The sequence below is a fragment of the Leptospira noumeaensis genome (genome assembly GCF_004770765.1).
GTDB lineage: Bacteria > Spirochaetota > Leptospiria > Leptospirales > Leptospiraceae > Leptospira_A > Leptospira_A noumeaensis.
In genome coordinates this window covers 863,514-978,856 of record NZ_RQFK01000026.1, presented here as the reverse complement: position 1 = coordinate 978,856, position 115,343 = coordinate 863,514, and the positions used below count along the sequence as shown (strand labels likewise).

Annotated in this window: 115 protein-coding genes and 1 tRNA gene (2 of these 116 cut by a window edge); 56 read left to right on the top strand and 60 right to left on the bottom strand. The window is 38.1% G+C overall.

Translation table 11 applies throughout. The features are described from left to right. Both EHQ24_RS12830 and EHQ24_RS12825 read right to left on the bottom strand, forming a co-directional pair. Window positions 1-430: the start of an efflux RND transporter permease subunit gene (locus EHQ24_RS12830; RefSeq protein WP_135601985.1), read on the bottom strand. 2,657 nt of this gene lie to the left of the window's left edge; the window shows 430 of its 3,087 coding nt (coding positions 1-430); it begins with the start codon at window positions 428-430; its stop codon lies beyond the left edge, outside the window. A gap of 63 nt (window positions 431-493) precedes the next feature. Beyond that, window positions 494-1,168 carry a DsbA family oxidoreductase gene (locus tag EHQ24_RS12825; RefSeq protein ID WP_135601984.1) on the bottom strand — a complete coding sequence of 225 codons (675 nt, stop codon included), beginning with the start codon at window positions 1,166-1,168 and terminating at the stop codon, window positions 494-496. Between the two features lie 52 nt (window positions 1,169-1,220). On the opposite strand from EHQ24_RS12825, the gene EHQ24_RS12820 reads away from it, so the two are divergent. Beyond that, window positions 1,221-2,405, top strand: coding sequence for an Acg family FMN-binding oxidoreductase (locus EHQ24_RS12820; RefSeq protein WP_135601983.1), 1,185 nt, complete (start codon window positions 1,221-1,223; stop codon window positions 2,403-2,405). Here the strand turns inward: EHQ24_RS12820 and EHQ24_RS12815 are convergent. Genes EHQ24_RS12815 through EHQ24_RS12800 form a run of 4 tightly spaced genes read right to left on the bottom strand, consistent with a single transcriptional unit; the run spans window position 2,402 to window position 5,238 of the window. After that, window positions 2,402-3,202: an EAL domain-containing protein gene (locus tag EHQ24_RS12815; protein WP_208725770.1), complete on the bottom strand. Its 801-nt coding sequence runs from the start codon at window positions 3,200-3,202 to the stop codon at window positions 2,402-2,404. The two genes, EHQ24_RS12820 and EHQ24_RS12815, sit on opposite strands and share 4 nt — an antisense overlap. 50 nt (window positions 3,203-3,252) lie before the next feature. Further along, complete coding sequence (locus EHQ24_RS12810; RefSeq protein WP_135601982.1) at window positions 3,253-4,239, bottom strand: sulfite exporter TauE/SafE family protein; 987 nt, start codon at window positions 4,237-4,239, stop codon at window positions 3,253-3,255. A 5-nt stretch (window positions 4,240-4,244) separates the two neighbouring features. Continuing rightward, the gene (locus EHQ24_RS12805) at window positions 4,245-4,817 is read right to left on the bottom strand and encodes an LIC12231 family lipoprotein (protein ID WP_135587524.1); all 573 of its coding nucleotides are present in this window, start codon (window positions 4,815-4,817) and stop codon (window positions 4,245-4,247) included. Continuing rightward, window positions 4,798-5,238 carry a hypothetical protein gene (locus EHQ24_RS12800; RefSeq protein WP_135587526.1) on the bottom strand — a complete coding sequence of 147 codons (441 nt, stop codon included), beginning with the start codon at window positions 5,236-5,238 and terminating at the stop codon, window positions 4,798-4,800. The genes EHQ24_RS12805 and EHQ24_RS12800 overlap by 20 nt, the downstream gene beginning before the upstream one ends. Window positions 5,239-5,390: 152 nt before the next feature. Here EHQ24_RS12800 and EHQ24_RS12795 point away from each other — a divergent pair, with 152 nt between their 5' ends. Beyond that, on the top strand, window positions 5,391-5,804 hold the full coding sequence (locus EHQ24_RS12795) for a hypothetical protein (protein ID WP_135601981.1): 414 nt from the start codon (window positions 5,391-5,393) through the stop codon (window positions 5,802-5,804). On the opposite strand, the gene EHQ24_RS12790 is transcribed toward EHQ24_RS12795, so the two are convergent. Further along, complete coding sequence (locus EHQ24_RS12790; RefSeq protein ID WP_135601980.1) at window positions 5,789-6,625, bottom strand: YihY/virulence factor BrkB family protein; 837 nt, start codon at window positions 6,623-6,625, stop codon at window positions 5,789-5,791. The two genes, EHQ24_RS12795 and EHQ24_RS12790, sit on opposite strands and share 16 nt — an antisense overlap. Window positions 6,626-6,735: 110 nt before the next feature. On the opposite strand from EHQ24_RS12790, the gene EHQ24_RS19250 reads away from it, so the two are divergent. The 4 genes from EHQ24_RS19250 to EHQ24_RS12775 are packed head-to-tail and all read left to right on the top strand — an operon-like array spanning window position 6,736 to window position 10,282. Then, a complete protein-coding gene (locus tag EHQ24_RS19250) occupies window positions 6,736-6,897 on the top strand; it encodes a hypothetical protein (protein ID WP_165779465.1) in 162 nt (53 codons plus the stop codon). Window positions 6,898-6,948: 51 nt separating this feature from the next. Further along, entirely contained in the window at window positions 6,949-8,889 is a 1,941-nt protein-coding gene (locus EHQ24_RS12785) for an ABC-F family ATP-binding cassette domain-containing protein (protein WP_135601979.1), read from the top strand. Then, window positions 8,889-9,230 (top strand): rhodanese-like domain-containing protein, encoded by a 342-nt coding sequence (locus EHQ24_RS12780; protein WP_020776119.1) that lies wholly within the window; start codon window positions 8,889-8,891, stop codon window positions 9,228-9,230. The genes EHQ24_RS12785 and EHQ24_RS12780 overlap by 1 nt, the downstream gene beginning before the upstream one ends. A 2-nt stretch (window positions 9,231-9,232) precedes the next feature. Then, a complete protein-coding gene (locus EHQ24_RS12775) occupies window positions 9,233-10,282 on the top strand; it encodes a 3-deoxy-7-phosphoheptulonate synthase (protein WP_135601978.1) in 1,050 nt (349 codons plus the stop codon). A gap of 3 nt (window positions 10,283-10,285) precedes the next feature. Here the strand turns inward: EHQ24_RS12775 and panB are convergent, their stop codons facing one another. From panB to EHQ24_RS12760, 3 genes are read right to left on the bottom strand one after another with little or no spacing between them, the layout of a single operon-like run. After that, entirely contained in the window at window positions 10,286-11,092 is an 807-nt protein-coding gene (gene panB, locus EHQ24_RS12770; protein WP_135601977.1) for a 3-methyl-2-oxobutanoate hydroxymethyltransferase, read from the bottom strand. After that, entirely contained in the window at window positions 11,067-11,540 is a 474-nt protein-coding gene (gene folK / locus EHQ24_RS12765) for a 2-amino-4-hydroxy-6-hydroxymethyldihydropteridine diphosphokinase (RefSeq protein ID WP_135601976.1), read from the bottom strand. Before folK ends, panB begins: the two co-directional genes overlap by 26 nt. 4 nt (window positions 11,541-11,544) lie before the next feature. Continuing rightward, window positions 11,545-12,408 carry an ATP-binding protein gene (locus tag EHQ24_RS12760; protein ID WP_167483078.1) on the bottom strand — a complete coding sequence of 288 codons (864 nt, stop codon included), beginning with the start codon at window positions 12,406-12,408 and terminating at the stop codon, window positions 11,545-11,547. Between the two features lie 233 nt (window positions 12,409-12,641). On the opposite strand from EHQ24_RS12760, the gene fcpA reads away from it, so the two are divergent. Further along, on the top strand, window positions 12,642-13,544 hold the full coding sequence (fcpA, locus tag EHQ24_RS12755; protein ID WP_135601974.1) for a flagellar coiling protein FcpA: 903 nt from the start codon (window positions 12,642-12,644) through the stop codon (window positions 13,542-13,544). 159 nt (window positions 13,545-13,703) lie between these two features. Here the strand turns inward: fcpA and EHQ24_RS12750 are convergent, their stop codons facing one another. Next, window positions 13,704-16,247: an ABC transporter permease gene (locus tag EHQ24_RS12750; RefSeq protein WP_135601973.1), complete on the bottom strand. Its 2,544-nt coding sequence runs from the start codon at window positions 16,245-16,247 to the stop codon at window positions 13,704-13,706. After that, the gene (locus EHQ24_RS12745) at window positions 16,244-17,020 is read right to left on the bottom strand and encodes an ABC transporter ATP-binding protein (RefSeq protein WP_135601972.1); all 777 of its coding nucleotides are present in this window, start codon (window positions 17,018-17,020) and stop codon (window positions 16,244-16,246) included. The genes EHQ24_RS12750 and EHQ24_RS12745 overlap by 4 nt, the downstream gene beginning before the upstream one ends. Before the next feature lie 553 nt (window positions 17,021-17,573). On the opposite strand from EHQ24_RS12745, the gene leuS reads away from it, so the two are divergent. Further along, complete coding sequence (leuS, locus tag EHQ24_RS12740) at window positions 17,574-20,177, top strand: leucine--tRNA ligase (RefSeq protein WP_135601971.1); 2,604 nt, start codon at window positions 17,574-17,576, stop codon at window positions 20,175-20,177. A 4-nt stretch (window positions 20,178-20,181) separates the two neighbouring features. Here the strand turns inward: leuS and EHQ24_RS12735 are convergent, their stop codons facing one another. Genes EHQ24_RS12735 through thrC form a run of 3 tightly spaced genes read right to left on the bottom strand, consistent with a single transcriptional unit; the run spans window position 20,182 to window position 23,452 of the window. Further along, the gene (locus tag EHQ24_RS12735) at window positions 20,182-21,342 is read right to left on the bottom strand and encodes an LIC10486 family protein (protein ID WP_135601970.1); all 1,161 of its coding nucleotides are present in this window, start codon (window positions 21,340-21,342) and stop codon (window positions 20,182-20,184) included. Beyond that, window positions 21,342-22,052 (bottom strand): hypothetical protein, encoded by a 711-nt coding sequence (locus tag EHQ24_RS12730; protein WP_135601969.1) that lies wholly within the window; start codon window positions 22,050-22,052, stop codon window positions 21,342-21,344. Before EHQ24_RS12730 ends, EHQ24_RS12735 begins: the two co-directional genes overlap by 1 nt. A 50-nt stretch (window positions 22,053-22,102) precedes the next feature. Beyond that, on the bottom strand, window positions 22,103-23,452 hold the full coding sequence (gene thrC, locus EHQ24_RS12725; protein ID WP_135601968.1) for a threonine synthase: 1,350 nt from the start codon (window positions 23,450-23,452) through the stop codon (window positions 22,103-22,105). An 89-nt stretch (window positions 23,453-23,541) separates the two neighbouring features. Here thrC and lepB point away from each other — a divergent pair, with 89 nt between their 5' ends. The 3 genes from lepB to EHQ24_RS12710 are packed head-to-tail and all read left to right on the top strand — an operon-like array spanning window position 23,542 to window position 27,866. Beyond that, the gene (gene lepB, locus EHQ24_RS12720) at window positions 23,542-24,147 is read left to right on the top strand and encodes a signal peptidase I (protein WP_135602465.1); all 606 of its coding nucleotides are present in this window, start codon (window positions 23,542-23,544) and stop codon (window positions 24,145-24,147) included. Window positions 24,148-24,149: 2 nt separating this feature from the next. Then, on the top strand, window positions 24,150-25,961 hold the full coding sequence (locus EHQ24_RS12715) for a penicillin-binding protein (protein ID WP_135601967.1): 1,812 nt from the start codon (window positions 24,150-24,152) through the stop codon (window positions 25,959-25,961). After that, window positions 25,962-27,866 carry a motility associated factor glycosyltransferase family protein gene (locus tag EHQ24_RS12710; protein WP_135601966.1) on the top strand — a complete coding sequence of 635 codons (1,905 nt, stop codon included), beginning with the start codon at window positions 25,962-25,964 and terminating at the stop codon, window positions 27,864-27,866. A gap of 9 nt (window positions 27,867-27,875) precedes the next feature. Here EHQ24_RS12710 and EHQ24_RS12705 read toward each other — a convergent pair whose 3' ends face one another. From EHQ24_RS12705 to EHQ24_RS12680, 6 genes are all read right to left on the bottom strand, one after another. Further along, complete coding sequence (locus EHQ24_RS12705) at window positions 27,876-28,928, bottom strand: OmpA family protein (protein ID WP_135601965.1); 1,053 nt, start codon at window positions 28,926-28,928, stop codon at window positions 27,876-27,878. Window positions 28,929-28,989: 61 nt separating this feature from the next. Beyond that, the gene (locus EHQ24_RS12700) at window positions 28,990-30,486 is read right to left on the bottom strand and encodes a sigma 54-interacting transcriptional regulator (protein ID WP_135601964.1); all 1,497 of its coding nucleotides are present in this window, start codon (window positions 30,484-30,486) and stop codon (window positions 28,990-28,992) included. A 4-nt stretch (window positions 30,487-30,490) separates the two neighbouring features. After that, window positions 30,491-31,618, bottom strand: a complete 1,128-nt coding sequence (gene prfB / locus EHQ24_RS12695; RefSeq protein WP_135601963.1) for a peptide chain release factor 2 — start codon at window positions 31,616-31,618, stop codon at window positions 30,491-30,493. A gap of 24 nt (window positions 31,619-31,642) precedes the next feature. Further along, on the bottom strand, window positions 31,643-32,482 hold the full coding sequence (locus EHQ24_RS12690) for a hypothetical protein (protein ID WP_135601962.1): 840 nt from the start codon (window positions 32,480-32,482) through the stop codon (window positions 31,643-31,645). Then, complete coding sequence (gene purD / locus EHQ24_RS12685) at window positions 32,482-33,759, bottom strand: phosphoribosylamine--glycine ligase (protein ID WP_135601961.1); 1,278 nt, start codon at window positions 33,757-33,759, stop codon at window positions 32,482-32,484. The genes EHQ24_RS12690 and purD overlap by 1 nt, the downstream gene beginning before the upstream one ends. Then, window positions 33,749-36,433 (bottom strand): valine--tRNA ligase, encoded by a 2,685-nt coding sequence (locus EHQ24_RS12680; RefSeq protein WP_135601960.1) that lies wholly within the window; start codon window positions 36,431-36,433, stop codon window positions 33,749-33,751. The genes purD and EHQ24_RS12680 overlap by 11 nt, the downstream gene beginning before the upstream one ends. A 116-nt stretch (window positions 36,434-36,549) precedes the next feature. Here EHQ24_RS12680 and EHQ24_RS19245 point away from each other — a divergent pair, with 116 nt between their 5' ends. From EHQ24_RS19245 to EHQ24_RS12660, 5 genes are all read left to right on the top strand, one after another. Continuing rightward, window positions 36,550-36,699 (top strand): hypothetical protein, encoded by a 150-nt coding sequence (locus EHQ24_RS19245; protein WP_002972862.1) that lies wholly within the window; start codon window positions 36,550-36,552, stop codon window positions 36,697-36,699. Window positions 36,700-36,730: 31 nt separating this feature from the next. Next, complete coding sequence (locus EHQ24_RS12675; RefSeq protein ID WP_135601959.1) at window positions 36,731-37,177, top strand: thioredoxin family protein; 447 nt, start codon at window positions 36,731-36,733, stop codon at window positions 37,175-37,177. Window positions 37,178-37,207: 30 nt separating this feature from the next. Next, complete coding sequence (locus EHQ24_RS12670) at window positions 37,208-37,792, top strand: hypothetical protein (RefSeq protein ID WP_135601958.1); 585 nt, start codon at window positions 37,208-37,210, stop codon at window positions 37,790-37,792. A 120-nt stretch (window positions 37,793-37,912) separates the two neighbouring features. Beyond that, complete coding sequence (locus EHQ24_RS12665; protein WP_135601957.1) at window positions 37,913-39,343, top strand: flavin-containing monooxygenase; 1,431 nt, start codon at window positions 37,913-37,915, stop codon at window positions 39,341-39,343. Continuing rightward, complete coding sequence (locus EHQ24_RS12660) at window positions 39,288-40,067, top strand: M23 family metallopeptidase (protein ID WP_135601956.1); 780 nt, start codon at window positions 39,288-39,290, stop codon at window positions 40,065-40,067. The genes EHQ24_RS12665 and EHQ24_RS12660 overlap by 56 nt, the downstream gene beginning before the upstream one ends. A 32-nt stretch (window positions 40,068-40,099) precedes the next feature. On the opposite strand, the gene EHQ24_RS12655 is transcribed toward EHQ24_RS12660, so the two are convergent. Together EHQ24_RS12655 and EHQ24_RS12650 are read right to left on the bottom strand one after the other, a co-directional pair. Next, window positions 40,100-40,411, bottom strand: coding sequence for a hypothetical protein (locus EHQ24_RS12655; RefSeq protein WP_135601955.1), 312 nt, complete (start codon window positions 40,409-40,411; stop codon window positions 40,100-40,102). Window positions 40,412-40,490: 79 nt separating this feature from the next. After that, complete coding sequence (locus EHQ24_RS12650; protein WP_135601954.1) at window positions 40,491-42,083, bottom strand: sodium:solute symporter family protein; 1,593 nt, start codon at window positions 42,081-42,083, stop codon at window positions 40,491-40,493. A gap of 979 nt (window positions 42,084-43,062) precedes the next feature. Here EHQ24_RS12650 and EHQ24_RS12645 point away from each other — a divergent pair. The 10 genes from EHQ24_RS12645 (at window position 43,063) to EHQ24_RS12600 (ending at window position 51,603) form a co-directional block, all read left to right on the top strand. Beyond that, window positions 43,063-44,235, top strand: a complete 1,173-nt coding sequence (locus tag EHQ24_RS12645; protein WP_135601953.1) for an ACP S-malonyltransferase — start codon at window positions 43,063-43,065, stop codon at window positions 44,233-44,235. After that, entirely contained in the window at window positions 44,235-45,191 is a 957-nt protein-coding gene (locus EHQ24_RS12640; protein WP_135601952.1) for a WYL domain-containing protein, read from the top strand. Before EHQ24_RS12645 ends, EHQ24_RS12640 begins: the two co-directional genes overlap by 1 nt. Window positions 45,192-45,201: 10 nt before the next feature. Next, entirely contained in the window at window positions 45,202-46,113 is a 912-nt protein-coding gene (locus EHQ24_RS12635; protein WP_135601951.1) for a 4-(cytidine 5'-diphospho)-2-C-methyl-D-erythritol kinase, read from the top strand. A gap of 4 nt (window positions 46,114-46,117) precedes the next feature. Continuing rightward, window positions 46,118-46,193, top strand: a tRNA-Gln gene (locus tag EHQ24_RS12630). A 27-nt stretch (window positions 46,194-46,220) separates the two neighbouring features. Beyond that, window positions 46,221-46,982 (top strand): sugar phosphate nucleotidyltransferase, encoded by a 762-nt coding sequence (locus tag EHQ24_RS12625; RefSeq protein WP_135601950.1) that lies wholly within the window; start codon window positions 46,221-46,223, stop codon window positions 46,980-46,982. Then, window positions 46,979-47,920 (top strand): ribose-phosphate pyrophosphokinase, encoded by a 942-nt coding sequence (locus EHQ24_RS12620; protein WP_004784340.1) that lies wholly within the window; start codon window positions 46,979-46,981, stop codon window positions 47,918-47,920. Before EHQ24_RS12625 ends, EHQ24_RS12620 begins: the two co-directional genes overlap by 4 nt. 17 nt (window positions 47,921-47,937) lie before the next feature. Continuing rightward, on the top strand, window positions 47,938-48,570 hold the full coding sequence (locus EHQ24_RS12615) for a 50S ribosomal protein L25/general stress protein Ctc (RefSeq protein WP_135601949.1): 633 nt from the start codon (window positions 47,938-47,940) through the stop codon (window positions 48,568-48,570). Window positions 48,571-48,589: 19 nt separating this feature from the next. Continuing rightward, the gene (pth, locus tag EHQ24_RS12610; protein WP_135601948.1) at window positions 48,590-49,153 is read left to right on the top strand and encodes an aminoacyl-tRNA hydrolase; all 564 of its coding nucleotides are present in this window, start codon (window positions 48,590-48,592) and stop codon (window positions 49,151-49,153) included. Between the two features lie 29 nt (window positions 49,154-49,182). After that, on the top strand, window positions 49,183-51,135 hold the full coding sequence (ftsH, locus tag EHQ24_RS12605) for an ATP-dependent zinc metalloprotease FtsH (protein ID WP_135601947.1): 1,953 nt from the start codon (window positions 49,183-49,185) through the stop codon (window positions 51,133-51,135). Between the two features lie 9 nt (window positions 51,136-51,144). After that, window positions 51,145-51,603 carry an EVE domain-containing protein gene (locus EHQ24_RS12600; protein ID WP_135601946.1) on the top strand — a complete coding sequence of 153 codons (459 nt, stop codon included), beginning with the start codon at window positions 51,145-51,147 and terminating at the stop codon, window positions 51,601-51,603. Between the two features lie 2 nt (window positions 51,604-51,605). Here the strand turns inward: EHQ24_RS12600 and EHQ24_RS12595 are convergent, their stop codons facing one another. The 5 genes from EHQ24_RS12595 to EHQ24_RS12575 all read right to left on the bottom strand — a co-directional run bounded on the left by EHQ24_RS12595 (window position 51,606) and on the right by EHQ24_RS12575 (window position 56,936). Beyond that, complete coding sequence (locus tag EHQ24_RS12595; protein WP_135601945.1) at window positions 51,606-52,001, bottom strand: response regulator; 396 nt, start codon at window positions 51,999-52,001, stop codon at window positions 51,606-51,608. Further along, a complete protein-coding gene (locus EHQ24_RS12590) occupies window positions 51,994-54,024 on the bottom strand; it encodes a sensor histidine kinase (RefSeq protein ID WP_135601944.1) in 2,031 nt (676 codons plus the stop codon). The genes EHQ24_RS12595 and EHQ24_RS12590 overlap by 8 nt, the downstream gene beginning before the upstream one ends. Window positions 54,025-54,078: 54 nt before the next feature. After that, a complete protein-coding gene (locus EHQ24_RS12585; protein ID WP_135601943.1) occupies window positions 54,079-54,921 on the bottom strand; it encodes a CAP domain-containing protein in 843 nt (280 codons plus the stop codon). 8 nt (window positions 54,922-54,929) lie between these two features. Continuing rightward, on the bottom strand, window positions 54,930-55,430 hold the full coding sequence (locus EHQ24_RS12580) for a hypothetical protein (protein WP_135601942.1): 501 nt from the start codon (window positions 55,428-55,430) through the stop codon (window positions 54,930-54,932). Window positions 55,431-55,550: 120 nt separating this feature from the next. After that, window positions 55,551-56,936, bottom strand: coding sequence for an SLC13 family permease (locus EHQ24_RS12575; RefSeq protein ID WP_135601941.1), 1,386 nt, complete (start codon window positions 56,934-56,936; stop codon window positions 55,551-55,553). 107 nt (window positions 56,937-57,043) lie between these two features. On the opposite strand from EHQ24_RS12575, the gene EHQ24_RS12570 reads away from it, so the two are divergent. Continuing rightward, window positions 57,044-59,464 carry a 1-acyl-sn-glycerol-3-phosphate acyltransferase gene (locus EHQ24_RS12570; RefSeq protein ID WP_135601940.1) on the top strand — a complete coding sequence of 807 codons (2,421 nt, stop codon included), beginning with the start codon at window positions 57,044-57,046 and terminating at the stop codon, window positions 59,462-59,464. Window positions 59,465-59,508: 44 nt separating this feature from the next. Here EHQ24_RS12570 and EHQ24_RS12565 read toward each other — a convergent pair whose 3' ends face one another. The 4 genes from EHQ24_RS12565 to EHQ24_RS12550 are packed head-to-tail and all read right to left on the bottom strand — an operon-like array spanning window position 59,509 to window position 63,507. After that, window positions 59,509-59,991: a DUF4442 domain-containing protein gene (locus tag EHQ24_RS12565; RefSeq protein ID WP_135601939.1), complete on the bottom strand. Its 483-nt coding sequence runs from the start codon at window positions 59,989-59,991 to the stop codon at window positions 59,509-59,511. Continuing rightward, window positions 59,988-60,881 carry a DMT family transporter gene (locus tag EHQ24_RS12560; RefSeq protein WP_135601938.1) on the bottom strand — a complete coding sequence of 298 codons (894 nt, stop codon included), beginning with the start codon at window positions 60,879-60,881 and terminating at the stop codon, window positions 59,988-59,990. The genes EHQ24_RS12565 and EHQ24_RS12560 overlap by 4 nt, the downstream gene beginning before the upstream one ends. After that, window positions 60,878-61,744 carry an AEC family transporter gene (locus EHQ24_RS12555; RefSeq protein ID WP_244310414.1) on the bottom strand — a complete coding sequence of 289 codons (867 nt, stop codon included), beginning with the start codon at window positions 61,742-61,744 and terminating at the stop codon, window positions 60,878-60,880. Before EHQ24_RS12555 ends, EHQ24_RS12560 begins: the two co-directional genes overlap by 4 nt. A 47-nt stretch (window positions 61,745-61,791) precedes the next feature. After that, on the bottom strand, window positions 61,792-63,507 hold the full coding sequence (locus EHQ24_RS12550) for an acyl-CoA dehydrogenase family protein (protein WP_135601936.1): 1,716 nt from the start codon (window positions 63,505-63,507) through the stop codon (window positions 61,792-61,794). Window positions 63,508-63,588: 81 nt separating this feature from the next. On the opposite strand from EHQ24_RS12550, the gene EHQ24_RS12545 reads away from it, so the two are divergent. Then, entirely contained in the window at window positions 63,589-64,461 is an 873-nt protein-coding gene (locus tag EHQ24_RS12545; RefSeq protein WP_135601935.1) for a molecular chaperone DnaJ, read from the top strand. 56 nt (window positions 64,462-64,517) lie between these two features. Here the strand turns inward: EHQ24_RS12545 and EHQ24_RS12540 are convergent, their stop codons facing one another. From EHQ24_RS12540 to EHQ24_RS12530, 3 genes are all read right to left on the bottom strand, one after another. Further along, a complete protein-coding gene (locus EHQ24_RS12540; RefSeq protein ID WP_135601934.1) occupies window positions 64,518-65,063 on the bottom strand; it encodes a YceI family protein in 546 nt (181 codons plus the stop codon). Window positions 65,064-65,085: 22 nt separating this feature from the next. Continuing rightward, window positions 65,086-65,817, bottom strand: coding sequence for a hypothetical protein (locus tag EHQ24_RS12535; RefSeq protein ID WP_425270094.1), 732 nt, complete (start codon window positions 65,815-65,817; stop codon window positions 65,086-65,088). 123 nt (window positions 65,818-65,940) lie between these two features. Next, window positions 65,941-66,600: a SanA/YdcF family protein gene (locus tag EHQ24_RS12530; RefSeq protein WP_208725768.1), complete on the bottom strand. Its 660-nt coding sequence runs from the start codon at window positions 66,598-66,600 to the stop codon at window positions 65,941-65,943. A gap of 76 nt (window positions 66,601-66,676) precedes the next feature. On the opposite strand from EHQ24_RS12530, the gene EHQ24_RS12525 reads away from it, so the two are divergent. Both EHQ24_RS12525 and ligA read left to right on the top strand, forming a co-directional pair. Beyond that, window positions 66,677-67,690, top strand: a complete 1,014-nt coding sequence (locus EHQ24_RS12525) for a M23 family metallopeptidase (RefSeq protein WP_135601931.1) — start codon at window positions 66,677-66,679, stop codon at window positions 67,688-67,690. Then, complete coding sequence (gene ligA, locus EHQ24_RS12520) at window positions 67,691-69,697, top strand: NAD-dependent DNA ligase LigA (RefSeq protein ID WP_135601930.1); 2,007 nt, start codon at window positions 67,691-67,693, stop codon at window positions 69,695-69,697. Window positions 69,698-69,979: 282 nt separating this feature from the next. Here the strand turns inward: ligA and EHQ24_RS12515 are convergent, their stop codons facing one another. The 8 genes from EHQ24_RS12515 to EHQ24_RS12485 all read right to left on the bottom strand — a co-directional run bounded on the left by EHQ24_RS12515 (window position 69,980) and on the right by EHQ24_RS12485 (window position 75,448). Next, window positions 69,980-70,525 carry a hypothetical protein gene (locus EHQ24_RS12515; protein WP_135601929.1) on the bottom strand — a complete coding sequence of 182 codons (546 nt, stop codon included), beginning with the start codon at window positions 70,523-70,525 and terminating at the stop codon, window positions 69,980-69,982. Between the two features lie 106 nt (window positions 70,526-70,631). After that, window positions 70,632-71,216 carry a hypothetical protein gene (locus tag EHQ24_RS12510; protein ID WP_244310413.1) on the bottom strand — a complete coding sequence of 195 codons (585 nt, stop codon included), beginning with the start codon at window positions 71,214-71,216 and terminating at the stop codon, window positions 70,632-70,634. Between the two features lie 319 nt (window positions 71,217-71,535). After that, window positions 71,536-71,991 carry a hypothetical protein gene (locus EHQ24_RS12505; protein WP_135601927.1) on the bottom strand — a complete coding sequence of 152 codons (456 nt, stop codon included), beginning with the start codon at window positions 71,989-71,991 and terminating at the stop codon, window positions 71,536-71,538. A gap of 162 nt (window positions 71,992-72,153) precedes the next feature. Continuing rightward, a complete protein-coding gene (locus EHQ24_RS12500; protein WP_244310456.1) occupies window positions 72,154-72,828 on the bottom strand; it encodes a PIN domain-containing protein in 675 nt (224 codons plus the stop codon). After that, window positions 72,825-73,172, bottom strand: coding sequence for a hypothetical protein (locus EHQ24_RS12495; protein ID WP_135601925.1), 348 nt, complete (start codon window positions 73,170-73,172; stop codon window positions 72,825-72,827). Before EHQ24_RS12495 ends, EHQ24_RS12500 begins: the two co-directional genes overlap by 4 nt. A gap of 526 nt (window positions 73,173-73,698) precedes the next feature. Next, window positions 73,699-73,971 (bottom strand): hypothetical protein, encoded by a 273-nt coding sequence (locus EHQ24_RS19240; protein ID WP_167483077.1) that lies wholly within the window; start codon window positions 73,969-73,971, stop codon window positions 73,699-73,701. Window positions 73,972-74,151: 180 nt separating this feature from the next. After that, window positions 74,152-74,649 carry a hypothetical protein gene (locus tag EHQ24_RS12490; RefSeq protein ID WP_135601924.1) on the bottom strand — a complete coding sequence of 166 codons (498 nt, stop codon included), beginning with the start codon at window positions 74,647-74,649 and terminating at the stop codon, window positions 74,152-74,154. 253 nt (window positions 74,650-74,902) lie between these two features. Then, window positions 74,903-75,448: an SH3 domain-containing protein gene (locus EHQ24_RS12485; RefSeq protein ID WP_135601923.1), complete on the bottom strand. Its 546-nt coding sequence runs from the start codon at window positions 75,446-75,448 to the stop codon at window positions 74,903-74,905. A gap of 367 nt (window positions 75,449-75,815) precedes the next feature. Between EHQ24_RS12485 and EHQ24_RS12480 the strand changes: the two genes are divergently transcribed. Genes EHQ24_RS12480 through EHQ24_RS12470 form a run of 3 tightly spaced genes read left to right on the top strand, consistent with a single transcriptional unit; the run spans window position 75,816 to window position 77,092 of the window. Next, window positions 75,816-76,160, top strand: a complete 345-nt coding sequence (locus EHQ24_RS12480; protein ID WP_135601922.1) for an ArsR/SmtB family transcription factor — start codon at window positions 75,816-75,818, stop codon at window positions 76,158-76,160. Continuing rightward, a complete protein-coding gene (locus EHQ24_RS12475; protein ID WP_135601921.1) occupies window positions 76,147-76,620 on the top strand; it encodes an SRPBCC family protein in 474 nt (157 codons plus the stop codon). The genes EHQ24_RS12480 and EHQ24_RS12475 overlap by 14 nt, the downstream gene beginning before the upstream one ends. Window positions 76,621-76,675: 55 nt before the next feature. Continuing rightward, window positions 76,676-77,092: a GFA family protein gene (locus tag EHQ24_RS12470; RefSeq protein WP_135601920.1), complete on the top strand. Its 417-nt coding sequence runs from the start codon at window positions 76,676-76,678 to the stop codon at window positions 77,090-77,092. A gap of 463 nt (window positions 77,093-77,555) precedes the next feature. Here EHQ24_RS12470 and EHQ24_RS12465 read toward each other — a convergent pair whose 3' ends face one another. From EHQ24_RS12465 to EHQ24_RS12455, 3 genes are all read right to left on the bottom strand, one after another. Beyond that, window positions 77,556-78,005, bottom strand: coding sequence for a GNAT family N-acetyltransferase (locus EHQ24_RS12465; RefSeq protein WP_135601919.1), 450 nt, complete (start codon window positions 78,003-78,005; stop codon window positions 77,556-77,558). A gap of 198 nt (window positions 78,006-78,203) precedes the next feature. Further along, window positions 78,204-78,593 carry a DUF1801 domain-containing protein gene (locus EHQ24_RS12460; protein ID WP_135602464.1) on the bottom strand — a complete coding sequence of 130 codons (390 nt, stop codon included), beginning with the start codon at window positions 78,591-78,593 and terminating at the stop codon, window positions 78,204-78,206. A gap of 141 nt (window positions 78,594-78,734) precedes the next feature. After that, window positions 78,735-79,340, bottom strand: coding sequence for a YceI family protein (locus EHQ24_RS12455; protein ID WP_135601918.1), 606 nt, complete (start codon window positions 79,338-79,340; stop codon window positions 78,735-78,737). A gap of 77 nt (window positions 79,341-79,417) precedes the next feature. Between EHQ24_RS12455 and EHQ24_RS12450 the strand changes: the two genes are divergently transcribed. From EHQ24_RS12450 to vapC, 9 genes are all read left to right on the top strand, one after another. Then, window positions 79,418-81,646 carry an ABC transporter transmembrane domain-containing protein gene (locus EHQ24_RS12450; protein ID WP_135601917.1) on the top strand — a complete coding sequence of 743 codons (2,229 nt, stop codon included), beginning with the start codon at window positions 79,418-79,420 and terminating at the stop codon, window positions 81,644-81,646. A 21-nt stretch (window positions 81,647-81,667) separates the two neighbouring features. Next, window positions 81,668-83,005: an HlyD family secretion protein gene (locus EHQ24_RS12445; RefSeq protein ID WP_208725767.1), complete on the top strand. Its 1,338-nt coding sequence runs from the start codon at window positions 81,668-81,670 to the stop codon at window positions 83,003-83,005. Then, window positions 83,002-84,498: a TolC family protein gene (locus tag EHQ24_RS12440; RefSeq protein WP_135601915.1), complete on the top strand. Its 1,497-nt coding sequence runs from the start codon at window positions 83,002-83,004 to the stop codon at window positions 84,496-84,498. Before EHQ24_RS12445 ends, EHQ24_RS12440 begins: the two co-directional genes overlap by 4 nt. Window positions 84,499-84,575: 77 nt before the next feature. Next, window positions 84,576-86,285, top strand: coding sequence for a cation:proton antiporter (locus EHQ24_RS12435; protein ID WP_135601914.1), 1,710 nt, complete (start codon window positions 84,576-84,578; stop codon window positions 86,283-86,285). Window positions 86,286-86,392: 107 nt separating this feature from the next. Further along, window positions 86,393-86,647, top strand: a complete 255-nt coding sequence (locus EHQ24_RS19485; RefSeq protein ID WP_425270084.1) for a YaaC family protein — start codon at window positions 86,393-86,395, stop codon at window positions 86,645-86,647. Then, entirely contained in the window at window positions 86,635-87,450 is an 816-nt protein-coding gene (locus EHQ24_RS12430) for a YaaC family protein (protein ID WP_341867247.1), read from the top strand. The genes EHQ24_RS19485 and EHQ24_RS12430 overlap by 13 nt, the downstream gene beginning before the upstream one ends. Next, on the top strand, window positions 87,447-88,475 hold the full coding sequence (locus EHQ24_RS12425) for a hypothetical protein (protein WP_135601912.1): 1,029 nt from the start codon (window positions 87,447-87,449) through the stop codon (window positions 88,473-88,475). Before EHQ24_RS12430 ends, EHQ24_RS12425 begins: the two co-directional genes overlap by 4 nt. A gap of 131 nt (window positions 88,476-88,606) precedes the next feature. After that, window positions 88,607-88,840 carry a type II toxin-antitoxin system antitoxin VapB gene (gene vapB, locus EHQ24_RS12420; RefSeq protein WP_135601911.1) on the top strand — a complete coding sequence of 78 codons (234 nt, stop codon included), beginning with the start codon at window positions 88,607-88,609 and terminating at the stop codon, window positions 88,838-88,840. Next, on the top strand, window positions 88,840-89,235 hold the full coding sequence (gene vapC, locus EHQ24_RS12415; protein ID WP_135601910.1) for a type II toxin-antitoxin system tRNA(fMet)-specific endonuclease VapC: 396 nt from the start codon (window positions 88,840-88,842) through the stop codon (window positions 89,233-89,235). Before vapB ends, vapC begins: the two co-directional genes overlap by 1 nt. A 32-nt stretch (window positions 89,236-89,267) precedes the next feature. On the opposite strand, the gene EHQ24_RS12410 is transcribed toward vapC, so the two are convergent. The 8 genes from EHQ24_RS12410 to EHQ24_RS12375 form a co-directional block, all read right to left on the bottom strand. After that, entirely contained in the window at window positions 89,268-90,209 is a 942-nt protein-coding gene (locus EHQ24_RS12410; protein WP_167483076.1) for an alpha/beta hydrolase, read from the bottom strand. A gap of 73 nt (window positions 90,210-90,282) precedes the next feature. Further along, on the bottom strand, window positions 90,283-91,023 hold the full coding sequence (gene kdsB / locus EHQ24_RS12405) for a 3-deoxy-manno-octulosonate cytidylyltransferase (protein WP_135601908.1): 741 nt from the start codon (window positions 91,021-91,023) through the stop codon (window positions 90,283-90,285). Between the two features lie 4 nt (window positions 91,024-91,027). Beyond that, the gene (locus tag EHQ24_RS12400; RefSeq protein ID WP_135576151.1) at window positions 91,028-91,555 is read right to left on the bottom strand and encodes a flagellar basal body-associated FliL family protein; all 528 of its coding nucleotides are present in this window, start codon (window positions 91,553-91,555) and stop codon (window positions 91,028-91,030) included. A gap of 1 nt (window position 91,556) precedes the next feature. Continuing rightward, a complete protein-coding gene (gene motB / locus EHQ24_RS12395) occupies window positions 91,557-92,387 on the bottom strand; it encodes a flagellar motor protein MotB (protein ID WP_135601907.1) in 831 nt (276 codons plus the stop codon). 9 nt (window positions 92,388-92,396) lie between these two features. Further along, a complete protein-coding gene (locus tag EHQ24_RS12390) occupies window positions 92,397-93,179 on the bottom strand; it encodes a motility protein A (protein ID WP_135601906.1) in 783 nt (260 codons plus the stop codon). A 3-nt stretch (window positions 93,180-93,182) separates the two neighbouring features. Then, on the bottom strand, window positions 93,183-93,401 hold the full coding sequence (locus EHQ24_RS12385) for a flagellar FlbD family protein (protein WP_135601905.1): 219 nt from the start codon (window positions 93,399-93,401) through the stop codon (window positions 93,183-93,185). Between the two features lie 22 nt (window positions 93,402-93,423). Beyond that, on the bottom strand, window positions 93,424-94,503 hold the full coding sequence (locus EHQ24_RS12380) for a glycosyltransferase (protein ID WP_135601904.1): 1,080 nt from the start codon (window positions 94,501-94,503) through the stop codon (window positions 93,424-93,426). Beyond that, window positions 94,503-95,297, bottom strand: coding sequence for an MlaD family protein (locus tag EHQ24_RS12375; RefSeq protein WP_135601903.1), 795 nt, complete (start codon window positions 95,295-95,297; stop codon window positions 94,503-94,505). The genes EHQ24_RS12380 and EHQ24_RS12375 overlap by 1 nt, the downstream gene beginning before the upstream one ends. A 52-nt stretch (window positions 95,298-95,349) precedes the next feature. Between EHQ24_RS12375 and EHQ24_RS12370 the strand changes: the two genes are divergently transcribed. From EHQ24_RS12370 to EHQ24_RS12355, 4 genes are read left to right on the top strand one after another with little or no spacing between them, the layout of a single operon-like run. Then, on the top strand, window positions 95,350-96,348 hold the full coding sequence (locus tag EHQ24_RS12370; protein WP_135601902.1) for a zinc-binding dehydrogenase: 999 nt from the start codon (window positions 95,350-95,352) through the stop codon (window positions 96,346-96,348). Further along, entirely contained in the window at window positions 96,338-96,868 is a 531-nt protein-coding gene (locus tag EHQ24_RS12365) for an LEA/WHy family protein (protein WP_135601901.1), read from the top strand. Before EHQ24_RS12370 ends, EHQ24_RS12365 begins: the two co-directional genes overlap by 11 nt. Then, the gene (locus EHQ24_RS12360) at window positions 96,865-97,176 is read left to right on the top strand and encodes an LIC13255 family lipoprotein (protein ID WP_135601900.1); all 312 of its coding nucleotides are present in this window, start codon (window positions 96,865-96,867) and stop codon (window positions 97,174-97,176) included. The genes EHQ24_RS12365 and EHQ24_RS12360 overlap by 4 nt, the downstream gene beginning before the upstream one ends. Before the next feature lie 2 nt (window positions 97,177-97,178). Further along, window positions 97,179-97,688 (top strand): hypothetical protein, encoded by a 510-nt coding sequence (locus EHQ24_RS12355; protein WP_135601899.1) that lies wholly within the window; start codon window positions 97,179-97,181, stop codon window positions 97,686-97,688. Window positions 97,689-97,698: 10 nt separating this feature from the next. Here EHQ24_RS12355 and EHQ24_RS12350 read toward each other — a convergent pair whose 3' ends face one another. Then, window positions 97,699-98,631 (bottom strand): acyl-CoA desaturase, encoded by a 933-nt coding sequence (locus tag EHQ24_RS12350; RefSeq protein ID WP_135601898.1) that lies wholly within the window; start codon window positions 98,629-98,631, stop codon window positions 97,699-97,701. A 104-nt stretch (window positions 98,632-98,735) separates the two neighbouring features. Here EHQ24_RS12350 and EHQ24_RS12345 point away from each other — a divergent pair, with 104 nt between their 5' ends. From EHQ24_RS12345 to EHQ24_RS12325, 5 genes are read left to right on the top strand one after another with little or no spacing between them, the layout of a single operon-like run. Continuing rightward, on the top strand, window positions 98,736-99,950 hold the full coding sequence (locus tag EHQ24_RS12345; RefSeq protein ID WP_135601897.1) for an aspartate kinase: 1,215 nt from the start codon (window positions 98,736-98,738) through the stop codon (window positions 99,948-99,950). Window positions 99,951-99,962: 12 nt separating this feature from the next. Next, window positions 99,963-101,015 carry a putative peptidyl-prolyl cis-trans isomerase gene (locus EHQ24_RS12340; protein WP_135601896.1) on the top strand — a complete coding sequence of 351 codons (1,053 nt, stop codon included), beginning with the start codon at window positions 99,963-99,965 and terminating at the stop codon, window positions 101,013-101,015. Continuing rightward, the gene (locus EHQ24_RS12335; protein ID WP_135601895.1) at window positions 101,015-102,565 is read left to right on the top strand and encodes a spiro-SPASM protein; all 1,551 of its coding nucleotides are present in this window, start codon (window positions 101,015-101,017) and stop codon (window positions 102,563-102,565) included. Before EHQ24_RS12340 ends, EHQ24_RS12335 begins: the two co-directional genes overlap by 1 nt. After that, window positions 102,540-104,156 carry a cytidylyltransferase domain-containing protein gene (locus tag EHQ24_RS12330; RefSeq protein ID WP_135601894.1) on the top strand — a complete coding sequence of 539 codons (1,617 nt, stop codon included), beginning with the start codon at window positions 102,540-102,542 and terminating at the stop codon, window positions 104,154-104,156. The genes EHQ24_RS12335 and EHQ24_RS12330 overlap by 26 nt, the downstream gene beginning before the upstream one ends. Then, window positions 104,146-105,159 carry a tetratricopeptide repeat protein gene (locus tag EHQ24_RS12325; RefSeq protein WP_135601893.1) on the top strand — a complete coding sequence of 338 codons (1,014 nt, stop codon included), beginning with the start codon at window positions 104,146-104,148 and terminating at the stop codon, window positions 105,157-105,159. The genes EHQ24_RS12330 and EHQ24_RS12325 overlap by 11 nt, the downstream gene beginning before the upstream one ends. A gap of 1 nt (window position 105,160) precedes the next feature. On the opposite strand, the gene EHQ24_RS12320 is transcribed toward EHQ24_RS12325, so the two are convergent. From EHQ24_RS12320 to EHQ24_RS12310, 3 genes are read right to left on the bottom strand one after another with little or no spacing between them, the layout of a single operon-like run. Continuing rightward, a complete protein-coding gene (locus tag EHQ24_RS12320; RefSeq protein ID WP_100789490.1) occupies window positions 105,161-105,832 on the bottom strand; it encodes a response regulator transcription factor in 672 nt (223 codons plus the stop codon). A gap of 11 nt (window positions 105,833-105,843) precedes the next feature. Next, complete coding sequence (locus EHQ24_RS12315) at window positions 105,844-107,241, bottom strand: NAD(P)(+) transhydrogenase (Re/Si-specific) subunit beta (protein ID WP_135601892.1); 1,398 nt, start codon at window positions 107,239-107,241, stop codon at window positions 105,844-105,846. Then, window positions 107,241-107,531, bottom strand: a complete 291-nt coding sequence (locus EHQ24_RS12310) for an NAD(P) transhydrogenase subunit alpha part 2 (RefSeq protein ID WP_039937055.1) — start codon at window positions 107,529-107,531, stop codon at window positions 107,241-107,243. Before EHQ24_RS12310 ends, EHQ24_RS12315 begins: the two co-directional genes overlap by 1 nt. Window positions 107,532-108,138: 607 nt before the next feature. On the opposite strand from EHQ24_RS12310, the gene EHQ24_RS12305 reads away from it, so the two are divergent. From EHQ24_RS12305 to EHQ24_RS12285, 5 genes are all read left to right on the top strand, one after another. Beyond that, window positions 108,139-108,852, top strand: coding sequence for a DUF1554 domain-containing protein (locus EHQ24_RS12305; RefSeq protein WP_135601891.1), 714 nt, complete (start codon window positions 108,139-108,141; stop codon window positions 108,850-108,852). Window positions 108,853-109,059: 207 nt separating this feature from the next. Then, on the top strand, window positions 109,060-109,731 hold the full coding sequence (locus EHQ24_RS12300) for a DUF1554 domain-containing protein (protein WP_244310411.1): 672 nt from the start codon (window positions 109,060-109,062) through the stop codon (window positions 109,729-109,731). 91 nt (window positions 109,732-109,822) lie between these two features. Continuing rightward, window positions 109,823-111,520, top strand: coding sequence for a hypothetical protein (locus EHQ24_RS12295; protein WP_135601890.1), 1,698 nt, complete (start codon window positions 109,823-109,825; stop codon window positions 111,518-111,520). Between the two features lie 57 nt (window positions 111,521-111,577). Then, window positions 111,578-112,027 carry an Rrf2 family transcriptional regulator gene (locus EHQ24_RS12290; protein ID WP_135601889.1) on the top strand — a complete coding sequence of 150 codons (450 nt, stop codon included), beginning with the start codon at window positions 111,578-111,580 and terminating at the stop codon, window positions 112,025-112,027. Between the two features lie 69 nt (window positions 112,028-112,096). After that, window positions 112,097-112,744: an NAD(P)-dependent oxidoreductase gene (locus EHQ24_RS12285; protein WP_135601888.1), complete on the top strand. Its 648-nt coding sequence runs from the start codon at window positions 112,097-112,099 to the stop codon at window positions 112,742-112,744. A 71-nt stretch (window positions 112,745-112,815) separates the two neighbouring features. Here the strand turns inward: EHQ24_RS12285 and EHQ24_RS12280 are convergent, their stop codons facing one another. Both EHQ24_RS12280 and EHQ24_RS12275 read right to left on the bottom strand, forming a co-directional pair. Continuing rightward, entirely contained in the window at window positions 112,816-114,222 is a 1,407-nt protein-coding gene (locus EHQ24_RS12280) for an SBBP repeat-containing protein (RefSeq protein WP_135601887.1), read from the bottom strand. Window positions 114,223-114,246: 24 nt separating this feature from the next. After that, window positions 114,247-115,343, bottom strand: partial view of an SBBP repeat-containing protein gene (locus tag EHQ24_RS12275; protein ID WP_244310410.1) — the 3' portion only. 319 nt of this gene lie beyond the right edge of the window; only the last 1,097 of its 1,416 coding nucleotides appear in the window; its start codon lies off the right edge, out of view; it ends in the stop codon at window positions 114,247-114,249.

The window sequence follows — 115,343 nt, the reverse complement described above, 5'->3', positions numbered from 1 at the left end:
CTACCTCTAACACAGGAAAGTTGGAACTTTTCTGTTCAGTGACAATGGGCCTGTCTTTCACTTGTGTTGGTAAATTAGTCACACGATCCACAGCTCGCCTGATATCGTTCACAACACCATCAGGGTTATTGTGTTCTAAATCGATTTTGATGCTGATATCGGATTCAGAGTTACGAGAGATGGAACGAACAGAATCCAATCCTTCTACTTCGCGTAATTTCTCTTCAATGGGAATGGTAACTTTTTTCTCTACGTCCACAGGACTTGCGCCAGGATAAACCGTGAGAACACGTACCTGGCGAAAGTTTACCCGAGGGAACGCTTCTCGTTTCATAGATAAAACGGAAATCATCCCCGCAAGGAACAAAAAGATAAAAACCAAATTGGCAACTAATGGTTTGTAGACGAAGAAATGGATAACTTTTTTCATAAATAGAATTCGATTAGAATCAATCTAAAAATCTTGAATGTTCGGTCAAGATGAAACGTTAATTTATTGACTTTGTTTTTCTGACTCGCGTTCTTTTAAAACCGTTTCGATCACTTCTACAAAAACGGAAGGGTCTTGCGCGCCACTCACAGCATATTTCCCACCAATGATAAAGTATGGAACACCGCTGATTCCATTTTGATGGTAATAAGAAATTTCTTGTCGGATATTTTCTTTGAGTTCTGGGTTTTCAAAAATGGAATCAAACTTACCACGATCTTTGTACAATGGTTCTGCCACCTTCCAAATGGTTTCTTTGTCAGTAAGATCCTTTCCTTCTGAAAAATTAGCAGCAAAAAACAAATCCACGAGTTTAGCTTGTTCTTCCAAAGTAGGAAGTCCAGCTACAAGTGCATGTAAAATGAGTGTATTGGTTGCTTTTGGAATGGCTTCAAACTGAAAAGGGATACCTACTGATCTTCCAATTTCGGTAAGACGTTGCCAAGCTCCATCGAGCCTATCCAAACTTCCAAATTTTTGTGTTAGGTGCTCTTTGTAATCGATTCCTTCTTCTGGAATTTCAGGAGAAAGTTGGAAAGGTCTCCATCGAACTTGTGGATCGATTTTATCACCAACGGTTTGGAGGGCCAACTCCAGTTTCTTTTTTCCGACATAACACCAGGGGCAAGCTACATCAGATACGATATCAATGGAAAAAGGTTCAGAGTTGGTTGACATATTAGATTAGACTCCGATTCAATTAAGGTCTAGAACCATAAATGAGAAAATAATGAAGCTCACAAGAAAAAGATTTCTAATCAACAGTTTTGCCTCAGGTGCCCTAGTTTCCCTCTCCACATTACAAAAAAATTTATTTGCCTATGGGGCCGAATCCTCCGCCCTCCACAGAAAAGATCCCATTGGATTTGCAGAATCACTTGGGTTTACTAAACCATTGGAGCAAATCCTTCTTACGGCTCTTCTCGCCCCCAATTCCCATAATTCACAACCTTGGAAAATTAAAAAGGTATCGGATTCCGAATTTTTACTTTTTGGTGACGGAGAAAAACAACTTCCCGAAATTGATTCCCTCAACCGGCAATTTTTTCACACACAAGGGACTTTTTTAGAACTCGCTCATTTAACAGCCGATAAACTTATGTTTGATACCAATATCACATATTTTCCAAAAGGAAAACCAAGTTCTAAAACGTTTTCTACTTTGCCAGTAGCTAAATTTCAAATTGCCCCAAAATCAAAATGTGTTCATGACTTTTTATTTTCTGGAGTCAGTGACCGTAGAATGGACAGGTCTATCTATTCAGGAAATTTCATTACGAACGAAGAAATCAATGATTTAAAAATATTAATGGGGCCAACCAAACATAAATTACTCTTTGTGAATGATCCCAAACAATTAGAAACCATCTTACCTATACTAGATGCAGCATTCGCTATGGAAACCAATCGTACAGAATCGAATGAACTAAATCGCAAATGGTTTCGAGTTTCCAAAGAAGATATCTATCAAAAACGAGATGGACTTACCCTGGAAGGGAATGGACTTTCCGGAATCAAACTTTGGTTTGCCAAAACATTTTTCGTAGATTTATCGAAAGAAGCCTGGCATTCGAAATCTTCTAAGGATGCTGGAATCCAAATGTTTCAAAACCAAGTCTATTCTTCGAAGGCTCTTGTTTTTTTCATTACAGAAGGTTCTGATGAGGAACGTACTTGGATGGAAGTGGGACGAGATTTTATGCGAGTGAGTTTGGCCTCTGCTGTGCGTAAAATTGCCTTTCACACCATGAACCAATCTGTGGAAGATTATCCAGAAAGTAGAGAGTTCACCAAACAACTGAAAACGATACTGGGATTAAAATCAAAAGAACAAATCCAATTGATTGCAAGGCTCGGAAGAAGTTCCTATGAATACAATTCCCCTAGACGTGAATTAGAAAGTTTTTTAATTTAAAGAGTTGGATAGAACACTTCACCAGCGGATTCAAAGGCTGGTTTGGAAAACAAATAACCTTGGTAAAGAGAAATTCCCATATCTACCAAAACTTTCAATTCTTCGATTGTTTCAACACCCTCGGCAATCACCTTAATTCCAATTTCTTGGCATACACCCGCAATGGCCTTGGTTAATTTTTGTGCCACCGAATTGGTATGGATGTTACGGATGAGTTCCATATCTAATTTAATCAAATCAGGTTGGAATTTTGCGAGTAAATTAAGTCCTGAGTAACCAGATCCAAAATCATCAATCGCAGTCAAAAATCCATATTCTTGGTATTTTTTAAAAATATTAATGATGTGATCATGATCTTGTACTTCTTCACCTTCCGTTAATTCAAATACCAATCGATTCAATGGGAATTGGTATTCTTGGCTGGCTTCTAAAGTTGTTCGAATACAAGTTTCTGGTTGGTAGACAGCATTTGGCAAAAAGTTAATATTCAAATATGAGGGAATACCAATCTGACTTGCCAATTGAATGGCTTTAATGCGACACGATTGATCAAACTGGTATCTGTTAGTGGCATTAAGCTTAGAAAGAATGGAATACGCGGACTCGCCACTCGTCCCGCGAACCAGTGCCTCATGGGAATAAATTGTTTTTTGGTTCCAATCGATGATGGGTTGGAAGGCCATCGTAAAAGAAAAATCTAGGCCTGCCCCATTACGACACTCTGCACAACTATACAACTTTGGGATTTTACCTGAGGGTGCTTCGATGAGTTGGTCTTCCGGAAATTTATGCTTCATAAGCGTGTTACTTTTTAGACGAAACCTAGAAATAATTTGAAATTATACAATTAGAATTTTGGAAGTTTCCCAATCACATACCAAATCACAACTAAGAATTGGAACGTGGCCGTAACTAGAAGGATGGTGTAAGGTTTGGCATTGATTGCTTTTAATGATCCTATCCTTGCCCCAAAAATCCCACCAAAACTTCCAATGAGTGCCAATTCCAAATGTAATTTACCTTGGAAAAAATACAATATACTGGTTCCAAAGGAAGTGAGAAAAATTCCGAGGAAAGAAGTGGCAACAGCCTCAACAGGACTCATTCGAAAGTAATACACAAATAAAGGGACTGCTAAGAATCCTCCACCTATTCCAAAAAAAGAAGAAAACAAACCAAAAAAGATTCCCGTCAAAAGGACAATCACTACCGATTTGCGAGAATAAGAAAAAGATTCTGAATGATTCTTTTGAGTCGATGCAGACAAATCTACGTTTGAACCAGAATTGGAATTAGAATCAGAGATTTCGGAAGAGGCCATAAGAGTTGGATAAGAATTTTGAGACTGCGCCTCCAAAGATTGGTAGTATTTTTTCCTTCTTTTTAGTGCTGTTACCAAATTATAAATCGCAAGGATTCCTAAAAAAACAGTAAATACAATTAGATAGATAAACTCCGAAAACGGAATTCCATAATACAGCTGTTTGCCGAGTTCGGTGTCCTCAAACCTACCAAATTTATAACCGGTGTACTGGGCTGTAGGGATTGACGTACAAAGTAAAAGGAACCCTTGTTTCCATCTAATTTTATTGTTTTTATAATAAACAACAAGTCCGGATAGAGAAGATACCGGCATCTGCGCTAAAGAAACAGCAACAGCTTGAACTGCCGTTAGATGGAAAAAACTATGAAAGAAAGGGGTGTAAATGAATCCACCCCCGAGTCCTAAAAACGATGCTAAATATCCAACAAAAAACCCAACTGCAAATACAACGATGATCCCAGGCCAAAATCCCCAAATAAATTCATTGTATATTTGAAAGTTGAGATCCAATGATTTTAGAAATGTTCCTTGGCATCCTCAAAAAACTTGAGAGTGGTTCTTTCGAATACTTCTCTTTCCGTTGCAGTTTCAAAATTGTACCAAGAGATAGGAACAAACAAAAGCCACTGCGCATAGGTTCTAAAAATATGGTAATCATAAGTTGCTACTTTTTTTCCATCTTTATAGAGAAGGTATTGGATATCGTATCCGTCTTGTGTTGACCAAGCAGGAAGTAAGGTAGCCGTTAGAGTTGAAATTCCAAGAAATACTGTTGCTTCTGGAGACGGTGAACGGTAGTTAACCTTTACATTCACCAAATATCCTGACTTTGGTACATCCACTCCTTCCACCGTATTTTTAAAACGCGTTTTGTTTTGAAAATAATTCTTTAAGGCTTCCCTTCCCCCTAAGTTGAGTTGAGGAAAAGTGGGAAGAACATAAACAAAATTTGCATCAATTGTTTTTTCTTCCGCAGGAAGAGGAAGAATTTTCGGATGATCTTTATAACTGATCAAACAATTGGATAAAACAAAAAATACTGAGATTAATAATCCTAATTTTAAAACTTTAGTTCTGGCTATGGTCATGTAAACCTTCCTCATCATGTCTTCTTTCTAATTCTTCGTACAATTCTTCTTGGTCTTCACTAAAAAATAATTCGAATCCAATTCGCAAACAAACGGGATCATCCTCAATAGAAACATTACTAGGTAAAATTAAATTCATCACGTAGAATGTATTGGATTCTGCTTCTTCTAAAAAAACTTCTGTGGCATCCCACTCATCAAATTCTTCTACATCGGGTTTACGAAATTCTTTTAAAATTTCATCAAAGGATTCTGTGATGTAGTTAAATTCGCCAGATTCACTATCGATGATAAACTGAATGTGGTGGCAACCTGGCCCTTCTTCTTCTAAAGGGCTGAGTACCAAACTGCCACAAGCCGGGCAATGAATGATGGGATCGATGGCTCCGCTTGGCCAATTGATATTGATGGTTTCGATCATGTGGCAAACCTCAGGCTCCCCATTCTAATGAAACTACTTCTTAGGGAAACCGGAATTTGTTTTTCTTTTTCAAAAAACATTTTAAATCTTTCTTAGAAAAAATGAGATAAAATTTGCCTTAAATCTGGGGTTTTATTTCTATCAAAAAATAAATGGGGATCACAACCGAATACCAATCTGCTTTTACATCTAGTTTTCAAGAATTTTTTGGAAATGCAAAAGATATAGGTTGGGAACTCTACCACTTGAGTTCGGAACCAGAAAATGATTTTCCTACTTGGCTCACTTTCACCATCAGAAATCCGTTAGGTGGAAGAGCCTTGGTATTTCGTTACCATAGTTTAGAAAATAAATTTTATGCACATCTCAAAGTTCAAGTCATCCCTGGAGAAGAAAATTGGAGCCTTGACCAATTGTTTCATAAAAAAGGATACACCGATCTCGATGCGGATGATATCCTTTCTTCTGGTGGAGAGTGGCTTTTCTTTTCGCTCGCACGCCACTACTTTGGAATCATAATTTCTTTTTGTCCAAGGATTCTAGAACCTGATTATTTTTTAGACTGAGATTTTTTATTCCGATCATCAGCAAGTACTTGGTTCCATAAAAATCCCCAAATAAAAAATGTTGAGTTGATATAAGTGTACAACATAAGAACTACCATTTTAGAAATCAAGTCATAGGCTAAGGAATAATTCACACCTACGTTTTTCATTTTTAAATAAAATTGAAATCCAAAACTCATTCCAAGAACCAGTAGTGACGCAACGATCGCACCTGGTAAATTTTCTTTTAAAGTGGTTTTTGCTTTGGTAATATAAGCATAATAGAATGTAAAAAGCCCAATGCTATAAGGCAAAATAATCAGAGAAACAGAAAGATAAGGACTATTTCGAAAAAATCCAAACCGAAACTTTTGAAACAAAATCTTTTCCGCGTGAACCATTCCATAAGTTAAATAAAAGTATAAAACGAGTAAAACAAGAGAGATTACAAGCAAACGAAAGTTGATCCACTGAGAAGCGATAAATCCAACTTTTGTTTCATCCCGGGAAATAAATCGGAGTGCTTTGGAGATGGTTCCAAAAATAGTCAAACTCGAAAAAAACGAAATCGCAATGCTTAAAGCAATTACATTATAACTTTTAACTTTTGTTAGATTTTCTACGCTTTTGTCTATGGGTTGAAAGATGGGTGCGGGTAAAAATTTCCCAATTTGGTCTGTCACCAAATTGATGGTTTTTGGGTCTTGCAAAAGCCCAAGTAAGGTTACAAAAACCACAAGAAGTGGGAAGAGAGTCAGAAGGAAAGTAAACGAAAGTTCCGAAGCCAGACCATGGACATCGTACAAGTACACTTCACTGAAAAATCGTCGGAGTCGTTTCATCCGGTCAGTTTGCAACTTGTCTGTATTTTTGTCTTATTTTTCTTGCAGTCTCAATTCGTGAGGAAACCCTGGAAGAATCTCAGTGACGTACCTAAAAGGGGAAAACTTCCATGTCAGAAGAAAAAGAAAAGAAGAACAAAAAAATCGCGAAAATGACTGTAGCAGAAATTGACTCAGCCATCAGCAAATCAGTGGAAACCATGAACGGTGAATCTAGCCTTTATGTAAAACACCTTCGCGAAAGAAAGGCGGAACTTCTAGCCAAGAAATAAGGTTAGTCCCTCCTAAATTCCCCGCCTTACGGCGGGTTTTCGCAAAGCGCTTTGATCCAATTCATCCAAATCCACCAACACTTCGGCCCCAAAGTCCTCTTTGAGGGATTCAGCTGGCATATCAAACCTGGTTGCCGCGTAGCGATTGTTGGCCCAAACGGTTCCGGAAAAACCACCCTATTCCAAATGGCCGCAGGAAAGATGAAACCCGAATCCGGGGAAGTCATTCGTTCCAAAAATACCGTCCTTTCCCTTTTCCAACAGATTCCAGAATTCAGTCCCGAAACTTCAGTGATCGATACGGTTCTCGATGAAAACAAACTCTATGCAGAGTATGATGGAAAACGAAAACTCATCGAATCCAAATTCGAAACCATAGATCATGAAGATCCGGCATTTGAAGATTTACTCCACGAACAAAGTGATTTAGAAGAATTTGCCCACTTACACGACTTACACGGTCTAGAAGCTCGTGCGAAAAAAATTCTTTCTGGTCTTGGATTTTCCACGGCCGACTTCCTTCGTAAAACCAAAGAATTTTCTCCTGGATATCATCACCGTATTGGTCTTGCCATTGCCCTTCTCAACCCACATAATTTATTATTACTCGATGAACCAACAAACCATTTGGATGATAAAACCAAATCGTGGTTAGCTGACTTTTTAGTATCTCAAAACCAAGCCTTTGTTCTTGTGACTCACGATCCAGAATTTCTAAACCAAACGGTTGATACCATCATTGAAATCAATCCTCATGGAACTTTTGAATTCCAAGGAAGTTTGGAAGAATTTTTTGAAGCCAAAAATGAAATCCAAGAACAACTAAGAGCCCAATTCGAAAAAGAAGAAACTTATCTAAAAAGCCGAATGGAATGGGTGGAACGATTTCGTGCCCAAGCAACAAAAGCAAGGCAAGTCCAATCAGTCATCAAACGATTAGAAAAAAGAGACAAACTGGAAAATCCGGAAGAATCTTTCTGGAACCAAAAACCTGATTACCAATTCCAATTTGTTCCCTCTAGTAATATCATCCTTCGTTTAGAAAATGCCTCCTTTTCTTATCCCGATAAAAATACAGGTGTGAAAAAAACGATTTTTGAAAATGCAGAAATCGAAATTTCTGCTGGCGACAAAGTGGCGCTCGTTGGCCCGAATGGAGCAGGGAAATCAACCCTAATGCGTTGTCTTTTAGAAAGGCATAAGTTGGATTCTGGTTCTCTCTATTATGGCCCAAAAACCAAACTAGGATACTTTTCCCAAACTCACGGGGAAGATCTGGATGAAAGCCTGAACCTTGTCGAAACCGTAATCAAAAAATATCCAGAACTGAGCGCCGAAAGAGCAAGAACCTTACTTGGACATTTTGCCTTTCCAGGGGATGGGGTTTTTAAATCCGTAAAACATTTATCGGGAGGGGAACAAAGTCGCCTCCGATTGGCACTCCTTGTCAACCACCCTTCCAATTGTTTATTTTTGGATGAACCCACAAACCACTTGGACATCGTGATTCGAGAAGCGGTCAAACGGGCTCTCATTGATTTTCCAGGAAGCCTTCTCATCATCAGCCACGATCCGGATTTTATGAAAGGCCTTTGTAACCGCACCTTCCAACTTTCCGGCGGTGTCTTACAAAACCTAAATTGCAGTTTTGACGACTACCTCAAGTTCCACAAAGAAGACGAAACGGAATCTCCGGCCCAAAATACCACCGGCAAATCTAAATTTGAAGAAAAAAAAGCCAATCCACAAGCAAGCAAAAACAAACGAAAAAAATTAGAGAAAGAAATTTCCGATTTGGAAGTCCAAATAGAAAGACTGGAAAAAAATAAAAAGGACAAAGAGGAACTTTTACAGGATCCAGAGTTCTTTAAAAACAGAAGTTTTCAGTTGGAAATGGACACTTATAACGATATTAAAAGAGAGATATCCCTCCTTACGAAACGTTGGGAGGATATTACAATAGAACTAGAGGAAATGGGCGGAGTCACATAATGGTACCGGAAATCGATGTAGTTAGTTTTAAAAAACGTCTGGATGCACGTGCAGAAGGAAAGGATGATTTTTTTGTATTGGATGTAAGAAACCCAAATGAACAACAAATTGCTCTAGTTCCAGGTACTGACAAACTCATTCCCGTAAGCGAACTTGCAGCCCGAATCGAAGAAATCAAAAACCAAATTGATAAAGAAATTTTAGTGTATTGCCGTTCTGGTGGAAGGTCTGGTATGGCTTGTGGAATTTTAGCCCAAGCAGGATTTAAGTCTTATAAAAACGTAGCCGGAGGAACTCTAGCCTATTCCGATTTAGTCGATCCTTCCATGCAAAAGTATTAATTATGAAACCTACAGCCAATTTAAGAATTTTAGAACAACACAATCTCATCCCTCCATCTGTCATTATAGAAGAACTTCCATTGACAGACCAAGCCTGCGAAGTGGTAGTCCGCACCAGAAGTGAAATTTCTGATATCATCCACGGAAAAGACAACAAACGTATGTTAGTTGTCGTAGGCCCTTGTTCTGTCCATGACATTGATGCCGTGATGGAATATGCATCCAAACTCAAACCAAAAATTGAAGAGTATAAAAACGAACTTCTGATTGTGATGCGTGTTTATTTTGAAAAACCAAGAACCACTGTGGGTTGGAAGGGACTTATCAACGATCCCGATTTAGACGGATCGTTTCATATCAACAAAGGTTTACAACTTGCCCGCAAACTTCTGTTAGATCTCAATAACATGGGAATCCCTTGCGGAACCGAATTTTTAGATGTGATTTCTCCTCAGTACATTGCTGACTTAGTGGCATGGGGTGCCATTGGTGCTAGAACCACAGAAAGCCAAGTACACAGGGAACTCGCATCTGGTCTTTCAGCACCCATTGGTTTTAAAAATGGAACGGATGGGAATGTTCAGATCGCTGTGGATGCCATTCGTTCGGCAAGTTCTAGCCATCATTTTCTTTCTGTGACTAACCAAGGTAGTAGTGCCATTTTTCGAACCGCAGGAAACAAAGACACTCATGTAATTTTACGTGGGGGAAACAAAGGGCCTAACTTCGATGAGGCGTCTGTCAATGAACTCGGTGCCCAAATTGAAAAAGCAGGCCTTCCTCCCAAAGTAATGATCGATTGTTCTCATGGAAATAGCCAAAAGGACTTTCGCAAACAACCAGCAGTGATTGAGGCTGTAGCAGAACAATTTGCCAAAGGTAGTAACTACATCCTAGGTGTGATGGTGGAAAGTCATTTGAAAGAAGGAAACCAGTCCATTGATGCGAAACCTCTGACTTATGGCCAGTCCATCACAGATGCTTGTGTCTCTTGGGAAACAACTGTTCCTATGTTTGAACGATTGGCAGAAGCTGCTAGAAAGAGAAAATAAATTTTAAGTATCTGAAAAAACGTGGGCATCCGACGGATACTCACGTTTCGTAACTTCGCGGTGGTACAAATTCACTGCATCCTTTACCGCCCCGCTAAGATTTCCAAACTTCTTCAAAAACTTAGGATGAAAGTCTTCATTGAGGCCCAGTAAATCCTGCATCACAAGCACCTGGCCCGAAGTGTACTTTCCAGCTCCAATCCCAATTGTAGGAATGCGAATGGATTCTGTGATTTCTTTTCCGAGAGATTCGGGAACCATCTCGAGTAACAAGGCAAAAGCGCCTGCTTCGGCAAGTTCTCTGGATTTACGAACCATTTTGGAACGTGCGGCTTCCGTTTTTCCTTGGACACGGTGGCCACCAAGAGTGTGAACCGATTGTGGAGTGAGACCCAAATGAGCAAACACAGGAATTCCTGATTCCGTCATCCTTTTTGTCAGTTCGATGATAAAGTCAGAATCTCCTTCCAGTTTCACACAAGAGGCATTGGTTTCTTTGAGCACACGGCCTGCAGAACGAATCCCGTCTTCAATGGATGTTTGGTAAGATAAAAATGGCAAATCGGCAACAATGGTTTTGTCAGGAGCTCCCTTACAAACCGCTTTTGTATGATAGATGATTTCATCTAAAGTAACAGGTAGTGTGGAATGATTTCCTTGGATCACCATTCCGAGAGAATCACCCACAAGGAGGCAATCCACTTCTGTTCTGTTAAAAAGTGTCGCAAAGGTATAATCGTAACAAGTGATGACAGAGATGGGATCACCTGCATCGTATTTTTTTTTATACTGTAGAATAATGTTTTTCATGGTTTAGTTCCAAAAAGAGTGCATACACTCCAATTTCTCCCATATCAGTTAATAGCTGTTTGATGAATGGTCTTGAATAAAGCGAATGGTGAGGCAGGTGTAAAAAATCTGTTTTCATCACGACAGCTTCATAAGTAAGGATATCGATATCAATTTCTCTAGGACCTTTCCAAGATCTACGTTTACGGCCGAGTTTGTCTTCAATGGCTTGGAGGGAATCGAGTAAACAAGGAAGTGTGAAAGCAGAAGATACCATCACTTTTAAAATTTGGTTTAGAAAGTATGGTTGGTTTGTATTTTCCAGTGGGGCCGTTTCCAACCGTTCCGATTGCTGTAAAATTTGCACTTCTGGTAAGGTAGAAATTTCCCAAATTGCCTGGTCCATAAAATGGTGTCTGTCACCGATGTTGGAACCCAGAGACAAAAAGGCAATGTTGGAATATTTCATAATCTTACCTCTTTACAAACTTAGTGCGATAATCGGGACATTTGAGTTCAATTTCTTTGGTCATTTCCATGAGCCGGGAATAAAGGCGACCTTGCCCACGATCTCTCCACTCGACTAGCGAATGATTGGATGTGAGAAGAGTGAGTTTTTCTTGTTCATAACGGCTATCAATCAGATCGTATAACTTTCGATTGTTGAATTCGGATTCTTTTTGGACACCGAAGTCATCAATCACAAGTACATCTACGTTTGCAAATTCCCTTTCGATGGAACGTTCTTGTCCATGGGTTTCGCTATCGGATTGATAAGTATCACGAATGGCCGACAAAAAGTCTTTATTGACTTTTGCATACTTACAAGTAATACCAAATCGAAAGATGAGTTCGTTCAAAATCACACAAGCAAGTAAGGTTTTCCCAGATCCTGTCCCACCCCAAAGATAAAACCCTTGCGGCGAAAAATCAGCGTTTTTAAAATTATGAACGAGTTCGTTTGCCCAGTCGTGAGCTACAATAAAGGTCATATCGGGATCGTTGACTGTATCTCCAATGTCAATATTGGATAAAAATTGGAAACGGTACCTGGCAGGAATGTTGGCCTTTTCGACCAAATTTTCAAGGTTTCGGAGGGAAAACCTTGCATTATGACAAACACAAGGGAGCATTTTGTCTAACTTTCTATCAAAGGTCATGTAAGGGGCTTGCCCCTTCGACTCACAAGTGTTACAGTCACTTCCAATACAATGACAGAGGACAAGAGCGCCAGAACGCGAGCCGCGAACATGTTCCGCTAAGGTAATTCCAACCCCGCCACAGGTTTTGCACTGTGGATTTCCGTCCCGGATGGCAGTAATTTCGGATAAATTCATCTCCAAGGAGCAATCTTCTCGAATTCTCTAAGCTGTCAAGGAATGAGATTTTTTAGGCGAATCAGGACTTATGTCCCTTTAAACCAAAGAGAATCGGAAGAAAAAGTTCACAATTAGGTTTTTTTCCTCTTTAATTCGTTATTATTGACTCTTGCCATTCCGATACTTTCATTGAAGAAATAGATAAACCTATTCCTTCAAAATATTGAAAGAGACAAAAGGGTCACACGACTATGAAGATTATTAAGTATCTCCTTATTCTCCAACTGGTGTCCGGCTTTAGTGTGCTATTCGCACAAACTCAGCCTGCGAACGCTCAAGATAGCCAAGCGGCTAAAGACCAAGTCGACGAACTTCTCAAAGGCGAACTCGTTCCTGAGAATGACGATGCGGAACTTACCGAAGACCAAAAAAAGAGAAAGAAAGAAATTATGGAACAAGAATCTCTTTGGAAAAACCCAGACTATAAAGGGTATAACAAAACTTTCCAAGAGTTACACCAACTTTCTAAAACTTTCGCAAACAACCAATTCCGATTGGCTCTTTCCAACTACCAATCCGGTGTTAACACCGTTATGAAAAATAGAGATTGGGTGGAACAGTACCGCAAAGAAGAAGCTGAGAAAAAACGCTTAGATGAAAAATGGTACTGGCAAAAAGTTGATCGTAAATCTAGAGAAGAACGAGTTGTTTACCGTGAAAAAATGAAAGCGAAACAAGACGCTCTCAACTACTTCTCTAAAGCGATCAATCACCTTGATGAAATTAAAAACCCTGATTTAAGAGAAAGACCTGAGTTTAAAAGACTTCTTTCTGATGTTTATCGTTCATGGGTAATGGCTGAGTATGACTTACAAAATCTTCCTCAAACCATCCCAATTCTTGAACTTTACATCGAAATCGATGATAACGAGAAAGAATATCCTGCTCACAAGTATCTTGCAAGTGCATATAGCTTCGAAGAAAACATGATCAAAAAGACAAAAGGTCCAGATGATATGCTCTTCAAGTATCGTTACAAAAAGAACGTTCACTTATTACGTGCCACTGAGTTAAAATATGGAAAGGATTCTCCTGAATACAAACATATTGTTAACGTAATCAACCGAGATGAGGTTATTTCGGTAGCACAATAATCCCGAAAACATCTCTTTCAATGAGAAAGCCCGGTATGTTACCCGGGCTTTTTTGTTTTTAAGCAGAAAGAAAAACCTTTTTTAATTTAAATTCTCATCTTTGTATTACAAAAGAACTCATATATAAAAAAGATCTGATTCAGAAACAATTTCTTCTCTCTATTTGATTTCCTTTAAGACCGTCTTCGTTGGCATTCGAAAGAAACTAAAAAGTCCAAACGCATACAAACTCACAGTCACTAGACAAATTCCTAAAAACACCAAACTCAGTTGTCTGTAAGGATAAACACTTCTTAACTCCAAAACCAGCCGATTCAAAACTTCATTGGATACAACGGCATAAATCAGTCCGAGTAAAAACGAAATCACTGAAACAAGCAATGCTTCCCTGAGGAAATGTTTTACCATAAAACGACTATTGGCGCCAATCACTCGTAAAAGGGCAAACTCCCGTTTTCTTTCGGATTGGCTGGCGTATAACGTTGTAAAAACGAGAACAAAAGAAGCGGCTAAAATAAAAGCGGTCATCAGGGCCATCATCTGTGTGACCTTTTCCAAAATACCCATAAAGGCTTGGATGGTTTTTTCCGTATCAATCACTGTGATATTCGGAAACTGATTTACGATGACCTTTTGTAGTTGGTATCTGCTTTCCCCAGAATCAATGAGTAAGGATACGATATAAAACCGTGGGGCTTTCTCCAAAATTCCTTTGGAAAATAAAACCACAAAGTTTGGTTTCATATCCGCCCAGTTCACTGAACGTAAATTGGTGATTTTTCCAGAAACTTCCCGGCCTTGGACATTGAAGGTGAGTTCATCACCCACTCCCGCCTGCAAATACCCTGCAAAATCCCTTTCCACGGAAATTTCATTGCGCCCCGCATTGTCCCACCAGGAACCTTTGGTCACCTCTTCCGTATCATACAACTCGTCCCGATAAGATAAAAAGTATTCCCGGGTTCTTGCGGTAGCACGCCAATTCCGATCCATTGCATTTTTGATCGTATCTTCTTTTTTAATGGGTTCTCCATTGACTTTGGATAACCTTGCCCCAATCACAGGAGCTAAAAACTGTTTATCCACAGGAAAGGATTTAATGGCCGTTAGTAGGTCATCTTTCTGTGTTTCTCGGATGTCGAGAAGAAACATATTGGGTCTACGTTCAATTTCACGGGCCCCACTCAGTTCGAGTAAACTTTCCTGTAAGATGAGTGATAAGGTGAGGATGAACAGTGCGGATCCAAGACCAATGATAGAAAGCCTAAGTGCTCCCGACTTACGAGTGACTTTTTTTGTCACAAGGCTCCATTCTTTGGACAACCATCCTAGTTTCGATATTTTTGTAATGAGAAGTCCAAGTAAAATGTACAATCCGTACACTAGAACTGGCAAGGTTAACAAAACCAATGTAAAGAGGATTCCTTTAAAGATACTTTCAGTTTCGAGAACAGCAAGACTGGTAAACAAAACATAAATCAAAAGAAAGGATCCAAATTGCCATTTGGATGTGGAAAGTTTTCCACTGGTTTGTGATTCTACTTCTTTTAAAGCTGCCAGTGGTTTGACAGATCTTGTTTCTAAAACAAGGGGAATGGAGATAAGAAGTGGTAACAGAACTCCAAGCACCAAACTCCATAGCAGAGAAGAAAAAGAAAGGCCAAAGGCAATACCAGTTTCTACTGACATCAGACCACTGATATCAGGTAATACCGATTGGATCCCATAACCAAGGACAAGACCAAGTGTGGTTCCTAGTATTGATAAAATGAATATTTCTGCAAAAACCAAAAGTAAAATCACATTTGGTTTGGCACCAAGGCACATAAGAATTGCAATTTCATTTCGTTTTTCCAATAACCTGGTTCGAACGGCTGTATAAACAGATATGGCACCTAAGAAAAAACCTGCAAGAGCCAGGAGTGCCATATAATCGAATGTGTTTTTGATAAATTGTTGGGAGCCGGAATTGACTTCTGTATTGTGATAGATGGTTAAATCTTCTTTGATCAGGGCTTCAAACTCTTTGTCCTTCCAACCCAAACTGTCTACAGTATCTGGAAATTTCGCATAAATGGTATAACGAATCCGACTTCCTCGTTGCACGAGCCCCGTACTATTTGCGGTATCTCTTAAAATGATGGAACCGGGAGCCGATCCCACAAAGGAACCCACTGCACCTGGTTCCTTCACCACAACACCAGCTAACACTAGCAAACTATCACCCAATCGCACACGGTCGCCGATTTTTAGTTTTAAGTTTTCTACGAGTGATTTATCGAGTAATACTTGGTTTGGTTTTAAATTATGATATGCGGACTCTGGTTCTGTCTTCATTTCCCCGTAAAAAGGGTAATTGGTTTCGACCGCTTTGATAAAACTAAGGGAGTTTTCTTCCCCCGATTCATTGGAAATCATGGATAAAAATTGGATGGAAGCACTGGTTTCAGATCCATTAGGAAGGCTCGTTTCTACCAATTTTTCAGCTGTTTTTGTGATTTCTTGGGGAGATTGGAGGGCAATATCGGCCCCCATAATCGATTTTGCCTCTCTTTTGATAGCATTTGCCGTATTGTCTTTGTAAGAATGGATTCCAATCACAGAACCCACACCAAGAGTAATGGAGACTACAATGAGGAGTGAATACCTAAAACGAGAAAAAAGCTCACGTTTTAGGTAAAAACGAAATAAAGAAACTTTCATCGACGCGCCTGCTTAGAAGTAATGTTCGTATTCTTTTGTTTGGTGGTCTTTTTTATGGTTTGTTTTTTAGAAGAACCGGCACCTGGTTTCTTTTTATTCCTAGAATCCGAAATAATTTCCCCATCTTTCATTTCCAAAACACGATCTGCCAGTTTTGCCACATCCGGATCATGAGTGACAACAACAAGAGTGGTTCCTTGTTCTTTGTTTCTATACAACAAAAGATCTAAAACCGTTTTGCTATTTTTAAAATCTAAATTGGCAGTGGGTTCATCTGCAAAAATAATTTTTGGATCGTTCACAAAACTTCTTGCAATGGCAATCCTTTGTTCTTCACCACCTGACAATTGTTTTGGGAAGTGAGTAGCTCTGTGAGCCATAGCCACTGATTCTAAAATTTTTTCTGATTTTTTTAGAATCTCTCCTTCCGTCATTGATGATTTTAAATACAATGGAATCCCGACATTCTCAATGGCATTGAGACCAGGGAGTAATTGGAAGTTTTGAAAGATAAATCCAATCTTATCTGCACGTAAATCAGCTAAATTAGATTCATTTTCCTTTGTGATATCAATTCCATCGAGTGCCACAACCCCAGTATCTGGTTTATCTAGACCGGCCGCTACACCAAGAAGTGTTGACTTACCTGAGCCAGACGGGCCTATAATCGCTACAAATTCACCCGTTTCAATGCGAAATGAAATATTTTTCAACACATCAATCGTTTCTGATTCATTGTGAAATGACTTAAACACATTTTTAAATTCCAACACTAGGTTTTTCCCCCAAAGATTTTATCACCTAACAAAAAAGACATGACTAATAACGGGCATTTATTAGAAAAAAAACCGCCTAACAACGATTTTTTAATTTTTTCCATAACAGTTATAATTTTTTTAATTTTCATTTTCGTTCCAACTATATTGCACCGATTCGAAAAAATTCTGACAAATTTTTACTTATCTTTTTGGGCGTACATCCTAATTTTTTTTGACCCCAAAGGGCTTGTTTCATATAAAGTAACTTCATCGTAGTGTTTCCCCTCTCCCCTTTTGGGGAGAATTTTGGGAGTTATGAACAGCACTGTCGATAAGCGGACTCATACAGGTAAATATAGAATGCTCGAATGCAATACACAGATAAAAAATGCAGACTTTATGAATGTGAAAATTAACAATCTTAAACCTTGTGCGGAATGTGGATCCGTCACTAACCTCTTTCAATACAATCTCTGCAAAGTTTGTTTGTCCAAGAGTTTCAAAAAGCTTGTAAAAATCATCGACTCCGTGAGAAAGTAGAATTACTACACTTTCTCTACGTTAGTCGATGAATTATCCATTCCAAGATATTGAACAAAAATGGCAAAAACACTGGGACGACCACCAGACCTTTCGCACAAACGCCCATTCAACCAAACCTAAATACTATTGTTTAGACATGTTTCCTTACCCAAGTGGCGCTGGCCTTCACGTAGGCCATCCTGAGGGATATACAGCCACTGACATCATTTCACGACTCAAACGAATGGAAGGATTTGAAGTCCTCCATCCCATGGGATGGGACGCATTTGGTTTACCCGCAGAACGATATGCGATGACGACCGGTGTCCACCCTCGCACCACAACAAAAAACAATATTGATACATTCCGTCGCCAAATCAAAAGCCTTGGCCTTTCTTACGACTGGGAAAGAGAAATCTCCACAACACATCCTGATTATTACCGTTGGACCCAGTGGATTTTTTTGCAAATCTACAATTCCTATTTTGACAGAAAACAAAACAAAGCAGTCCCCATTGTAGAACTGATCAAAACCTTCGAAAGAGAAGGATCTAGTTTTTTTGAAGGAAAAGAACTTCCGAAAGGTGTGCAGTTCTCTGCGGCTGATTGGAAGTCCAAATCTCGCAAAGAAAAAGAAGATATTTTATCCCATTTCCGATTGGTTTACGAAGCCAATATCCCAGTCAACTGGTGCGAAGCACTCGGAACCGTTCTTGCCAACGAAGAAGTGGAAGAATGGACCTCCAAAGGGTATTCTGTAGAAAGAAAACCCATGCGCCAATACATGATGCGCATCACATCCTACGCCGAACGACTATTAAATGACCTTTCCCTTTGTGAATGGCCTACCTCTACCTTAGAGATGCAAAGAAATTGGATTGGGAAATCAGAAGGATTGGAACTGAGTTTCCACGTTCCGCGCGTTTCCAAAGACATCACCGTTTATACAACAAGACCTGATACCATTTTTGGTGCTACTTACCTTGTCCTTGCTCCAGAACATCCTTTGGTAAAAGAACTCACCACTGCAGAACAAAAATCCGCAGTCGAAAAATACCAAAAAGATTGTTCTTTAAAAAGTGATTTGGAACGAACCGAACTGAATAAAGATAAAACCGGGGTTTTTACAGGATCTTATGCCAGTTTGCCAACAGATTCCTCTATACAAGTTCCGATTTATATTTCCGATTATGTTTTAATCTCCTACGGAACTGGTGCCATTATGGCCGTTCCTGCTCATGACCAAAGAGACTATGACTTTGCCGTGAAGTTCCAACTTCCGATCAAACAAGTGATCGATGGAAAAATGGAACCAAACCTTGCTTTTGATTCGAAAGACTCTGTTTGTATCAACTCTTCTTCCGCAGAAGTTAAGTTAGATGGTAAATCTTATAAAGACGCCTTCCAAACAATGTCCACTTGGGCCGAAGGAAAAGGAATTGGTCGCAAAAAAATCCAATTCAAACTCAGAGATTGGCTTTTTGCTAGACAAAGGTATTGGGGAGAACCCATTCCACTCGTTCACTTTGCTGATGGAACTCCGAAAGCCCTCTCTGAATCAGAACTTCCTTTAGTATTACCTGACTTAGAAGAATTCAAACCTTCGGGTACTGGTGAATCTCCTCTTGCCTTAGCAAAAGATTGGCTTGTTTATACAGATCCTGAAACAGGTGAAGTGGGAAAAAGAGAAACCAATACCATGCCGCAGTGGGCAGGTTCTTGTTATTATTATCTCCGTTATATCGATCCAAGAAACAACGAGAAACTCATTGATCCTGAACTTGAAAAGGCTTGGATGCCTGTGGAAGTTTATGTGGGTGGGGCAGAACACGCCGTATTGCACTTGTTATACTCTAGATTTTGGCACAAAATTCTTTTTGATTTAGGCCATGTTTCTTCCCCAGAACCTTTCCAAAAATTAGTCCACCAAGGTCTCATTCTTGGAGAAGACAAAGGAAAAATGTCAAAGTCCCGTGGAAACGTTGTCAATCCAGATGATGTGGTTTCCGAATTTGGAGCTGACACACTCCGACTTTTTGAAATGTTTATGGGTCCGTTTGAAATGTCCAAACCTTGGAGTAAAAACGGAGTGGATGGAGTCTTTCGATTTTTAAATCGAGTTTGGAGACTCTTTCATTCTGGTGAAAACGAATCTTTCTTTGTAGAAGATATCGAACCAAATGAAGCAGAACTTAAAACCCTTCATCGTACGATTAAAAAAGTAAAAGACGATATCGATCACTTCTCATTCAACACAGCCGTATCGCAAATGATGATCTTCATCAATGAGTTCACAAGTAATCCAAGAAAACCTAAAAAAGTATTGGAACCTTTTGTTCTCGCACTTTCTCCTTTTGCTCCCCATTTAGCAGAGGAACTTTGGGCCAAACTTGGTTATAAAGAATCGCTAGCTTACCATCCTTATCCGAAATGGGAAGAGAAGTATTTAGTAGATGCCAATATAACCATTGTGGTGCAAGTGAATGGAAAGATGCGAGGAGAGTTCCTTGCCCCTCGTGACATAGAAGAAAAAGAAGTTTTGAATCTTGCCAAAGCCGTAGAAAAAGCAAAACCATTTTGGGAAGGCAAAGAGATCAAAAAAGAAATCTATGTGAAGGGAAAACTCGTCAATATTGTAGTGGCCGGGTGATCTATTATAAGATCACCATCACAAAAATCAAAACCCCAAAAAGTACAAGCGTCACAAAGGCACCCATTAACATAAACAAGTTGCTGCCTGATGATTTTGATTCTTGGGCCTGAGCATTCCCCGTTTTTTTCTTAGCACCTTGGCTCGCTGCACCTTTGTTTGTTGAGTTTGTCATACCTGTTGGTTTAGGAATGGCAACCTTTACAGGATGTTCTTCTACTGAATGTAATAAGTATTGATTTGGGCCTTCGGCAAAGATATGGTATTCTGTTTTATTTCCCGCAATTCCGAGAAACTTTCCGACCACTGGATCTTTTTTTATTTTTCCTTCCTCATCAATGAGTCCGAGAATTTCTGCATTGGTTAAACCTTCCGGGGTTTCCGTTGGTACCCGAAATAAAATCTCCATCCCTTCCATTAAATTATCAAACTCCACACCATTGATAGGTGAAATGACCGTTTTCATATTTAGTTCTTTAGGGAAGGCAGTTCGGTATTGAGCAATTTGACGATCCAGTGGAGAAAGTTCACCTCTGGTTGGTTCGGTGGAAACTCCCGGGACAGAAGCATCTTTCGCGGTTGGAGTTTCATCATCTGGTTTAGGAATCGGAAGGATTACACCTTTCATAGGATTTTCATAACGAAACTTTGCTGTAGAAAGTTTATCCACTTCTGCTTGGAGTTTTATATTTCTTCCTTTGGTTGCAGCGAGGATTGGCATTTCCAAAAGTTCAGAGATATGGGAAGGGTCTTTTTTTTGCCAAAGGGGAAGTAGTTCCTCTAACTTCTCTTTGGTGAACGCTCTGTGGACAGCACGCCCAATATTTTCAGATATAGCAGGATCATATCCGCCGGTTTTTCCAATATCACCTAAGTCAGTTGAAATTTGAACATGATCTGCGAAGGTACGAATTCGTCGAAAGGTTGGTGAAGTCCCTACTACGGCATAAAGTTCCATTACATGTTTACGAATAGAGGACACAAGAATGAGAACCATTCCGTTCAAACTGTCCAGATCGATTTTAATTTTTACTAGATAACCATCGGTAATTTTACCTTGTAAAACTTCCTTGGCTTGTTCGTCCGTAAACACGGCTTCTCTTGTTAGACCAATTAGGTCTGCTTGTCTTTTGAGTTGGTCTGCTTTTGAGCTTAATTCGGACATTATTCTACAAACAACTGTTCGTGGGTCTCATTCGATTTTGGTATCTCACTTAAATTGACTTCCACTCGCGCTATTGTTTCCTTTTTTCTTTCTGATGAATATATAGAGAGCAATCGACGATCAAAACCAGATTGGGACAATAATATTTCTACCATTGTGATTCCCATTCCCGCTCCTTCCGTATTATCTCCGTGTTCCATAAAGAACTCGAATAGATTATCATACTTTTTCGCATTAATAAACTTTTCTTTTACTCGTTCGGCCTCGATGGGCAATAATGGAAAATTATTTCTGATTTCTAGATGGATTTTGTCTTTTTGATAGATGCACGTGATCTTAACAAACAGTCCCATTTCCCGCATTTTCTTTTTATAATTAGGAAATTTCCTTTCATTGAGACTGGTTTTAAAGAGTTTCATCCCCTCTTCATAATCTTGTAAATTTTGAATGTTGAGTTTGAGTTCTTCAAAGATGATTCGTTTGATCGCCGCTTTGGTGGAATTGACGATGAGTTCCTTGGCGGCAGTGTAAAAAAGTTCCATCAAATCTTCACGGCCAAGGGAACCCAAAATTCGATACAGAATGTATTTCAGTTTGGCTTCCCCAATATCCCCCATCACATAAGTGATCATGGATATCTTTTTCCCCTGAACCACGGCACGATCTACCGTGGTACAAAACTGGGAAGTTAGTTGGATCTCTTGGGACATACCGGTAAACTGAAAAAATTTGCCAACATGTAGGGGATTTGTCTAGCGATTTATGGTTTCTTAAGTTGTTTGCCTAGGATTTCCATCACTCCGCTAAGGTTCGGTTTACAAGATTGGATTCGGTTCCTCAGTTTCTCGTCAATGTTAGGGATTTTCCCTTCATGGTAGGCCAATTTGAACTCGGTAAATTTTAGGCCATTGGCAGTAGAAATCACAACCACTGATTCACCTTTTTTCACCACACCGGAATCCAAAGATTTCAAAAGTGCAGCAAGAGCCACACCGGTATGAGGGTCGTTGTAAAGTCCGTACAAATCACCGCGAGCGGCCGCATTGGCCAACTCTTCTTCCGTTGCCACTTCCACAACACCGTTGAATTTCTTTAAAACACGAATGGCTTTTTTCACAGAAACTGGATCTCCGATTTGGATCGCAGAGGCTAAAGTTTTTTCGGCTGTCACAGGTGCAAATTCTGCAAAACCTTTCTTATACGATTCATACAGTGGGCTTGCGTTTTTCGCCTGAGCTAAAATAATTCTTGGTAATTTATCAATCAGTCCAAGTTCCAACAACATTTCAAATCCCATTCCGAGAGCAGAAACATTTCCTAGGTTTCCACCAGGAATGACAATCCAATCTGGAACCTTCCAGCCTAACTGTTGTGTGATCTCAATTGAAATTGTTTTTTGACCTTCGATTCGCAGCGAATTCATTGAGTTTGCTAGATAAATTGATTTTTCTTTGGTGAGTTCTTTCACCACTGCCATACAACCATCAAAGTCTGTTTCTAACGCCAAAACAAGCGCCCCATTGGACACCGGTTGGATGAGTTGGGCCGTTGATACCTTGTTTGCTGGTAAAAGAATAATGGAAGGAATTCCTGCTTTCGCTGCATAGGATGCAAGAGCTGCAGAAGTATCACCAGTGGAAGCACAAGCTACCGCTTGGATGGGCACACCGTCCGCGATCATTTGGTTGACTTGGCTTACAAGAACCGTCATTCCTAAATCTTTAAAAGAGCCAGTATGAGAAACCCCACACTGTTTGACATGAAGACTTCCGAGGCCCAAGTCCTTGGCAAATCGTGAAGCATCATATAAATGAGAGGTTCCTTCTCCCGAAGTGATGATATTTTCATCCTGAATTCCAGGGAGAACCCATTCCTTTTTCCCCCAAACTCCAGAAGCATTCGGAAATTGGCTGGAACGGAACCTAGTTTCAAATTCCGATTTCCATTCTTTTGCCGAAACTTGTTTGAGACTGTCTATATCATGTTCGACATTTAAAAGTTCCCCACAAGATTCGCAGGAATAAATCACTTGGTGGAGGGGATAGGTTTTGCCACAGGAGTCGTTCGTACAACGAAACTGTGCTCGGAATTGATATTTTGTAAGTGACATAGACTTCTCTAGGCTTCAGATTTACGGAAAGTTCCTTTTCCATTTTTGAGAAAGGGGAAAAATGCACGAATGATTTTTATCGTTTTTTGATGGATATGGAAACAGAAACTAAAGTCTCCCGCCTGTGGGCCAAATTCAAACGTTACACTCGGCGTAGCATTTTGATCTTTTTCTTTCTCTGTTTCCTCTTATTTGTGCGTATCTTTTTATTCCAAATTTATTCCATCCAAGGAAATTCCATGTATCCCACCCTGGAACACGGATCTGTGGTTTTTGTTTGGAAAGGTGGATTTGCCATTTCTGCCAAATTCTTTGGAACAGAACTTCTTTATACAGATCCCAAAATTGATAAATTGGATTTGGTTTTATTTGTTAGCCAAGAGGATGAACTTGTCGTCAAACGAGTGATAGGTTTGCCAGGAGAATTTTATTCCATCGAAGCCGGACGAGTGTTAATCGACTCCACTGAGTTATTAGAAAACTATCTTCCCAAAGGAACTTATACAAGCGAACCGAGTACATCCATTTTTATCAATCGCCACAACTCGCCATTTCTTGCGATGGACAGACAAGGGAGAATTCCCCCTGGTTATTATCTTCTTCTGGGTGACAACAGACAGTATTCAACGGACTCACGTTCGTTTGGACTTGTGCCTGTTGAAAAAATCAAAGGCAAAGTAATCTTTTATTTCTGACGATGACCGAATACAAACAACGTTTTAAGTATATCATTCTTTTTATACTCTCTTTATTCGTAATTTTACTCTTTCGAGTAATTTATCTTACCTATTTTAATGATAATATCATCAATCTGAAATCGAGTAAATATGTCCAACGGGGAACCATCTTTGATAGACGTGGCATTGAACTTGCCATCTCTCGTGAGTCGGCAACAGTGGGGATTGATCCGACAAACATTTATGATCCCGAACTCACCGCACAGGAGTTAGGCCCCATACTTGGGGTCACACCCAACAAACTCATTGAAACGATAAGAGAAAAACAAAATTACTTTTTATTAAAAAGAGAAATCGAACTTACCAAAGCGGAAAAAATAAAAGCTTTGTCTCTTCCGGGTGTTCGTGTGGAAAAAGAATACAAACGAATATATCCACAAGGTAGTTTGGCCGCGAGTTTACTTGGTTTTACTGGTTATGATGATGACAAAGCACTCTCTGGCCTTGAGATGTTATTCAATTTGGAATTGTTATCCACTCCCGATGCCGAATCTAGCAAAGGAAATAATGTCCATCTAACAATCGATAGTATCATTCAATACCGATTAGAAAAATCATTACAAAAAGCTTTTATCCAAACCGCATCCAAACGTGGGATTGGAATGATTATGGATACAGAAACGGGAAAAATTTTAGCGATGGCATCTTTTCCTAGTTTTGATCCCAACCATTTCCAAGATTTTCCATTGGAATCTCATACCAATTGGTCCATCCGCCACGTGTATGAACCAGGTTCTACGATGAAAATCTTCATTGCACTTATGTTACTCAACGAAGGAAAAATCCTACCAGGGGAAAGGTTCCATTGTCCAGGTTATATTGAAATTGGAAGAACCACAATTCGTTGTACTGACAATCATGGTCATGTCAATTTGGATGAAATTTTACAATACTCGTGTAACGTAGGTATCATCAAAGCTGCACAAAAAATTGATGAAGCAACTTACTATAATTATATGGAAAAATTTAAGTTCGGAAAACGAACCAATTTTTCCATTCATGAAGCCAAAGGATATTTACCTCCTTTAAATAAATGGAATAAAAGTACACCCTACTTTTTATCTATAGGCCAAGGACTTTCTGTCACACCCATCCAACTCATTTCCGCAGCTGCTGCTGTTGTGAACGGGGGAATTTTGTTTGAACCATCCGTAGTTTCTCAGGTCACCAATTCGTATGGCGAACTGGTGCATGAGTTTTCAATCAAAAACGAATTACTAGGAATCAAAGAAGGGGCTGCCAAAAAAACCTTAAACGCGATGGGTAAAGCAGTCTCTCAAGGAACAGGGAAAAAAGCCTATTTAGAGAACTACTTTATCGCGGGAAAAACGGGGACTTCACAAAAAGCAAAAGCAGGTGCCGGTTACCAAGCTGGTCTTTTTACTGCGAGTTTTCTTGGATTTTTCCCTGCCGACAAACCTAAGTATGTGGGTCTCATTGTTTTTGATGAACCTGGTGGAGAAGCTCATACTGGAGGTGGGATTGCAGCACCTGTCTTTCGTGAGGTGGTGGAAAGCATCATCCCGATTGTTGAAAAAAGTGAGAAGGCCCTTGTTTACCGCTTAAAAGGTGAAAGAAACAAAATCTACAAACTAGATCCGAGAGTCATGCCAGACTTAACTGGATTTACAGCATCCGAAACCATTCAAATTGTAAAACAGCTACAACAAGAATATAAATTGGAAGGATCTGGATTTGTCAAATCACAAGAACCGAAAGCAGGATCTCCGCTTTCACCCAATACCGCGATCAAAATTGTTTTGGAACCATAAGTGAACCATTCGTATCTGGAAAAAAATCTGGCTGCTTTACCATCTCAGTTAGCGGAACTCATTCAAAATTCAGGAAACCAATCCCCAAAGGCAAATACATTCGATTCGGAAATCAATCCCAGTTACCAACTGACAAAATCAAAAGTCGGAGATCCTACTTTAGAACTAGATGGAGTTTGGATCCATAGCCGGTTTGATCCTAAAAAAGAAGCCGAACGATTTGCGACCGAACTTCCTCATGACGGGAGTGAACGCATTTATTTATTGTTTGGTGCAGGTCTTGGATATATCATTCCATACCTTATAGAAAGAGAAAAAGTAACCATCATTTGGATGGAACCACATACTTTTTTTATCAGTGAGGCATTTCAAATTTTTGATTTTTCCAAACCATTGTTAGAAGGAAAACTTGTAATTATCACTGGCGAGGGAATGGAAGAACAACTTTCCGATGCAGTCAAAGGGAAGGGTACACATCCTATTAGTTTTGTTCCTCATCGGGGGGCTTGGCAATGGAGAGAATCGGATTATATAAAACTTCGTTATACCGCCGAACAGATGTTCCATAAAAAAGATGTGAACCTTGCCACCCTCACTCGGTTTGAAAAAATCTGGGCCAAAAATATTTGTTATAACCTTCCTGAACTATCTAAGTTTCGGCCCGTGTCGGTTCTATTTGGAATCGCAGAAGGAATCTCTATTGTGGTTTGTGGTGCAGGCCCGAGTCTTTCCGAATCCATACCGGAACTCAGAAAGTATAGAAACCAATTTCTTCTTCTCGCCGTGGATACAGCCCTTCCCATCCTCACCTCTTTTGGTGTTGATCCTGATTTGATTTTTTCTGTCGACCCGCAAGCTCTAAACAGCCAATACCTAGAAGATTATACCGGGAATGGGATTCTCATTTTTGATCCTACGTCTACCTATTTGAGTTTACGATTAGACAAAGGGCCAAACAAGGGTTTTGTGACCTCTTCCCCTTTTCCTTTGATTGGTCTACTAGAAAGAACTGGTATTAGTGAAATTGGATCCGTTCCTTTTGGAGGTTCCGTATCTACCAATGCGGCAAGCCTAGCCACTCTAATGGGGGCAAAGTCCATATATTTAGTAGGCCAAGATTTGAGTTTTACCAAAGGTCTTGCCCATTCCAAGGGAGCAGTCCTCGAAGAACGATTGAACTATTTAGAATCCAGAAAGTTTCGCCGCGAAAAACACAATTACAAACAACTGTTCGCCTTACCTCAAAAAAAAGTCACTGGAAACTTGGGTGAAACTTATATCACTAATGAAAAGATGTTAATCTTTAAAAAATGGTTCGAAGACCATGCGAAAGAAAATCCTTGGACAAACCTCACTAAGTTTGGTGCCAAACTAGAGGGAATTTCTCATTCCCTTTTTGAAAAAGAGTTTGCGAGTAATGAAAACGAAATTAAAATCCAAACCAATTTAGTACAATCTGTTCGAAACCAAATCCAATCTCAATTAAAAACAGAAAATTCTTTTTTCGATCGAAAACAATTGGTTTCAGAAATTAAATCCACAACTGAAAGTTTATTAGACTTTGTGTCCACTGTCAAACGAGGACTTACAGTATCAGAACGGATATACAACCAAATCAAAAGAAACCAAATCAATCCCAAAACCTTTTCGGAAGACATCAAACAAATGGATGCAATCGACGAACAAGTATCTGGGAAAAAAGGTTTGAACGAAATTTTAAGTTTAGGAATCCAAAGAGTGATTTTAACCATCACAGAAGGTTATGATGACAACTTAACTTTGGAAGAAAAAGAAAATCCCAGGTTAGCTGTGGCAAAAAAATCTTTGTTATTGTATGAAGGATTGTACGCCTCCGTTCAGTCCACCAAACGGATGCTCACTAAGTCTCTCTATCGACTGTTGTAAAGAATGTAACTATTCTTTAACAGATAAAACTGTAAAATCCACCCGTCTATTTTTGATTCGACCAGCTTCTGTAGAATTAGATTCTATTTCTGCTGTTTCACCAAACCCACGATAGTCGAGTTGTGTCGCGCTGACACCATTTTTTACTAGTTCATCAAAGATAAATTTCGCACGTTCATCAGATAAAATTTTATTTTCATCCATTTCACCAATAAAACAAGTATGGCCTTTCACTCGAATCCGAACACCTGGATATGCTTTTAATGCTTCTGCTAGAGTTGCAATTTTATCATTCGCACTATCTTCTGTTTGCATACTTTGTTTGATAAAACGAATTTGTAAATCATTGATATAACGGATGGCCGAAGCTCTGGATTCAAACCGGCTAGATACCTTACCTTGCGATAATTCCACTCGTTCCAAAGATCGTGATCCTGTTGATTCCGAAGAAACATTTGTTTCTTGGTTTATGTTTTCTGAGGATTTCGAACTTCGATTGCAACTACGGATTCCAAAAATGATGAGAACTATAAAAAATACGAATATCAAACTGAGTAAAATAATTCTTCCAAGTCGATTTTGTTTTGGTGTGATTTGAAATTTATTTAGAGCAACTAGTTCATTGTATTCAGGTGTAGGAGCTATTTCGTCATGAGATGTTTCACCAAACTCATAACTGTCGGTATAAGGTGTGAATCCTTCCACCGAAGACTTAGAAGAACGAGCAGAACTTCGTTTTGTAGTAGTTTCTTTTTTTGCAGAAGCCTTAGTTGAAGATTTTTTCTTTGCAGCAGGAACAGAAATTTTTGCTGCCCACTTACGAATTTCCGAACGAAGGTATTCATCAGCTTCAGGGCTAAACTTAAAATTGTCTCGAATGTATTTTACAGTCCGTTTTTCTACATCTGTATAATCACCGCCATCTTTAATGGCATCAAATAAGGTCTTGGCGACGTTTTTACCAATGGGAGCTTTGCTACGTTTGGTGGCTTTTTCAGCAATTTCTAACAATTCATTATCATATTGTTTACCACTGATGGTACGGTAATAACTATCTGCCACGTGAAAGCTCCTTAGTAATCATATCGACAGATGAGGCCAATCTATCCATTCTTTTCTGACTTTAGGTGTTGAATCCGTCCAGAAATTGGTTATTTTTGATCTTATATTGCAAAGAACCTCGGCTAATTCCTAGAAGTTTGGCTGCCTCTTCTTGAGTGGAAACTCGTTGGAAGGCCTCTTTAATCCAAATTGCCTCCAATCGTTCAATGGCGATATTGAGAGATAAATTTTCCGAAGGAGAAAGAATCTCTGTACCAACACCAAAACTCTGAACCTTTGTTGGAACCTCAGTGTCACGTTTCCCATCTTGCGAAAAGGAATGAGGTTCTAGTACCGTTTCTGGCGGGACAAGCACAGCATATTGAATGACACTTTGTAATTGTCTTACATTTCCACTCCAGGGCATACCCGTGAGAGCTCTTAAAGCATCTGTCGAAAACGTTTTGTTTCTTCCATATTGTTTGTTGTATTGATATAAAAAGTGATGTGCGAGAAGTGGGACATCCCCTCTTCGTTCGCGTAACGGTGAGACACGTAACGGAACTTCTGCTAGGCGATAATACAAATCCATCGAAAAAGTTTCTTTCTGAATATCTTCTAATAAATCTCTTTTGCTACCTGTAAAAATTCTGATATTTAAAACTTCGTCCTTCTTTTTGGCAGAAGGATTTGGCATTGTTTTATCCCTTAAGGTATGAAATAATCTTGTTTGTAAATTTGATGGTAAATCGCCAATAGATTCAATGTATAATGATCCACCGTTGGCTTGTTCCAACTTTCCTGGATTGAATATTTTTCCACTTTGAGCACCGAAAAGTTCTGCTTCTAATAATTCATAACTAAGACCAGAACAATCAACAGTAAAAAATGGGCCGTTCTTTCTTTGGGAGATATAATGTAAGGCCTTAGCGATTAAATTTTTTCCAGCACCTTCCTCGCCAATGATCATCACCGATGTATCAGAAGGGCCCACTTGCCGAATTCTATGTTTTAAAAATAAAATACTAGGATCATAACCAAGAATTTCTTCAACTGGATCTTCTTCTCGTTTGGATTTTTCAAAAGCTTCTTTAGCAATTCGTTCTTCTAAAATAACAATTGTTAACTGAGATGCAAATAATGTGGCCTGGTTGATAATGTCAGGTGAGAAAAAATTTACCTTATCCGATTCTAAGTTCAAAACTCCAATGGTGGAATCTCTTGTAACAAGAGGAATAGCAAGTTCAGAACGAACGGTTTCGATGAGTTTTACATAGTCTTTATCTAAAGTTACATCAGGAACGTAAATAATTTCTCTGGTGGAGGCAGCGCGACCAGTCACACCCAAGTTAAATGGAAGTTTGGCGGCGATTTTCTTTTCCCAATCCATCCCTTTGGCAGCCACAATGGTGAGGACTTTTTCTTCCTGATCCATAATTGAAATACTACCGGTAGAAGCTCCAAACAAAGTTAGAGTCATGTCCAAAATGAAATTCAATCGATCCGTAATATTCGGAAGTTGTTGAATTTCTTTTTGGATTTTCCTTAAAGTACCGGAAATATCCTGTTTTACAGACATTTGGTTATACTTTCGCGTTTGCCTTTTGGTTTGTCAGGTATTTTAAATAAGCAATGATAAAATCTTCCAAGTCTCCATCCATCACGGCATGAACGTTTCCTGTTTCAAAATCAGTTCTATGGTCTTTTACTAAATTGTATGGATGAAACACATAACTTCGAATTTGTGATCCCCAAGAGATATCACGTTTTTCACCGGCTTTTTTAGCGTTTTCTTCTTCGGCTTTTTGTTTTTCCATTTCATACAAACGAGCACGAAGCATCTTCATCGCAGTATCACGGTTTTTGATTTGGGATCTTTCCATCTGACAAGAAACGACAACTCCTGTAGGGATATGTGTAATTCGCACAGCAGAGTCTGTTGTGTTTACGTGTTGTCCCCCAGCACCAGAAGAGCGATACACATCCACACGAAGGTCTTTTTCTTCGATGTTCACTTGGATGTCATCATCGACTTCCGGCGTTACATAAACTGAAGCAAAGGAAGTATGTCTTCTTTTATTGGAATCAAAAGGAGAGATACGAACCAAACGGTGTACACCGGATTCACATTTTAAATAACCAAAAGGATGATCCCCTTGGATGTAGAGTGTAGCATTCTTGATGCCTGCAGTTTCTCCCGGTTGGTAATCCACAAGTTCCGCACGATACCCTTTTTGTTCACAAAACCTTGTGTACATTCGCAGTAACATATCAGCCCAGTCTTGAGATTCGGTACCACCGGCACCGGGATGGATATTGATAAAAGCTGCTTTGCCATCATCTTTACCGGCAAGTGCATCTAAGATTTGCAAGTTTTCAAACGTCTCAAACATTCGATCAAAATCATCGTTTAAAGATTTTAATCCCGCCTCACCCATTTCTTCGGATGTAAGTTCAATCAAATCAGGAAAATCAATCAGTTCCTTTTTTAAATCCAACCAAGGATCTAACTTTAGTTGTAACTCGTTTCGTTTTTGAGTGATTGTTTTTGCTTGGTCAGGTGAATCCCATATTTTTGGATCGTTTGCTTTTTCAATGAGTGAGGATAAACGGTCGTAGTCTTCCTGAAAATTTTGCGCTGTCCAATAGGTTTGGAAAGTCTCAATCATTTCTGATGTTTGTTTTTTTAATTCTTTTAGTGATCTATCCATAATGCGTAAATCCGAAGTGGAAGTTTAAAATAGAGAATCTTTACGAAGTCGTTCCACTTCCCATTGGAATATGGTTTCTCTGAGTTGTGGAGTGTTTCCTTCCACAGTTCCTACAAGAGAGTAACTTGATTCTTTTCCGTATGTATCAGGTAAACGTTTGAGTATGAATTTACCTGACTTAATGAGTTCAATGACATGGAGTAAAAAAGGATCTTTTTCTTTTCTACTCATCTCTTCCATAGAATAATAAAAAGTAGAAAGACCTTTATAAAACCAATCGATGTATTCGTTTTTGCCGCGTGGCCAAATTTGTTCCAAACGAATTTCTGATTCTTGGACAAGCGATTTACCAAGAAAAGGTTTTTGCAAAACACGACACTGGGAATAAATTTCAAAATTTAAATCTCGGTCTCCACCCTTTTCAAAATCCACACCGATCCAACGAATCCAAGATTTTTTTTCTTTGATGGATAAGGCTGGAATCAGTGCAAACAAATAACCTTGGTCTTTGAATATCCTTTCATGAGCCAAATGTTCCAAAATTTCCATCGGAATCATATAATGGCCCTTTGACCATTCAATCACATAAGGAATGGATTCCAATTGCAGGTATTCTGGTGGAGTTTCCGAACGAATGATATCACCAAATTGAGTGAGGATAAAAATAAAAGATAACAACTCCTGACGGCTGAGTCCCGAAAGCACACTAACAGATCCACTCAAGTTTTGCAAAGCACGGCGAATCATCAAATGTTGTTGGAGTTGGGTTTGGTTCTCGGACAAAATGATCCCTAGATGTTTTTCAAAATTGCGAAGGTTGGTACGTTCACAAATTTTAAAATTTCCAGAGATACTAAATGGCATTAGAGAGCGCGCCGTCCTATATCTTTTCTATAAAACGTATCAGGTGCTTTGATTTTTGTTAAAAACGCATAACAATCATTAATTGCATCTTTTAAGGAACTTCCAAAGGAAGTGATTCCAAGAATTCGCCCACCATTTGCCGAAACTTGGCTTTCTTGGCGTTTGGTTCCTGCATGGTAGACCACCACATTTCCCTCGTTAGATGGAATCTCCAAAAGCATTCCTTTCTGCGGAGAATCGGGATACCCTTTGGCAGCAAGTACGACAACTGCCGATGATCCCTCTTTTAATTTTAGATTTCTCTCAGGGAGATTGCCCATTGCCGATGCATAAAAAATCGGTAAAATATCTTCATCTAACAAACGCAGCACACACTGGGTTTCTGGATCTCCAAACCGACAGTTAAATTCCACTACATTTGGATTTCCTTCTTTGGTAATCATAAGACCAACATAAAGAAGCCCTTTGTAAGGATGGCCGGCCGAATTAAATTCAGCTAACATTGGCTCGATGACTTGTTCCTTAACTTTTGTAAGTACCGTATCCGTAACAATCGGTGCTGGCGCATACGCACCCATTCCGCCAGTGTTTGGCCCGATGTCTCCATCATAAGCACGTTTGTGGTCTTGAGCTGCAGGAAGGCACATATACCTTTCCCCGTCTGTGATGACAAAAAGTGATGCTTCTTCTCCTTCTAAAAAGGATTCCAAAACTACCTTGTTACCACTTTCCCCAAACTTTGATTCTAAAAAGATTTCATCTAATGCTTGTTTCACCTCTTTCATTTCGAAAGCAACTGTGACACCCTTTCCAGCAGCAAGGCCATCTGCTTTGACAACCAAAGGTAAAATTTCTTTTTGGGCATAACTCCAAGCCGATTCATGATCCGTAAATACAGCAAAAGAAGCCGTAGGAACTTTGGCTCGTTTCATCATTTCTTTGGCAAAATGTTTGCTACCTTCCACTTGGGCACAATAAGCAGAAGGTCCAAAACAAGGGATACCTATTTCAGCACACCAATCAGAAAGTCCGTTAACTAGCGGATCTTCTGGGCCAACCACAACCAGGTTTGTTCCAGAAGATTTTATATAATCAAAAAACTTTGATTTATCGGTGATGGATATATGATTTGCATCCAATAATAAATCTTTTGAGAAACCACCGTTCCCCGGAAATACTTTCAGAGATTCCAATGATTTTGATTTAGAGATAGCATCCGCTAACGCATGTTCTCTTCCGCCACTTCCAATGAGTAAAACTTTAAATTTATGATCCAATTTTTTCTAAAGCCCTTACCGTACTATCTAGTTTCTCTTTCCAAGTATTATACTTTTCTCTTTCTTTTTCTACCACATCAGGTTTTGCTTTTTCTAAGAAAGATGGATTGTTGATTTTATTTTCCAACTTTTCCATTTCCAATTGGATTTGTTTTTTCTCTTTTTCCAGTCGTTGTTTTTCTTTTTCAAAATCAAAAATACCTTCCAAAGGAAGAAAAATTTCTCCGATGGAAAAAGCACCTACGGAATCTGTATTTTTTGCCTCATAAGAATCTAAAAATTCCAAACTTTCTGCTTTGGAAAGTTGGAGGATGGATTTGATTTCTCTTTCCATCATTTCTTTTAATTCTTTATGGCTACACTTGATGATGACCTTACATTTTTTCTCAGGTTTGACTCCGAGTTCTGCACGCATGTTTCGAATCTTTGTGATGATCTCACGTACGAGCTCCATTCGAACCACAGCCGGTGCGGAATCAGAAACTCCATACGGTTTTGGAAATTCTGTTTTCGCAAGTTCTGTCTGTTCTAGTAATGAATGAATTTCTTCTGTGATAAAAGGCATAAACGGATGTAATAGTCCGAGTGATTTTTTCAAAACACTAACAAGAACAAGGCGAGCTTTCTCTTGCGATTCTGGTGTTACGTTGCCATAAACACGAGCTTTGGTTAATTCCAAATACCAATCGCAGAAAGATCCCCAAACAAAATCATACACAGCATTTGCCATTTCGAAAAAGAGATAACCGGCGTAGGCTTTTTCATACTTACTAAGCATCCGATCAAACTCATTCAAAATCCAAAGGTCAGTGTCTTCTAAAGAATTGAGTTCTGGTTCTTTGGTTGTGAACTCTTCCGGTAAGTTCATAAAAATAAACCGGCTTGAGTTCCAAATTTTATTACAAAAAGACCTGTATCCGTCTAACCGTGATTCGTCGAAAAGAATGTCCTTTCCTTCCGGCAAAACAGCTGCGAGAAAAAATCGAAACGAATCGGTTCCGTATTTAGTCATCATATCCAAAGGATCTACTACGTTTCCAAGGGACTTACTAAACTTCTTACCATCTTTATCACGAACAAGGCCATGGATGAGAACCTTATGGAAAGGAACATCTCCCATAAATTTAAGACCGTTCATAATCATCCGAGCGACCCAGAAGAAGATGATATCAAATCCAGTCACCAGCACAGAAGTAGGATAGTATTGTTTGAGTTCGGTTGAATTTTCAGGCCAACCAAATACAGTAAAAGGCCAAAGTCCTGAAGAGAACCAAGTGTCCAAAACATCTTCATCTTGTTTGATGGTTTCTTTGGTTACTGAAATTCCTTTTTTAGAAAATAGAGATACCGCTTCCTCGACGGATTCAGCGACCACCATCTCACCGTTTGGTGCATAATAAGCAGGAATTCTGTGACCCCACCAAAGTTGGCGAGAAATACACCAATCGCGAATATTTTCCATCCACTCAAAGTATGTTTTTTCCCACATCTTTGGTTGGAATTGAACCTTTCCAGATTTCACCACTTCAATAGCAGGTTTTGCAAGAGATTCAATTTTTACAAACCACTGAGTCGATAACAACGGTTCGATGACCGCTCCCCCTCTTTGGTTGTGTCCCACACTATGGATATGAGTTTCTATTTTTTCAATATAACCATTCGTTTCGAGTTCTTCCACAACTCGTTTGCGAGCTTCGAACCGGTCGAGTCCATTGTATTTACCTGTATGTTCGTTTAAAGTTCCATCCAAGTTCATAATGTTGAGTGGAGTGAGTTTCAAACGAAGGCCCGCTTCATAGTCATTGATGTCATGGGCCGGAGTGATTTTCACAAGCCCTGATCCAAATTCTTTATCTACAAAGGAATCAAACAAAACGGGAATCTCTTTTCCCGCAATTGGTAAAAATACAAATTTATCTTTTAGATTAGTATAACGCGCGTCATCTGGATGAGCACAAACAGCCACGTCACCAAACATCGTTTCGGGTCTTGTTGTTGCCACAACAATGTATTCCCCTTTGTTAAGAGTTTTTGGATCTTTCGATTTAAATTCGGCTTTAGGATATTTGATATGATAGAGTTTGCCTTGTTTTTCTTTATACTCGACTTCAATGTCAGAGATGGCAGTTTTCGTAACCGGGCACCAGTTGATGATTCGTTCGCCACGGTAAATCAGTCCTTCATCATACAAACTACGGAATACTTTGATGACTGCTTTGGAAAGTCCTTCATCAAAGGTAAATCTCTCACGTGACCAATCAACTGATTCACCGAGTAACCGTTGTTGTTTGGCGATCATTCCACCAGAATGCGCCTTCCATTCCCAAACTTTTTCGATAAACCCTTCACGAGTAAAATCAGTTCTAGACTTTCCTTCTTTTCCTAACTCACGTTCCACAACCACTTGTGTGGCAATCCCAGCGTGGTCCATTCCAGGAACCCAAACTACATTTTTACCTTTTTTACGTTCGATACGAATGATGATGTCTTGGATGGTATGATTGAGTGCATGTCCAATGTGTAAATTCCCTGTTACGTTTGGCGGAGGGATGACGATCGAAAATGTTTCTTTGCGAGAAGAGTCAGGAGCAAAGGTTTTTTTTTCTTCCCAAGTTTTTATCCATTTGGGCTCTACAGATTCGGGATCGTAACGGTCAGGTAGCTGTGATTTCATAGGGTCTTTGGATTTCTTGCACTTTACTATGTTTCGTAAAGAGTTTAGGGGTCAAGGATGAAACAGCAACCAAGGTTCGCATTGACAGAAAGGAGAGGCAAAAGAATCTGGTTGGCATGAACGCAAAAACAGCAAAAATCCTCGGCAAATATGCAACCTTCAAAGGTGTTTCAGAAAAACAATTGAAACGCGATTGGTTGTCTCTTTCCCATATCGATAAAGATAAAAAAAGACAAGAAATCCTAAAAGAAATCGCTAAGAAATAAGATACGCGGAAGGATCCTTCCGCTTTTTTCTATGGAATACAGATTCCGAATTTTATTCTCTCTCCTGATTTTTGGAACTTCCCTCTCTGCTTTCTCTTACTGCTCCAAACAAAGTGACATAATACTTTCCAATTACGAAGAAAGTTTGGTTTTGGCAAAAAAATCGAACCGGAAACTCATCGTTGTTTTTGGTGCTGATTGGTGTCCCGACTGTAGAGCATTAGATGGGATCTTTAATGAACCGGAACCAAAAACTCTACTCAAAGAAAATTTTATCATCTTCAAAGTTGATGTGGGTCGTTTCGACAAAAACTTAAGTCTAAATGATAAACTTGGGAACCCCATTCAAAATGGAATCCCTGCTTTGGTTGTTGTAAAGCCAGATGGAAATATTCTCACCTCCACAAAGGGAGGAGAATTCTCTAACGCGAGTAAGATGACAAAAGAACAAGTTTTAGAATATTTATATCGCCTTTAGGAGAAGGTTGTTAAGGCAACCTACATGTTTATGAACCAATTCCAAATCATTAGAAAGAAGGTTGTTTTGAACTTTAAATCATTCTCCATTTACAGAAATTCCATTCATTATCTAATCCTTCTTCCCATACTCATTTTAAACTTATCGCTTTTTGCAGAAGAACCTACCGCTCCCACACCTACCTTAGTGGTTGGAAATTCCCTTCCAGAAATCAATTATACAAACCAGTGGGAAGAACCGAGTCCACTTCCAGCAGAAACCACAAAGGTAATTTTTATTTCCGATATGGATGCTAGTAAAATCATCCATCCTATTTTGGAAAAAGAAGGAAAAGGATATTTGGAAGGAAAACAAGCAGTGCTTATTTCGGATATCCACAAAATGCCAAGCCTTATCACAAAGTTTGTGGCTTTACCAAAAATGAAATCTTATCCGTATACTCTTCGTTTGGTGAGAGAAGAAAAATTGGCAGATCCGTATCCTAGAACCAAAGGATCTCTGACTCTCATCCAACTAAAAGCGGGTAAAATTACCAAAATCCAAATATCGAATTTGGAATCTGAAATTCGTTCCTTCTTGGAAACCCAAGAGAAACCCTCTAAACCCAATCGTTAAACATTGAATATGTGTCAAAATGACGATTTTTTTCCTTAGAAATGTAAAATCTTCTTGATAACATCGTTCTCTATTCGCAAAATCTCTCCCTAGTCTATCTTTAGTTTTGAGAGAAATACTATGGCACTTCCCAAAGTTTGTGTAATTGGCGCCGGATCTTCCGGTATCACAGTCATTAAATCATTAAAGGAAAACGGAATCCCTTTTGATTGTTATGAAAAAGGAAGTGATGTGGGTGGGAATTGGCGTTATAAAAACGACAATGGTCTCAGTAACATTTACAAATCCCTCCATATCAACACACACCGAGATCGTATGGAATACCGCGATTATCCCATGCCGACAAATTATGCGGATTATCCAAACCATGAACCCATTCAAAATTATTTTTTATCCTATGTAGATCACTTTGGACTTCGTAAACACATCCAATTCAAAAATGGAGTGAAAAAAGCAGAACGCACTGAAGATGGAATTTGGAAAATCACTCCAGAAAAAGGTCCCATTAAATACTATGACGCGTTAGTTGTCGCTAACGGACACCATTGGAATGAACGTTGGCCAGATCCTGCTTTCCCTGGAAAATTTTCTGGTCAAACCATACACTCGCATTCCTACGTTGACCCCAAAACACCCGTTAACTGTGAAGGAAAAAACGTCGTCGTCCTTGGGATGGGAAACAGTGCCATGGATATCTCTGTAGAACTATCGAGACCCGGCGTTGCTAAAAAAGTTTTTTTATCAGCAAGGCGTGGTGCTTATGTCATTCCTAACTATTTATTTGGAAAACCTTTAGATAAATTAACAGAATACACACCTCATTGGGTTCCCTTTTTTATCCAACAAACACTCGCTCACCTGTTGATTCGATTTGGTGTTGGAAAAATGGAAGACTTTGGTTTGCCAAAACCAGATCATAAATTTGGTTCTGCTCATCCTACCATCTCACAAGATTTACTCGTAAGGCTTGGTCGAGGAGATATCAAACCAAAACCAGTGATCACAGAACTCAAAGGTAAAAAAATTGCCTTTGCTGATGGAACAGAAGAAGATGCAGATGTTCTCATTTATTGCACGGGATACAATATCAAGTTTCCATTCTTTGATGAAGACTTTTTAGCAGCACCTAACAATTACATTCCACTATTCTACAAAATGATCAAACCAGGTGTTAACGATTTATTTTTTGTGGGCCTTATGCAACCGTTAGGTGCCATTATGCCACTGGCGGAATGCCAAGGGAAGTGGATCGCACAATACCTTACTGGAAATTATGTTTTACCTTCTAAAGAAGATATGGAAAAATCTATAAAACGTGACCAAGAAAAAATGAAAAAAAGGTATGTGAGTAGCACTCGTCACACCATCCAAGTGGACTACGATTCCTTCCTATATGAGATGAAAGAAGAAATGGCATCTGGTAAAAAAAGATCCGCAAAACTCGGAAACCATTTGCCAATCGAAGCACGAGCGGAATTCCTTTCGGAAAGACGTCATGTTTCTTCTAAATCATCGAGACCTTCCCCTCAAAAATTGGTTCGTAACAAATAACCAAGTTTTTCTTTTTTTCTTCACAACCTGCCTATCGGTATTCGGGACAGGTTGTGCCTCCAAAGGTTACTCCTACCAAGGAAACCCACTCTTCGGATGGATGGAATCATCGGGCGAAGTTCGCACCACAGACCCCTACCCCATTTTAAAACGTTATCCTTCTTTCCAAGCCACCGATTTTGAATTTCCTGTGGGTGGTAAGTACGCAGAAGGATATTATTTAGCCCAAAAATTTGGAGCTGAAAATGGAAAATTTGGTGGTAGAAAACATTTAGGCGAAGATTGGAATGCGATGACTGGTGGTGATAGCGATTATGCGGCCCCAGTATATACGTTTGGAAACGGAGTGGTTTCTGAAATTGCCGATTATGGTGGTGGTTGGGGAAAGGTAGTTCGGATTGTTCACTATCATAATGTAGGGAATGGAGACTTTTGGTATTTGGAATCTGTTTATGCCCATCTCCATACCATTGATGTAGAACCTGGACAATTGGTGAAAAAAACAGAATGGATTGGAACCATTGGTGATGCTGGTGGAAGTTATCCGGCGCATTTACATTTTGAACTTCGTTCGGTCATTGGTGCACCGTTAGGTGGAGGGTATGGACTAAAAACAGAAGGATTTTTGCCACCAACACGGTGGCTTATGCAATACGGGCCAAAAGAGAAGGCCTTTACGGAAGAAAGTTTTCAGTTTTTGATGGAAAAGGGCGGCACCCTTTAACTCAAACTTGTATCGTTTAAAAAATATGAGTATTAGTAACTGCTAATAAAACCTAACACTTCGTCTTCTTTTTCAGCATTTGTGTCATAAAAATTACAATGAATTTCATAGAGAGGTTCACTCCCTATCTTTTCACTCTTTAAAGTTTTCACAAGGAAATCAACAGATCCTGTCATCGATATCATTTTTAAGGATATTTTTAATATCGAAGGCACTTCAATGTCATAAGGATGGTAAAACATGATTCCCCTCGCGCTGATGTGTTTTTTAGAATCATAATCTTTTAGTTGTTCCAATTGAACTTCGAACGTCGCTGGAATTTCTGTATAATGATTTGGTTTCATGGTCTTCGTGTATATAGCAACAAACATAGGATAATTAAACTCTCATTCAATTACTATTTTATTACGTACGTATAAATCTTTATGCAAAAACGATATTAAATCCAGCAAGAAGGACAATGAGTCCAACTCCCCAGGCTAAAATTCGCGGATCCCAAAATGGATTGGAGTGATCCCGATCCGAATAAACCAGCCCATGTAAATCTTTATCTGGATCTGCTTTTTCGATCATACTGACAGTTACCATTGTTACAAAACAAAATAATCCAGAGACGATGGCCCCGTAAAAATTGGAAACCATATCTGATTTGTAATATATAATCCCGAATGAATACAATATAAAATGAAGGAGTCCACTTGATGTACCCATTAACATCCCATAGAAGGCACTCCAACCAGAAGCACGTTTCCAAAACATTCCGAGTAAAAAGATAGAAATCAGTGGAGCATTAAAAAAGGAAAATAACAACTGGATGTAGTTCATAATATTTTCAAATTGCATCGCGATATAAGAGGCAAAAATGGCAAATACCACGGCAATCATAGTACAGAGTTTTCCAATTTTTAAATAATCCTTATCTTCTCTGTTTGGATCGATGTATGTTTGGTAAATGTCATAAGTAAAAATTGTGTTCATTGCTGTGATGGAACTAGACATACCCGCCATAAAAGCAGCAAGTAAAGCGGTAGTCCCAAGACCGAGCATCCCAGAAGGATAAAAGTTCTTTAATAAGATTAAAAAACTTTTATTATACTCTCCATTCATTTCTTTTGAAAATTCTGTTAAGGCAATTAACCCAGGAATGACTGTTAGAAATGGTAAAAACAATTTGAACATAGCTCCAATGAGAGGAGTCCTTCTTGCGGCTCTATAATCTTTTGCAGCCATTGCTCTTTGCACTTCCGTAAACCCACAAGTCCAATAGGAAAAAGACAAAACAAAACCTAAACCAACGGTCACACTTAACAAATCCCAACCGAGTTCATTCTGTCCATTGGCGAGCCCCTGCCACATATGTTTGTGTGAATTGGGAATTTTTTGCATCAGACCATCCCAACCACCTAACTTTACTAAACCTACAATGACTAGGGGAAACAAACCAAGAACCGTTAGAAAAAATTGCATTACCTCTGTATAAATTGAAGAACTTAGTCCCCCAAAGTATGTATAAACCAAAACAATAAAGGCACTAAATAAAATGGATAGATGAGGGTTCCAACCAAACATCGTTTCGAACACCAAGGACAATGAATAAAGATAAATCCCCGATCCGAGTGCTAACGATAACAAGGTGATGGATGCATTCAAAAGATGGGCTGGTCGATTGAACCTAAAACGTAAGTATTCTGGTACACTTCTAATTTTTGATGAATAATAAAATGGCATCATAAAGATCCCAAGAAAAATCATTCCAGGAATCGCCCCCAAGTAGTAAAAATGGAAGGTTAAAAAACCGTATTCCGCACCACTGGCGCTCATTCCGAGTAGTTCCAAAGCGGAGATATTGGCTGAAATAAATGCAATTCCTGTGATCCAACTAGGTATTTTTCGACCCGCCAGAAGAAAATCACTAGAATGGTTCATGGATTTTTTAAGAAGTACCCCAATCAGAACCATAAACCCGACAAAAACAAATAGGATGGAATAATCGATAGGAGCAAGTGAGACAAACATACGCTCGCATAGGATGTGAAAATCCAACTTTGTAAAGAGGAAATCCCGAATCTCACCTATCGGAGATTATTTTCCTTCAAAATTTCCCAGACTGACCGACACTCATGGTAACTCTTTGCTCGAAAAAGACTTTCCGAATTATGTCACATTGCTAGATTCGGAACCACCAGGAGGATCTATGTTCTATCTTCTTTTAGCCCTTCTCCACGAAGACTATTCTTCCGGCAGAATCGATTTCCCAACTTATTTTGAGAATACAGTCCTCCTTGCCTTGGACCACGAACGCATTAAATCCAATCTCGAACAAAGTAAAGCCGCTTAATTTGGTAACTCGTGCGATTTGGAAAGCCGCTCACCTCGGTGAGGGACTTTCTTTCGATACTCCCTATCGTTCGAAACTAACTTAATTTCGTAAGTGGCTTTCCTTGGAAAGTCACTGGAAAAGGTAACTGACTTTCTTTTTTAACTCAACACAACCCAAGACAACCGCAAACAGTGAACCTGCCTTGCCACCACCCATTGCCTTATTCCGAATAAGCTAGAGAGAACAAGTTCGGTGGTAAAAATGAGTCTACCGAGTCCAAGGACTTTCTAAATCCAGTCACTTCCCAGATTCGGTCGTGCGGAAACTGAAGCCAGTTTTGGTTTCTAGTATCTTTGGAAATCCATTTTCCAAATCCAGATAGGTACAAAAGTAAAGTCACTTTCCCTTTACACCCAGTTTCCTTCTCCAACCACGCGAAAAAGTAACTCACTTACCTTTTTCACCCGCTTTCCTTCGCAACTAAAGATCCAATTTAACTCACCTTCCATCGATCCTAACGTTCGAATCCCCGTGACTTTCCCTCGAAATTCACTCTCCAACGCAATCAAATGCAAAAATCCACTCCCTTTCCTCGGTTCCTCCCTTGAATTTTCTCCTTGTTCTAGGAAGTCCGATCTGTACGGTAACAGAAAAATCATATCTCAGGAAGATTAAATGACATCGGCCAAACTCCTTACTGCCACCCTCCAAAATTCACAAAAATTTTTCCTTCAATTTGGAGGACAGGGTTCACCTTATCTAAAAGAACTCGTAAAATTATACGCAGAACCAGAACTCAAAGAATTTTTCGAAACAAGTTTCAAAACCATTGCTGAAATTGCTGCCCGTGATGGCAAAAGTCCGCTTCTCAATGAAGGATTTGATTTCAAGGCTTGGATTGAGAATCCAGACGCCGCGCCTTCTGAAGATTATCTAGCGCGCGCACCGATTTCTGTTCCGGGAATCTTTATGACACAAATTGCAAATTACGTTTTAGTTTCAAAACGTGGTTACCCAACAGCTGAACTCATCAAAGCAACTGGTGCTGTCAGTGGACATAGCCAAGGGGTCATTGCTTCTGCTCTTGTTGGTCTTGGAAAAGACGGAGCCGATTTTCTAACTGCATACTCTGATTTCTTAAAATTTGTTTTTTATCTTGGATTCAATGGTCAAAAAGTTTATCCTAACTTTGTTGTTCCAGAAGAAGTTGTGAAAGAAAACGAAGCCAACGGAGATAAAAATCCAGCACCAATGGTTGCAGTGATTGGTTATACAAAAGATGAATTAGAAGAAAGAGTTAAAAAAACAAATGATTCCCTTGGACTCAAAGGCCAAGACACAGTTTTTATTTCTCTCTACAACACTCCAGATTCTATGATTCTTTCTGCACTTCCTTCTTCCCTTCTTGCATTCCGTAAACAATGGAAAGCAGAAATGGACGAAAAGAAATTTAAGTTTGTGTATTTGAAAACAACTGCACCTTTCCATTGCCCATTTATGGAAACATCACTTGATAAATTCAATGCAGATGATGCATCTGTTGTTCCATTCCCTTATACTGGTGCTGATTTAAAAGTTCCTGTATACAGTATCTTTGATGGTCACAACCTTCAAAAAGATGGAAACCTTCGTGACATTCTTTTTAAAATGGTTCTCATTGAGCCACTTTACTGGGATTTGGCGATTGCTCCTATTTTTAATGACAGTGCCATCAACACAATCATTGACTTTGGACCAAGTGTTGTGAGCCAAAGATTAACTGGTGGACACTTAAAAGCCAAAAATATCGAAAAACAATCATTATGCGCTTCTAACGCAAAGGAATTAAAAGTAATTCTAGAAGCATAATGAATCCATCTACTGCTCGGGCTGCTTCCAAGTTAAATTTAATCCGCCTTCTGGCTTCACACCCAGAAGGACTTGGATTAGAGGAAATCCAAAGTGTAACGGGTCATAAATCAATCGCAGCTCTCAAAAAAGATTTGGGGGAGTTGTATATGATTGAGATGTATCCGTATTCTCCAACTGATGCAGTAGATTTAGATTTTGATGGGGAGAAAGTAAAAATCCGACTACCCATTGCCGTTGATTCTGCACTCCCACTTTCCCCAAAAGAATGGTCTCTCCTTCGTTCTTTGTTAGTCACCGATACAAAAACAGAAGACTCTAATGTTAAAAAATCAATTTTAAACAAAATTGATTCCGTTATCCCTTCAGGTGATTGGTCTCCTTACCAAAAAACAAAAGAAACCATCGTCGAAGCCATTAATTCTAAAAAAACACTAACAATTGTTTATTGGAAAAGAGATACTAAAGAAAAAGAAACTAGAACCTTGGCTCCTTGGTTATTGTGGGAAGAAAACGATTCCTATTTATTGGCTTATGATCTAAAAAAAGAAGGATTCAGGTCCTTTCGTTTGGATTATATTTTAGACCTAAACATTTCTGAGACAAAATACCCAACCTTACCCGAAACCGCGGGTGAGTTTCTCGAAGGATTCAAACAATTATTTGGTGCCGATTCGGAAAACAAAGAGAAAGCAAAACTTTGGATTACTGATGGAGCTTCCTATCATTTGGGAATGAAACTCACCCTATCCCCAACTGGTAACCAAAAACAAATCGGAGATACCACATACCGCGAATTCGAAACACAAATTCGAGATCAAAACTGGTTCATCCAAACGATTTTAGGCTACGGAACATCAGTTCTCGTTTCAGAACCAAAAGAAATCAAAACATCTATTTTGTTACACTTACAATCGTTAGCTCCTTCTAAACAAAACTTAAACTCGCTACCTTAGGATATTTTCCTTGAAATCCATTTCATTAGGAAAAATTAACATTGGTTTGTTTGTACCTTTCAAACGTGAAGATGGACTCCACGAAATTAGAAGTGTATTTGTTCCAATTAGTTTGGGAGATCCTATGGATGTGGAAATCAGTTCCCTTCCTAGCGGGTCAAACTCAGAGATCCACCTATCTTCCGAAAACCATCTAAAGGGATACCGTCACGCGAAGTTCGAAGAAGTTTCCGAAAGAGGAGATTTTAAGAGAAACATTCTCTACAAGGCCTTTCAAAAGTTAGTCACTTACCTTTCACACCCAGTTTCCGTCTCCATTCACTTGCAAAAGTATCTCCCTCCAGAAGGGGGAATTGGAGGCGGAAGTAGCAATGCGGGGACTTTGTTAAAGGAACTCTTTCCATTAACAAAACTTATCGAAGATGAACAAATTTCCCTGGCCAAGTCCATAGGGGCCGACGTTCCTTTTTTCCTACAATCCTCTCCTTGTTTTGTGAGTGGGATCGGTGAAGTGCTTGAACCCATCTCTGTAGCCAAAGGGACTGGGATTTTGGCCATTCCTCCCTTCGGACTTTCTACCGCATCTATGTACGCAGGCCTTCAAAAAAGTTTACAAAAACCCTATGGTTCCCAAGTATGGAAATCTCTGGCAGAGGATTTAATTCGAAATCTTCAAGTCGGGGATTGGGCATACCTGCAAAACAGGCTTGAGAACGAGTTTGAAAAAATAGCTTTTCAGACCCAACCCTTACTAAAGGAATTGAGATTAGGGTTTTTTGAGTCGGGAGCAGTCTATGCTTCTTTATCGGGTTCGGGTTCTTGCTTTTACGGCATTTATCCTTCAGATAGAGAAAGAGACGAAGCCCTTCGCATTGTCTCCAATCGATTTCCCGATATGGAATTTCGAACGTTCTCTTTTTAGAAACTGGCCTGTAGCCAAGCGGTAAGGCAGCGGTTTTTGGTATCGCCATTCCCTAGGTTCGAATCCTAGCAGGCCAGCCAGTTTTAAAAGATCCGATAGAACGAACGATGAACCTACATAATACTGTAACTGCTGTTATTTTGGCGGCGGGGAAAGGAACTCGAATGAAGAGTGAACTTCCCAAGGTTGCGGTTGTACTGAACGAATCTCCACTTTTACTCCACGTTCTTCGTAATATCGAATCCGCCGGCATCGAACGCAAAGTCGTCGTTGTCGGTTACCGCAAAGATATCGTTACCGATATCGCAAAATCATTTCCCGGTGTGGAATTTGCAGAACAAACAGAACAATTGGGAACAGGTCATGCTGTTCTTTCCGCTGAAACACAACTAGCACCTTACACAGGATATACGATTGTGGCTTGCGGAGATGCACCATTAATTTCTGCAAAATCATTTTCTGAACTTATAGAACTTCATAAATCCAATGGTTACTCGGCGACTGTTCTTTCTGCAAAGATGGAAAACCCAACAGGTTATGGTCGTATCATTCGTTCTGCTGATGACGGCAGTCTTTTGCGGATTGTAGAAGAAAAAGACGCAAGTCCTGAAGAGAAAATTGTGAACGAAGTGAACACAGGAACCTACTGTTTTAACACAGAAGATTTGTTTGGTGCTTTGAAACAAATTGGAAATAACAACGCGCAGAAAGAATATTACCTCACAGACGTGATTAAAATTTTTAGATCATTGGGAAAAAAAGTCGGAGCAAAAACTTTGGCAAATGCTTTAGAAAGCCATGGTATCAATTCTCCTGATGATTTGGCTCTCGCAAAACAATATATAGATAAAGGGTTGGTTGGAGTATGAATCCCAGCGAAGTAGTTGTATTTTCTGGAAATGCAAATAGACCTCTTGCCGAGGAAATCTGTAAACACCTGGGCATTCCGAACGGCCAAATCTCTGTAAAGAGATTCTCCGATGGAGAAAGTTCTGTAAAAATCGAAGAAAACGTTCGTGGCCGTGATGTGTTCGTGGTTCAATCCATCAGCTATCCAGCTAATGACAGTTTGATGGAACTTTTACTGATCATCGATGCGGCAAGAAGAGCTTCTGCTCGCCGTATCACCGCAGTCATTCCTTATTATGGTTACGGACGCCAAGATAGAAAAGTGGAACCACGAGTTCCTATCTCTGCACGTATGGTTGCCGATTTAATCGAAACTGTTGGTCCAGATCGTGTTCTCACTATGGACTTACACGCTGACCAAATCCAAGGATTCTTTCGTATTCCTGTAGACCATTTGTATTTCTCACCAGTCCTTGCTGAGTATATCAACTCACTGGGTATGGAAGACCTCGTGATTGTTTCTCCAGATTCTGGTGGAGCAGAACGAGCTCGTAACTTTGGTAAAAAAGTAAACGGATCACTTGCGATCATTGACAAACGTAGACCAAAAGCTAACGAGTCTGTGGTGATGCATGTCATTGGTGAAATCAAAGATAAAAACTGTTTATTACTCGATGATATGATTGATACAGGGGGAACCATTGCGAAAGCAGCCACTGCCCTGTACCAAAATGGAGCAAAATCGGTATTGTGTTGTGCATCTCACGGAGTTCTCTCCGGAGAAGCACCAATTAAATTGAATGAAGGCAACTTCAAACAAATCGTGCTCTCAAATTCTATCGCCATTCCGGAGACCAAAAAAATAAATCACTTGAAAACGCTCTCCATCGCCCCACTCTTTGCTAAAGCCATCGAGCGGATTCATAACGAAGAATCAATCTCTAGTCTGTTTTCATAACTTTAAGGAACATAATCATGGAAAAAATCAGTATCAAAGCACAAACAAGAACTTCTAAAGGAAAAGGTCCTGCAAGAAGAATGCGTGTGGAAGGTTTAGTACCGGCGAACATCATCGGAAACGGTGAAGCAAGATCGGCAAGTGTTGTCGAAAAAGAAATTCAAAGACTCATCGACTCCGGAATCCGTAAGGCAACTCTCATCGACCTAGAACTCGATGGTAAAACAGAAAGAGTTTTCGTAAAAGAAATCCAAAGATTTCCACACACAGGACAAATCCGTCATATCGACTTCTTTAAAGTAACTCCTGGTAAAAAGATCCTTACTACAGTAGCCATCAAAACATCTGGTGTAGCAAAAGGTTCTAAAGCTGGTGGTCAGTTCGAACACCTCGTTCACGAAATTAAAGTAAAATCAACTCCAGAAGATTTAACTGACGTAATCACAATTGATGTAAGTGGATTGGATATCGGAGGTATGATTAAAGTTTCCGAACTTCCTCACCCTGCATCTTGGGAAATCCTTGTGAATGGTGATCCGATTGTTGCTTCTTGTAGCAAAACAAAAGCGATCCTTGCTGCAGAGCGTGCTGAAAAAGCAGAAGCTGACAGCAAAGGGAAACCAGCAGCGAAAAAAGCTGGAAAAAAATAAGATCTACTTTTAGGAACCAATGAAGTTAATTGTAGGGCTGGGAAATCCTGGCGATAAATATAACAACAATCGATCTAACATTGGTTTCAAGATTCTCGATGTCATTGCAAACAACATTGGCATCGAAATCAAAACGAAGAAAAAGAAATCTCTCATCGGTCGTGGTGACTTTGAAGGGGACGAAGTGGTTTTGCTCAAACCACAAACCTTCAGCGACCTATCCGGTGAGTCGGTTCTCTACATTGCCTCCTTTTTAAAAATCCAGGTAAAAGATATCGTTGTCATCCACGAAGATGTCGGGTTAGATCTCGGCCAAATTGTGGTCACCAAAGGTGGGGAAAACGACGTCAACCCTGGGGTCAACTCGGTTTCTGTCTCATTACGATCCCCCAATTTTATACGAATTCGGATCGGCGTTCTTAATTCGAGCTTCAATCCTAAAAAAAGAGAAGAATTTTTACGTGAAGATTTTGAGCCATTAGAGAACCTGAGTTTGATACAGATCATCAATGACGCCGAAGCGGCGATTCGTTCCATATCCATGGGGGATATTGACGAAGTGATTCAGAAATATCACCTTTGATTTCAGTCTAATCATCGAGAAGTCTTTACATGAATAAAAACATCAAAACCGTATTTCTATTTTTGCTCGTATTCCTTGTCATTTTGGCAACGGTTTATAAAGGTCAGGACTTCGCCGGTAAACCCGACGAAATCAGTTATTCCGATTTTTTAAATATGGTAGAACCCATCGAAGGTAAAAAGCCGATTGGGAAAATTACCTCCAAAGACGGAAAGGAAGCTTCCGCAAAACAACAAATCATCATTGATCGTGAGCTCATTGAAGGTTGGTACATTCCTGAAAATAGTAAGGACAACAAACCAAAACTTTTCAAAACCAATGTAGCACAAGTGAACGATGATTTGGTGACAAAACTTCGTAAGTCACGACTCAGTTTTACTGCGAAATCTACAGAAGAAAATAAGTTTTGGAGTGTTGTATCAGGCATCATTCCTTGGTTATTCGCTCTTGGTATCATTTGGTTCATTATGATGCGCCAACTCCAAGCATCAGGCAACAAAGCATTTACCTTTGGTAAGTCTCGTGCCAAGATGAATGTGGATCCAAAAGTCAAAGTTACCTTTAACGATGTTGCTGGATGTGAAGAAGCAAAAGTTGAACTTCTCGAAATCATTGAGTTCTTAAAAGATCCAAAAAAATTCCAAGCGATTGGAGCACGAATTCCTAAGGGAGTTCTTCTTGTGGGTCCACCAGGAACCGGTAAAACCTTACTTGCGAAAGCGGTTGCTGGAGAAGCAGGAGTTCCTTTCTTCTCCATTTCTGGATCTGACTTTGTTGAAATGTTTGTGGGTGTGGGAGCTTCTCGTGTCCGCGATCTATTTGACCAAGGAAAAAAGAATGCTCCTTGTATCATCTTTATCGATGAGATTGATGCTGTCGGTCGCCTTCGTGGGGCAGGCCTCGGTGGTGGACATGACGAAAGAGAACAGACCCTCAATCAGATGTTAGTCGAGATGGACGGATTTGAAATGAACGAAGGTGTTATTGTGATGGCGGCTACAAACCGTGCCGACGTCCTTGACCCAGCTCTCCTTCGGCCAGGTCGTTTTGACAGACAAGTGATTGTGGATCTTCCTGACCTAAAAGGCCGTGAAGAAATTTTAGCAGTCCATGCTAAAAAAGTTCCACTCGTATCTGATATTTCTCTTAACTCCATTGCTCGCGGAACTCCTGGATTTACAGGAGCGGATCTTGCGAACCTCATCAACGAAGCAGCCCTACTTGCCGCGCGTCGGAACAAAAAACGTGTGACCCAAGAAGAATTGGAAGAAGCTCGTGATAAGGTCATGATGGGACCTGAGCGTAAGTCTATGTTTATCTCTGACAAAGAGAAAGAAATGACGGCTTACCATGAAGCAGGCCACGCACTCCTCGGCACCTTACTGCCGTATACCGAACCGGTTCATAAAGTAACCATCATCCCTCGCGGGCGTGCCCTTGGTCTTACCCAATCCCTTCCTGTGGAAGACAGACATTCTTATCGTAAAAACTATTGTTTGGATCGAATTGTGATGTCTATGGGTGGATATATTGCCGAAGAACTCATCTTTGGTGATCCTTCCAATGGATCTTCTAACGACATCCAACAAGCAACCAACATTGCTCGTCGTATGGTTTGTGAATGGGGAATGTCTGAAAAACTCGGAACCATCCATTACGGATCTGGTGAGACCTCTCCATTTATGGGAAGAGACTACGGACATACTAGCAAACCTTACTCTGAAGAATTTGCAGCTATGATTGACCAAGAAGTCAAACGCATCATCCAAACTTGTCTCGACAAAGGTCGTGATTTGGTGAAAAAGAACCAAAAGAAATTGGATGCCATTGCTAAAGCTCTTCTTGCTAAAGAAACCATTGATGCTCAGGAACTGACTGACATTGTTCAACCTTCTTTTGATAAATTCTCTGATTCCAAATCAGGGATAGGATCTAAAAAAGGAAAAGGGTCGTCTGCGACTAAACCTGCTTACTCTGCATAAAAAACTTCAATGAAGTATTGGCTCTTTAAAACAGAACCAGATGTATTTTCCATCGACAACCTAATAAGAGAAAAACTCTCTTATTGGGAAGGGGTAAGAAATTACCAAGCACGTAATTATCTACGCGATGAAGTGAAGTTAGGTGACTTGGTTTTATTTTATCATAGTAGACTTGATCCACCAGGGATTGTAGGCATTGCTGAAGTGGCGAAAGAAGCAACGCCTGACCCTTACCAATTTGATCCAAACCATAAATACTTTGATCCAAAATTAAAAGGAACAGAACCCAGATGGTATGGAGTGCACTTAAAACCGCATACAAAATTTAAAGAATTAATTCCTTTAGATACACTTCGTAACACAAAGGGACTCGAAAAAATGGTAGTGACTCAAAAAGGATCACGACTATCAATCCAACCTGTGACAAAAAAAGAATTTGATATCATTATCAAAATGGCTTCGAAGTAAGATCAATTCATTGCGTAAATGATTTCTTTTAGTTTCTCTAAGGTGATGGGTTTTACAATGTAATTGTTGCTGAGATTGTACTTCTCTGCCCTTCTCAGGTCATCTTCGTTGGAAGAACTAGTCACAATATAAATGGTTATTTTTTGATCTAAAGAGATAGAAGTAATTTCGTCTAAAAATTGCCAACCATCCCAGACTGGCATATTCAAATCTAATAAAATTAAATCAGGCAAAGTTTCCGAACTAGAAATACGAGAGATAAGCATATCATAAGCATCTTTTCCATTTTGACAAACTACGGTTTGTTTGACCATTCCGGAAAGATTGATGACTTGTCTTGTCAAAAATAGATGAACTGGATCATCCTCCACAACGCAGGCTAAATTAATTTCATTCATAGGGTAAAAATACAGTAAACTTTGTACACTTTCCTACGGTACTTTCAACCTCTATTTTTCCTCCCATCGTTTCTATTTGGTTTTTTGAAATAAATAATCCAACTCCCCTTGCTTCTTTATTCTCATGAAAGGTCTTATACATGCCGAAGAGTTTATCACCGTGTTTTTTTAGATCAATTCCTTGCCCATTGTCTTCAAATTGAACTTCTAAAAATTTATTTTTGCGAAATCCGGAGATTTTGAGAAAACTATCTCGATCCTTTGCTTTGTATTTGATGGCATTGGTGATTAAATTTAAAACAATACTATCCAGATACGCAGGAATCACACGTACAAGGCATTGATCTTCTAAGTTCACTTCCACTTTTAATTTTGATTCAATAATTTGAAGGGCCAAACTTTCTAAATTTTTCTGAACTACTTGACCAATGTCGACCAATTCATAATTTTCCTGAGCTAAATTCACCTTAATCACTGCGGTCAAATCTTCAATTGTACGTTTTAAATTTTCTGTGGCTCCGAGTAATAAAGACATCATTTCATTTTGGAAATAATCGGGATATGTTCTTTGCAGTATATCCATCATTCCGCTAATTCCAAAACTATGAGATCGTAAATTATGAGAAACAATGTTGGTGAAATTTTTTAATCGATTATTTTGTTCACTAGTTATGTCAAGTAATGATTGAATTTCAGCCTCTGCTTTTTTAAGTTCAGAAATATCAACTGCCATACCAAGATAACCAGAGATTTTATCGTTTTGTTTAACTGCGGTAATAGACAAAAGAACGGGAAATGTAGATCCATCCTTTCGTTTATGTATCCATTCTAATGTATTTGGTTTTCCAATTTTTGCATTGTAAGTTAATATCTCAAATCCTTGAAATTGCCGATTATATTCGCTAGAAAGTAACTTTCCTCTCTTTTCTACTTCTTTTTCTATATGAAAAATCTGAGGTGTAAACTTTCCAATGAGTTCAGCTGCAAGATAACCCAACATCTTTTCAGCACCATGATTGAATTCGGTTATAATACCATCTGTATCAGTACTAATGATGGCAACAAGTGTACTGGCGTCCAAAATAGCCTGGTTTTTTGCTAAAGCTATCTTTAATTTTTTTTCAACTAACTTCCATTCTGTGATATCTATGATTTGAGATACGAAATAAAGGACTTTTCCTTCTTCATTTTTTACCATAGAAACTGCTAAAATGGCATATACTATGTTACCATTTTTATGGAGATATCGTTTTTCCATTTGGTAAAACATTCGTTTGTCAGCTACAAGCTCTTCCAGATATGTTAAATCTGCATTTAAATCATCTGGATGAGTGATGTCTTGAAAAGTGAGTAACATGAGTTCTGCTTCTGTATATCCGATAATGTCACAAACACGTTTGTTGACTCTTAGCCATTTCCCATGTTCATCGAGTAAAGCCATCCCAATCGCTGCGTTATCAAAATTTCCGCGGAAGGCAGCTTCCGTCGCACGAAGTTCTCTTTCTATTTTTTTGATTTCAGTGATAGCTTGGTTGGATCCAAATACAGATAATGTGGAATCATTCGGACTTCTTCCTTGTAAAATCAATTCACTCATTGGTAATTCATTCGTTTTGTGGTCGATTAAATCCGAAGTTCTCTTTGTAATTTCTCCCAACAATTTGATCTGGGTTTCATTTAATTTTTTAGACTTTTCATCGAAGATAATTAAATAACCTAAAACGACTCCTTCTTTTTGGATTAACGGAATCCCAATAAAAAATTGGATAGAGATATCTTTTGTGAATGGAGGGCTTAAAGTGAAATTTTGGATTTGTTCTAGATTTTCAAAGATGAGAATGTCTTTTGTTTCACCTAACAATGCTTTTGAAAAGGATACGAATATGGAATTTTGATCTGGTAAAATTCCATATTCGGCCATTGCACTTTGTTCGTTTTCCTCTAAAGTAGTGATCAGCGAAATTTTTGAATCCGTAACCTGAGCTGCAAGTTTTGCCAAAAAATAAAATTCATTTACGTCCAATAAAACAACTTCCTAACGTTCGAATGATCCTAAACAGAATCTCTATTTTAATTTTTAAGGTTTTGCAGTGAATACTTGCACAGCTTTCACTTTATCAATATCATAAAACTTTTTGTCTTTGTAAAAGGAAGTCCCCGCACCCATATAAGTAAATTCTGGGTTGAGAATATTTTTTCTATGGCTCGGTGAATTAAACCAAGTTTCAACGACGGCTTTTGCCAAACTCAAATAGGTATGATTGGGAATGGGTGTTCCCGCTTTTGTATAACTGAAAAAAGCTCCACCGTTTTGAACAGGTGTAAACACAGCCCGTCCTCCTTGGTATTGAATCCCAAATGAATTGATAATATTTTCTGCAGAATATGTATCAGAAATTCCCACCAAATCCAAACGATCTCGTAAAGTTTCTTTTCCATTCACTGTACTTGTATGTGAATAAAAATCATAAGTTACCATGTCTTGAGCATGTCCAAAGGCCGCCTGTTCACATTTTTCAGAATATTTAAACGGACGTAGGCCCAGATTTTTTCTTTCTTTTGAAGTTATATAAAAGATAGCAGCATTTAACAGTGGATAATCGACTTTTGCAAAATCTATATTTGTATTTGCCGGTGCATAAGAAGGAAAAGTCTCTTCTGTAAATACATCGTACTGTTCTGCTTTCCATTTATCAGATTCAGGTAATTCTCTACCATCTTCAATGCTTTCTAAAAATGCTAAATTAGGATCTTGTGCTTCGACAACTTTTTCAACTGGTTCTGGTTTTTTCACTTCTACAACAGGATCTTTTTTGACTTCAGGAGTTTTACAAACAAATGTAAAAGAACTGAAAAGAAAAATGATAGTTAAGGTTCTAAGTTGAGTTGTTGGAAAGTTAGTTTTAGTAAAAAAGTTCATAAAATCTCCTATAAGTAACGATTGTAATCTTGCACCACATTGTGGATTAAATTCTTTTCTTTATTAAAATGAATTGTTTTCGCTTCTTTGATTCCAGCTTCCCAGATAAAAATAAAGGGAACTCCAAATAGTGTAGAATGTTTTTGTCTGTATTTCTCTCGTCCGACAAGTTTGTCGTTTATATAAAAATCTGCATGAAGGACTCTTTCTTTAGAATAAATAGACGGTAACAATCCAGCAGTGCCTAACATAAATAAGGTGGAAATGGAAGAAATCCAAAAATGTTCATATTCATTCACTTCACTTGTATACAAATCAATATGGTGATTGGCCCTCACCCCATCTGATAAAACTCGTCCAAAATATCCTGTTTCCATTAAATACTTAGTATAAATAGACGTAATTTCTCGTTTGGTTTTATCATTTTCAGGAGTGGAAACTTTGATCGTAAGGATTCCAATTTGTTGTTTAAAGTCCGGTCTAGAAATGATGGGGACATCTTCGCTCATGTAATTGTAACAAGAGAAAAGAGAGAATGAGACAAAAGATGTGAAAAATATCAAAAATCGAAAAGTTCGCATAATTCGAAAGTAGGCTAATGGATATAAAGGAGAGGAAAAGTCTTTTTTTTAAAACCTAGAAAAATCGACAATGCCCAATATATGTAAAATCAGACCCCCGAGAGTCACAAAAAAGATCCAGGCAATGATGGAGATGATTCCACCAACCTTTAACATCTCAAAACTTTTAATTCCACCATAACTAAAAGCCAATGCATTGGGTGGAGTGGATACGGGGAGCGGCATGGCAAGGGAGGCACCGATAGTAGCACCAATTGCCGCAGGTAAAATGAGATGAGTAGGCAAACCCATAGTAATAGGAAGGATGAGATTGGCAACACTGGTATTACTCAGGAAACACGAAAGCCCAAGTGATAGGATGGAAAAAAATATAAACAAACCGAATTGATTTGAATCACCTAACACAAACAATTCGACAAAATGTTTTGCAAGACCTGTTTCTTCAAATGCCTTTCCGAGAGCAATTCCCCCACCCATGAGAATTAATACATCCCAAGACAAGTTCCGGAATTCTTTTAAGTCCAAAAGTCTAAATCCAAAAAAGACAATGATTGGAAATAGAGCAACGGTTCCGTTAGAAATTCCATGCAGATCAGAACTGATCCAACCTAAGATTGTAATACAAATAATTCCAAATGCGATCGTTCGATCTCTTTTCGAAACTGATAAGTTGGAATTAAAAATTTGAATCGATGCGATCGAAAGTTCGGATTTGTCTTTTTTTAAGTACAGAATGTACAAAAGTATAGCAAGTGACAATACAGAGAGAACAAATACAGGAAAAGCAAAGGCCATCCAGTTTAAAAACCCAACCTCCAATCCTCTTTCCTGCAAATAAGCAATCCCGATGACATTGGGAAGGGTGCCCACTGGTGTTCCAATCCCACCTAAATTGGCAGAAAAAGGAACGATGAATAGAAGTGATTTTCGTAAGGGATTGTTCTCTTCTAAAGACTTCATCATCGAAGAAACAAGTCCAAGCATCATGGCAGCAGTAGCTGTATTGTTCATGAAGCAAGACAAAAAACCTGTGGCAAAACCCAATGAAAGTACAAGTAAAAAGGCTGAACCTTTCGTTTTTTGGATCACAAAACGGGCGATGGCAGAATCCAATCCATAAGTTGTGATTGCCGAAGAAATCACAAAGCCACCTAAGAAGAGTAAAATGGTCTCAGAAAAATAACAAGATAGAAAAGTAATCGTTTTTGGGGCACCTGGCCCCCATGCCGGGAGTAACCAGACCAATTCCAAAAATAAAACTAAAAAACCCGTGACATAGAGAGGAAAAAGTTCTGTCACCCAAAGAAAAGATACAAGTAAGGCAATGGCCAAATTGATCTCTTGTGGTCGAGTGAGACCGAGCCAGAGTTGATACCAGCCAAAGAGGGCCGGGAAAACGGCAAGACTTGAAAATACAATACCAGCTCGAATCATTGTGACTTGACGATTTACACTCTCCTGATACTTTTTCGATAGACTCGAATCGTTTCAAGCAAACAAATAAAGTGAGATTCCCCCTCGATTCGTATTGTTAATTTTTTATGCAAATAGCCTATAACGACTTAAAACAAGCAGTTCTGGGAAGCGGCCCCATGGGTATCATCATCGCTTCCGTACTGGCACAGAAGTTCGACCCCATCACTCTCTGGATTCCCGACAAAGAATTAGTAGAGGTTTTAAAAAAACGCCGCCAAACAGAAATTATGGGAAAGACGATAGACCTTCCCGATCATATCGACATAGTCTCCAGTTTAGATGCTTTCGGACGAGATGATTGGGTTTTTCATATTGCCGTTCCCTCTCGCTCTTTTTTGGATAGTGTCCATGCTCTTTTGGAGGTTTTAGATCCAACCAATAGTTATGTATTTTCTTTTTTAACCAAAGGAATTTTAGATTCCAAAAATAGAAAAAAAACAGGATTCATTACTTATTCGCAATACTTACAAAACTTCTTAAAAGAAAGAAATTTTTCTAATTCATCCGTGGCAGTGGTCAATGGACCATCGTTACTCGGAGAAATTTTGGATGAAAAATTTAGTTTTTTCAATATTGGATCTTATGAAAAAGAAACCTCTGAGTTTCTAGCTGAGGTTCTTTCTTCTAATTTTATCAATACTTCTGTTACCGATGATGTTGTGGGAATGGAAATTGTGGGAGTCGCAAAAAATCCGATGGCCATTGCAAGTGGGATCGTTTCACTTCTCCCTCGTTACGGTGCAAATTTACTGGGTGAAATTTTATCTGTAGGATTTCAGGAAGTAAGAGACCTTGCTATGCGTTATGGTGCAAGACCCGATACAGTGATGGGAAGATCAGGACTTGCTGATTTTATCACAACGGCAACTAGCAACAAAAGTAGAAACCGTGGATTTGGACAGAAAATTGTCGGCGAACTACTCTCAGGTGGTGAGAAATTAAGTATCAAAGATCGAATTGAGATCTTTTTTGCACCAAGGTCATTTATTGAAAGAGAATCTACGAAATGGCATGATAACGTAGAAGGAACATATGCACTTAGCATTCTCATTGAACTTGCCAATGAGATCCGTCTTCCTTTTACCTTACACAGAACTTTGTTTGATGTTCTCACAAGAAAACAACCACCAGATTCACTGATTGATTTGATTTGTGGTAAAAAAACAGAATCAAAAAACATCCCCCTCGTGGTTCAAAAAAAAGTCGGACTTAACTTAACCTCTGGAATTGATTTTCAGAATTTGTTAGTGGATCGGATTCTTAAACATATCAGCAATGTTCCAGGAACTGTGGCTCGTGTTAAAAAACAATCATCCGCAGTCATTGAATCCACACAAAAACGCCTTACCAAAGCTACGCGTAAAAAACAAAAGTTGGATGAGGTTAAATTTGCTTCAGAACTTGAAATTTGGCAACGATTCCAAAATTGCCAAAAAGATGAAGAGAACACTCTTGTTAAAGAACTCGTAAGATTCTATGTAACAGAAATCGCTGATAACTATAGCCCGACAGTCAGGGAATCTGTACTTCGGTTTGTAGCTCCCATTCGACTTTTTTCTGGTGGTTTTCTAAAAGGATCGATGATCCCTCACGTTGGTGGCAAAACAGAAGTGGTGAAGGCATTATCTTCTAAATACAATTTATTGTATGCTCCCACTCATAGATCTCATTTAGATTCGGTGGAAGTTGCTTATTCCTTATTCCACTTGGGACTACCTGTTCCTCGTTATGCGGCTGGTATCAACTTAATGTCTAATCCTTTTTGGGAATGGATGTTAAAGTCACTTGGTGCTTATGCTGTGGATCGCGAGAGAACACGTAACAGTTTGTACTTAGAATGTTTGACTTTGTATTCACAAGTGATGTTGGAACAAGGGATTCCTTCGCTTGTTTATCCAGAAGGAACTCGATCTCGCACAGGCGGAATTGTTCCTGTAAAAACAGGACTTTTGACAACGGCAGTAAATGCATTTCGTAGTTCTGGAACAGAGATAGTAATTGTTCCCATCTCTGTGTCGTATGAAACTGTTCCAGAAGATAACCAATTTTGTAATATGCCAGAAGAGTTAGGAATGGCGGGATTTCTTGCCAAACGTTCCAATGTGTATGTAGAGTTTTGTGATCCCATTCCTATCTCTGAATATGCGCACACGGAAGATCCAACACTGGAGCTCAGTTACCGCATCACCAAAGGTTGGAAACAGTATCATAAAATTTTACCAAACCAAATTGTTGCTAAAATTTTAGCGGAGAATGATTTTTCCGTCGAAGTTTCACAGAGTACAATGTTAGTTGAAGATTTTATTTCTCGTCATGATGGAAATTATCTCATCAAAGACCCGGAAGAAGTTTGGGAAAAAGGAAAAAGGATTTTGGAAAAAAGAAAGATGATTGAAGAATCCAATCGAGTCGTTCATTCCAAAAATGATGCTTTGCTTCTGTATTACGCGAGTATGATTCCAGAAGACGAAGATAAAAAATACTAAAGCTACTAAATATACATAAGGATAAGGAAACGCTCTTTTTATCCTTATGTATTCTGAACGGGGAGTTTTCCCCGTTTGCGAATATAAACTGTCTTTTCCAATTTTGCGATCACTTCCCCCGCTTCGTTTTTCACATCCGTAGTAAAAAGATAATCTCCCTTTTTTTTAACTTCAATTTCCTCTTTGATCCTTTGAATCTCCGAATCCGGAATTTGAAATTCAGCAATCACCTTTCCCATTCCTGGTTTGACAAAGATCATATTGCCAGCTTTGTCCCAAACAATATAATCGGAACCAAGCCTTTCTAAAAGGATCAACATAAAAAACGGATCACACATTGAATAGAGGGAACCACCGAAATGCACTCCCACATAATTTTTGTTATAGAATCGTAAATTCATTTCGGAACGGAAATAGGAAAAGTCGGGAGCAATTTCTTTGATTCGGATCCCTGCTCCCACATAAGGTGGATAAAAGTTATACAACCAAATTTTGAATCGTTTTTTCCAAGATGTAAATTTCTTCAAAGATTTGGTTCCTTTTTCTTTTGTTTCGAATTGATCAGATACACAGCAAGGATTGCCAATGATCCCCCAATGATGACTGGAATTTGTATCACTTCATTCAAAATCAAAAAACTACTCAGATAGGCAGAAAGAGGGACTATAAAAATAAAACTACTCGCAATCTCAGATCCAAGTCTTGTGGCCGCATAAAAGTAAACAGTGGTTCCAAAGGTAGTTGAGATTACAGTTAAATAAAAGATGGAAGCCCAGAAGGAAAAACCCATATCCCATACCTTCCAAAAACTGGGATCATTAAAACAAAATAGAAGTTCAATGACAGAACCCACGGCATATACATAAAAACTATAAGTCACAGGAGACATTGACTTTCCAGTGGATTGGCTATTGAGGGAAAGGATGGCCCAAACAAAAGAACATAACAAAAAGAATAAGTTACCAGATAACAATAAATAATCGATACTGATCTTCCATACTTGTAGAATCACAAGCCCACCAATAAATCCAAAAAATAATCCAATCACCTGTCGTTTGGAAATTCGTTTCTTTTGTACGAGGACAACGATAAAAAAAGTAACAATGGGATTGAGGGTGGTGACAAGTACTCCTCCAGCACCAGGAAGGCCATTTTTTAAACCCATAAAAAAGAACTGATTGTAAAAAGTATAAATGATTCCTCCAACCAGAACATTCCAATAGTCCTTTCCTGTTTTGAGCAAAAAGGGAATCCGCATAACGACGAGTAATGGAATTACCGAAAGGAAAGTTGCTAAAAATCGCCAAAACACTAATACAGAAACAGGAACTGTGCCTGCGATCATTTTACCGATGGGCCAAGAGATTCCCCAAGAGACCATCGCAAGAACTAGTAGGAGTAAAAATTTTAGGTTCAAATGTAGTTTCCTTTCAACAGAAAGTTGAGTGCGTATGTGGTGCCAAAGGAAATAGGAATTCCAATTCCCAACATAAGGCTTGCTAAATGGGGAGAAATATTTTTTTCAATTGTAATGACTGTGGAAGTGACCATAGGAGCCATCGCCGATTCCAAAACAATGGTTTGGAAAAGTAAAGAGTCCTCTTTTAATGGAAAATAAACCCAATACACGAGTAATGGTGCCAGGATGAGTTTAAACCCAAGACCCAAAACCAAAACTCTGCCATGACCTGCAATGGTACGCAAATCCAACATATACCCTACAGATACGAGGGCAAGAGGAGTCAGAGTATCTCCCAAACGAAGTAAAACGATCTTAAGTGCTTCAGGATAACCAAATTGCCTCGTGAAAATAGCAACAAACAAAGCATAAATGGGAGCAAATCCCAAAACACGTTTCACAAGTGTGGAAAAGTCCCATTTCCCATCCATCGCAATCGAAGCCAAAATGATTCCAGGAAAACTAAGAACCATAAAAGTTCCGAGTTGGTCTGCCAAAATTCCATATCCCAAAGATTCTCTGCCTAGATAAGTTTCGAGTAATGGAAAACCCACAAAGGAAGTATTCCCAAGTCCAGCAGTTAACACCAAACAGACGGCAGTGTGAAACTTTAAAATCTTTAGTTTATACAATCCAAGAAAAAATACGGTTGCAATTCCAAAGACTACCCAAGGCATAGAAGAAGGCAAAAGCGAAGTCGCATCCACTTTCAATTCATGGACATGATACAAAACAAGAGAAGGCAAAGAAATAAAAAGGATAAACCCGTTTAACACTTTAGGAGTGGATTCTGGAAACTGAGGAAGCCTTCGAAAAAACAACCCCAGTCCAAAACAAATTCCCAGCAGTAAAAAATTTTCCATAGAATTTAGAAAGAAAGGAAAGTCTCCATGGCTTTAGGATCAAAGAAGACTCCTTCTTTTTGTCTAGGTGCTTCCAACCCGTCTCGCACCATCTCAGCGTACCCATTAGCAAAATAAAGATACTTTGCTGCGAGTTTATTTGTGATATCGTAAACCGCCTGCTCTAAAAACTCTGCGAGTAAAAACACTTGGTAGGTTACATCAGCAATATAAACACGATTCATATCCTTCCAATCTTTAGATTCATTTTTAATGCAGTTTTCTAATTCCTTTCGTTTGTTTTGGAATACAGTGAAGGCATTTTTAAGTTCTGGATGATTACCGACGGACTTAGTTAGTTCATCTAATAAAGTTTGGAAAGCTGTATAAACCTTTGGTTTTTGTAAGGCATGCAAACAATGATCCGTAATGATAAGATGTGTTCCTTCCCAAGTTTCATTGATGATAGAATCGTTATGAAGTCGCGGGAGTGGAGAGAAGTCCCCGATGATTCCGTTGCCTCCTAAAGTTAAAATTGCTTTTTGAGTGATATAACTTGCTTGCGAAGAGGATTTATATTTCATCAGTGGAACCGTAATCTCTGCCGCATCGTCACCTTTCTCGGAAAGATTTGCAGAGCGAAAGTTTACAAAACAATTACCCGTTTGCAAAATTTGCATTTCTGCTAAGGTCTTTGTAAAAGAAGGAAATTCTAAAATCTTTTTCCCGTAAGCTGTTCTAAACTTTGCATATTCTGATGCTTCCATCACGGATCTTCTTGCATTTCCACTAGAACCAAGTCCCACATGCAATCGAGAGGTTTTGATGATATAACGGATGAGGTTGACTAGTCCATGACCGGGCCGACCAAACTCTTCCGCTTCCACTTTATCATAAATAATTTCTACAGTGAGTTTTCCGCGAGATCCGATGATATCTTTTTTACGTAAGATATGATGCCCATTTAACTCCCCATTTTCTTTGATTCTCGGAACAAGAAACATACCTACAGTGTTGGTTCCTTCCATCTTTGCCGTAGTGACCCAAAGATCACCAGGATTGGAACAAAACCATTTTTCACCAGTTAACTCCCATTTGCCGTTTGGAAGTTTTTTGGCAATGGTACGATTGGCAGAAACATTACTCCCGCCCACTCTTTCCGTTACATATTGCCCAGCCATAAAATGAGAAGAACTTCCCTTTCCCGCAACAAGTGGAAGGTATTTTTTCTTTTGTTCTTCTGTTCCAATTTTTTTGAGTGCGAGGATGATTCCATCGGTCATTGCCAAAGGACAAGCAACACCACCTTCCCCATTCATATTCATCAAATAGGTTAGCGCATAACGATGAATATGTGTAAAATCATATTTCCATTCAGGATGAAAATCCAAATTAACAACACCGTGATCATAAGAAATTTTACGTGCTAATTTTTGTTCTTCCGAGTATTTGATAAAATCGATTCGTTTTCCGGTTCTGTCAAACTTAACAACCTCACCATACTTTCCTTCTTTATGGCACTCTTCAGTGAGTTCATCCAAAATCCCACCTACGAGTTCCCCGTATTTTCTGATATGTTCTTCCATTGCTTTTTTATGGTCAGGGGCAAAGGATTCAGAATACCGATGGACCACTCTTTGTAAGGCGGGGTCTATTTCGTAAAAGTTTTTACCTCGAACTCCCTTGTATTCGGAAATATCGAACGGTTGTAAAGACGGATGTTCTGAAATATGGTGGCTCATTCTTCCAGTTCAAAAAAAGGAATAGGATTCACTAGCAAAAAAGTCGCCCAGGTTTGAAATTGGCTCTAGAGTCGATTCTGTATGGTCCAAAGAGTAGAAACGAAAAAATCCAAACAAATTCTGCACGATGTGATCTTTGAACTTCAGAACGTTTCAGAGTCCATGTTATGGTTTTTGTCCTATGACCGACTTTCTGAACTTTTAGAAATCAAAAAGGAAGAATGCCTTCGCAAAGTTTATCAATTCAAATCGGCAAAACCACAGATGACACTTTCCGGTGGATTCCATGAAGTGGACGGGGATCTACTCATCGATTTTCTCGCCTGGAGTTTAGAATTAGACGAAGTCGCAGAAGAGTTCCTAAGAGGTGGGATTTTTTTTAGTGAACGTCCGTTATATGAACTTCGCGAATCTTATAAAACTCTGATCCAAAAAACAATCGCCAACCACAAATTAGATAGAGAACTTCTATTACTTCTGACAGCGGCCACTGTGGATTACGATGATGCGGTTGATTCTTATCTGATGGATAAATTCGAAATTGATTTTTTTGTGAGACGTTCCATCCATCAATTTTTAGAAAAATTCGAAATCCATCCCGAATACGGAGCAGAAGAATTTTTATATGAGTATTTAAAAAGTCTGATTCCCACAAAAATTCTCAACTTCCGAGACATCACTCGCGAGTTTAGAGATAGAACCTATTACGAGTTATATGGTAGATTTCGAGAAACCAAAAAGAAAAAAAAGAAAATCGTAAAAACAGTTTCTGATGAAGTCAAAGACTTACTTGCTTTTTTTGATTTAGAACCTGGTGCTGGCATCACCGACGTTAAAAAGAAATTCAAAGAACTTTTAAAAAAATACCACCCTGATATCAATAAAAAAGGGGAAGAGATGACCAAACGAATCATATTAAAATACAATCGTTTGGTGGAATTGATTGGGAATTAAACCAACGCTTAATTAGGTGAAGATCTAATACCTACCTAGCCCCATCTATCTTCTATTCATTTCAACCCAATCTGAAACTGATACTTCACTCGAATTTCATCCTTTGCTTTCATAAAAAGAAGCGACGGATTTTCTAATTCATATTCAGAGAACCTAACCACTAGGGATCCATCGACAAGAAGGGAATTTGGGTTCTCTGGTTTTACCAAAGCATCTGAGACAAAATCTTTTGTATTCCCATGAATGGTTAATTTACCTTTTACTATGTAAGTTTGGTCTTTACCAGGTTGTACTGAATCAATTTTTACAAGTATGTTCGGGGAATCAGGGTAACCTAGAATTTCTTGGATATGGGAATCGCGATTTGTATCCCCAGAAGTAATTTTCAAAAGAGGAATTTTAATTTCAAAGGGAGATTTTAAAATGTAATTATTTCCCGAAACCTGGATATTCGGTGTGCCCATTTGAATTTCATTACAAACACCCGTTACATTTTTGGTAGTATGTTCTACATAAAATTCTATATTCTTTTTTGTGACTTCGACGGCGAAAATATTTGCCCCAAACAACAATACCATTAAACAAACAAAAATCTTTTTCATAAAATTTAACTTATCCTTGAATTCAAAATGTAATGACGAGTAATGCGATGGACATAGCACCAAAACCTGCCCAACCCACTTGTTCCATTTGGTGGGCTGCCCGTGGGCCTTCTTTTTCTATCCGAGCGCCTAATCCAGGTAATAATAACATAGAAGCTAAATGAATCGGGATCATTGCTTTGTGCGCAAAGATAGGACTATAAATTTTGGGGCCATCATCATCTGTTTCTGATTCAATTTTAGACGGTGAAAAAAAGGCAAGACTCGCAGTAACTATATACATACTAAACGTCGCCATCGCTAAATTTTTATGCATCGCCGCAGAGTGTTTGGTTTCCCATTCTTCATTTGCTTTTAATGCTAAATACAATCCAGCATTATTGGTTGGATCTTTTAATAGAAAATAATCGGCGGCAATACTATGTCGATTTAAGGAACCCATAGCAACTAAATACATTGGGTCATTAGCCGCATATTGTGGATTTGTTAGTAATAATCCTTGCGCATACTGGTCTGATTTTCGATACAAAGTTTCAGAGGCTTTGTCCCCTTCCAAGTTGGTGGCAAGCCAGAGTGCTAAAGTGGTTAACCCTGCGATTTGGTGCCATTCCAAAAGGTTCCTTCTTTTTTTGAGGGATTCTTTTGTCACCTGAGGTTTGTCATTTTGCTGGATGAGGGGTATCGACTGGGCGAAGGCAGTCGAAAAGGATAAAAGACTTACAAACAAAATGATCTGTATTCTCACAAAGAAAATACTAACACAAGGAATGTTATTGTAAATAAATAATATTCTCCATCTATTGATAAAAATTAGAGACATAGCTTAGAAGGATTTTAAAAACCAAATCCTGAGAATTTACTCGTATATAAACTAATATTATTTAGGTGAAGAAATTGGAATGGAACCTTTCCAGGTAGAAACACCACTTCCATCAATAGGATAAGGTTTGCCTAAATATTTTGGTGGAGTGTCCCATTGGATGTCCCACCAAGCAAGAATTCTTGCCGAAAACTCCCTGAAAGAATAATAAGTTTCTTTTTTATAAGTTCTTAAATTACATTCGTAACCGTATAACTCCAGTTCTAACTCGCGTCCTAAATATATCGCTCGGGGTAAAAAGAAAGATTGGCTCACAAAAATGGCTTTATTTACAAGGAAAACTTCTTTCGCGCGAATGAGGGTGTCGAGTGTTCGAAACCCAGCGTGGTCAACAAAGATGTCCTCTGGTTTTACTTTATGTTGCAACATAAATTCCAACATGGGTCGAAGTTCATTATAATCCGACTTACCATTGTCCCCAGAGAGTAAGATTTTTTTAACACGACCCGTGTTATACAAATCCAAACCGCAGGCCAATCGATCCATAAGAATGGGCGAAGGAGTTTTTCCATAAACGGCAGCACCGGGAACGATCGCCACTTCCGCTTCAGGGATTTCCGTCGGCTGGTCGGAATGAATCGAAGTCTGGTAAACATACCAAATTCTTAAGTTCATTGCCAATGCGACAAAACTCAAGAATCCCAAAACAAGAATCATTCCAAGAAATAGGGATTTCCACTTGACCCTTGAGAGGAATCGGAGCGTTATATTTATGTAGGATACGCGGTTCGTCATGAAGAAAAAAATTAAAGAGATTAGGTCTGTTTTTTCACAGGACAATCCGAAAATCAAGAAACAGATTGATAAGGTGAAAGAAAAAGGTCACCAACGAATGACCATTCTTGTCATTCCTCACGGATACGATAGTTCTTTCCACTTCCAAATTTCTCATTTTACCATTCTATTTTTTTTAGGCCTAACGGTTGGTTTACTCAGCCTTGCGATTTTTGGGATTGTTGGTTCTAGTTCTACCCAAACACAAATCAACCAACTCTCAAAAATTTACGGAACATACTTTGATACGTACATCACTCATGCCAATCAGTTGGAAGAGATGAAAGAAGAGTATTCCAAACTAAACGAAAGTATGTTGGAACTCTTTACACTGATTGATGGACAAGATGAAGAACTTCTAAAAATTCCCGCAGAAGATTTGATTGAAACGGCGGCGATCGAGTCTCTCCAAAAAGAAGAAAAAGAAGACAAACAATTGGACGTGGGCCGTAAGTACTTAAGCGAAATTTATGACCTTCGCCAATTGAAACATAGAATGGATAATTACCAACGTTTGGTGGAAGCCAATTACCAATTTTTATACCAACGTTCCGACATTTTATCTAGATCTCCTTTGTTTAATCCCATGTATTCTTACAATTTAACCTCTCCCTTTGGAATGAGAAAATCACCTACTACTGGTTATTGGGAATACCACGATGGTTTGGATATGGCAAATGCCACTGGCACTCCTATTTATGCATCTGCACCAGGGCGTGTGGTACGTGTGACTTATTCCAATGTCGGATACGGACACCACGTCATCATACAACACGAATTCGGCTTTAGCACGTTATACGGGCATTGTTCTAGAATTTATGTTAGGAATGGACAAGAAGTCAAAGCTGGCGAACAAATTGCCGAGGTGGGTGCGACAGGAAACGTAACTGGCCCTCACTTACATTACGAAATTTTTATTTCCGAAGAAGGAAAAACAGATCCTGAACAATACATGCAAGCAGGAGTTTACTGATTGCCTAAGAAAGAAAATCCTGCCAAACGAGTCGCAGAACTTCGAAAAGAGATCCAAAAACATAACGATCTCTATTATAAAAAAAATACTCCTAAAATTTCAGACAAAGAGTTTGATCTTTTGGTTAAAGAGTTACAATCTCTTGAAAAAGCTAACCCCGACTTGGTGGTTGCCTCTTCTCCTACATTACAAGTAGGATCAGACCTCTCTCCACAATTTAGTAAATTCAAACACAAAGTTCCAGTTTTATCCTTAGAGAACACTTATAATGAAACCGAACTCTCGGAATGGTTGGAAAAAACCGGTATCGATGAACTTTATTCCCTAGAATGGAAAATTGATGGCGCCTCAATCTTGTTATACTATGAAAATGGAAAACTCACACACTGCGTAACTAGGGGATCCGGCGGGATTGGTGACATTGTTACTGAAAATGTCAAAACCATTGAATCCATTCCGCAAACACTTTCCACACCACTAACCATTTCGGTGCGAGGGGAAATTTTTATGACCTTCGCCGATTTCGAAGAATTTAACGAAGAATATGGCGGAAAATTTGCAAACCCAAGGAATTTAGCGGCAGGTTCTATCAAACAAAAAGATCCGCAAGACGTCGCCAAACGACCGTTACGAATTTATGTATATGATGTATATTTTTCTTCTTCCAGAAAAGGGATTAACAAACACAAAGACATCATCACTTTATTAAAAAAAGAAAAGTTTCCTCTGGCTCCCGATTCCACAATCATCACCGGAAAAACTCTCCTCAAAGAAATTGAATCCTTCAAAAAGAAAAAAGATAAAATGCCATTCCCTGTGGATGGACTTGTCATCAAACTAGATGATCTCAACCTTCGTGAAAGTTTAGGGGAAACAAGCCAGTCGCCTCGTTGGGCTCGTGCCTTCAAGTTTGATGCCTTACTCAAAGAAACCACAATTGAAGAAATTGATTTTGCCATTGGCCGAACAGGGAAAATCACACCAAGGGCCAAGGTAACACCAATTTCCCTTGCCGGAACCACTGTCACCTACGCCACCTTACACAACCAAGACTATATCGACCAACTGGGTGCAGGAATCGGAGCAAAAGTTCTTATCTCCAAACGCGGTGAAATCATTCCCGCTGTGGAAAAAGTAACGGTCCCTCCAAAATCAGTTTTTGTATTACCTAAAGAATGTCCCGCATGTAATACCAAACTAACAAAAGTAGACGATTCCGTTGATTTTTTCTGCACCAATCGCAATTGCCCAGAACGCAAACTAAACCAACTCATATTTTTTTGTTCCAAAAAACAAATGAACATCGAAGGACTCGGAGAAAGACAAATTCAGATCTTTTTTGAAAAAGGTTGGGTCAAAGACATTCCAGACTTATATACACTCAACAAATACAAAGACACCATACTTGAGTTAGATGGATTCGGTGATAAGTCTGTAAAAATCATTTTTGATGCGATCGAAAAATCGAAAGAAAAGGATTTTCGATTTACCCTACCTTCCATCGGACTAAATGAAGTTGGTCCCAAGGTCACAGAAATTCTCATTGAACATGGATTTGATTCTTGGGAGAAACTAGTCACGCTTGCCAAATCTAAAAATGCAGAAGAGGAACTAACTTCCATTCATGGAATTGGCCCAAGAACCATTGATGCCTTACTCACTCACCTAAAAGACAAAGAAACTTTAAAACTCGTAAGCACTCTCATCAAACTCGGTCTTAAATTCCAAGCGGACGAAACGGAAAAAAGCGACTTACAACCATTTGTTGGTCAAAGTTGGTGTGTGACAGGAAGTTTCGAAAACTTCCAACCGCGTGATGTCGCAATGGATCTCATTACAAAACACGGTGGTAAAAAAGTCTCCGGTGTTTCTTCCAAAACCACTCACCTACTCTATGGCCCTGGCGCCGGCTCCAAACTGGAAAAAGCAACCGAACTTGGAGTTACTTTGGTATCGGAATCAGATTTTTTAAAACTATTGAAAAAAGAAGGAATACCGTTACCGTAAAAGGATTCCTATTTTGACTCGCGAGTTTGTGTCATCCATGGTTACCTATAAGTGACGCCTCGTCGCTTGGTTAATAGAAGTATTTTTTTAATTGATTGGGCGCCTCGAATTGGTTAGTCGATCAATATTTTTTCTAAAACCGACCGCGCTATCCGCTCCAATCTTTCCGATCTGTTTCTAGATAACAATTGTTATGAATAAGGAAAGGATTTCCGCTCCTATCGCTGGCGCGGAAGTTTGATCGTAAGAATTAAACACTATAACAATATATTTCAGAAGTTTTTATGTATTGTGATTAATCATTATTAACATTTTCCTTTTCGGCGAAATAATAAATAAATCTATATCACCGACCCAACCATCGCCATGTGAGTTATAAAAATATGCGTAATAATTGTTTGATTCGTTTAAAATTGAAGTAACCAATTTACTTGGAATTTCAGTTTTTCTATTGATCGTCGCTTCTATGTTATATGAACCATCTAACGCAAATTTTAAATACAACAGTTCATTTTTCTGTATTGGTGTTTTTTTCCAATTAACCTTGGTCCAATGATTTTGGTATTCAGGCAACAAGGGAAATTCATTAAAGAAATCTTTTTTGGGAGTTAGAAAGTATTGCGCCGTCTCTTCACTAATTTCAAATATTTGAATTGAATATCCATCGCCGTTCCAAGCTCTCTCCGAATGGTAAGCGAATACTTCCTTGGTATTAAATTTGAGTCCTGTTAGATCATTAGTGAAATCCTTGGGTTCAAAACTGAAAAATAATCCAAAATAAGTAAGAATCGAAATTAATAGAATAATAAAACTTTTGATAAAGAACATAGCTTTTAATACTTTTTAGTTTGGATCACTGACATTATGTGCAGTGTCTAACTCCTCAATTTACGTGTGTGTCTTTTCCTTTGTTATTCGCTGTTCTATGTTAATATTATAATTGTTTAGGTGCAATGGTGGTGATTCTACATCCTTTACACAAAGGATACGAATCTATAATCGACTTGAAATTATTTTTCATATCTTCAGCGTTTAAGCCATAAAAATATAGAGCAGTTTCTGTTTCGCCTTGCCAGTAACTTTCCATTTTTCCAAGATCACCGATACTAATATTTAATTTTTCAATTAAGTCATTTATATCCGAATTTTCATATACTTCTTTAGAAAGATTAATTCCATCAAGGTAGATGGCTACACCTTCCTTTTTACCGAATGCAATTTGTTTAGAATTTGAATCATCCTGTATATGAAGGATTGAGGATTTTGGCGCACCAAGTTCTTCTAATTTGTTAATCAGAAATGGAATACCGTCTTCTAAGTTATAAAGTAATATCTCAACATCAATGTGGGCAATTTCTCCAGTATTAAGTTGCATAGTTCCGCCACCATCAACTTCACCAAATTTTAAAGATTTTAAGGCTTCATCAAGAGGATCTTCGTATATATTTCCTCTATCAATTGGCATAAGCAAATGGTTTAATTGAGCGGTAATATGTACTACTTTTTGTTTTGGTTTCACGAGTTTAAATATATTTGAAAAAATTCCCACGATTAGATTCCTTATATTTGATTTTAAAATTTAGTTTTGTTTATTTCACCTAACAAAATGGGCTATTCGATGATTCCCTCTATTGTGCTTTAACAGGATGCTGGGAACCTGCATATAGTTTATGCAAGCGAGCGAGGCAGCAAATGCCGAAGCACAGTGCCAAGCTGCTATGATTTGTAGAAAATATTTATTAGATTAATTGGCTACAAAGCATTTCTGATTAGGAAAATAAAAAATTCTTAAATAGAAACTTTTCTTTAGAAAAGAATTTGTTAGCAAATACTACTACCTATGGGCATGGATTGTAATATTTTTCTCTTTCAAACCTGAAACCTTCAATAGTTTTTATATATGGTTTCGCTAATCCACCTTGAACTCCATTACAAATAAAAACTGTTTGATATTCTTTTACTTCAAAACTTATATTCATTAGGCTTGAGCGTCTCCCTAATGTTTGAATATAAATATCGATGTTATGTTTACCCGGTTTGATAACAAACATTTCATTAAATCCCATTGTTAAGTTTTCACTATCTAGCCTTACTCCATAAACATAAGTGTCAAGGACGAGAAGAGAATGCATTTTTGTTGGCATTAATGGATCGCCAGGCTTAGCATAAGTCGTCACACCAGGTTTGGAAATATGGGCAAGATCTTTCGTGTAAATAAAATAATGCCCGCTACATCCAGAAATTGAGGCAATAAGAAAAACTATAGAAACTAAATAGGCTAGTGCAGATTTCATGCCATCTTATCCTATATTTTTTGAGATATGTCAAGATTTTTATTTAGATTAATTTCACCTAACAAAATGGATTTCTCGACGTTTTCTCCCCTGAGTCCAAACGGGACACGTTAGGAACTAGTCAAGGCTACAGTGATTAACGCCAATTTAACGACATTCTTGTTATAAATAAATTTCCAAATCAATGTCATTAAAATCAAATTTCTTCTCACTGGACGAATAATCTGCATAAAGTTCAAATTTTCCCTCACTTTTTGAATTGTCTTTTAAAAATGTTAAAATTCCTTTAATTCGAATTGTTAAATCACCATTAATTGAATATGTCCAGTTCCGATAAGCTTCAATTATTCTAGCTGATTTAATTGAAGAAATTTTTACGATATCGCTTTTCTGTAGTTCATCAACAGAAATTGTAATAAGCTTACCAAAGAGCTTTTCTGAATTAATTAGATTATTTAATTTATTAACAAGAATCTTCTCAGTTTCTAGATTTTCAGATTTTAATAATTCAATATCATTTAATAGTTTTGAAAATTCACATTCAAAAAATTGTTTCAGTGATGTGTATACTATCACTGAATTTTCTGGTAAATTTAATTTTGCCAGATCTTTTTTTAAATCTTCGTGAATACGATAAGCACCATTGTGATTTTTTTCTTTTGAACAGAAATCATTGATATTTGCAGAAATAAAAACAATTGGATTCTCATCGTCAGAGTACATTTTGACCATTTGAAGAATATTTTCCCAGATCAATGCATCTCGAAATCCTTTTTCATTCTCTCGAAAAGGTCTTTTTTTTAACAAAGCTTTGTTAAAAATATTTTCAAAATTTATATTTTGATAAAGATAAAAGCGAGTGTTTCTGGTTTTTTTGGTCTTTCTTTGGAATAGGTAAATTTTTTATTTAGAAAATATCTATATTTATTTGTTAGATCTTCTATTATATTTTGAGGAATAGAATTTAAGTATTCTTTTAGAATAAATTGCAAATTTCTTTTATTTAATTCGTTAAATTTTTTGATTTCTTCTGAAAATTTATTAATAGTTTCCTCAATTGCTACATTGCTTATTAACAATTTATATCCGCACATTTCATGATTTTCTAAAAATAGCTCTGCAATTTTGCTATTTAAATAATAATCGCTAATTAGTATTGATGAATCAAAAGTTATATACATAAAATCATAAACCTTCGTATAACGAACTAGGCTAACCAATGTAAACTGTTCCGGAGTCCCGAAGCGCATCGGTTAGTCTCTGCCATACGCTGGAATTCTAGTCTGTAAAATTTGATATTCCATTCTGTGTTGTCAGGTTTCATTCGCTTTTCCGCAAAATCTTCAAAGTCAAGATAAAGATGTGTTGTAGGAAAATAATTCGAATTTTTATTTTTTTTGTTATCCAAGTTAAGTGAACTGTTGCAAATTCACTTGCGTTACCTTGTTTTTTAACTCTAAAAAGAACATCATCATTTGGATAGTATCTAGCAAAAGTTGAAATTTCAGCATCAACTAAAATATGGTAATTAGTTCTGTCTGCAGACAAGAAACTAAAAGGAGATTTAAGAGGAGTAATTTCTTTTATTAGCTGATCCTCAAAATTAATTTTCTGAGAAATGTCTATAGTCGCCCAAGGTTCAAGTAAAGTGTCTTTATTATAACTTAAAGTTTCAAAATCAATACCAGCTATCTCAATTCGCTTAGTTTAGTGTGGAAAATCAGGACTGTCGTCAAATGTGTAGCCTCCCTCAGGAAAAAGAAAAAAACCATTCTCAAGTTGTACGTTAAAGCGCAATGAATTCCATTTGTTGTAGTTTGGTTTATTCGTCGTGCAAAACTCCCAAACATATTTTTGAATGTTTTTGAAGTAGTTGTCGTTGGGAATAAATTGTCCGAATACACATCTCATACTCTCGTCTCCGATTTGTAAGTCGGTAGTCCCGATGATTGTTTTATGTGAGTAGATTGTTGCGTTCATTTTCTAATATCTTTCTGTTATTTGACTGTCTGTTGAGTCTTTCGCATAACAAACTTTTTCGACCTTGAGTCCCAAAAGCACAGAGGTTAGTCGCTATTATGCGGAGTTGTGCTTTTTATCAATATTGGATCTTGATTTTTCAATATATTTTATAGCTAACAAAATAGTATATCAAGTGGTTTAGATATCTTCTTGATCTATTTCTTCATTGTTTCCAGTAAGATGAGCCATTATTAAATCTTCCAAAGTTGTTAGTGTTGCATCCCACTTTTCAATTGCGGCGTGGAAGTCATGTGAAGCAAAATTGAGAAAATCTGTTACATCTTTGAGATAATTTGAATCAGCTTCTTCGTCAATTAAATCGATTAGATGTAGAATTTCAAAGCGAAGCATTAATTTTTCAACTTCAGGGTTTGGGTAATGCTTAGTAAAAATGTCAAGTGTAGAGTATTTCGTTCTCAATTTCTGAATAATTTCAGCTATTAGCTCCTTAAACTCGAGAAGATACAGTTCTTCTTCTATTTCTAATTTTTCACCTATACTTTCCAGTTTAGAAAGAAGTTCTTCTTCATTTGCACGAGCGAGAGCATAGAACAATGTATGAAAAATTCTGGAATCTTCATCAAAAAATTCGATATTATCATCGTATAGATCTGTATTTTGTTCTTCATTTTCCATTATATTTGTCCCTTTTCTGTTAATATTTTTTTAAGAATTTAATTAGCACAATTGCGTATAACGAACTAGGCTTCCCGAAGTTCCCTGTAGCTGAGCCTCTGCAGGAGGCGTTAGCGTCGGCGCGTCTTCTTGCGAAGCAAGAAGCGTGACGGAAGGGAATTTGCCGTAGGCCGAGTGAGACCAGGCCGTAAGTGCCGAAACGTAGCGGGAAGACGCTGTTATGCGTAGGTCTTGTGTGAATGGAATATTTTTATTAGCAAGAAAAACTATAAACATAAATTAATTCCCAACGACCATTACTAAATTTGAAATGCCAGGAGTAATAGTGTGATCCGCCCTGGTCTATTTCTACTTCAATTATATTGTTCTTATATTTAAAAATGCTTGGAAAATAATTTGTCTTACCAGATCCATCGGAGCCTATTATATTTAATTTAGATAAGTCGAGGGTGTTTCTATCCAGTGTTGTACAGTTTTCATTTTCAGAATCATCTATTGGAGGATTGCATGATTTAAGTTTAAAATTTTTGCTGAATCTTTCAATGTCTGATCTTCTATTTTTATAGGTATTTAGATAAAAAGAACTGAAGAATTTATGAAATTTTTCTTCATCATTATTGTAATCAATAAAGGCATCAAACACATATCCGCGATTTCCATTTTCTAACTCTATTTCAATCCATCGTCCGAAATATTTATCTACGAATAGATAGTCTGTAGCTACAGAGATTAAGTTTACATTTTGCGTATTCTTTAGAAAAATTATTGTTTTTGCCTTTTCTGATGGATTTGAACGCATGCGAACATTGTTTCCACTAATAGTAATATTGTTTGAATCAGAATAAATTCTATTAGTTAAAATTAGAAGAATAACTAGAATAAAATTTTGAATTTTTTTAATAATTAGCATGGTGAAATTCTCTATTTATAAGAATTCTCTCTTTTTATTGTGAAGTGTCTTTAGATTATTTATTTTTCTTGTGAAAAATATTCAAGACTTTCGCATAACAAGCAAATATTCGCGTTTCGTTTAACCACATTCCCCTCCTCCAAAATTCCGAGAACCCACTTTCCGTAGAAAAAAAATTCGAAACCAACCACAAATCTCTTTCTTTTAAGCACATTTTATTCTTGACATGCAGGTAAATACCTGCATAATATCGAATATGCCCAAAGAAGTGGAGGGAGCTGATCATGTTTTTAAGGCAATGGCAGACCCAAATCGCAGAAAGGTTTTGGATCTTTTATATGCCAACAATGGCCAAACACTTTCGTCACTCTGCGAACAACTTGACATGCAAAGGCAATCGGCAACCCAACACATAGAAATTCTTATCAAAGCAAACCTGGTAACAGTTGTTTGGAGAGGTCGAGAAAAACTTCACTTTATCAACCCTGTGCCAATTTACGAAGTTTATGCGCGTTGGGTTAGAAAATTTGAACAAAACCGCTTAGGTTTTTTACACGACTTAAAAACAGAACTCGAAGGAGAGAACCATGGAACCACATAACTTTGTTTATGTTACTTATATACTCAGCACACCTGAGAAGGTATGGAATGCAATCATTGATCCAGAAATTACAAGTAAATACTGGTCTGATCCATTATCAAAAAACCCGGCTCATATCAATGTATCCGAATGGAAGGTTGGCTCTGAATGGAAACATGTAAAGATGGATGATGAAAAAACAATCGATATCATCGGTAAAGTTTTGGAAATCACACCTCCACAGAAATTAGTTTTATCTTGGTCAAGACCAACAGAATTCAATGATGAATCAAAACACTCCCGAGTTACATTTGATATAGAAGCATATGCCGATGGACTTGTTCGTTTGGTTGTCACACATGAGGATCTTGACCCACAGATGTTAAAAGGTATTTCTAGTGGTTGGCCAAGTGTTCTTTCGAATCTCAAAACATTTTTGGAATCGGGCCGACCGTTAGCAGGTTATATTTCAATTTCTTAATAAATTAATTTAAAGATGATTCTTGGCAAATTCGAATCAAAGCGTGGAGGATGATATGAATCAAATTTATAACGGTGGATGTGCTTGCGGAAACATTCGATATAAAATCACAGAAGAACCTATTTTTATGAACGATTGCCAATGCCGCGACTGTCAGCGTATGAGCGGAACAGGACATGGATCCTATCTCACATTTCCATCTCGGAAATCTGTGAGTCTGGAAGGAAAAACAGCTAACTTTGATATGGTGGGTGATAGCGGAAATACCAAAACCAGTAGCTTTTGTCCAAAATGTGGTTCACCTGTCTACATGACCTTCGCCGCCATGCCCGAACTATTTACCATCCATGCTGCAAGTCTCAATGATCCAAATCTCTACAAACCACAGGCCGTAACATATACGATAAAGGGATTAAGCTGGGACCATCTGAATCCAGCAGTATCAAAATTTGAAAAGATGCCTCCGATGTAAAAATTTCAAAATCGTTTAATTTTCTGTGCGCCTCGAATCCGTTAGTCGATTGAAATTAGATTATATAACGACCGCGCTATCCGCTCCAATCTTTCCGATTTGTTTGTAGATCGAAATAATAATTAATATGGAAAGGATTTCCGCTACTATCGCTGGCGTGGGAACTTGTTTTTTTACGTAGAAAAATTACTTTGAAGTGATTCATTAAGGTAAATTCTTTCCCTTAATCGAAAAGTTTATTCTCAAAAGAACTAAACAATAGTTGTCAAATTAAAATAAACTTTGTGCAAATACACGCAACACAATTAAATTCCGATAAGCGGCAATTATATGCTATTCGTTTATTATATTAAACTTTTTTAAAAATTGACTTTAATTCGTTATTTGTATAGAAGCGATAGTTTTTCTATTTAGATTCTATCGTTCGAATTCACCGAAACCCAAATCTTATCTATTTCCCAACTTAATTCAACGGATACGTAAAATGAATTACCTCCTCTGGTAATCCTCCCGTTGCTCTATAAAAATCCAAAGCATAATCATCCACCAAATCTGCTTGGACAAACACTTCTTCGGCTCCCATTTTTTTACAATAAACATTAATCTCTTCGATTAGTGATTTGCCAATTCCTTGGCGTTGGTATTTGGTAAGGACAGCTAGGTCAAAAATGTAAACTAAAGGTTTTTCAGAATAATATTGACGAAGTGTATATGCAGTCAAACCACCAATCACTTGATTCTGAGAGATAGAAACAAAAACAAAAAAATCATCCCGCGATAAAAGAGATTGAAGGTAGTTTTGATTTGGCATTTGAAAGTTTTTCATTTCAAAGACATCTTCAAAAACTCGAACGAGTTCAATAAATTGGTTTAAGTCAGCAGTGGATAGTTTTTTAATTTCTACATTTTCCATATTACTTCTTTCATTTGAATATTTATATTCGAATAGCGTATAGCCACTGCCTAGAAATATATTCGCATATTTCATCCGAATACTTATATACGAATAGCTCGTATTCGCAATATAGTATTAGACTTTTATATCTCAGTTTTCATTCAGATTCTCATATGCGTAATGCGTATAAACGCCATACAATAAAATTTATGATTGTTACTTCAATCGTTCCAACACACCTTTTCGTTTTACAATATTTTTATAGTCCCATTGGATTTTTTTAGCCTGGCTAAGCCAACGTTTCAGATCTTTTTTCTTAATTTGACTCACCTCCGTATATCGGGCTTCTGCTGCTTTAAAACTTCCTTCTGGTTCTAGTCCCTCTTCTTCAAAACTTTGGCCACTCCAAAACAGAAGACGAATACAAGTTTTTAATTTACTATAACCAACAATAGGATTCCCATCCAAAAACCAAACGGGATGTGCATGCCAAATTTTCTTTTCTGCTTTCGGTAAGTATAAATTGATTTCCTGATACAGAAGATCACAAATTTCCTTATCTGTTGGTGATTGGGATTGATTATATGTTTCGATCTCTTGACTCAATTCGGGCAACTCACCTTTTCCAAAGAAACGATTCGTGAATCATTCTGCAGTAGCGATTTATGAATCAAACGTAATCATGGGAACAAAATATGTAACTACCAAATCGTTCGGAAATTTCCAAAAACGATTTGGCATCAATTTTTATTTACAAACTTTCTTTATGGTTGATACAACCTTTACGTCAACAGTAGGCCAGAGTTTACTCAATCCATCAGACCCTTTGTGTAAATCATTGCATTCAGCATTTAATTTACTAAGTCCCGATTGTAATCCTAGTGCCACAACATCAACCGTACCAGTCACTTCGAGAACATGATCTTTCCAAACAAAATTGACAGGCACTGACGTTTTTGAATTTCCGAATCGTAAGTTTAGTTTTGCAGTTCCGGTTTCCCCTGTGCTAATGTCAGAAAAGGATCCAGAGATTTTTCCATTTCCTTTCACAGATCCAAAAAAGAATTTTTTAATTTTTCCATCCCGATCAGGAACTCCCGAATTAACAGTAGAAGAATCAATTTGGAATTGAATCGATTTTACTGCACCAAACTTTGATTTGTCTTTTTGTTTGCCAGTTACCTTAATGGAATCAAACTTGCCTTTAACACCTGTTTTCTCTGTAAATTTGAACGCTGTCCACTCTAATGAGGTTTGGGATGGATCATATTCGTATGTGCAGTTTTCTTGTGCAATCAGTCCGGTGGAAAAATTGAGTGCGATTAGTACCAAAATGGAATAAAAAATTTTCATAGGAACCTCTGGTTGAAAATAGAAAATCTAGAACAAAGTTTTGTCAAGTGTAGTCTAAGGATCGAATCGCAATTCACATGTTAAAATTTTTACGTTTGTTGGTATTTCATTTAAAACACCAACTCTTCAAGGCAAAAGAAGAAAGTTTTGATCCAAGACTTTTTTCCCATGAAGATTTGGCAAAATCCGTTTTAGACTTTTTATCTGAGTCTTTGCACATCCATTCTGTCCCAAGCCAAATTATAGAAGGATTTCGCTCTCTTAGAAGTAAATATAGAATCCTTTCCAATCAGAATTTTTATGATTTTCTTTTTGCGGCATCACACCAATACCAAATCCGCCTTAATATCGTCCAAAAAACCTTACAAGACATAAAATCTTTCATCTCGCAAGACTCACCGTTTGTTTTTCAAATTCCGAGTGAGGATCATAACTTATCTGAATTTTACGCAATCATCAGTTACCAAACTTCTTCCTATTTAGTAAAACCTCTACATGGATTTGACAATGAAGGTGAATGGTATTCTGAAAAAGAATTAATGAAATTCATCGGAATCAAATCAAACAAAGATTCTGTGGATTGGATCATTGCCGAACCAACCTTTCCATTCTCAACAAACAAAGAAACCACAGGTTCTTACTCCGCTGTCAAAAATGCATTAAAACAAATTTCCCATTTGATCCGAATGGAATCTAAAGATGTTTGGATTGTATTTATTTACGGAATTGGAATTGGAATTTTATCTTTAGTTGTACCTGTTGCAACTTCCTCACTTGTTAATATTGTTGCCTTTGGAGTTTTAATCCAACCAGTCATCATATTAACATTGTTAGTTGTATTTTTTCTAGGTTTTGCGGGCGCCATGCAAACCATTCAAATCTACGTTGTGGAAATCTTACAAAGACGTGTGTTTGTAAGAATCGCTACAGAGTTCGCTGTCAAATTTCCAAAAATAAGGCAAGATGTTTTGGACAAACACCACAACCCAGAACTTGTGAATCGTTTTTTTGATACAATGACCATTCAAAAATCCATTCATTCCTTATTAGTTGATGGTTTATCTGTCGTTTTAACTACCGTCATTGGTTTTGTTCTGATTTCTTTTTATCACCCTATCTTTATCGTATTTTCTTTTCTCATTTTGTTCATTGGCGGGTATTGGGTTACGTATCGATTAGGAAAACCAGCCGCAGAAAACTATATCAAAATCTCGAAAGAAAAATACAAAGTAGCTGCATGGTTGGAAGAAATATCCCGACATTCCGCCCTCTTTCATTCTACATTTGGTTCCAACTTTGCCTTAGACAAAGCTGATTCCTTTATCCGGGATTATTTGTACGCTAGAAAAAAATACTTTTTTAACTATATCCGCCAAATCATCGGTCTTGTTGGGATCCAAGCCCTCGCCAGCGCCATTGTACTCGGATTAGGTGGATATCTAGTAATCCACAGACAACTTACGATTGGACAACTTGTTGCTGCAGAACTTGTCATTGCAAAAGTTCTGAGCGATATTTCTAAATTTGGAAAACAATTGGATAGTTTTTATAGTTTGATTGCTGCTGTTGACAAAATCAATTCCGTATTTCACTTACCAACAATTCCAGTCAAAACGGTAGAATTTGAAATTCCGGAAGGGCCAATCCAAGTGCAACTTTCTGGAATCCATTATTCTCTCACGAATGGTCACAAAATTTTCAACCGATTTGATTTAAAATTACCAGCTGGCAAATCCATTGGAATCACTTCCAACACTCCTTATGACGCACATATATTATTGGATCTGATCTGTGGAATGCGAACACCAACATCGGGAATTGTGGAATACAACCACCAAAACATTCACGAAGTTTCTAAAGAACAGATTCATTCCTTTACTTTTCTCATTCGTGGAAATGAAATTTTTGAAGGAAGTATTCTGGAAAACATTCGCGTGGGTAGGGAAGAAATTTCTCTGATAGAAATCAGACAACTTTTAGAAGAATTAGGAATTTGGGAAACCATCCAATCCCTTCCCAATGGAATCCACACTCCACTTTTAACATTTGGTCATCCCTTTGATACGATCCAAACCACCGTGATTTCTATCGCTCGGGCAATTCTTGGAAAACCAAAACTTTTGTTAATTGATGGAAACTTAGATCTTTTGCCTCCGCATCTACTGACTGCATGTCTCAAAGTTTTGTTGCAGAAAAATAGGAACTGGACTCTACTTGTCGTTTCTAAATCTCCAAATCTCCTTTCACAAATGGATCAGATTTTACGATTGGAAAACGATTCCCATTCCTTAAAGGTAAACTCTTAAGTTTGGTTTATAAAAACTGATATGTCACAAAAATGGAAACTTCATAAAAATTTACCTTCCTATCGATTGGTACAAACAGCATTGCCTGCACAAAGCCTTGCTTATCTACTTACGATCATTTTCTTTCTGAGTGTTCTTATCTTATTATATGTACCTTGGCAACAAACTACGATGGGATTTGGAAGGGTGGTTGCTTATGCTCCCCTCGACCGCCAACAGGTCATCGAATCTCCCATCAGTGGACGTGTTGTAAAATGGCATGTACATGAAGGAACACGTGTCAAAAAGGGAGATCCAATCATTGATATTTCTGACAACGATCCGAATTTTATCAATCGGATCCGAGAAGAAAAAAATGCACTTTTACAAAGATTAGAAGCCGCAAGAGCCAGAGAGGATAACATTCGTTCGCGGATCATTAGTTTACGTTCTTCCCGAGGTAGTGCTGTTGATGCGGCAGACTCTAGACGGATGATGGCAAAAGATCGAGTACGTGCCAGCGAACAAGCAGTTGATGCGGCAAAAGCTGCTTTAAAAACCGCTAATCTCAATTTAGATCGTCAAAAACAATTATGGGAAAAAGGACTCACTTCTAAACGTACATTAGAACTTGCAGAACTAGATCATACAAATGCAGAAACAGGACTTGACCGAGCCAAAGCCACATACGATGCAGCCATCAAAGAAGAAAGAGCACTATACAGCGATACAGGAAAAGTAGCCCAAGATGCAGAAGCATCTATCAATGACGCAAGAGCTTCCTTAGCATCGGCACAATCAGAAGTGGCTCGTGTATTAGAAGACCTTCCCAAATTAGAAGCCCGGTTATCAAGGCAAGAAACCCAAGAAATATTTGCACCAAGAGACGGAACCATCATGCGAATTTTGGTGAACCCGGACACCCAACAAGTAAAAGAAGGGGACGGGGTTGCCATCCTTGTTCCCGATGCAGAAGACAAAGCAGTCGAACTTTTTATCTCTGGCAACGATATACCGCTCGTTGGTGAAGGACGAAAGGTTCGATTACAATTCCAAGGATACCCTGTTTTACAAATCAGCGGTTGGCCAGAAACTGCTGTGGGAACTTTTGGTGGAACTGTTAAACTTGTTGATATTACTGACAATGGTTCTGGAAATTTCCGAGTGCTTGTCATTCCCGATAGAGATGATAGAAAATGGCCTTCTAGCCGTTATCTCAGGCAAGGTGTAAGAGCCAAAGGTTGGATTTTTCTCAACCGTGTGAGTGTTGGTTACGAACTCTGGAGAAGATTTAACGACTTTCCACCAAATTTACCAATGGATGACCCTGAAATGAAATCACTGTTAGATGAAAATGGGAGTGGGGATAAGGTCAAATGATTCGTAGACTAAATCGAGCCCTACTCGCGTTTCTTTGTCCTTTCGGAATGTTTTTTGCCTTTGTCATTGAGGCAGACCCAACACGTGATCCATTTGAATCTTTACATGGCCCGAACATTTACTCTCAGGATTATATCAACCAACAACCTGGGGTTCTCACGTTAGGTGAACTTTTAAAATCCGTAGAAAAATCTTATCCTTTAGTCCTTGCCGCAGAAAAACTTTTAACGGAAGCAGAGTACAACTATCTCGCAGCCGAAGGTGCTTTTGATTTACAATTTAAATCCATGGGAACTACAAAACCAATGGGTTATTATACAAACAACGCTGCAGATGCCGTATTTGAAAAACCAACACCTCTTGGGGGAACTTCCTTTTTCGCTGGTTATCGGATTGGGCGCGGAACCTTTCCTGTTTATGATGGAAAGAGAGAAACAAACGATCATGGAGAAGTTCGGGCGGGTGCTATCTTTCCCCTGATGCGCAATCGAGAGATTGATAAAAACAGAGCCGATATCAAAAAGGCAGACCTTGATAGAAGATTAGCAGAACTTTCCATTCAAAAATTAAAAATCGAAGTCACTAAAGAAGCAACAAGACGTTATTGGAAGTGGGTTGCGAGTGGCCAAGAATATTTAGTCAACAAAGACTTGTTAGCAATGGCGAAAAACAGACAAGATCAAATTACGCAACGTATTAAGTTAGGTGATATTCCAAAAATGGAAGGAACGGAAAATGACCGCGCCATTTTACAAAGAGAATCTCAATTTGTTTCTGCAGAACGAGAGATGCAAAAAGCTGCTATCGATTTATCTTTATTTCTACGTGCCCCGGATGGAAATTTAATCCTTCCCACAACGAACAGATTACCCATTGGATTTCCCAAACCCATTGATTATAAAAAAATGGAATTGGAAAAAAGTATCAAACTTGCTTGGAAGTTTAGACCAGAACTACAAGACTTCGAATTCAAACGAGACAAAGTCCGCGTTGACCAAGACATGGGATACAATTCATTAAAACCCCAAGTGGATTTAGTGGTAGCAGGTTCCCAAGACTTTGGGCCAGGTTCTGTCACAAAGGCAAAACCGGAACTCGAAGCCTCTCTCATCCTGAACATTCCCATCCAAACCAAAAGGCCGAGGGGACTTATCGGTGCCGCAGAAGCAAAGATTGCCCAGCTCGATCAAGAATTACAATTCTCAAAAGACAAAATCAAAACCGAAGTCCAAGATTCCATTTCCGAGGTGATTGCTTCGGCAAAACGTGTAGCTGTTACTCAGAATGAAGTCGAATTAGCCAGAAAGTTAGAAGAGATGGAAAGAGAACGTTTTGCACTGGGTGACTCTACACTTTTGTTCGTGAATATTAGAGAACAGACAAGTGCGGAAGCTGCCGTTCGAGAAATTAAGGCATTGTACGATCACCATGTAGCCATTGCCCATTTCCAAGCTGCCACGGCTTCGATTCTACAAATTTCCCCCTTTCCTTAAGCTGATTTATAGTTCGGAAAAAAAAACGACTTTCACTACTCAATGAATTTCTAAACTTCTTCCTAAAGAAGGTTTCTATGCACGGGGAAGAGTCGCTATTACAAGACATCGGTCTTAGTATTATTTTCGCTACAGTCTTAAGTCACATTGCCAGAGTCCTCAAACAACCGTTAATTTTAGGTTATATTATCGGTGGGGCTATGCTTGGCAAAGAAATGGGTTTCGAACTTGTCACCAATGAAGCCAGTATCGAACTCATTTCGGAAATTGGACTCATCCTACTACTTTTCATCATCGGATTAGAAATCAATTTGGCTGAACTCGCAAAAATGGGTAAGGCTATGTTCACTCTGGGAATCCTTCAGTTTACACTTTCCGTTGCCTTCGTATATTCCGTGTTTCCTTTTTTCGGGCTGCCCATTGGTTCTGAAAAATTTGATCTCCTCTATATTGCTGTCGCACTCTCCCTTAGTTCTACACTAATCGTTGTTAAGTTACTACAGGACAAAGTTGAAATCAACACCCTCTCAGGAAAACTAACCGTAGGGGTTTTGGTTTTCCAAGACATCTGGGCCATTTTGTTTATGGGGGTACAACCTAACTTAAACAATCCTGAAATCTTAAAAATCCTCACTTCTGTTGGAATCATCGTTTTACTGATCGCTTTTAGTTTTAGTGTCAGTCGTTATGTTTTGGCAAAGTTGTACAAAGCATGCGCGAGTAGCCCAGAACTCATTCTTTTAACATCAATTATGTGGTGTTTCTTTGTTTGTGGGATCGCAGGTAAAGTGGGACTATCAAAAGAAATGGGTGCTCTTGTTGCCGGTATGAGTATTGCCGCTTTCCCTTATGGTGCTGATGTCATATCCAAACTGATTGGTATCCGAGACTTTTTTGTGACTCTATTCTTTGTGGCTCTAGGACTAAAAGTACCTCTTCCTAGTTTGGAAGTCATCGGCCTATCTGCAGCCATCATCACTCTTATGTTATTTGTAAGGATGATTACTATTGCTCCCGTCATCATCAAACTCAACAAAGGGGTTCGGAATGGTTTTTTAACTGCACTCAACCTAGCACAAATTTCAGAGTTCTCTCTCGTGATCTTAGCGTTAGGTGCTGGGTTCGAACACATCACCCCAAAACTACAAGCGGTGATTTTAACTTCGACCATCATTGCATCAGTTCTCTCCACATACATCATTATGTATAACCATAATATCGCTGCGACCTTTGAAAGATTACTCGCTCGTGTAGGAATTTCTGATCAAACGGAAGATTCTGGAAAGGATGATAAATCAGGTCACGGTGGGCATGGCGGCCATGGTGATGGAATGGTACGAGATATTATTGTCCTTGGTTATTTCCGCATTGCCCGTGCCTTTGTGGAATACTTAGAAGACTTATCTCCGTCCCTCATCAAACGGATCATCATTGCTGACTACAATCCTGCTTTTAAGGACGAACTCACAAACAAAGGATTCCAATGGGCTTATGCTGATCTTGCCCATCCCGATTCTTTATCCCATATTGGCCTCCACGATGCTTCGATGGTGATTTGTACTATTTCTGATTCCTTTTTAAAAGGAACCAATAACAACCGTTTGCTTTCTACTCTTAGCAAACTCGCACCGAACGCTAAAATCATTCTCACTAGTGATGAACCTGGCGAAGCTAAAAAGTTAGTTGCTGATGGAGCTCAAAAAGTCATCATCCCCGGTGTGATTACCGGAGAGTTTTTGTATGAATATATCTCTCGAGGGATGAGAAATAACGAAAGAGAAGTGTAGTATTTTTTTCCGTTACAAATGGATTAGAATTAAATGGTCTCTGTTAAAAAAACAGAGGCTCGATTCTATGCTGTTAGCCGATATTCCTAAATTAAACAAATATAAGTATGGAAATTTTTACCGAAAATCCACGAGAAAAAATCTGGCAGATGCTAGACAGATTTCAATATTCAAGCAATATCATTTCTCATTTTGAAAAAAACAATCTAATATACGATATTTCTCTTGCAGATTCAATATCAGGCTCAATAGCACAATCTAGAGAATACTTCAGCGCAGCAGCAAATTCTTCCCTACAGATTTCGCCACTCTTATTATATTACGGAACCACTAATCTCTATTATGCGACATATATATATTAGTTAACGGCAAACTACCTAGCATTAATTCACATGGAATGAAGTTACTCAAACCAGAAAGATTAAATTACATAGGAGATATCATTGTCAAAATTCTAAATAGTGAGACTGGAGCAATAAATATTTATACAAAGTTATTTGAATGCCAGAATATGGCAGGGGATTGGAGTTTAATCGATTTCCTTAAATCCATTCCAGAATTGTATGAAATTTTTTTAGAATGTTACAAAGAAAAACAAAGCAATTTAATTCCCATTACAATTACAAAGAAAAGAGATGATATATTTGAAACATTTCCGATAGAGGCTTTAGCAAGAGTTCAATATTCAGATCAATTTCCAAAAAATATTATCAATTTTCAAAAATCATATCTTAGCCCGCAACAATCGATGGACAAAAAAAGAATCATTCTTCGCCCAAAACTAAATTCTATTGATATTGGCGTTTACTCATACACTGGTCAAAAATACCTTCAAGTAGCATATTCGAAAAATAATTCACTTCATCAAATGCCGCTTCCTATCTTATTCCTCTCGTCCTTGTATGCTCTTGGATTCCTTACAAGATATAATCCAGAAATTTGGTCAAATTTTAATCGAACTGACTCAACAGGAGAGAAGCTTGTATTCGAAAATTTCACTGATCTTTGCCAACGTTTAATACCAAATTATGCACTAAATAAGATTCATTCAACAAATCATCAATTTACGAATAGTAGACAAGGAATTAGGGATTTTCAACATTCCTTAAGAGAGTTAGATGTTAAAGAATTAATAAAAGAATACCTTGAGGAAAATCGAGAATGAGCATTCAAGAAAGCGTATTTAAACTAACTACAGAAATTATAAAACACGAAAAGAGGCAGGAGATCTATGAGCTAATAACAAAAATGCGTATTTCAAAAACTGCAGAAAATCAAGTAGACATTGATCACTCACAGCTATGGTATTTTGCTCATCAGGAAAACATTCAATTTCTTGGTCTTTTGATTCTAAATGAAAATGCTGGCAGCGTTTCATTAAATGAAACTGGAATAGTAATGAATAAATTATCTAATCATGATTTAAAAATTATTGAGTCATGGTATAGAACAACTATTTATATATTAGAGTATTTTACTGAATTATTAAGCCCATATGGAAATATTATAAAAAATATATCAAATCCATACTATCATTATGCAAAACCTAGCTTAATTACTAATTCTGAGATAATTTCATTAAGCGACCAAACGATTAAAAATATTAGGGTTGAGTTAGAAAGCCACCCCACTTGTTTATTGTTAAAAGATTTATCTCAAAAATTTAAAAAAGAAATTGAACAGATTTCTTCATCATTACCTCAAGCAGTCCTGAAAATTGAAAATGATATTCATAGAGCCTCTATTACCTCTACAAATCGAGAAATATTTGATCTTCAAATTACTCAAAATCTTATGGATTTAGCATTCTCAGATAAAACTGTCGCAAAATTAATCTTTGCAATTATAAACTTGCGCTCAACTATGAGGATAATTTCACAATTAATATTTCAAGCTACTTATCAAAATAATTTACCTCAGATAGGAAACAATAATATTACTAAGATTCATAATCACCACTCTACAAATATCGGAAAAGTCTTAACTTGTTCAATTCAACCAACAGGTGAAGAGATTTCAACAAAGCCTGGAGACATAATCTATTATAATATCGATGAGGAAACTCACAAATATAAAGGAATAGCAAAGATTTGCAATTTCACTTTCAAGATGTCGCAAGAAGAAGGAACAATAATGAAATTTGGATTACGATTGATTGATGATCATTTAAATTATTTCGAAAATCTTTAAATATTAGCTACACTATTTAATAATATCATCTCGCTGCGATAGATAGGCACTTGTCTTACTTATGCATATGGAAGTTTATTCTATATCAAATTATAACTTGACCTTCTTTGTATATACACTAGTATATACATATGACTCATGCATCAAAAGTTTTTATTAGTGGTAATAGTCAGGCTGTGCGGATTCCAAAAGAATTTCAAGTATCGGAAAAAGAATTATATATTCAAAAAGTCGGGAATACTCTTTTCTTATTTCCTAAATCTGACCCTTGGAAAGCTTTTGAGGAGAGCCTCCATGAATTTTCGGAAGACTTTTTTTCAGATGGCAGATCTCAACCAGAAAGTCAAATTCGAGATACATTTTAATGTATTTAATTGATACAAATATTTGTATCTACTTTATTAAAAATAATCCGAAATCCGTAGTTCAAAAAGTTCAATCCATTCAACCATATCAAATAAAAATTTCATCTATTACTGTTGCTGAATTAGAATATGGCGCAGTTAAAAGTCAATTTCCTGAAAGAAATAGAATGACACTAATTAAATTCTTATCTGCCTTTGATATCATTCCATTTACTGATTCAGATGCTGAAGTATACGGTTACATAAGATCTGCTTTAGAAAAAAATGGCAAAATTATCGGGCCTTATGACATACAGATTGCAGCACAAGCTATTTCTAGAAATTTAATCCTAGTTTCAAACAATACAAAAGAATTTACAAGAGTTCCAAATTTAAAACTAGAAAATTGGATTTAATTGGTTAAACTTTCAAAAACGCATAACAATAGCTATATGTTTTTCATTTTATTTATATAAGTCAGAAATTCCATAATATATTTCTTCCAATCTTGTTGATTAGAAGCGTAAAGGTAATCATGAGATACCTTTGAAATAATTGCTAAAGATTTATACGATTTTGTATTATATACAATTCTTTGAATATCTTCAAGAAATACCCTGTTATCTTTTTCACCTATTAAATATAAAACTGGAATATTTAAATCTTTTGCATATTTGTATGGATTGAATGCAAAAAGATTTGTAAATAGAGTAACACTCCCAAATAAAACCAAAAATTCAGCAAAAGGAAAGGAGGGAATTTTTAGAATTCTGAATCTATTTCTGGTTGTATTAAGAAAAGAATCAAACGGAGCCTGAAGAATTATGGCTTTAGGATCAATTTTGTATTTATAAATTGCCCGAAGAATCGCAACACTACCTAATGAATGACCAAATAGAATTATTTTTTTGTTCTTATATTTGTGTTTAAAAAAATTAAAAATTTGAAATACGTCTTCTGATTCATAAGTTCCCATTCCTGTATAAGATTCCGAAGATTGACCACTTCCACGAAAATCTACTAATACTGTAGAATATCCATTCGAAATAAAGAATTCTGATTCATCGAATAATTGCGTTTTTGAAACTGCATATCCATGAAATAAGATAACAATAGTAGTTGACTCAGTATTTTTAGATAGCCAGTAATTAAGTTTTATATTTCTAAATTCTAAGAACTGCGAAATATAATTGTTATTAATACAAATGTGACCTATGGGTTTTGGTATTCTTATTCTTATTCCTATTAAAAATACTTTTAATAAATCAAGTATTGAATAATCCTCAGGTTTTTTAGTATTTCCTATTTTGTCTGTAAAATGAGAAAATCGATAAACATGGTTTAAGAAAAAAGTAATCAATAGAATTATTAGAATTAATGTTAATGTCATTATCATAAACTATTTACTAAATATCACATAACAGTAACTAGTTATCCCAAATAATCCTCTGCCAATATTGACTCTAAATCAAACCCTTCTCTTTAAAATCGCGAATCACCACTTCTAAATCGGCAGGGGAATCCACACCCAAGTTGGCCTTATCCGAAAGATAAACCCCGATCGTTGATCCATTCTGCAAAGCACGAAGTTGTTCCAATGACTCTACCGTTTCCCAATCGGAAGCCGGCAAATGGTTGTATTTCATTAAGAATTCTCTTTCATAGGCATAAATTCCTAAATGCCGATGGTAAGTTGCCTCTCCCTTAAAGGAAGCGGGGATAGGTGAACGAGAAAAGTAATTAGCACGTCCAGTTCTGTCAAAGACCACCTTTACTTTGTTAGGGTCTTTCGGGTCTTCAGATGCGGTAAAGGGAACCGCCGCCGTAGTCATTTCCCAATTTCTATTTTTGGTTTTTAAATCCAAAACCCCATCCATGAGGTTGGGTTCCATCCCTGGTTCGTCGCCTTGGATGTTGAGAATGATTCCGTAGTTAGGAAATTTTTCTGCGACTTCGATGATACGATCAGTTCCTGTGGAATGGTCAGGACTTGTGAGAACAGACTCACCTCCAAATCCTAAAACAACATCATGGATTCGTTTGTCATCTGTGGCGACCACCAAACGGTGGATAGATTTAGAAAGGGATGCGTGGTGGTAAGTCCACTGGATCATTGGTTTTGTGCCAATGAGGGCCAGTGGTTTTCCGGGAAGTCTCGTGCTCGCGTAACGAGCAGGGATCACACCGAGGATTTGGTCGGACATAGTCCTAGTTTACCAAGAACTCGGTAAAGTAAACCTCTTTGATTTTTCCATTCGTCAAAATATGATTTAAGTGGGCTTTGAGTTCCTCACGTAAATCCAATTGGTTCGTAATGGATTTTAGATCATCTTTTGTCTTACGAGCTATCACCAAGTTAATGATATTTTGCATTTGAGCCACACGTGCTGCCAGTTCCGCAGAAAGAGCAGGTTGTCCAGATTCAAACCCAAGAGACATTTTTAACTTAACAAAATGTGATTCACCAACATCAGAAGTATTCACTCTAAATTCTTCTTGAAATGTGTAAACTTCCAAAGGAGGGGGAGCTTTCACCAGAGAGATATTCTTTTGTTGTTTAAACACACTTGTTGCTGTTTTTTGAGCAACAAACATTGATATAACGGTTACAATGATAATCCCGAAAATGGCAGCAGCAATGTACAATAACCATTTGACAATGGGAGACATCCCTGCAGAGGCGGAACTACCTTCGGCTAACCCACCTTCTTCTTCATCTACTTCACGGTCACCCATGTTAAAATTCTCCTTCTACATTTGTTTCAGTGTTCGGCAAACGAGTGTCAGGTAGTCCATATTTACTTTCCCCTGGCCCTCGTTTGGTAGACTTCTCAGTTAGGATAATGATATCTACCCTTCGGTTGAAAGCTTTTGCTTCCGGTGTACCTTCATTTTCCAATACAAGAGGTCTGTAGGATCCAAAACTAACCGCTTGGAACCAACTTGGTTCAATTTCTTCTGAATTGATCATAAAAACGGTAGCGTTCACAGCCCTTGCTCCCGCCAAATCCCAGTTATTGATATATTCACGTTCTTCACGACCAGGACGATTCACAGGATTGACTGCATCGTCATCACTATGTCCTTCCACTCGCACAAATCGTTCGAGTCCTTTGATAAGGCCCGCGGCTTTTCTTAAGGTTTCACGGATAGCAGGTGTTAGGATAGCTGAACCTGGATAAAAATAATCAGCACCCACAAGAGAAATCACAAGTCCTCTTTCATTTTCAGAAATTCGAACTTTTCCTGCTTCTACTTCAGGTTTAAAAACTTCATGTGCATCTTTTTTTGCTTTGGAAAGGTTACGTCCTACTACTTGAGATGGAAGGGATTCAATTTGCATACCCATCTCTTCCAACGATCCTTTCGAAAGTGTTTGTCCACCGGTGAAAAATCCTGTTGTAGATTTGAATGCAGATAAAATGATCTGCATCTCCTTTGCATCTGTTTTCCCTGTTGTATACAAAAGGATAAAGAAACAAAGGAGAAGTGTCACCATGTCTCCGTAAGTTGCCATGAACTCGGGAACTTTTTGGATGCACTCAGGACATTTTTCTTTTTTAGCCATAACTAAAAATTAATCTCCGTCGTCTTTGAGCGCAGATCGTTCTGCAGGAGTTAAGAAACTCGCCAGTTTCTCTTTTACAATTCGTGGGTTGTCCCCGGATTGAATGGATAAAGTTCCTTCCACCATAACTTGTTTGATCACAAGTTCATCTTCAGAGCGGCGTGTTAGTTTTCTAACAATCGGTGCTGCAAATAAGTTCTGTGCCAGTGATCCGTATAATGTGGTAATTAGAGCCGTCGCCATACCTTGTCCAATGGCACTCGCATCCCCACCACCTAAGTTCTTTAACATCCCCACAAGACCCACAAGGGTTCCAAGCATCCCGAACCCCGGCGCAAAACCTGCGTAAGCATCCCACCAAGCGCGACCATAAGCATGCCTTGACGCTGTATTCCCAATTTCGGTTTCCATAATATTTCGAACCAGTTCGGGATCGGTTCCATCCACTACGAGTTGGATTCCCTTCTTTAAAAATTCTTCAGGAAGTTCATTGATATCATCTTCCAAGGCAAGTAAACCTTCACGACGTGCTTTTTCAGAAAAACTAACGAGTGTCGTAATGAGTCCAGGTAAATCGGAGGGAGGGTTTTGGAAGGCTTTTTTGGTAACAGCTCCCACCCCAATGGTAGAGGTCCAAGGAAAGGAAATGATCGTGGCGGCAGCGGCCCCACCAAATGTAATCATCATCGAGGGTATATCGATAAGGTCTGTCAATGCAAGACCACCCGAAACCACCCCAAGTAACATCAAGGCCACTCCAAGGGCCAAACCAATGACTGTAGCTATATCCATTTCTTATGTTTCCTCAGGCCCTCTTTCACCAACTCGGGGAAGGTTATGGATTCTCGTTTGGTAAGCGATTACCTTTTCCACAACTTCCGCTACAGGCTCTTGTACAATGAATTTCTTTTCATTCACAAGAGTGATGATCGTATCTGGATTTGCGTCAATGGTCTCAATCAAATCTGCATTGAGAACAAATTCCGCACCTTTAAGTCGATGTAAAATGACCAAGAGATCCCCCTTTCAGAGATTTCTATTTATGTCTATCGACTACCTTTCGAATTTCGCTCACGAATTTTTCTTCCGTAAATCGATTGATGGAATTTTGGAAATCACCGCGTTTGAAATGGATCTTTTCCGCCCTTTGGATGGCCTCATTTAAGGATTTTACCGTCTGTTCTTTAAAAAATACCCCGGTTCTGTCCTCTTTGACCGACTCGAGAGCTCCCCCCTTCCCGTAGGCGATGACAGGAGTGGCGTAGGCTTGCGATTCGACAGGGGTGATTCCGAAGTCTTCCATCCCTGGAAAAATAAACCCACGAGCTTTTTTGTAGAGTTCGACCACTTCGTTGCGAGGAAGTCCCTTTTTCCAAAGGATGTTTTTGGGAAGATTTTTGACGAGTTTTCCTTCTTCTTGGCCCCCACCCACAAGGATGAGGGGTTTTCCATTTTCGCGAAAGGCTTCTATGGCGAGATCAATTTTTTTATAAGGAGCAAAGGCCGAAACCATCAAGTAATAGTCATCTTTCGAAACATCATGAACCCGGAAGTCTTGGGGCAAACAGGGCGGATACACAATTTTATAATCACGACGATAATATTTTTGAATCCTACGTCCCACAAAATGCGAGTTACATGTAAAATAATCCACTCGGTTGGCAGAAGCCGCATCCCATGTGCGAAGGTAATTAGCAATGGCTTGTAATAGAAAAAATTTTAAACCTTTTCGACCAGGAAAATAATCGTAATACATATCCCAAACATAACGCATGGGGCTATGGATATAACTTAAATGGAAAGTATCGGGATGAGGGATGACACCTTTGGCCACACAATGGGATGAACTAATCACCACATCATAACCTTTTAGATCCAAAGATTCAATCGCAGTGGGAAATACTGGTAAATAGTAACGGTAGTATTTTTCTTTGAAAGGAAGATTGTTTGTGAAAGCGGTTGTGATCTTTCTATTTTCAATCCTATCGTTTAATTTTCCTTTGGAATAAAAAAGAGTAAATAAATCCGCGTCTGGAAATGCTTTTAATAAACTATCTAGTACGAGTTCTCCACCGCGCATACCGGTGAGCCAATCATGTATAATTGCAACTTTCATTATTCTTGTGGTCCAATCCTTCTTCCCGTAATTGGCGTTGTACGTCCGTAATACGATGCTGTAATTAAAAATGGAATGGGCATGGTGTTTTCTAAATTTCTAGAACTTTCCATATAACGCCGTCCTTCTTTTCCAATGGTTTCTGCGTCCTTTACAGTCGCAAGAAGTTCATCATACATTTCTGTACTTCCAATTAATTTGGGAATTGTACCTTCTGTATGATTTAATTTATCGGAGATGGATCGAAAATCCAATGTGATTTGTCTGAGATCTGCACGATTTTCTTCCATTGTCACGGAAGTTGCTTTGAAAAAATCATCAAAATACCGAGCAGAGGGCAAATAGTCAGGTGTTTTTTCTCCGTCGCGAAACGTTGGTTTGAAAAAGGAACGTTTCCCATCCGAACTACCTGGATTGATATTAATAATCCTTCCAGAAAACAAAGTCACAGTTTGAAAATCAACCTCATAATTATCCCAAAGAGTTAAGGGGTCTTCCAAAGCAATGTGGAGTTCAATCGCATGATCCATGTTATGGTCAAGGAATCGGCGATCAGGTACATCGATGAGTGGTCTTGAATCAATATGAGCCACATACCCCTTAGGGACTCCTAAAATCCGAACTTCGGTTCCTTCTTTAATTCCATCCACACGAGAATAAAATAAAGATAATCGGTAAGGATTTTTTTTGGCTGGGCGATCCGTTTCTACGACAGTTGCAAAAAAAGCAAAGACCAAAATAGAAAAAAAAATGATGCCTGTAAGGGATTCCTTCGATAACTTTTTTGGTTTCACAGCAGACTTAAAATTCTTCCTTCCAAAGAAAGAGTTGGCAAGCAGATTTTAAATGACTGAATGGGACGAGATGAAAGCAGTCACCATCCTCAAATACGACGAATCCGAACCTCAATTGGAACTCCGTGAAAAAGAAATTCCAACTCCCAAAGATAACGAAGTAAGGATCAAAATCCACCTTTCTCCGATCAATCCATCTGATCTAATGTTCATTCGCGGACTGTATGGGTTCAAAAAAAAAGCTCCTGTCTCAGCTGGGTTTGAAGCCAGCGGAATCGTCGATGCCGTGGGAAGTGCCATTAAAACTTTAAAAGTGGGAATGAACGTATCCTGCGTGGCTCCTCAAAACGACGGATCTTGGGCAGAATATATGATCACCACAGAAGACAACTGTTTACCGTTAGTTGATGGAGTGAGTCTAGACGAAGGATCCAGTTTTTTTGTAAACCCAATGACTGCTTGGGCGATGGTATCCAAATGTTCCAAAGAAGGTCATCCAGCCATGATCCAAACCGCAGCGGCCAGTGCCCTTGGTAAAATGGTAGTTCGACTTTGTAAAGAACGTGGAATCCCCTTAATCAATGTTGTGCGAAAGAAAGAACAAGAAGACAGTCTTTTAGAAATTGGAGCAGAAAATATTCTAAACTCCACTTCTCCCAACTACCAAAAAGATTTATTCAAAATTTCCAAAAAACTAAATGCAACGTATGCGATCGATGCAGTGGCAGGGGAAACGGCACAATCCCTAGTCGAATGTATGCCTTACGGATCGAAAGTGGTTTGTTACGGAGCACTCTCCGAAAAACCATTTTCTGTAAATTCTGGAATCATTTTGTTCCAAAACAAAAAAGTGGAAGGCTTTTGGTTGTCTTCTTGGATTTATGAAATTGGATTAGAAGAATTTCAAAAACAAGCCAAAGAAGCACAAAAATTTCTTAAAACTGTATTCCAAACAAAGATCAACAAACGATTTAAGTTTGAAGACTACAAAGAAGGTTTGGAATTTTACAAACAACATATGACCGAAGGGAAGGTAGTATTTGGTCCGTAGATATTTATTTTTATTCTCAGTTCTATTTTCCTTTGTTTTCACTCATTGTCTCAGTGATACAAAAAAGAATTTAGAAAGCCTTAAAGCGTGTAAATTTGATTTGGTGGATGTTCGTGTAGATCTCAAACCAAATCCAAATTTTCCTTTAATCCCTTTAGTAGATTTGTATCCACAAGTTTCCGTAACCAATCCAAACAACACCAAGGTAAGTATTTACCAATTTGATTTGGAGATAGAACTCCTCACCCCGAATGGAAAAGAATATATCGGCAAACTCCAAAACGAGACACCTCTTGAAGTGGATCCAAATTCCGAGTCGCTTGTGGTTCTAAAACTGGTACCCGACCAAAAAGGATCCATCCTTCCCAAACTTCTTTCGTTAGCAAAACAACTGTCAGATGCAGCAAGACGAGGAGAAGATGCCGAATTCGAAATTTACGGAACCGTACAAGTGGATAGTGCTTTTGGAAAACTTCCTATCCCTGTCAGGGAAGTCTCTCGGATCAAACTTAAAAAATGAATTTTAATTTTCTAAGGGTAGTGGGTCTGCCGATTCTCTGTTTTGGTTTATCGTTCCAATGCATTCAAAACAGAGACGATTTGTTTTATTCTGCTTTTGAGGCAAACCAAAAGACCTTTGAAACTTATGCCATGAAAAACTCCGCTTGTGGCAAAGAAAAACTTCCAGGTAGACTTTTTATCAGCAGAGTCAAAATTGATGACCTAAAACTATGTTTTCGCGCAATTGAACTGATCGATTGTATCACATGGAATACAGAAGGATACATTCCGGATACTTGTAAAGTCATTGGTACTAGTTTTCGATAGATATGTGGCGTTATTTATTCGATTTATCGACTTCTGAAATTTTTCTATTCGCATCACTGGCGTTTGCTGGTATTTTTCTATTATTATTTGGCAAACTCAGAAAAAAAGAAAGTCCCTTGGGTTCAAAGTCAAAACAAAGTTCTGGATCAGAAGATCCAACAAATTCGGGTTTGGGTAAGTCCAAAAAAGATTCCAAACAATCAAAAGATAACAATCTAAAGGTGATGGAAGTATTCGATTACAATGGAACAAAAATCCTCCACCAAGATGGAGCTTATACAGTGAACGACCAAGGTGTGGTTACCAATTATATGAATTGGAATCTCCTTCCCTCTAAATACCAAAAAATGGTAAAAGAATTGGATAATAGATCTTTAGGTGAAAAAGGAGAGGATTATTTTTTAGAAATGATCAACGGATTCTATTATGTTTCCCTGCCGGGAGGGAAAAAAAAGAAATACGACTCCATCCAAAGTATCCCGGCAGACATAAGAAAACGATTAGGAGTATAAGAACTCCAATCTAGATAGACAATACTTCTACTTTGTTTTTTATTTTAGAAGTTTGTTTAGATTCTTTTAATACTCGTTTCCTTTCCTTTTGTTCTCGGTCACGAAGAAGTCCTTCCTCAATCACTTTTTTCGGTGGTTTTTTTAGATCCCAAACAATTCCAAACCAACTGAGTACTTTTAAAACATAATAGGAAACATCCACTTCGTACCAATAGAACCCTTGGTTGACCGACGAACAGTAGTAATGATGGTTGTTATGCCAACCTTCCCCCATTGTGAGAAGTGCCAGCCATAAATTGTTTTTACTTGTGTCTCTTGAATCATACCTGACCGAACCATATACGTGCGAAAGGGAATTGATGGTCCAAGTAGCATGTCCTAGAAAAAAAGTAGAAACGGCATACCCATAAACAAGCCAAGCCCACCCACCCACTAGATACAGTAAGATAGCATAAGAAAGTGGCGCGATCCAATGGTGACGATCTAAAAACCTGAGTTCTGGATATTTGTAAAAATCCGGGATTAATTTGGCTTCATAATCATTGTAATCGTTTCTCAAAAACCAAAACATATGAGAATACCAAAACCCTTTTCGACTAGGGGAATGGATGTCCTTTTCTGTATCTGAAAATTTATGGTGGTTTCTATGGTGTGCTGCCCACCAGAGTGGACCTTTCTGCATGGACATCGCACCAATCCAAGCCAAAACAAATTGGAAAACCCTGGATGTTTTGAAGGAAGCATGGGAAAAATAACGATGGTAGGCGGCTGTGATTCCAAACATCCGAAGGAAGTAAGATGCGATGGCAAGCCCAACGAGTGACCATTCAAAAGGAACAGTGAAAACAGTTAGAACAGTGGCCTGAACCATAAAAAATAAAATCAGGAAGAGTAAGGGAGCCTGTTCTTTGACAACTGGCTCAACGGTGGTAGAAGAATTCATACAAATAAACCTATACCTATTGGAGTCCCCAATTTATGTTTGGTTGCAAAAAAATTCATTCTACTTGATTCCCGATTTGCCTGTAGCACCCTGTCCATATACCCATGTCATCGAAAATCGTTGTCCAAAAATACGGTGGAACCTCCGTTGGTGACACCACTAAAATCCAAAATGTGGCCAAACGCATCAAACGTTACCACGACGAAGGCCAAAAAGTTGCCGTTGTTGTTTCTGCAATGGGACATACTACCGACGAACTTGTAGACTTGGCTGACCAAATTTCAAAAAATCCTCCCAAACGAGAAATGGATATGTTACTCTCGACGGGTGAACAAGTGTCGATTGCTCTACTTGCCATTGCTTTAAATGAAATTGGAGTGCCTGCCCAATCCTTTACCGGTTCCCAATTAAAAATTTTAACCGATGGAAACTTCTCAAACGGAAAAATCGAAATGATCGACCGTTCTCGAATTGATGAAGCATTTAACAAGAACAAGGTGGTAATTGTTGCGGGTTTCCAAGGAATTGATAAGGACGAAAATATCGTAACTCTTGGCCGAGGAGGAAGTGATACTTCCGCTGTGGCTCTTGCTGCTGCCCTTGGTGCTGATGAATGTGAAATTTATACAGACGTTGACGGTGTTTACACTGCTGACCCAAGAAAAATTCCAACCGCAAAGATGCACAAACAAATCACTTACGAAGAAATGTTAGAACTCGCAAGCCTTGGTGCTGGAGTCCTTCACTCTCGAAGTGTTGAATTAGGTATGAACTATAACGTGGTCATCCACGTACGATCCAGTTTCCACGACAAACCGGGAACTTTAGTGATGAGTGAGGACAAAATTATGGAAAAAATGAAAGTGAGCGGTGTGACTGCCAAAGGTGACCAAGCTCGAGTAACGATTGCCGATGTAAAAGACAAACCAGGAATTGCTGCGGAGTTATTCACTCAATTGGCAAACAAAGATGTAATCGTGGATGTCATTGTTCAATCCTCTCCTAGAGATGGAATCAATACAATTTCTTTCACCATTGCTAAAAAAGACATTGCTGCCGCAAAACCAATCATTGATGCCTATGCGAAAGACCATGGAAATGGAAAAGCAGAAATCGATGAAAATATTTCGATTGTGTCCGCAGTTGGCGTGGGAATGAAATCTCATGTAGGTGTGGCCGCTAAGATGTTCCAATCTCTCGCGGAAAAAAACATCAATATTGAAATGATTTCTACATCGGAGATTAAAATTTCCTGCGTCATCAAACAAAACCAAGCAGAAGATGCAGTAAAGGCTTTACATACCACGTTCATCGGATAAATTTACGACCGTATGCAAAAAGGATCACGAATGTCTCGATTTCTCGTTTTGTTTTTTGCTACGGTTTTATCCTTTAGCCTTATTTTCACCCCTAACGTTAGTTTATATTCCTACGAATCCTTAAATGCAGTTCTAGCCATTGTTGGTCCTAAATCCATTTCCAGTTTGGATTATGAAGAAGGTGTGGAACGTTATAAAAACTTATCCCGTTTTTTTCCGAACTATCGCAAAAAGGGATCTCTTCATTCTCAGGTAATTGATTTTTTAATTGATCGAGCCGTGGTGGACAATGCTGCTGATGAAGAATCCATTCAGGTAAATGAAAAACGAATCGAAGCCGAAATCCAAAAAAGGATGGAAGCCCAAGGGATCAGTGACTTAGAACAATTTAAGAAGTCCGTCCAAAATCAATTCAATTTACCTTATGATATTTGGTTAGAAGATTTACCTTACCAAATCAAGAAAGGCCAACTTTTACAAATCAAGGTGAGTCCTCCACTACCTTCAGAACAAGAAGTTCAATCATGGTATAACAAAAACAAGGCGAAGGTGGGATCAGAGTTTCGATTTCGCGAAATCGTTCTTTCTCCAGCGAATGCATCCATTGACGAAGAAACAAGAGTGTTCAATGAACTCACTGAAATTCGGAATAAATCATTAAAAGATCCGTCTTTCTTTAAACTTGTAGCTTCTGGCCCAAGAAATGAATCTCGTTATCGGTTGAATGGGGGTCTCGTTAATTGGATTCCCACCTTTGAATTATACAAAACCCAACCAATCACTGCTTCTGTATTAACACAAGTAGGTGGGCCTGGAAAAATTTCTGAAGTTTTTAGAGATGATCGTAAACGTTACTGTATCGTTTTTATTGAAGGAATGAGACCAACACCACTGGATGCAGTGAGAAAAGGGATTCAAGGGTTTTTGTTTCGAGAAAAAGAACAAACTTCTTTTGAAGAGTGGGTCTCAAACACACGCAAAAATACATCTATATCTATCTTTGATCCCATCTATATCAAAGAACACAATATAAGTAACCCAGAAGAAAAATACAACATAGACTAATGATGAACCGAAAGGACTATAACCCAAGTTTTGCGGTAGTTTATTTGGACTCCCCTTCCATTCAGTTTCTAAATTTGAATTTTAGAATAGAACTCTGGGAAGAATTTGTGAATCGACTCTCCTTAGTATTTCCAAAAATACCCGTTCATATCAACCTTGATTCCAATCTTTCAAAAAAACTAGGTTCCACTTCCTTAGGAAACCGACTGACAATCCATGAAGATATCTCTAAAGAATATGAATTTTTACTTAAGTTAGGAAAACTTTTACCAGAATCTCAGTTCAAAGATCCTGATTGGGACGAAGTCTGTTTTCTTTATTTTACTGGAATTTCCCCACTTTTAGATGCTGATCTCACAGAAAAAGCTTGGGAACGTCATAAAAACTTTTTTAGCCAATATTCTTATTCTGAAAATTTACCACCGGGTCTTACTCCTACCATCATCACTCGCGAATTTTTAACCTCTTTACCCGATACATTATCCACAGACATTCACTCGTTTTTTCTAAAAAACATCAACCAATATGATGTAGATATTTTTTATAAGGCACCTGACCTTCGCCAACTTCGTTTGGACTTTCGGTTGGCATCCATTCGTTCCTTAACTCTCATCCAAGGTTTGTTACAAGTGGGTGAAAGTTTAAACTATGATAACCTACTTTCCAAATTAAAAGAAAAACCTGAGTTATTTCGCAGTGCCCCATCTTATTTGGAATGGGAAATTTATAAAGGTTGTGAACTTAAATGTACATTTTGTCCGCGTGAATTTGCCGATTTGTCTAACGACGGAAGTTTTGTTTCTTTGGAAGAAGTAAAAAATACCATCACAAAACTAAATACAGAACTTACCTCTCCCATTACAATCAGTCTTTCTGGAAATGGAGAACCACTCCTCCATCCTGAATTTAAAAACGTTGTTTTAGAAATTCTAAAACTAAATTTACTAAATGAACTCATCGTTGAAACAGCATTATATACAAATACCGATTCATTACTCACAGTTATTGGTACTTTAGATCCTTCTCTAAAAGAAAAAATTTGTATCATTGCCAATGTCACTAGTTTGAAACCTGATGTTTACAAATCATTATATGGAAAATCAGAACTAGAAAAAGTTCTTAGCACTATAGACAAACTTTCACAAATACTTCCAAACAAATCATTACACGTTCAGATGATCAAAATGAAAGAAGTGGAAGAAGAAATTGATCCTTATTTTACCCACTTTGAGAAAAAAGGAATCAACATCATCTTACAGAAATATAATACTTTTGCAAACAAACTCCCCGAACGTCGAGTGAGTGATTTAACTCCCATTCACCGGGATTTTTGTTGGCATTTGGTTCGTGATTTGTCTCTTTCTGTTGATGGAACGATTTCCATTTGCAAACAAACCCAAACAGAAATTGTTGGAAATTTATACAAAGAATCTTTAACGGATATTTGGCGAAAAGGTTTAGACTTTTTTAAACATAGTTTTAATGGAGAACACGGAAAAATTCCAGCTCCTTGTTTGCATTGTGATGAGTGGTATACTTTCAACGCGTGATTGTTTTGCCTTTATCCAGGCAAGACTAGGATCCACAAGGTTTCCAAAAAAAATCTTAAAATCCATTCCAGAAAATTCAAATACAACTGTCCTTGATCATATCCACAATCGACTCTCCACTATTTTTCCTAAAGAACAGATTGTATTTTTAGTTCCCGAAAGTGATACCGAACTTATAAAATTTTTACAAAACAGAAACTACCAATACTTCATAGGATCAGAAACTGATGTTCGGGATCGGTTTCGAAAAGCATGCCTTCATTTTCATGCCAAACATATCTTTCGATTAACAGGCGATAACCCATTTGTTGATTTAGAATCCATACGATATTTGTATGAAGCCATTACGTATATTTCTGATTCCTATTATAGCCTTTCGATGGTGGGTCTCCCCTTAGGGATGGGAGTGGAATGTTTTTCTGCAGATTCTCTTTTGTATGAAACAGAAGGCCCGATTCCCGAAAGATATACGGAACATGTTTCTCTCCATATCAAAGAACATCCAGAAATCCACAAACAAATCCGACTACAAACCCACCACCTAAGCCATCTAACAGATGTTTCACAAAATGCCTTGCGAATCACTGTTGATGAACCTAAAGATTATGAGCTTGTTTGTAAATTATGGAAAGAATTGGGACTGAAGGATCCATTTTTTGGAGCCAAAGAAGTCCTCCAATTGGCAAAAGAAAATCCAAAGTTTTTTTTAATCAATGCTTCTGTAGAACAAGTGGTTTTTTCATTACCAAAAGTGGATCGAAATTCCAAAAAAGTTCGGATTGTTTATGCAGAACCTGCTGAATATGGAACTGGACACTTAGAAAGATGTAAGTCTTTGGCTTTATTTTTAGAAATGAAAGGATATGAAGTAGAACTCTCAACAACACCAGACCTTCATTCGAAAGACCTGCCCCTGCCGCATGTCCTCGACATAAGAGAAAATGAATTCCATTTACCTCATGAGTTTTATATTGATAACACCAACCATTTACCAACAAAACCAAATTCTAGTTTTTTTCTGCCAAACCCCATTGCACCAATAACAAATAAAAATCTAATTTCTTATTTTAGTTCTCCTCTTTCTGATTTGGATTGGAACCAAACTACAATTCCAGGTCGAGTTCTTGTTTATGCAGGCAGTCTTGGGGATAAAAATTCAAAACAAATCGATGATTACTTGATCCGTTGTTTGCATTTGGAATCTCCGGACAAAAAAACTAACATTAGTTCCGTGATACGAATTGGAGGAAGTCCACCAATCGATCAAAATATAGAATTTATAGCCAGAGTTTCTTATATTGAATTTTTAAAACAAATTCAATCTTCTGAATTTGTACTCACATATTTTGGACAAACGATGATGGAATCCATAACCAACGGGCAAAAAATTTGTTTGGTAGGCATAACACCTATCCACGAATCCCTAGGTCAATTTGCGGAACAAGAATTAGGAATTCCCTATTTAGGATCTCTTTCTTCTTTAACCGAGAAAAAAAACTTCCCTATAGATTTTCCTCATTCAAAAATAAAATTAGTTCGCGATGCTCATATAAAAATTGTGAAATGGTTAGAATCAATTTATGAAAGCTAAAATTCAAATCCCAATCTTTGTTTTTCTTCTTTTTTTCTCTACCAACATGATTCACTCTGAATCAGAAGATAAAGAAACCATCGAAATCAATGCAAAAATTGAATTAGAAAAGGTCAGTCGAAATATCATCAATGCCCTTCGTTATGGAAGGTTTCTTTTAGCTGATACAGAATGGAAAAAAATCCAATCAGAGGTTTATAAATCTTATCCTGAGTATGATTATTTAAACGGAAGTTTATTGTACTCGCGAATGGAATGGCAAGAAGCCAAAGAAAGTTTAAACAAGGCGCTCAGAAAAGAACCAAACCATGAAGCCGCAAGTTTTTTACTCGGAATGATTTATGCGCAAGAAGACAGTTGGTCCGAAGCAAAAAATACTTGGTTGGAAACCAATCAAATTTCTCCTTATAATCCTTTTTATCATTACAATCTAGGGCTTGCTTATTATATATTGAAAGATTATAACAATGCTATTTTATCTTTAAACAAATCACTTGAATACAAAGCCAACTATAACGAAGCAAAATTAATTTTAGCAAAAACTTACTTAGAACTCAATGAAACAGAGAAAGCCAAAGCAGAACTAGTTACTATTTTAGAACAAGATCCTAAACACCTTCAAGCCTCACATCTCATGGGCCGTGTTGTTTATTCTGCTGAAAAAGATCCAAAAAAAGCTCTTACTTATTTGAAAAATCCAAGGCTTTTGGGATGGAGAGAAAAAAAAGTTTACGCAAGATGTTATTTTGAAATTCGAAAATGGCGAGATGCAGAAAACCTACTTCGACCTATCGCATACTCACCGTTTGCTGATGAATATGACCAAAGTTTTTATCTAAATTTACTTTTGAATTTAGGATATGATGAAAGAGCAAACGACTTCTTTCATTTCATCCAAAAACAATCCCAAAACGAATCTAAAATTGCAGAAGCATATAGAATGTTACTCTCTTCCCAAGAAGGAAAAGACTTACTTTATCATTACTTTAAACTTCGTTATTAAATTAAGAAACGACGATATCGGTTTTGGCTTGTGTGTATTTCCATTCCACAGCCACACGAATGAGTTTTTCGTTTTCAGTGATGCTGAGTTTGGATTTGATACGAGAACGTAAAGTTTCAATGGTAGAAGGAGCAAGTCCCATATTGGCTGCAATTTCTTTGACTGGCATACCTTCTCCAATCATAAGAAACACTTCCAATTCGCGGTTAGACAACCTGTCGATAGGATCTTTTTCATCTTTTTGAGAAGCTCTGTAGAGATGCCCAAGCAGTCGGGTAGCTTGAGAGGAACTTACAAAATAATCACCTTTGAGAACTGTATGAATGGCTTCTACAATTTGAGTGGTAGTATCTTCTTTAAAGACATACCCCATAGCACCAAGTTTAAAAGCACGATCTACAAAAGTATCATCCGTCAACATACTGATGATGATGACGGCGATATTTGGAAAAGTTGTTCTAAGACGTTTGAGTAACTGCAATCCGTTTTGGTTTTGTTTGAGTTGGATATCTATCAAAACCAGCGTTGGTTGCAGTTGTTCTATATCGTTAAATGCCTTTTCAATATTATCCGCACTCCCGATGCACTCTAAATCTTCTGATTTAGCGATTAAGTTTTGTAGTGCATCTACTACAAGTGGGTGGTCATCAACGATATAGACTTGTTTCTTCATATTTTCCGGCTCTAAGATTCTTTTAAAGCTGCGATCATCTCTTGAGTTGCTTTTTTACCATCACCAAACAACATCAAACAGTTGTCAGCAATGAAGAGTGGGTTAGGCACACCAGCAAATCCTGGACTAAGCGAACGTTTGATCACAACCACTGTTTTTGCATTTCCAACATCCAAAATCGGCATACCAGCAATTGGTGATTTTGGATCTGTTTTTGCAAGTGGGTTCGTTACGTCATTCGCACCATTAACGATCACAACATCAACATTTTCGAAAGTACTATTGATCTCGTCCATCTCTTTCAATCGATCATAAGGAATATCTGCTTCTGCAAGTAATACGTTCATATGACCAGGCATACGACCTGCTACTGGATGGATTGCAAATGTGACATCTATATTACGTGCAGTTAATAATTGGTATAAATCGCGAACAGTATGTTGTGCCTGCGCTACAGCCATACCATAACCAGGGACAATCACTACACTTCGTGCGACATCTAACAACATTGCTACTTCTTCCGCACTGGTTGATTTCACTTTACCTGAGTAAAAATCGCCATCATCTTTCATTTCTGTAGCGACAGCCCCGAATCCACCAAAAAGCACATTTGTCAAACTGCGATTCATCGCTTTACACATGATTTGTGTTAGAATGATTCCAGAGGCACCAACAAGAGAACCTGAGATAATTAGAACATTATTATTAAGTACAAATCCTGTTGCTGATGCTGCAATTCCCGAATAGGAGTTGAGAAGAGAGATCACAACCGGCATGTCGGCTCCACCAATCGGGATCACGAGGAATACCCCAAGAAGTAAACTCACACCACTTAAGATCCAATAAATGGATTCGTCCGTTGGCTCTAAACATCCATACACACCAAGGCCGATTGCAGTAAGACCAACAAGAATTTTGACTAGTTGGTCACCTGGGTAACGAACTGCTTTTTCTGTAATAAAACCTTGTAACTTACCAAAGGCGATAAAACTTCCAGAGAAAGTGATCCCACCAACGATGGCAGAGAAAACTATGGAAACAATCTCTTGGTAGTTGACTGCTGTGACATACTTTGGAATGGAAAGTTGTAAAGCTGCACCAGCAACAAATACAGAAGCAATACCACCAAAACCATTCAGCACCGCGACAAGTTGTGGCATCGCAGTCATTTGGATTTTGATTGCAAGGATGATACCAACAACAGACCCAATGAGAACTCCCACAAGGATCCAATCATAAGTTAAAATGGCTTGGTCAAATAGTGTTGCTACAACTGCAATGAGCATACCCAAGGCACCGAGTAAGTTTCCTCGGGTTGCCGTTTTTGGGTGAGCCAATTGTTTGATTCCAACAATAAAGAGGATGGAAGCAACAAGGTAAGAAAGGTTAAGAATGCTAACTAATTCCATTATTTAGGTGTATCCTTTTTCTTAAACATTCCAAGCATCCTGTGAGTGACGAGAAACCCACCCACTACGTTGATCGTAGCAAAAATTACCGAGAGAAGACCCAAAATTTTGGTGATATTACTCTCTTGGATTCCGGCAGCATAGAGGGCACCGATTAAGGTAATGCCGGAAATGGCGTTGGAACCCGACATAAGTGGGGTGTGGAGGATGGGAGGGATTTTTGTGATGATTTCAAATCCCACGAAGATCGCTAGAACGAAAATCGTGACGGCTGTAACAAATATTTCCATAAACTAGTAGTAGTTATGGAAAAAATGGCCATTTTGGAAACAAAATTTTCAGGAAATTTACCCAAACTAGGGCCTGATCCTAGCCTAGAATGGCCTTTCCAGAGAAATGATAACGAATCTGAGATCAAAAAATAGAATCGGAACAGCAGTTTTAGCAGAAGTAAACGAAAGATTTCCACTTTAGAGTCAGGCAAAACGGAGATATGACTCAAATGACCTCTAACCAAACTTAAAATTAAGTTAGTAATTAAACAAGAGTTTCCAGTTAAAGAAAATATCAGCTTTAAAACACCACCAAACATATGCTATCCGTCACTAACAAAACACGCTCAACCGTTATATCAAAGTTAGTTGGTCATATTAAAACTTCCTTAAGGATAGATTTCACTCTTGTAACATAGATTTGTCGATATTTTCATAAAATTGTAGCGCTCTTCATGAAAAAAATAAACCATTCGGGAACAAAACCTTACACTGTACTTTTTCCAAATTTGTGCCCTTTGAAAAAAATGACTGTGGATTTCCCTAAATAAATTGACTCGATCTCCAAAAGAGCCGACGCTAGCCGAGTAACTTCGGGTCAAAACCCTAAACATGGAGAACTTATTTGCGAAATTTAAGAAACCTACCAAATGCTTTTTTTAGTGTAAATTTAATCATTGTTAGCTTAATTAGCTTCACACTCGTTTCTTGTGAACCAGGAAATACTAACAACGACACAACGACTGCCGGTGCTCTTGCACTCGTGGCAAATAACAGTTCTACTTCTAGTAGTTCAACATCATCCTCATGTGTAACAACTGGAACTTGTAAAATATTTATCGCCACTCCAACAGCTCCTAACAATGCAGGTATTTCTGGCTTTGATACGCACTGTAACAATTCGCCAAATAAACCATCAGGTAGCTATGTCTATAAAGCCTTGATATCAGATGGAATAAAAAGAAGGGCCTGTTCTACTGCAAATTGCTCAGGTGGAACTTCAGAACATATCGATTGGGTTCTCAAACCAAACCAACAATACAAAAGAAAAGATGGAACCACAACCATCGGGACTACAAATGCCAATGGTATTTTTGTAACTTCACTGACCAATGTAATTGATCCAGATGTGATTGATGGATATACTGATAATGTTTTCACAGGTGTAAATGCAAACTGGACACCTGGTGATGATTGTTCTGATTGGACAGGATCTGGTGATACGATGACAGGAGCCTATCTTTATTCTGATATCCGAGCTTTTGCAGAAATGTCAAGAGGTTGTAGTGCTATGATTAATCAAGTCTTTAGAGGGAAAGCAATCTGCGTGGAACAATAGAATTCAGAAACAATGGAATTATGAAGAAACGTTCGCAGAACAATAGTTTTTGTAAACGATAAACAAAAACTTTTTTATCGAACAAATGAATATTATAACCATGAGGACAAATCCAAAGTGCCACAATGGGTATAATGATCAACAAGGAGATCTATTTTGAAATTTTTAAGTAACATACCAACCTCAAATCTTAACATTAAGTTAATCTTGATTAGCTTAATTAGCTTCACACTCGTTTCTTGTGAAACAAATAACACTGACAATACGATCGCAGCCAGTGTACTTGCACTCGTTGCAAATAACAGTTCTACTTCTAGTAGTTCAACATCATCTTGTTCCACAACAGGAACTTGTAAAATATTCATTACAAATTCAACGGCTCCTGTTAATGCAGGTGTTTCTGGCATTGATGCGCACTGTAATAATGCTACAAACAAACCTTCAGGTGGAGGGACTTACAAAGCTATGGTAAGTGATGGAACTTCCAGAACAGCATGTACTTCAGCAAATTGCACTACTGGTGGGACTTCTGAACATATCGATTGGGTTCTCAAACCAAACCAACAATACAAAAGAAATGATGGAACTACAGTGATTGGAACCACTAATGCAAATGGTCTTTTTCCTATTCCATTTACCAATTCAATGGAACCAAATTTACTAAATGCTAATAATTATGTGATTACAGGAATCAATGCCGACTGGATCAATAGTCTTGATTGTGATAATTGGACTACAATAGGAACTGCAACTTTAGCACCAAATGGGCTCTTTGGAAGACATCAAAATACGAATGCTCAGGCTTTTGCGTTTGCTACCTCATCATGTTATGACCTAGTAAATAACTATAATGCGAAAGCCATTTGTGTTGAACAATAAGCTTTTTTCTATTTCTCAAACGCCAACGATTTGTTAGCTTTTTGTTTTGACAAAACCTTGGGAACCACTAACCTCCTTGGTGGTTCCTTACATGAAATTCTTCTATATATTCCTCATTTTCTTTTTCAATTGCCAAATCAGTTGGTACCACACTCGAGTTTCTCCAAACCAGAGCGCAGAACTTCCCCTCTCTGAAGCACCGAAATTGGGTGGAGATTTTGGTACTTCTTGTTTTGTTTCGATAGTAAAATTTCAAGAAGTCGGTTCGCCAGAAGAAAACTCACCAGCAAATATACAAGCAATTGACTCTCAATTCATTGAAAATATCCGAACCAACTTAAATTTAAAAAATACAAATACTAGGCATATCAAACATATTTATGGAATTCCCAATTCTTGGCCCCATATCAAGGAACTAGAATCGTTTCGTACAAATAAATCCTTTGATCGGTTCAAATTAATTCATAACATCAGCACAGAACCCCACCACAAAAAAACACTTCTTAAGTATGCGGAAATGGCTGACGCTGATACTTATTTCCACACTACAAAAGATTCTTTATTGTTATTACAAGAAATTGAAAACTGCGATACCTACTACCACTTATATTATTCAAAAAGAGAAAAAGATAATTATAATGTAATTTTATGTTTAATTTCTCTTGGGATCATTCCCAGCGTAAATTATGAAAATCATTATTTTACAGTTTATAAACGAACTGCTTTAGAAATCAAACCATCTCTCACTACTTATAAATTTGGATATCGGAGGCTAATCACATGGCTTTTGTTACCAACATTTAATTTTTTTAATGATGTAGAAAACTATAACAAAGACTATCGATTCTTTGATCACACAAGAGATCAATTTTTAGCTGCCTTAGAAAACAAAAACAGCCAACCGCTGCCAATCAAACGCCTGAATCCAGTTTATGGTGATGTTCTCGGGGGGACTTATTCATCCGATTCTGATTTATTCAAAACAGAAATCCCTGTCGATAAACGTTTTGCGGTCATACGAGATGGGAAAAAAAATGTAAGTTTTTTTGATCCTATTCATGGTTTGTTTAAAATACAAGCCATCAATGTGAATCAAAAAATTCATTCTGATATCATCACAGATGGAATTGAAAAAACTCTAAAAACTTTTATTAATTCTAATCTCATAGATAAAATCAAAAAAAATTATCCTAAATCAGGAATCATTCATGAAATCTATTCCCCAGAATATAGAGATGGAACCTATACTTTTACCTTAGAAATTGCAAAACCAGATTTGGAAAAAGACCAGTTTAAAAAAGAATATTATGTTTTTTCCTGTTTCAAATCCCAAAGTCAAATTTATATTCTATCCAGAAGCCTACCAAACGAAACCAATTCGGAGAACTTACAAAAGTTAGCTGAATCTAACATCATTGATTTTTATTCACAAGTTACTTTTAAATCAAAGTATATAGAACCCAAACCTGTTGATTTGGATGTAGCCTCGGCAGATGAAAAAAAACAATCAGGAGATGACGAAGAAGAGGATGATGACGAGGAAGATGAGGAAGAACTTGCTGGCGGAGGTGGAAGTGGTGGAGAAACAGGAGCCATTGACCTTGGTGGTTTGTTTTCTCTCTTAAAAGAAAGAGCTTACATTCCTAAAGGGAAATTGGATATCAAACCAGGGCGTTTCAAATTCAATAATGCCAGATTCAATGCACCAAAATTCAATTCAGGATCCAAATTCCATTTCAAACCGAGTCGAACCAAAAACTTTTCGAGTCCCGCCAAATGGAGAAAATAGGAAATTAAGACTTGCCAGAAATGGAAGATGTAACTTTTATGGTTACAAGTAGTCTATATGTCAATCCCGAGTAGATATTCTGTTGCCATTCATATTTTAACCATTTTGGAAATGGACGGCGAAGCCTCTTCAGAAGAAATTGCAGGATCTGTAGGTACGAATCCTGCCATCATACGTTTGTTACTCGGAAAACTAAAAAAAGCTGGAATCATCAATGCACGCCGAGGAATCAAAGGTTCTTCTTTGTCAAAACCTGCTAAGGAAATCAATTTACTCGATATCTACAAAGCCACGGAGAAAGAAGAAAATTTGTTTCTTGTACATGAACATCCAAATCCCAATTGTCCCATTGGAAAAAACATCCAATCGGCCCTCACAGGAATTTTAGATGAGGCTCAAAAAGCTATGGAAACTAAACTTTCAAAATACAATTTATCGGACGTTAGTTCAGAAATTCGTCAAAGGACAGAATCAAAAAAATCTAAACCTATTCAAAAACATGCTTAGGAACTAAAATTTTTTTACTATAAGATGTAATAATGCAAGTTACAACAAAACAACAAAGGAGAAGAAAAAATGAAAATTACATTAATTGGAGCAACAGGGTTTATCGGAAGTAAAACCTTGGAAGAAAGTTTAAACAAAGGATACCAAGTGACGGCTGTTTTGCGTGATCCTTCTAAGTTAAAAACGGAACACAAAAATTTAACAAAAGTGCAAGGGGACATTTTTGATACCGATGGTTTGGCAAAAATCATTTCGGGTTCTGACGCTGTGTTAGATTCTTATAACCCAGGTTGGACAGATCCAAATATCCGAGAGAACATGATCAATGGATCTTTATCTATTCTTAATGCTACTAAAAAGGCTGGTGTGAAAAGGATCATTGTTATGGGTGGAGCCGGGTCTTTAGAAGTGCAACCTGGAGTGCAACTCATTGACACTCCGAATTTTCCTAAAGAATATTTTGGTGGTGCAGATGGTGCAAGGCAGATATTAAACCACTTACGTTCAGAAAACGATTTGGAATGGACTTTCCTTTCTCCTTCTGCCGTCATTGAACCAGAAGGGCCGAAAACGGGAAATTATCGTGTTTCCAAAGAATCTCTTCTTGTTGATAACAATGGACAAAGCCATATCTCCCTTGCCGATTTAGTAAAAGCTTTTGTCGATGAACTAGAAGAAAGAAAACATATAAAACAAAGGTTTACAGTCGGATATTAGTTCGATTCATCTGAAAGATACAATTCGTAACTCTGAACCTTATATGGTTACGGATTGTATTTTGTTAGTTTTCATTGATACTTCATTAAAAAAGCATCAGTTGTGCCTAGTTTGACCTGACCATCAATACTTCCATCAGTAAATCCAGAAAAATAAATGGTTCCATATCGATCGGCTGATATCCCTCTTCCGTAGAGAGTCGATCCACTATTGCCTGTTGTTTTAGTCCAAATCAAATTTCCGTTTCCATCGTATTTGGAAAGGTAGGCATCTTGCACACCAATGAGTGTGTTGCCGTTTAGATTACCTGTCGTATAACCCGTAGTATAAACATGGAAAGCATTGTCTGCATAAACTTGAATTCCATTGGTGTTTGATGTTCCGCCACCATTCAACAATCGTGTCCAAATTTTCTCACCGGATACACTAAATTTTGTGAGAGCTTGAACCGTATTTCCATCTTTAGATTGGCCATCTAAATTCCCGCTAGTATCTCCTACCAGATAAACAGAACCTTTTTTATCCAAGGACATTCCCACGATGTTAGTCGTTGCACTTGTTAATCCCAAATAGCGCGACCATTTCATTACACCATTTGTGTCTAAAGAAAATAAAAAAGAATCAGATACTCCTCCCGGTAACGTTGTACCTAAAAAGGAACCAGAACCTCCCACAATCCCTGTTACGAATAGATGATTAGACACCGGATCAAATTGAATTTGGTGTCCATAAGCTGTAAAACCTACCTGACCAATCAACCTTGTCCAAATTAAATCACCATTTCTGTTATATTTAATAATGATGACATTACGAGAATTACCTGCTGTTTCACCATTAACTACTTGCGTTTCAGTGTTACCCGTAATATAAACGTTTCCTTCATTATCGGATGTGATACCTGATCCTAATGTTTCATCGCCAGTCGGAAAAATTCTTGTCCATAATACGATTCCGGAAGGATGCATTTTAATCACAAGACTGCCTCCACCACTTGCTGGAAGTTCATTGAAAGGGCCATTGGAACTTCCAACAATATATAGATCTCCAAAAACATCGATATGAATCAGTTCTGCATATGTTGAAGAAGCCACTGGGCTACCCATCTGTTTCAACCGAGAAACATTTCCTTCTCGATCAAATTGTGATAGAAAAATATCCACATAATCGGAATCAGGTGATATTTTTTGCTGATTCATTAGAGATCCGGTTGTTGTACCAAGTTGATAAATATATCTATTTCTTTCAGCAGCATTGGATAGGGAATATGTATTGATCCCACCGGATTGGCCAAGTAACCTTGTCCATTGTTTGATCCCTTGATTGTCTTGTGGGATTTCGAAGCATTCTTTATCTTCCAAAAAACAACGAAGTAATTGTGTTTCTAAAAAAGCTTTTGTGTTTCCATCAGAAGGGTTGTTAAAAGGTAATGCTTTGCATTGATATACAACCAAAATGATAAGTAGGATAAATGATCGCATTTTAAACTAAATTTTCACTATAATTTATTTATATTGAATGACAAAAGCATCTTTTGTCCCTGTTTTTGTTTGTGCGTCCAAATTTCCAGTAGTTCCTCCGGTTAAGTAAATCGTACCATATCGATCGGAAGATAAAGCCGTTCCATCTAAAGTTACCAAACTGCTTCCGGATAACCTTGTCCATTCCAGATTTCCATTAAAATGATACTTCGATAGATAGGCGTCCTGAGTTCCATTCAATGTCACTCCCGAAAGATTCCCTGTAGTCCAACCTGTTGTATACACATTCCCTGCATTGTCAGCATAAATGCCTCTGGAAGTAGTTGTTGTACCCGTACCGGCACCTCTTAACTTCGTCCATTCTCTGTTTCCCTTACTATCAAATTTGACTATCAGCTCACCAACCGAACCAGAAAAACTTTCTCCATCGTAACCCGCACTAACATCACCAGCAATATAAAAGAATCCTCTTTTGTCTGCAGAAACACCTCTGATCCATAAATTGACACCAGTTTTACCCAAAATCTTCGCCCATTGGTAATAACCATCTGGATGAAATCCTAAAACAAAACTATCTTGGCTACCAGAAAGAGTTTGATCAAAAAAAGTTCCCGAGCCAATCACATGGCCCACGACGTAAATTTGGTTTGTAGAAGGATCATAGGTTGCTTTGACTCCATACATATCAATGCCATATCCACCTAACAAACGTTTCCATAATATGGAACCAGACTTGTTGTATTTGAAAACAAACAAGTTATAATTACCAGAGGCATTCTCATCATCAATATTTGTTAATTCCGTATGCCCTGTAATATAAATATTTCCTTGTAAATCGGAAGTGATCCCCACTCCCGCAATTAGTTGAGTTGCATTTGCGTAAAAGATTTTTGACCAGAGTAATTCCCCTGCACTAGAGAATTTGATCAATAAAGATCCAAAATCAGTAGATGAATATCCAACAAAGGCACCAACCGTTGACCCTGTTAAAATGACATCACCAAAAGTATCTACATGTATCGACTGAATATCGGAATGATAATTGCCTACAGAGCCCATCTGCCGAATCCACAGTCGATTCCCATTAGGATCGTACTTTGCTAAAAAAAGATCCGTATACA

What these genes read in the sequence shown, in the direction of transcription:
- EHQ24_RS12825 (WP_135601984.1), bottom strand. Translation starts at nt 1,168, where the DNA reads ATGTCAACCAACTCTGAACCTTTTTCCATTGATATCGTATCTGATGTA.
- EHQ24_RS12820 (WP_135601983.1), top strand. Translation starts at nt 1,221, where the DNA reads ATGAAGCTCACAAGAAAAAGATTTCTAATCAACAGTTTTGCCTCAGGT.
- EHQ24_RS12815 (WP_208725770.1), bottom strand. Translation starts at nt 3,202, where the DNA reads ATGAAGCATAAATTTCCGGAAGACCAACTCATCGAAGCACCCTCAGGT.
- EHQ24_RS12805 (WP_135587524.1), bottom strand. Translation starts at nt 4,817, where the DNA reads ATGACCATAGCCAGAACTAAAGTTTTAAAATTAGGATTATTAATCTCA.
- EHQ24_RS12800 (WP_135587526.1), bottom strand. Translation starts at nt 5,238, where the DNA reads ATGATCGAAACCATCAATATCAATTGGCCAAGCGGAGCCATCGATCCC.
- EHQ24_RS12795 (WP_135601981.1), top strand. Translation starts at nt 5,391, where the DNA reads ATGGGGATCACAACCGAATACCAATCTGCTTTTACATCTAGTTTTCAA.
- EHQ24_RS12790 (WP_135601980.1), bottom strand. Translation starts at nt 6,625, where the DNA reads ATGAAACGACTCCGACGATTTTTCAGTGAAGTGTACTTGTACGATGTC.
- EHQ24_RS19250 (WP_165779465.1), top strand. Translation starts at nt 6,736, where the DNA reads ATGTCAGAAGAAAAAGAAAAGAAGAACAAAAAAATCGCGAAAATGACT.
- EHQ24_RS12780 (WP_020776119.1), top strand. Translation starts at nt 8,889, where the DNA reads ATGGTACCGGAAATCGATGTAGTTAGTTTTAAAAAACGTCTGGATGCA.
- EHQ24_RS12775 (WP_135601978.1), top strand. Translation starts at nt 9,233, where the DNA reads ATGAAACCTACAGCCAATTTAAGAATTTTAGAACAACACAATCTCATC.
- panB (WP_135601977.1), bottom strand. Translation starts at nt 11,092, where the DNA reads ATGAAAAACATTATTCTACAGTATAAAAAAAAATACGATGCAGGTGAT.
- folK (WP_135601976.1), bottom strand. Translation starts at nt 11,540, where the DNA reads ATGAAATATTCCAACATTGCCTTTTTGTCTCTGGGTTCCAACATCGGT.
- EHQ24_RS12760 (WP_167483078.1), bottom strand. Translation starts at nt 12,408, where the DNA reads ATGAATTTATCCGAAATTACTGCCATCCGGGACGGAAATCCACAGTGC.
- fcpA (WP_135601974.1), top strand. Translation starts at nt 12,642, where the DNA reads ATGAAGATTATTAAGTATCTCCTTATTCTCCAACTGGTGTCCGGCTTT.
- EHQ24_RS12750 (WP_135601973.1), bottom strand. Translation starts at nt 16,247, where the DNA reads ATGAAAGTTTCTTTATTTCGTTTTTACCTAAAACGTGAGCTTTTTTCT.
- leuS (WP_135601971.1), top strand. Translation starts at nt 17,574, where the DNA reads ATGAATTATCCATTCCAAGATATTGAACAAAAATGGCAAAAACACTGG.
- EHQ24_RS12735 (WP_135601970.1), bottom strand. Translation starts at nt 21,342, where the DNA reads ATGTCCGAATTAAGCTCAAAAGCAGACCAACTCAAAAGACAAGCAGAC.
- EHQ24_RS12730 (WP_135601969.1), bottom strand. Translation starts at nt 22,052, where the DNA reads ATGTCCCAAGAGATCCAACTAACTTCCCAGTTTTGTACCACGGTAGAT.
- thrC (WP_135601968.1), bottom strand. Translation starts at nt 23,452, where the DNA reads ATGTCACTTACAAAATATCAATTCCGAGCACAGTTTCGTTGTACGAAC.
- lepB (WP_135602465.1), top strand. Translation starts at nt 23,542, where the DNA reads ATGGATATGGAAACAGAAACTAAAGTCTCCCGCCTGTGGGCCAAATTC.
- EHQ24_RS12715 (WP_135601967.1), top strand. Translation starts at nt 24,150, where the DNA reads ATGACCGAATACAAACAACGTTTTAAGTATATCATTCTTTTTATACTC.
- EHQ24_RS12700 (WP_135601964.1), bottom strand. Translation starts at nt 30,486, where the DNA reads ATGTCTGTAAAACAGGATATTTCCGGTACTTTAAGGAAAATCCAAAAA.
- prfB (WP_135601963.1), bottom strand. Translation starts at nt 31,618, where the DNA reads ATGGATAGATCACTAAAAGAATTAAAAAAACAAACATCAGAAATGATT.
- EHQ24_RS12690 (WP_135601962.1), bottom strand. Translation starts at nt 32,482, where the DNA reads ATGCCATTTAGTATCTCTGGAAATTTTAAAATTTGTGAACGTACCAAC.
- EHQ24_RS12680 (WP_135601960.1), bottom strand. Translation starts at nt 36,433, where the DNA reads ATGAAATCACAGCTACCTGACCGTTACGATCCCGAATCTGTAGAGCCC.
- EHQ24_RS19245 (WP_002972862.1), top strand. Translation starts at nt 36,550, where the DNA reads ATGAACGCAAAAACAGCAAAAATCCTCGGCAAATATGCAACCTTCAAA.
- EHQ24_RS12675 (WP_135601959.1), top strand. Translation starts at nt 36,731, where the DNA reads ATGGAATACAGATTCCGAATTTTATTCTCTCTCCTGATTTTTGGAACT.
- EHQ24_RS12670 (WP_135601958.1), top strand. Translation starts at nt 37,208, where the DNA reads ATGAACCAATTCCAAATCATTAGAAAGAAGGTTGTTTTGAACTTTAAA.
- EHQ24_RS12665 (WP_135601957.1), top strand. Translation starts at nt 37,913, where the DNA reads ATGGCACTTCCCAAAGTTTGTGTAATTGGCGCCGGATCTTCCGGTATC.
- EHQ24_RS12660 (WP_135601956.1), top strand. Translation starts at nt 39,288, where the DNA reads ATGTTTCTTCTAAATCATCGAGACCTTCCCCTCAAAAATTGGTTCGTA.
- EHQ24_RS12655 (WP_135601955.1), bottom strand. Translation starts at nt 40,411, where the DNA reads ATGAAACCAAATCATTATACAGAAATTCCAGCGACGTTCGAAGTTCAA.
- EHQ24_RS12650 (WP_135601954.1), bottom strand. Translation starts at nt 42,083, where the DNA reads ATGTTTGTCTCACTTGCTCCTATCGATTATTCCATCCTATTTGTTTTT.
- EHQ24_RS12645 (WP_135601953.1), top strand. Translation starts at nt 43,063, where the DNA reads ATGACATCGGCCAAACTCCTTACTGCCACCCTCCAAAATTCACAAAAA.
- EHQ24_RS12640 (WP_135601952.1), top strand. Translation starts at nt 44,235, where the DNA reads ATGAATCCATCTACTGCTCGGGCTGCTTCCAAGTTAAATTTAATCCGC.
- EHQ24_RS12625 (WP_135601950.1), top strand. Translation starts at nt 46,221, where the DNA reads ATGAACCTACATAATACTGTAACTGCTGTTATTTTGGCGGCGGGGAAA.
- EHQ24_RS12620 (WP_004784340.1), top strand. Translation starts at nt 46,979, where the DNA reads ATGAATCCCAGCGAAGTAGTTGTATTTTCTGGAAATGCAAATAGACCT.
- EHQ24_RS12615 (WP_135601949.1), top strand. Translation starts at nt 47,938, where the DNA reads ATGGAAAAAATCAGTATCAAAGCACAAACAAGAACTTCTAAAGGAAAA.
- pth (WP_135601948.1), top strand. Translation starts at nt 48,590, where the DNA reads ATGAAGTTAATTGTAGGGCTGGGAAATCCTGGCGATAAATATAACAAC.
- ftsH (WP_135601947.1), top strand. Translation starts at nt 49,183, where the DNA reads ATGAATAAAAACATCAAAACCGTATTTCTATTTTTGCTCGTATTCCTT.
- EHQ24_RS12600 (WP_135601946.1), top strand. Translation starts at nt 51,145, where the DNA reads ATGAAGTATTGGCTCTTTAAAACAGAACCAGATGTATTTTCCATCGAC.
- EHQ24_RS12595 (WP_135601945.1), bottom strand. Translation starts at nt 52,001, where the DNA reads ATGAATGAAATTAATTTAGCCTGCGTTGTGGAGGATGATCCAGTTCAT.
- EHQ24_RS12585 (WP_135601943.1), bottom strand. Translation starts at nt 54,921, where the DNA reads ATGAACTTTTTTACTAAAACTAACTTTCCAACAACTCAACTTAGAACC.
- EHQ24_RS12580 (WP_135601942.1), bottom strand. Translation starts at nt 55,430, where the DNA reads ATGAGCGAAGATGTCCCCATCATTTCTAGACCGGACTTTAAACAACAA.
- EHQ24_RS12575 (WP_135601941.1), bottom strand. Translation starts at nt 56,936, where the DNA reads ATGATTCGAGCTGGTATTGTATTTTCAAGTCTTGCCGTTTTCCCGGCC.
- EHQ24_RS12570 (WP_135601940.1), top strand. Translation starts at nt 57,044, where the DNA reads ATGCAAATAGCCTATAACGACTTAAAACAAGCAGTTCTGGGAAGCGGC.
- EHQ24_RS12550 (WP_135601936.1), bottom strand. Translation starts at nt 63,507, where the DNA reads ATGAGCCACCATATTTCAGAACATCCGTCTTTACAACCGTTCGATATT.
- EHQ24_RS12545 (WP_135601935.1), top strand. Translation starts at nt 63,589, where the DNA reads ATGGTCCAAAGAGTAGAAACGAAAAAATCCAAACAAATTCTGCACGAT.
- EHQ24_RS12540 (WP_135601934.1), bottom strand. Translation starts at nt 65,063, where the DNA reads ATGAAAAAGATTTTTGTTTGTTTAATGGTATTGTTGTTTGGGGCAAAT.
- EHQ24_RS12530 (WP_208725768.1), bottom strand. Translation starts at nt 66,600, where the DNA reads ATGATTCTTGTTTTGGGATTCTTGAGTTTTGTCGCATTGGCAATGAAC.
- EHQ24_RS12525 (WP_135601931.1), top strand. Translation starts at nt 66,677, where the DNA reads ATGAAGAAAAAAATTAAAGAGATTAGGTCTGTTTTTTCACAGGACAAT.
- EHQ24_RS12515 (WP_135601929.1), bottom strand. Translation starts at nt 70,525, where the DNA reads ATGTTCTTTATCAAAAGTTTTATTATTCTATTAATTTCGATTCTTACT.
- EHQ24_RS12505 (WP_135601927.1), bottom strand. Translation starts at nt 71,991, where the DNA reads ATGAAATCTGCACTAGCCTATTTAGTTTCTATAGTTTTTCTTATTGCC.
- EHQ24_RS12495 (WP_135601925.1), bottom strand. Translation starts at nt 73,172, where the DNA reads ATGTATATAACTTTTGATTCATCAATACTAATTAGCGATTATTATTTA.
- EHQ24_RS19240 (WP_167483077.1), bottom strand. Translation starts at nt 73,971, where the DNA reads ATGAACGCAACAATCTACTCACATAAAACAATCATCGGGACTACCGAC.
- EHQ24_RS12490 (WP_135601924.1), bottom strand. Translation starts at nt 74,649, where the DNA reads ATGGAAAATGAAGAACAAAATACAGATCTATACGATGATAATATCGAA.
- EHQ24_RS12485 (WP_135601923.1), bottom strand. Translation starts at nt 75,448, where the DNA reads ATGCGTTCAAATCCATCAGAAAAGGCAAAAACAATAATTTTTCTAAAG.
- EHQ24_RS12480 (WP_135601922.1), top strand. Translation starts at nt 75,816, where the DNA reads ATGCCCAAAGAAGTGGAGGGAGCTGATCATGTTTTTAAGGCAATGGCA.
- EHQ24_RS12475 (WP_135601921.1), top strand. Translation starts at nt 76,147, where the DNA reads ATGGAACCACATAACTTTGTTTATGTTACTTATATACTCAGCACACCT.
- EHQ24_RS12470 (WP_135601920.1), top strand. Translation starts at nt 76,676, where the DNA reads ATGAATCAAATTTATAACGGTGGATGTGCTTGCGGAAACATTCGATAT.
- EHQ24_RS12465 (WP_135601919.1), bottom strand. Translation starts at nt 78,005, where the DNA reads ATGGAAAATGTAGAAATTAAAAAACTATCCACTGCTGACTTAAACCAA.
- EHQ24_RS12455 (WP_135601918.1), bottom strand. Translation starts at nt 79,340, where the DNA reads ATGAAAATTTTTTATTCCATTTTGGTACTAATCGCACTCAATTTTTCC.
- EHQ24_RS12450 (WP_135601917.1), top strand. Translation starts at nt 79,418, where the DNA reads ATGTTAAAATTTTTACGTTTGTTGGTATTTCATTTAAAACACCAACTC.
- EHQ24_RS12445 (WP_208725767.1), top strand. Translation starts at nt 81,668, where the DNA reads ATGTCACAAAAATGGAAACTTCATAAAAATTTACCTTCCTATCGATTG.
- EHQ24_RS12440 (WP_135601915.1), top strand. Translation starts at nt 83,002, where the DNA reads ATGATTCGTAGACTAAATCGAGCCCTACTCGCGTTTCTTTGTCCTTTC.
- EHQ24_RS12435 (WP_135601914.1), top strand. Translation starts at nt 84,576, where the DNA reads ATGCACGGGGAAGAGTCGCTATTACAAGACATCGGTCTTAGTATTATT.
- EHQ24_RS19485 (WP_425270084.1), top strand. Translation starts at nt 86,393, where the DNA reads ATGGAAATTTTTACCGAAAATCCACGAGAAAAAATCTGGCAGATGCTA.
- EHQ24_RS12425 (WP_135601912.1), top strand. Translation starts at nt 87,447, where the DNA reads ATGAGCATTCAAGAAAGCGTATTTAAACTAACTACAGAAATTATAAAA.
- vapB (WP_135601911.1), top strand. Translation starts at nt 88,607, where the DNA reads ATGACTCATGCATCAAAAGTTTTTATTAGTGGTAATAGTCAGGCTGTG.
- vapC (WP_135601910.1), top strand. Translation starts at nt 88,840, where the DNA reads ATGTATTTAATTGATACAAATATTTGTATCTACTTTATTAAAAATAAT.
- EHQ24_RS12410 (WP_167483076.1), bottom strand. Translation starts at nt 90,209, where the DNA reads ATGACATTAACATTAATTCTAATAATTCTATTGATTACTTTTTTCTTA.
- kdsB (WP_135601908.1), bottom strand. Translation starts at nt 91,023, where the DNA reads ATGTCCGACCAAATCCTCGGTGTGATCCCTGCTCGTTACGCGAGCACG.
- EHQ24_RS12400 (WP_135576151.1), bottom strand. Translation starts at nt 91,555, where the DNA reads ATGGGTGACCGTGAAGTAGATGAAGAAGAAGGTGGGTTAGCCGAAGGT.
- motB (WP_135601907.1), bottom strand. Translation starts at nt 92,387, where the DNA reads ATGGCTAAAAAAGAAAAATGTCCTGAGTGCATCCAAAAAGTTCCCGAG.
- EHQ24_RS12390 (WP_135601906.1), bottom strand. Translation starts at nt 93,179, where the DNA reads ATGGATATAGCTACAGTCATTGGTTTGGCCCTTGGAGTGGCCTTGATG.
- EHQ24_RS12380 (WP_135601904.1), bottom strand. Translation starts at nt 94,503, where the DNA reads ATGAAAGTTGCAATTATACATGATTGGCTCACCGGTATGCGCGGTGGA.
- EHQ24_RS12370 (WP_135601902.1), top strand. Translation starts at nt 95,350, where the DNA reads ATGACTGAATGGGACGAGATGAAAGCAGTCACCATCCTCAAATACGAC.
- EHQ24_RS12360 (WP_135601900.1), top strand. Translation starts at nt 96,865, where the DNA reads ATGAATTTTAATTTTCTAAGGGTAGTGGGTCTGCCGATTCTCTGTTTT.
- EHQ24_RS12355 (WP_135601899.1), top strand. Translation starts at nt 97,179, where the DNA reads ATGTGGCGTTATTTATTCGATTTATCGACTTCTGAAATTTTTCTATTC.
- EHQ24_RS12350 (WP_135601898.1), bottom strand. Translation starts at nt 98,631, where the DNA reads ATGAATTCTTCTACCACCGTTGAGCCAGTTGTCAAAGAACAGGCTCCC.
- EHQ24_RS12345 (WP_135601897.1), top strand. Translation starts at nt 98,736, where the DNA reads ATGTCATCGAAAATCGTTGTCCAAAAATACGGTGGAACCTCCGTTGGT.
- EHQ24_RS12340 (WP_135601896.1), top strand. Translation starts at nt 99,963, where the DNA reads ATGCAAAAAGGATCACGAATGTCTCGATTTCTCGTTTTGTTTTTTGCT.
- EHQ24_RS12335 (WP_135601895.1), top strand. Translation starts at nt 101,015, where the DNA reads ATGATGAACCGAAAGGACTATAACCCAAGTTTTGCGGTAGTTTATTTG.
- EHQ24_RS12330 (WP_135601894.1), top strand. Translation starts at nt 102,540, where the DNA reads ATGAGTGGTATACTTTCAACGCGTGATTGTTTTGCCTTTATCCAGGCA.
- EHQ24_RS12325 (WP_135601893.1), top strand. Translation starts at nt 104,146, where the DNA reads ATGAAAGCTAAAATTCAAATCCCAATCTTTGTTTTTCTTCTTTTTTTC.
- EHQ24_RS12320 (WP_100789490.1), bottom strand. Translation starts at nt 105,832, where the DNA reads ATGAAGAAACAAGTCTATATCGTTGATGACCACCCACTTGTAGTAGAT.
- EHQ24_RS12315 (WP_135601892.1), bottom strand. Translation starts at nt 107,241, where the DNA reads ATGGAATTAGTTAGCATTCTTAACCTTTCTTACCTTGTTGCTTCCATC.
- EHQ24_RS12310 (WP_039937055.1), bottom strand. Translation starts at nt 107,531, where the DNA reads ATGGAAATATTTGTTACAGCCGTCACGATTTTCGTTCTAGCGATCTTC.
- EHQ24_RS12295 (WP_135601890.1), top strand. Translation starts at nt 109,823, where the DNA reads ATGAAATTCTTCTATATATTCCTCATTTTCTTTTTCAATTGCCAAATC.
- EHQ24_RS12290 (WP_135601889.1), top strand. Translation starts at nt 111,578, where the DNA reads ATGTCAATCCCGAGTAGATATTCTGTTGCCATTCATATTTTAACCATT.
- EHQ24_RS12285 (WP_135601888.1), top strand. Translation starts at nt 112,097, where the DNA reads ATGAAAATTACATTAATTGGAGCAACAGGGTTTATCGGAAGTAAAACC.
- EHQ24_RS12280 (WP_135601887.1), bottom strand. Translation starts at nt 114,222, where the DNA reads ATGCGATCATTTATCCTACTTATCATTTTGGTTGTATATCAATGCAAA.